The sequence below is a fragment of the Variovorax sp. LjRoot84 genome, assembly GCF_964254305.1.
GTDB lineage: Bacteria > Pseudomonadota > Gammaproteobacteria > Burkholderiales > Burkholderiaceae_C > Variovorax.
Map to the genome: position 1 here is coordinate 2,459,263 of NZ_CAXUTE020000001.1, position 111,462 is coordinate 2,570,724.

General features: G+C 67.6%; 103 protein-coding genes, 5 tRNA genes and 1 riboswitch (2 of these 109 cut by a window edge). Of the genes, 56 read left to right on the forward strand and 52 right to left on the reverse strand.

Features of this window, described 5'->3' with window-relative positions:
• The 4 genes from ACSQ9I_RS12530 to ACSQ9I_RS12545 form a co-directional block, all read right to left on the reverse strand.
• On the reverse strand, positions 1-2,600 hold the 5' portion of the coding sequence (locus ACSQ9I_RS12530) for a CoA-binding protein (RefSeq protein ID WP_436313384.1). It extends 124 nt beyond the left edge of the window; the window shows 2,600 of its 2,724 coding nt (coding positions 1-2,600); the start codon lies at positions 2,598-2,600; the stop codon falls past the left edge of the window.
• Positions 2,601-2,616: 16 nt separating this feature from the next.
• Positions 2,617-3,912 carry an ATP citrate lyase citrate-binding domain-containing protein gene (locus ACSQ9I_RS12535; RefSeq protein ID WP_436303760.1) on the reverse strand — a complete coding sequence of 432 codons (1,296 nt, stop codon included), beginning with the start codon at positions 3,910-3,912 and terminating at the stop codon, positions 2,617-2,619.
• 124 nt (positions 3,913-4,036) lie between these two features.
• Positions 4,037-4,804: a class II aldolase/adducin family protein gene (locus tag ACSQ9I_RS12540; protein WP_436313385.1), complete on the reverse strand. Its 768-nt coding sequence runs from the start codon at positions 4,802-4,804 to the stop codon at positions 4,037-4,039.
• Positions 4,805-4,827: 23 nt separating this feature from the next.
• Positions 4,828-5,418 (reverse strand): HD domain-containing protein, encoded by a 591-nt coding sequence (locus ACSQ9I_RS12545; RefSeq protein WP_093109103.1) that lies wholly within the window; start codon positions 5,416-5,418, stop codon positions 4,828-4,830.
• Between the two features lie 97 nt (positions 5,419-5,515).
• Between ACSQ9I_RS12545 and ACSQ9I_RS12550 the strand changes: the two genes are divergently transcribed.
• The gene (locus tag ACSQ9I_RS12550) at positions 5,516-6,238 is read left to right on the forward strand and encodes a Crp/Fnr family transcriptional regulator (protein ID WP_436313386.1); all 723 of its coding nucleotides are present in this window, start codon (positions 5,516-5,518) and stop codon (positions 6,236-6,238) included.
• On the opposite strand, the gene ACSQ9I_RS12555 is transcribed toward ACSQ9I_RS12550, so the two are convergent.
• The gene (locus ACSQ9I_RS12555) at positions 6,235-7,413 is read right to left on the reverse strand and encodes an ABC transporter substrate-binding protein (RefSeq protein WP_093109105.1); all 1,179 of its coding nucleotides are present in this window, start codon (positions 7,411-7,413) and stop codon (positions 6,235-6,237) included. The two genes, ACSQ9I_RS12550 and ACSQ9I_RS12555, sit on opposite strands and share 4 nt — an antisense overlap.
• A gap of 234 nt (positions 7,414-7,647) precedes the next feature.
• Here ACSQ9I_RS12555 and ACSQ9I_RS12560 point away from each other — a divergent pair, with 234 nt between their 5' ends.
• The 5 genes from ACSQ9I_RS12560 (at position 7,648) to ACSQ9I_RS12580 (ending at position 12,286) form a co-directional block, all read left to right on the forward strand.
• Positions 7,648-9,129, forward strand: a complete 1,482-nt coding sequence (locus ACSQ9I_RS12560) for a DUF4331 domain-containing protein (protein ID WP_436313387.1) — start codon at positions 7,648-7,650, stop codon at positions 9,127-9,129.
• Between the two features lie 10 nt (positions 9,130-9,139).
• Complete coding sequence (locus ACSQ9I_RS12565) at positions 9,140-9,418, forward strand: hypothetical protein (protein ID WP_093109107.1); 279 nt, start codon at positions 9,140-9,142, stop codon at positions 9,416-9,418.
• A gap of 32 nt (positions 9,419-9,450) precedes the next feature.
• Positions 9,451-10,599 (forward strand): hypothetical protein, encoded by a 1,149-nt coding sequence (locus ACSQ9I_RS12570; protein WP_436313388.1) that lies wholly within the window; start codon positions 9,451-9,453, stop codon positions 10,597-10,599.
• Positions 10,586-11,731: a HupE/UreJ family protein gene (locus tag ACSQ9I_RS12575; protein ID WP_436313389.1), complete on the forward strand. Its 1,146-nt coding sequence runs from the start codon at positions 10,586-10,588 to the stop codon at positions 11,729-11,731. Before ACSQ9I_RS12570 ends, ACSQ9I_RS12575 begins: the two co-directional genes overlap by 14 nt.
• A 123-nt stretch (positions 11,732-11,854) precedes the next feature.
• On the forward strand, positions 11,855-12,286 hold the full coding sequence (locus ACSQ9I_RS12580) for a hypothetical protein (RefSeq protein ID WP_093109110.1): 432 nt from the start codon (positions 11,855-11,857) through the stop codon (positions 12,284-12,286).
• Position 12,287: 1 nt separating this feature from the next.
• On the opposite strand, the gene trmB is transcribed toward ACSQ9I_RS12580, so the two are convergent.
• From trmB to ACSQ9I_RS12600, 4 genes are read right to left on the reverse strand one after another with little or no spacing between them, the layout of a single operon-like run.
• Positions 12,288-13,028 carry a tRNA (guanosine(46)-N7)-methyltransferase TrmB gene (gene trmB / locus ACSQ9I_RS12585; protein ID WP_436313390.1) on the reverse strand — a complete coding sequence of 247 codons (741 nt, stop codon included), beginning with the start codon at positions 13,026-13,028 and terminating at the stop codon, positions 12,288-12,290.
• A complete protein-coding gene (gluQRS, locus tag ACSQ9I_RS12590; RefSeq protein ID WP_436313391.1) occupies positions 13,028-13,942 on the reverse strand; it encodes a tRNA glutamyl-Q(34) synthetase GluQRS in 915 nt (304 codons plus the stop codon). Before gluQRS ends, trmB begins: the two co-directional genes overlap by 1 nt.
• A complete protein-coding gene (locus tag ACSQ9I_RS12595) occupies positions 13,939-15,012 on the reverse strand; it encodes an NAD(P)/FAD-dependent oxidoreductase (protein WP_139191722.1) in 1,074 nt (357 codons plus the stop codon). Before ACSQ9I_RS12595 ends, gluQRS begins: the two co-directional genes overlap by 4 nt.
• A 58-nt stretch (positions 15,013-15,070) precedes the next feature.
• Positions 15,071-16,024, reverse strand: a complete 954-nt coding sequence (locus ACSQ9I_RS12600; RefSeq protein WP_093109113.1) for a LysR family transcriptional regulator — start codon at positions 16,022-16,024, stop codon at positions 15,071-15,073.
• Positions 16,025-16,167: 143 nt separating this feature from the next.
• Here ACSQ9I_RS12600 and ACSQ9I_RS12605 point away from each other — a divergent pair, with 143 nt between their 5' ends.
• From ACSQ9I_RS12605 to ACSQ9I_RS12620, 4 genes are read left to right on the forward strand one after another with little or no spacing between them, the layout of a single operon-like run.
• Positions 16,168-16,869, forward strand: a complete 702-nt coding sequence (locus tag ACSQ9I_RS12605) for a pirin family protein (RefSeq protein WP_093109114.1) — start codon at positions 16,168-16,170, stop codon at positions 16,867-16,869.
• A 39-nt stretch (positions 16,870-16,908) separates the two neighbouring features.
• A complete protein-coding gene (locus ACSQ9I_RS12610; RefSeq protein ID WP_093109115.1) occupies positions 16,909-17,352 on the forward strand; it encodes a DoxX family protein in 444 nt (147 codons plus the stop codon).
• 17 nt (positions 17,353-17,369) lie between these two features.
• Positions 17,370-17,939 carry a flavodoxin family protein gene (locus ACSQ9I_RS12615; protein WP_436313392.1) on the forward strand — a complete coding sequence of 190 codons (570 nt, stop codon included), beginning with the start codon at positions 17,370-17,372 and terminating at the stop codon, positions 17,937-17,939.
• Positions 17,936-18,853, forward strand: a complete 918-nt coding sequence (locus ACSQ9I_RS12620) for a pirin family protein (RefSeq protein ID WP_436313393.1) — start codon at positions 17,936-17,938, stop codon at positions 18,851-18,853. Before ACSQ9I_RS12615 ends, ACSQ9I_RS12620 begins: the two co-directional genes overlap by 4 nt.
• Here ACSQ9I_RS12620 and ACSQ9I_RS12625 read toward each other — a convergent pair.
• Entirely contained in the window at positions 18,850-19,635 is a 786-nt protein-coding gene (locus tag ACSQ9I_RS12625; protein ID WP_436313394.1) for a sulfurtransferase, read from the reverse strand. The two genes, ACSQ9I_RS12620 and ACSQ9I_RS12625, sit on opposite strands and share 4 nt — an antisense overlap.
• Positions 19,636-19,698: 63 nt before the next feature.
• Between ACSQ9I_RS12625 and dnaE the strand changes: the two genes are divergently transcribed.
• The gene (dnaE, locus tag ACSQ9I_RS12630; RefSeq protein WP_436313395.1) at positions 19,699-23,199 is read left to right on the forward strand and encodes a DNA polymerase III subunit alpha; all 3,501 of its coding nucleotides are present in this window, start codon (positions 19,699-19,701) and stop codon (positions 23,197-23,199) included.
• Between the two features lie 9 nt (positions 23,200-23,208).
• Here dnaE and tolA read toward each other — a convergent pair whose 3' ends face one another.
• The 10 genes from tolA to ribD are packed head-to-tail and all read right to left on the reverse strand — an operon-like array spanning position 23,209 to position 30,998.
• Positions 23,209-24,159, reverse strand: coding sequence for a cell envelope integrity protein TolA (gene tolA, locus ACSQ9I_RS12635; RefSeq protein ID WP_436315747.1), 951 nt, complete (start codon positions 24,157-24,159; stop codon positions 23,209-23,211).
• Positions 24,160-24,179: 20 nt separating this feature from the next.
• Positions 24,180-24,617, reverse strand: coding sequence for an ExbD/TolR family protein (locus tag ACSQ9I_RS12640; RefSeq protein ID WP_093109120.1), 438 nt, complete (start codon positions 24,615-24,617; stop codon positions 24,180-24,182).
• Positions 24,618-24,633: 16 nt separating this feature from the next.
• Positions 24,634-25,347 (reverse strand): protein TolQ, encoded by a 714-nt coding sequence (gene tolQ, locus ACSQ9I_RS12645; RefSeq protein ID WP_093109121.1) that lies wholly within the window; start codon positions 25,345-25,347, stop codon positions 24,634-24,636.
• Positions 25,344-25,808 (reverse strand): tol-pal system-associated acyl-CoA thioesterase, encoded by a 465-nt coding sequence (gene ybgC, locus ACSQ9I_RS12650; protein ID WP_093109122.1) that lies wholly within the window; start codon positions 25,806-25,808, stop codon positions 25,344-25,346. Before ybgC ends, tolQ begins: the two co-directional genes overlap by 4 nt.
• Positions 25,805-27,004 (reverse strand): pyridoxal phosphate-dependent aminotransferase, encoded by a 1,200-nt coding sequence (locus ACSQ9I_RS12655; RefSeq protein WP_436313396.1) that lies wholly within the window; start codon positions 27,002-27,004, stop codon positions 25,805-25,807. Before ACSQ9I_RS12655 ends, ybgC begins: the two co-directional genes overlap by 4 nt.
• On the reverse strand, positions 27,001-27,534 hold the full coding sequence (nusB, locus tag ACSQ9I_RS12660; RefSeq protein ID WP_093109124.1) for a transcription antitermination factor NusB: 534 nt from the start codon (positions 27,532-27,534) through the stop codon (positions 27,001-27,003). Before nusB ends, ACSQ9I_RS12655 begins: the two co-directional genes overlap by 4 nt.
• On the reverse strand, positions 27,531-27,995 hold the full coding sequence (gene ribH / locus ACSQ9I_RS12665; RefSeq protein ID WP_436313397.1) for a 6,7-dimethyl-8-ribityllumazine synthase: 465 nt from the start codon (positions 27,993-27,995) through the stop codon (positions 27,531-27,533). The genes nusB and ribH overlap by 4 nt, the downstream gene beginning before the upstream one ends.
• A 31-nt stretch (positions 27,996-28,026) precedes the next feature.
• A complete protein-coding gene (gene ribBA, locus ACSQ9I_RS12670; RefSeq protein WP_436303774.1) occupies positions 28,027-29,187 on the reverse strand; it encodes a bifunctional 3,4-dihydroxy-2-butanone-4-phosphate synthase/GTP cyclohydrolase II in 1,161 nt (386 codons plus the stop codon).
• The gene (locus tag ACSQ9I_RS12675; RefSeq protein ID WP_093109257.1) at positions 29,184-29,837 is read right to left on the reverse strand and encodes a riboflavin synthase; all 654 of its coding nucleotides are present in this window, start codon (positions 29,835-29,837) and stop codon (positions 29,184-29,186) included. Before ACSQ9I_RS12675 ends, ribBA begins: the two co-directional genes overlap by 4 nt.
• A gap of 42 nt (positions 29,838-29,879) precedes the next feature.
• Positions 29,880-30,998: a bifunctional diaminohydroxyphosphoribosylaminopyrimidine deaminase/5-amino-6-(5-phosphoribosylamino)uracil reductase RibD gene (gene ribD, locus ACSQ9I_RS12680; RefSeq protein WP_436313398.1), complete on the reverse strand. Its 1,119-nt coding sequence runs from the start codon at positions 30,996-30,998 to the stop codon at positions 29,880-29,882.
• A 197-nt stretch (positions 30,999-31,195) separates the two neighbouring features.
• On the opposite strand from ribD, the gene ACSQ9I_RS12685 reads away from it, so the two are divergent.
• The gene (locus ACSQ9I_RS12685) at positions 31,196-31,498 is read left to right on the forward strand and encodes a prepilin-type N-terminal cleavage/methylation domain-containing protein (protein ID WP_436313399.1); all 303 of its coding nucleotides are present in this window, start codon (positions 31,196-31,198) and stop codon (positions 31,496-31,498) included.
• On the opposite strand, the gene nrdR is transcribed toward ACSQ9I_RS12685, so the two are convergent.
• The 3 genes from nrdR to ACSQ9I_RS12700 form a co-directional block, all read right to left on the reverse strand.
• Positions 31,444-31,887 (reverse strand): transcriptional regulator NrdR, encoded by a 444-nt coding sequence (nrdR, locus tag ACSQ9I_RS12690; protein ID WP_093109128.1) that lies wholly within the window; start codon positions 31,885-31,887, stop codon positions 31,444-31,446. The genes ACSQ9I_RS12685 and nrdR overlap by 55 nt on opposite strands.
• Before the next feature lie 15 nt (positions 31,888-31,902).
• Positions 31,903-33,147, reverse strand: a complete 1,245-nt coding sequence (glyA, locus tag ACSQ9I_RS12695; RefSeq protein ID WP_436292486.1) for a serine hydroxymethyltransferase — start codon at positions 33,145-33,147, stop codon at positions 31,903-31,905.
• Between the two features lie 41 nt (positions 33,148-33,188).
• Positions 33,189-33,315: riboswitch (ZMP/ZTP riboswitch) on the reverse strand.
• A 39-nt stretch (positions 33,316-33,354) separates the two neighbouring features.
• Positions 33,355-34,188 carry a transglycosylase SLT domain-containing protein gene (locus ACSQ9I_RS12700; protein WP_436292487.1) on the reverse strand — a complete coding sequence of 278 codons (834 nt, stop codon included), beginning with the start codon at positions 34,186-34,188 and terminating at the stop codon, positions 33,355-33,357.
• A 596-nt stretch (positions 34,189-34,784) separates the two neighbouring features.
• Between ACSQ9I_RS12700 and ACSQ9I_RS12705 the strand changes: the two genes are divergently transcribed.
• Together ACSQ9I_RS12705 and ACSQ9I_RS12710 are read left to right on the forward strand one after the other, a co-directional pair.
• The gene (locus ACSQ9I_RS12705) at positions 34,785-38,591 is read left to right on the forward strand and encodes a DUF748 domain-containing protein (RefSeq protein ID WP_436315748.1); all 3,807 of its coding nucleotides are present in this window, start codon (positions 34,785-34,787) and stop codon (positions 38,589-38,591) included.
• Between the two features lie 89 nt (positions 38,592-38,680).
• Positions 38,681-41,482: a DUF349 domain-containing protein gene (locus ACSQ9I_RS12710; protein WP_436313400.1), complete on the forward strand. Its 2,802-nt coding sequence runs from the start codon at positions 38,681-38,683 to the stop codon at positions 41,480-41,482.
• 12 nt (positions 41,483-41,494) lie between these two features.
• On the opposite strand, the gene ACSQ9I_RS12715 is transcribed toward ACSQ9I_RS12710, so the two are convergent.
• The 5 genes from ACSQ9I_RS12715 to ACSQ9I_RS12735 all read right to left on the reverse strand — a co-directional run bounded on the left by ACSQ9I_RS12715 (position 41,495) and on the right by ACSQ9I_RS12735 (position 44,800).
• Positions 41,495-42,280 carry a zinc-dependent peptidase gene (locus ACSQ9I_RS12715; protein WP_436313401.1) on the reverse strand — a complete coding sequence of 262 codons (786 nt, stop codon included), beginning with the start codon at positions 42,278-42,280 and terminating at the stop codon, positions 41,495-41,497.
• A complete protein-coding gene (locus ACSQ9I_RS12720; RefSeq protein WP_093109133.1) occupies positions 42,280-43,041 on the reverse strand; it encodes a UDP-2,3-diacylglucosamine diphosphatase in 762 nt (253 codons plus the stop codon). The genes ACSQ9I_RS12715 and ACSQ9I_RS12720 overlap by 1 nt, the downstream gene beginning before the upstream one ends.
• A 7-nt stretch (positions 43,042-43,048) precedes the next feature.
• Positions 43,049-43,558, reverse strand: a complete 510-nt coding sequence (locus ACSQ9I_RS12725; RefSeq protein WP_093109134.1) for a peptidylprolyl isomerase — start codon at positions 43,556-43,558, stop codon at positions 43,049-43,051.
• Between the two features lie 16 nt (positions 43,559-43,574).
• On the reverse strand, positions 43,575-44,147 hold the full coding sequence (locus ACSQ9I_RS12730; RefSeq protein WP_436315749.1) for a peptidylprolyl isomerase: 573 nt from the start codon (positions 44,145-44,147) through the stop codon (positions 43,575-43,577).
• A gap of 71 nt (positions 44,148-44,218) precedes the next feature.
• Positions 44,219-44,800 carry a tetratricopeptide repeat protein gene (locus ACSQ9I_RS12735; protein ID WP_436308897.1) on the reverse strand — a complete coding sequence of 194 codons (582 nt, stop codon included), beginning with the start codon at positions 44,798-44,800 and terminating at the stop codon, positions 44,219-44,221.
• A 190-nt stretch (positions 44,801-44,990) separates the two neighbouring features.
• Here ACSQ9I_RS12735 and cysS point away from each other — a divergent pair, with 190 nt between their 5' ends.
• From cysS to ACSQ9I_RS12765, 6 genes are all read left to right on the forward strand, one after another.
• The gene (cysS, locus tag ACSQ9I_RS12740; protein WP_436313402.1) at positions 44,991-46,367 is read left to right on the forward strand and encodes a cysteine--tRNA ligase; all 1,377 of its coding nucleotides are present in this window, start codon (positions 44,991-44,993) and stop codon (positions 46,365-46,367) included.
• 17 nt (positions 46,368-46,384) lie between these two features.
• On the forward strand, positions 46,385-47,035 hold the full coding sequence (locus tag ACSQ9I_RS12745; RefSeq protein ID WP_093109137.1) for a DNA-3-methyladenine glycosylase family protein: 651 nt from the start codon (positions 46,385-46,387) through the stop codon (positions 47,033-47,035).
• Positions 47,036-47,050: 15 nt separating this feature from the next.
• Complete coding sequence (locus ACSQ9I_RS12750; protein WP_093109138.1) at positions 47,051-48,031, forward strand: acetyl-CoA carboxylase carboxyltransferase subunit alpha; 981 nt, start codon at positions 47,051-47,053, stop codon at positions 48,029-48,031.
• A 36-nt stretch (positions 48,032-48,067) separates the two neighbouring features.
• Positions 48,068-49,018 carry a tRNA lysidine(34) synthetase TilS gene (tilS, locus tag ACSQ9I_RS12755; RefSeq protein WP_436303784.1) on the forward strand — a complete coding sequence of 317 codons (951 nt, stop codon included), beginning with the start codon at positions 48,068-48,070 and terminating at the stop codon, positions 49,016-49,018.
• A gap of 85 nt (positions 49,019-49,103) precedes the next feature.
• Positions 49,104-50,372: an aspartate kinase gene (locus ACSQ9I_RS12760; protein ID WP_093109140.1), complete on the forward strand. Its 1,269-nt coding sequence runs from the start codon at positions 49,104-49,106 to the stop codon at positions 50,370-50,372.
• A gap of 22 nt (positions 50,373-50,394) precedes the next feature.
• A tRNA-Ser gene (locus ACSQ9I_RS12765) sits at positions 50,395-50,487 on the forward strand.
• 749 nt (positions 50,488-51,236) lie between these two features.
• On the opposite strand, the gene ACSQ9I_RS12770 is transcribed toward ACSQ9I_RS12765, so the two are convergent.
• Positions 51,237-51,440, reverse strand: coding sequence for a hypothetical protein (locus ACSQ9I_RS12770; protein WP_139191723.1), 204 nt, complete (start codon positions 51,438-51,440; stop codon positions 51,237-51,239).
• A 267-nt stretch (positions 51,441-51,707) separates the two neighbouring features.
• On the opposite strand from ACSQ9I_RS12770, the gene ACSQ9I_RS12775 reads away from it, so the two are divergent.
• From ACSQ9I_RS12775 to ACSQ9I_RS12785, 3 genes are all read left to right on the forward strand, one after another.
• Positions 51,708-52,304, forward strand: a complete 597-nt coding sequence (locus ACSQ9I_RS12775; protein ID WP_436313403.1) for a phosphatase PAP2 family protein — start codon at positions 51,708-51,710, stop codon at positions 52,302-52,304.
• Positions 52,305-52,391: 87 nt separating this feature from the next.
• Entirely contained in the window at positions 52,392-53,000 is a 609-nt protein-coding gene (locus ACSQ9I_RS12780) for an ABC transporter ATP-binding protein (protein ID WP_436313404.1), read from the forward strand.
• Between the two features lie 55 nt (positions 53,001-53,055).
• Positions 53,056-53,865, forward strand: a complete 810-nt coding sequence (locus tag ACSQ9I_RS12785) for an ABC transporter permease (protein WP_436313405.1) — start codon at positions 53,056-53,058, stop codon at positions 53,863-53,865.
• A 9-nt stretch (positions 53,866-53,874) separates the two neighbouring features.
• Here the strand turns inward: ACSQ9I_RS12785 and ACSQ9I_RS12790 are convergent, their stop codons facing one another.
• Together ACSQ9I_RS12790 and ACSQ9I_RS12795 are read right to left on the reverse strand one after the other, a co-directional pair.
• Positions 53,875-55,101: an NAD(P)/FAD-dependent oxidoreductase gene (locus tag ACSQ9I_RS12790; RefSeq protein ID WP_436313406.1), complete on the reverse strand. Its 1,227-nt coding sequence runs from the start codon at positions 55,099-55,101 to the stop codon at positions 53,875-53,877.
• Entirely contained in the window at positions 55,094-55,216 is a 123-nt protein-coding gene (locus tag ACSQ9I_RS12795; RefSeq protein ID WP_280142649.1) for a hypothetical protein, read from the reverse strand. The genes ACSQ9I_RS12790 and ACSQ9I_RS12795 overlap by 8 nt, the downstream gene beginning before the upstream one ends.
• Positions 55,217-55,312: 96 nt before the next feature.
• Here ACSQ9I_RS12795 and ACSQ9I_RS12800 point away from each other — a divergent pair, with 96 nt between their 5' ends.
• Entirely contained in the window at positions 55,313-56,143 is an 831-nt protein-coding gene (locus ACSQ9I_RS12800) for an IclR family transcriptional regulator (RefSeq protein WP_093109146.1), read from the forward strand.
• Between the two features lie 33 nt (positions 56,144-56,176).
• Here the strand turns inward: ACSQ9I_RS12800 and ACSQ9I_RS12805 are convergent, their stop codons facing one another.
• The 5 genes from ACSQ9I_RS12805 to ACSQ9I_RS12825 form a co-directional block, all read right to left on the reverse strand.
• Positions 56,177-56,353: a hypothetical protein gene (locus ACSQ9I_RS12805; RefSeq protein WP_170855677.1), complete on the reverse strand. Its 177-nt coding sequence runs from the start codon at positions 56,351-56,353 to the stop codon at positions 56,177-56,179.
• A 95-nt stretch (positions 56,354-56,448) separates the two neighbouring features.
• The gene (locus ACSQ9I_RS12810) at positions 56,449-57,255 is read right to left on the reverse strand and encodes a PPK2 family polyphosphate kinase (protein WP_436313407.1); all 807 of its coding nucleotides are present in this window, start codon (positions 57,253-57,255) and stop codon (positions 56,449-56,451) included.
• Between the two features lie 49 nt (positions 57,256-57,304).
• The gene (locus ACSQ9I_RS12815; RefSeq protein ID WP_093109148.1) at positions 57,305-57,730 is read right to left on the reverse strand and encodes an RNA-binding S4 domain-containing protein; all 426 of its coding nucleotides are present in this window, start codon (positions 57,728-57,730) and stop codon (positions 57,305-57,307) included.
• 5 nt (positions 57,731-57,735) lie between these two features.
• Positions 57,736-59,148: a sensor histidine kinase gene (locus ACSQ9I_RS12820; RefSeq protein ID WP_436313408.1), complete on the reverse strand. Its 1,413-nt coding sequence runs from the start codon at positions 59,146-59,148 to the stop codon at positions 57,736-57,738.
• Positions 59,145-59,825, reverse strand: a complete 681-nt coding sequence (locus ACSQ9I_RS12825) for a response regulator (RefSeq protein WP_436313409.1) — start codon at positions 59,823-59,825, stop codon at positions 59,145-59,147. Before ACSQ9I_RS12825 ends, ACSQ9I_RS12820 begins: the two co-directional genes overlap by 4 nt.
• A gap of 102 nt (positions 59,826-59,927) precedes the next feature.
• On the opposite strand from ACSQ9I_RS12825, the gene ACSQ9I_RS12830 reads away from it, so the two are divergent.
• The 6 genes from ACSQ9I_RS12830 (at position 59,928) to ACSQ9I_RS12855 (ending at position 65,799) form a co-directional block, all read left to right on the forward strand.
• The gene (locus tag ACSQ9I_RS12830; RefSeq protein WP_093109151.1) at positions 59,928-60,887 is read left to right on the forward strand and encodes a Bug family tripartite tricarboxylate transporter substrate binding protein; all 960 of its coding nucleotides are present in this window, start codon (positions 59,928-59,930) and stop codon (positions 60,885-60,887) included.
• A 77-nt stretch (positions 60,888-60,964) separates the two neighbouring features.
• A complete protein-coding gene (locus ACSQ9I_RS12835; RefSeq protein WP_093109152.1) occupies positions 60,965-61,525 on the forward strand; it encodes a tripartite tricarboxylate transporter TctB family protein in 561 nt (186 codons plus the stop codon).
• A gap of 1 nt (position 61,526) precedes the next feature.
• On the forward strand, positions 61,527-63,047 hold the full coding sequence (locus ACSQ9I_RS12840) for a tripartite tricarboxylate transporter permease (RefSeq protein ID WP_093109153.1): 1,521 nt from the start codon (positions 61,527-61,529) through the stop codon (positions 63,045-63,047).
• A gap of 172 nt (positions 63,048-63,219) precedes the next feature.
• The gene (locus tag ACSQ9I_RS12845; RefSeq protein WP_436313410.1) at positions 63,220-63,525 is read left to right on the forward strand and encodes a hypothetical protein; all 306 of its coding nucleotides are present in this window, start codon (positions 63,220-63,222) and stop codon (positions 63,523-63,525) included.
• A 108-nt stretch (positions 63,526-63,633) separates the two neighbouring features.
• Positions 63,634-64,704 carry an alpha/beta fold hydrolase gene (locus tag ACSQ9I_RS12850; protein WP_436313411.1) on the forward strand — a complete coding sequence of 357 codons (1,071 nt, stop codon included), beginning with the start codon at positions 63,634-63,636 and terminating at the stop codon, positions 64,702-64,704.
• Between the two features lie 141 nt (positions 64,705-64,845).
• A complete protein-coding gene (locus ACSQ9I_RS12855; RefSeq protein ID WP_436313412.1) occupies positions 64,846-65,799 on the forward strand; it encodes a hypothetical protein in 954 nt (317 codons plus the stop codon).
• 6 nt (positions 65,800-65,805) lie between these two features.
• On the opposite strand, the gene ACSQ9I_RS12860 is transcribed toward ACSQ9I_RS12855, so the two are convergent.
• The 4 genes from ACSQ9I_RS12860 to ACSQ9I_RS12875 are packed head-to-tail and all read right to left on the reverse strand — an operon-like array spanning position 65,806 to position 71,959.
• Positions 65,806-66,171, reverse strand: coding sequence for a hypothetical protein (locus ACSQ9I_RS12860; RefSeq protein WP_436313413.1), 366 nt, complete (start codon positions 66,169-66,171; stop codon positions 65,806-65,808).
• Between the two features lie 39 nt (positions 66,172-66,210).
• Complete coding sequence (locus ACSQ9I_RS12865) at positions 66,211-69,336, reverse strand: efflux RND transporter permease subunit (protein WP_436313414.1); 3,126 nt, start codon at positions 69,334-69,336, stop codon at positions 66,211-66,213.
• Positions 69,333-70,484, reverse strand: a complete 1,152-nt coding sequence (locus tag ACSQ9I_RS12870; protein ID WP_436313415.1) for an efflux RND transporter periplasmic adaptor subunit — start codon at positions 70,482-70,484, stop codon at positions 69,333-69,335. Before ACSQ9I_RS12870 ends, ACSQ9I_RS12865 begins: the two co-directional genes overlap by 4 nt.
• Positions 70,481-71,959 (reverse strand): efflux transporter outer membrane subunit, encoded by a 1,479-nt coding sequence (locus ACSQ9I_RS12875; protein WP_436313416.1) that lies wholly within the window; start codon positions 71,957-71,959, stop codon positions 70,481-70,483. Before ACSQ9I_RS12875 ends, ACSQ9I_RS12870 begins: the two co-directional genes overlap by 4 nt.
• Positions 71,960-72,195: 236 nt before the next feature.
• Between ACSQ9I_RS12875 and ACSQ9I_RS12880 the strand changes: the two genes are divergently transcribed.
• From ACSQ9I_RS12880 to ACSQ9I_RS12915, 8 genes are all read left to right on the forward strand, one after another.
• Positions 72,196-73,719 carry a sigma-54 interaction domain-containing protein gene (locus ACSQ9I_RS12880; RefSeq protein ID WP_436313417.1) on the forward strand — a complete coding sequence of 508 codons (1,524 nt, stop codon included), beginning with the start codon at positions 72,196-72,198 and terminating at the stop codon, positions 73,717-73,719.
• A gap of 151 nt (positions 73,720-73,870) precedes the next feature.
• A complete protein-coding gene (locus ACSQ9I_RS12885; protein ID WP_436313418.1) occupies positions 73,871-75,067 on the forward strand; it encodes a substrate-binding domain-containing protein in 1,197 nt (398 codons plus the stop codon).
• Positions 75,068-75,071: 4 nt separating this feature from the next.
• A complete protein-coding gene (locus ACSQ9I_RS12890; RefSeq protein ID WP_436313419.1) occupies positions 75,072-75,905 on the forward strand; it encodes an ABC transporter ATP-binding protein in 834 nt (277 codons plus the stop codon).
• On the forward strand, positions 75,902-76,630 hold the full coding sequence (locus ACSQ9I_RS12895; protein ID WP_436303805.1) for an ABC transporter ATP-binding protein: 729 nt from the start codon (positions 75,902-75,904) through the stop codon (positions 76,628-76,630). Before ACSQ9I_RS12890 ends, ACSQ9I_RS12895 begins: the two co-directional genes overlap by 4 nt.
• Entirely contained in the window at positions 76,627-77,610 is a 984-nt protein-coding gene (locus ACSQ9I_RS12900) for a branched-chain amino acid ABC transporter permease (RefSeq protein WP_436292508.1), read from the forward strand. The genes ACSQ9I_RS12895 and ACSQ9I_RS12900 overlap by 4 nt, the downstream gene beginning before the upstream one ends.
• Before the next feature lie 49 nt (positions 77,611-77,659).
• Positions 77,660-78,724, forward strand: coding sequence for a branched-chain amino acid ABC transporter permease (locus ACSQ9I_RS12905; RefSeq protein WP_436313420.1), 1,065 nt, complete (start codon positions 77,660-77,662; stop codon positions 78,722-78,724).
• Positions 78,721-79,596, forward strand: coding sequence for an alpha/beta fold hydrolase (locus ACSQ9I_RS12910; RefSeq protein WP_436313421.1), 876 nt, complete (start codon positions 78,721-78,723; stop codon positions 79,594-79,596). Before ACSQ9I_RS12905 ends, ACSQ9I_RS12910 begins: the two co-directional genes overlap by 4 nt.
• 46 nt (positions 79,597-79,642) lie before the next feature.
• Positions 79,643-80,149 (forward strand): DUF1993 domain-containing protein, encoded by a 507-nt coding sequence (locus ACSQ9I_RS12915; RefSeq protein WP_436303807.1) that lies wholly within the window; start codon positions 79,643-79,645, stop codon positions 80,147-80,149.
• A 2-nt stretch (positions 80,150-80,151) separates the two neighbouring features.
• On the opposite strand, the gene hemH is transcribed toward ACSQ9I_RS12915, so the two are convergent.
• Positions 80,152-81,183: a ferrochelatase gene (gene hemH / locus ACSQ9I_RS12920; RefSeq protein ID WP_436313422.1), complete on the reverse strand. Its 1,032-nt coding sequence runs from the start codon at positions 81,181-81,183 to the stop codon at positions 80,152-80,154.
• Positions 81,184-81,198: 15 nt separating this feature from the next.
• Here hemH and ACSQ9I_RS12925 point away from each other — a divergent pair, with 15 nt between their 5' ends.
• On the forward strand, positions 81,199-81,924 hold the full coding sequence (locus ACSQ9I_RS12925; protein WP_093109170.1) for an HAD family hydrolase: 726 nt from the start codon (positions 81,199-81,201) through the stop codon (positions 81,922-81,924).
• Positions 81,925-81,930: 6 nt separating this feature from the next.
• On the opposite strand, the gene ACSQ9I_RS12930 is transcribed toward ACSQ9I_RS12925, so the two are convergent.
• From ACSQ9I_RS12930 to ACSQ9I_RS12945, 4 genes are all read right to left on the reverse strand, one after another.
• Complete coding sequence (locus ACSQ9I_RS12930; protein WP_093109171.1) at positions 81,931-82,413, reverse strand: hypothetical protein; 483 nt, start codon at positions 82,411-82,413, stop codon at positions 81,931-81,933.
• On the reverse strand, positions 82,413-83,093 hold the full coding sequence (locus tag ACSQ9I_RS12935; RefSeq protein WP_436313423.1) for a C39 family peptidase: 681 nt from the start codon (positions 83,091-83,093) through the stop codon (positions 82,413-82,415). Before ACSQ9I_RS12935 ends, ACSQ9I_RS12930 begins: the two co-directional genes overlap by 1 nt.
• Positions 83,094-83,103: 10 nt before the next feature.
• Positions 83,104-83,451: a hypothetical protein gene (locus ACSQ9I_RS12940; RefSeq protein WP_244503949.1), complete on the reverse strand. Its 348-nt coding sequence runs from the start codon at positions 83,449-83,451 to the stop codon at positions 83,104-83,106.
• A gap of 81 nt (positions 83,452-83,532) precedes the next feature.
• Positions 83,533-84,537 carry a hypothetical protein gene (locus ACSQ9I_RS12945; protein ID WP_436313424.1) on the reverse strand — a complete coding sequence of 335 codons (1,005 nt, stop codon included), beginning with the start codon at positions 84,535-84,537 and terminating at the stop codon, positions 83,533-83,535.
• Between the two features lie 550 nt (positions 84,538-85,087).
• On the opposite strand from ACSQ9I_RS12945, the gene ACSQ9I_RS12950 reads away from it, so the two are divergent.
• Together ACSQ9I_RS12950 and ACSQ9I_RS12955 are read left to right on the forward strand one after the other, a co-directional pair.
• A complete protein-coding gene (locus ACSQ9I_RS12950) occupies positions 85,088-86,386 on the forward strand; it encodes a SlyX family protein (protein ID WP_436313425.1) in 1,299 nt (432 codons plus the stop codon).
• Between the two features lie 11 nt (positions 86,387-86,397).
• Positions 86,398-87,828: a sigma-54 interaction domain-containing protein gene (locus tag ACSQ9I_RS12955; protein ID WP_436313427.1), complete on the forward strand. Its 1,431-nt coding sequence runs from the start codon at positions 86,398-86,400 to the stop codon at positions 87,826-87,828.
• Here the strand turns inward: ACSQ9I_RS12955 and hpnE are convergent.
• Genes hpnE through hpnC form a run of 3 tightly spaced genes read right to left on the reverse strand, consistent with a single transcriptional unit; the run spans position 87,744 to position 90,768 of the window.
• Positions 87,744-89,018: a hydroxysqualene dehydroxylase HpnE gene (gene hpnE, locus ACSQ9I_RS12960; RefSeq protein ID WP_436313428.1), complete on the reverse strand. Its 1,275-nt coding sequence runs from the start codon at positions 89,016-89,018 to the stop codon at positions 87,744-87,746. The two genes, ACSQ9I_RS12955 and hpnE, sit on opposite strands and share 85 nt — an antisense overlap.
• Positions 89,015-89,854: a presqualene diphosphate synthase HpnD gene (hpnD, locus tag ACSQ9I_RS12965; RefSeq protein ID WP_093109177.1), complete on the reverse strand. Its 840-nt coding sequence runs from the start codon at positions 89,852-89,854 to the stop codon at positions 89,015-89,017. The genes hpnE and hpnD overlap by 4 nt, the downstream gene beginning before the upstream one ends.
• Positions 89,851-90,768 carry a squalene synthase HpnC gene (gene hpnC, locus ACSQ9I_RS12970; protein ID WP_436313429.1) on the reverse strand — a complete coding sequence of 306 codons (918 nt, stop codon included), beginning with the start codon at positions 90,766-90,768 and terminating at the stop codon, positions 89,851-89,853. The genes hpnD and hpnC overlap by 4 nt, the downstream gene beginning before the upstream one ends.
• Positions 90,769-90,828: 60 nt before the next feature.
• Here hpnC and ACSQ9I_RS12975 point away from each other — a divergent pair, with 60 nt between their 5' ends.
• The 13 genes from ACSQ9I_RS12975 (at position 90,829) to ACSQ9I_RS13035 (ending at position 105,925) form a co-directional block, all read left to right on the forward strand.
• On the forward strand, positions 90,829-92,742 hold the full coding sequence (locus ACSQ9I_RS12975; protein ID WP_436313430.1) for a potassium transporter Kup: 1,914 nt from the start codon (positions 90,829-90,831) through the stop codon (positions 92,740-92,742).
• A 103-nt stretch (positions 92,743-92,845) separates the two neighbouring features.
• Positions 92,846-94,012 carry an efflux RND transporter periplasmic adaptor subunit gene (locus ACSQ9I_RS12980; RefSeq protein WP_436313431.1) on the forward strand — a complete coding sequence of 389 codons (1,167 nt, stop codon included), beginning with the start codon at positions 92,846-92,848 and terminating at the stop codon, positions 94,010-94,012.
• Positions 94,013-94,022: 10 nt separating this feature from the next.
• Positions 94,023-97,217, forward strand: a complete 3,195-nt coding sequence (locus ACSQ9I_RS12985; protein ID WP_436313432.1) for an efflux RND transporter permease subunit — start codon at positions 94,023-94,025, stop codon at positions 97,215-97,217.
• Between the two features lie 111 nt (positions 97,218-97,328).
• A tRNA-Leu gene (locus ACSQ9I_RS12990) sits at positions 97,329-97,415 on the forward strand.
• 28 nt (positions 97,416-97,443) lie between these two features.
• Positions 97,444-98,757 (forward strand): trigger factor, encoded by a 1,314-nt coding sequence (gene tig / locus ACSQ9I_RS12995; protein WP_093109180.1) that lies wholly within the window; start codon positions 97,444-97,446, stop codon positions 98,755-98,757.
• A gap of 93 nt (positions 98,758-98,850) precedes the next feature.
• Entirely contained in the window at positions 98,851-99,459 is a 609-nt protein-coding gene (gene clpP, locus ACSQ9I_RS13000; protein ID WP_093109181.1) for an ATP-dependent Clp endopeptidase proteolytic subunit ClpP, read from the forward strand.
• 138 nt (positions 99,460-99,597) lie between these two features.
• Positions 99,598-100,863: an ATP-dependent Clp protease ATP-binding subunit ClpX gene (gene clpX, locus ACSQ9I_RS13005; protein ID WP_093109182.1), complete on the forward strand. Its 1,266-nt coding sequence runs from the start codon at positions 99,598-99,600 to the stop codon at positions 100,861-100,863.
• A 123-nt stretch (positions 100,864-100,986) separates the two neighbouring features.
• The gene (gene lon, locus ACSQ9I_RS13010; RefSeq protein WP_093109183.1) at positions 100,987-103,428 is read left to right on the forward strand and encodes an endopeptidase La; all 2,442 of its coding nucleotides are present in this window, start codon (positions 100,987-100,989) and stop codon (positions 103,426-103,428) included.
• 54 nt (positions 103,429-103,482) lie between these two features.
• Positions 103,483-103,558: transfer RNA gene (locus ACSQ9I_RS13015), tRNA-Gly, on the forward strand.
• A gap of 55 nt (positions 103,559-103,613) precedes the next feature.
• Positions 103,614-103,687 (forward strand) — tRNA-Cys (locus tag ACSQ9I_RS13020).
• 86 nt (positions 103,688-103,773) lie between these two features.
• Positions 103,774-103,866, forward strand: a tRNA-Leu gene (locus ACSQ9I_RS13025).
• A gap of 22 nt (positions 103,867-103,888) precedes the next feature.
• Positions 103,889-104,521: a DUF6806 family protein gene (locus ACSQ9I_RS13030; RefSeq protein WP_436303813.1), complete on the forward strand. Its 633-nt coding sequence runs from the start codon at positions 103,889-103,891 to the stop codon at positions 104,519-104,521.
• A 69-nt stretch (positions 104,522-104,590) separates the two neighbouring features.
• Positions 104,591-105,925: an MFS transporter gene (locus tag ACSQ9I_RS13035; protein ID WP_436313433.1), complete on the forward strand. Its 1,335-nt coding sequence runs from the start codon at positions 104,591-104,593 to the stop codon at positions 105,923-105,925.
• Here the strand turns inward: ACSQ9I_RS13035 and ACSQ9I_RS13040 are convergent.
• The 3 genes from ACSQ9I_RS13040 to ACSQ9I_RS13050 are packed head-to-tail and all read right to left on the reverse strand — an operon-like array spanning position 105,892 to position 109,036.
• The gene (locus ACSQ9I_RS13040; protein WP_436292518.1) at positions 105,892-106,653 is read right to left on the reverse strand and encodes a hypothetical protein; all 762 of its coding nucleotides are present in this window, start codon (positions 106,651-106,653) and stop codon (positions 105,892-105,894) included. The two genes, ACSQ9I_RS13035 and ACSQ9I_RS13040, sit on opposite strands and share 34 nt — an antisense overlap.
• A gap of 8 nt (positions 106,654-106,661) precedes the next feature.
• Complete coding sequence (murI, locus tag ACSQ9I_RS13045; protein WP_436313434.1) at positions 106,662-107,486, reverse strand: glutamate racemase; 825 nt, start codon at positions 107,484-107,486, stop codon at positions 106,662-106,664.
• The gene (locus ACSQ9I_RS13050; protein ID WP_093109187.1) at positions 107,483-109,036 is read right to left on the reverse strand and encodes a fumarate hydratase; all 1,554 of its coding nucleotides are present in this window, start codon (positions 109,034-109,036) and stop codon (positions 107,483-107,485) included. Before ACSQ9I_RS13050 ends, murI begins: the two co-directional genes overlap by 4 nt.
• A 60-nt stretch (positions 109,037-109,096) precedes the next feature.
• On the opposite strand from ACSQ9I_RS13050, the gene fumC reads away from it, so the two are divergent.
• Positions 109,097-110,482: a class II fumarate hydratase gene (gene fumC, locus ACSQ9I_RS13055; protein WP_436313435.1), complete on the forward strand. Its 1,386-nt coding sequence runs from the start codon at positions 109,097-109,099 to the stop codon at positions 110,480-110,482.
• A 4-nt stretch (positions 110,483-110,486) separates the two neighbouring features.
• Here fumC and ACSQ9I_RS13060 read toward each other — a convergent pair whose 3' ends face one another.
• Positions 110,487-111,104 (reverse strand): TIGR00645 family protein, encoded by a 618-nt coding sequence (locus ACSQ9I_RS13060; protein ID WP_093109189.1) that lies wholly within the window; start codon positions 111,102-111,104, stop codon positions 110,487-110,489.
• Between the two features lie 149 nt (positions 111,105-111,253).
• Between ACSQ9I_RS13060 and acs the strand changes: the two genes are divergently transcribed.
• Positions 111,254-111,462, forward strand: partial view of an acetate--CoA ligase gene (acs, locus tag ACSQ9I_RS13065; RefSeq protein ID WP_436313436.1) — the 5' portion only. 1,789 nt of this gene lie beyond the right edge of the window; only the first 209 of its 1,998 coding nucleotides appear in the window; it begins with the start codon at positions 111,254-111,256; the stop codon falls past the right edge of the window.

Below are 111,462 nucleotides of genomic sequence, written 5' to 3' on the forward strand. Positions count from 1 at the left end.
GCGGTCTCGAGCTCGCGTTCGCCGATCTCGCCCGACTGCAGCGGCTGCCACAGCATCTTGAGCAGCAGGGCCGCGATCACCGCGTCGACGTTCACGCAGTAGACGTTGCGCGAGACGCCGGCGTCGAACAGCTGCCGCACCAGCGCCCGGTAGAAATCGTGGAACACGTTGCAGTCGCCGCGTGCTTCCTGCAGCTTGGCGATGAACACTTCGCGCGGATCGAAGTTGACCGGCTTGTCCTTGAACACCGGATGGTTCACGCCGGGCAGCTTGGCGATGTCGAGGCTGCCCACGGTCTTCTTCTGGCTTTTGTATTGCGCGTACTGCTCCACCGCGCGCGCGGCCAGCGCCTTCAGGTCGATGCCGTGGTCGCTGGCGCTCGGATCCTTCAGGCCGCTCGCCTTGAACTGCTCGTTGAGGTAGGCGATGCCCTCATAGCCGTTGCCGCCGTGCGCATAGCCGGTGTGCGTGAGAAAGCCGACCAGCGCCTTGTTGAGCTGCACGCGCTCGGGCTGCTCGGGTCCGTCGGCCGAGACCGCGCCCTTGGCGCCCTGCGCCGAGATCGCGCCCGGGCCGTTGGTCAGGAGCAGGCCGACCAGCGTCTGGAAGGCGAACAGATCCTTCTCGCCCGGCGTGTGGCCCAGGAGCGCCGCGAAGGCGATCTCGCCCAGGCTGAGGCTCCCCAGCATCTGCTCCTGCGCGATGCCGCAGAAGCGCCCGGCCTCGTGCTTCGAGGCCCCGGCCGAAGCGCCGATCAGCGTGCCGAACAGTTGCAGCCACCAGGGGAAGTTCTCGGCGGTCAGACGCGAGATGCGCTTGCGCGAGAGCGGGCCCCAGGCCAGCGTGGCCGAGATCGCGGCCAGCACCGCGGCTTCGGTCGGATGGCCCGGTTGGTTCTGCAGCCAGCGCAGGAACACCGAACGCGCGCCGCGTGCCCGGACGCCGGCGATCAGGGCCTGGGCGCGGGCATCGGGTGTCTCGGTCGTGAGCTCGGGCGGGTCCGAGGCATCGACCGTGCCGACGTCGAAGCTCTCGCTCAGCGAGGCGCCGAACTCGGTGCCCAGCCCGGCGGCATGGAAGCGCTCGAGCATGAACTTGAGCGCGGCGCGCGCCGCTTGCTGCCGCTTCGGCCCGACGATGGCGGCCGCGGCGGCCAGCACCGCGTTGGGCGCGTTGCCGGCCTCGCGGCTGGCTTCGGCTGCCGCCAGCTCGGGCCGGCCATGCAGGTTGACGAAGGCCGCGATCGCGGGTGCGATCAGCTTGCGGTCGTTCTCGCCGCCGGCGTCGTGCACCAGCGCCAGCGCGACGTTCGACTCCAGCGGCAGCGTGGCCGCATCGAGCATGCTGGTGCCGTGCAGGCTGCTGACCTGCGTCTTCGCGTCCATCTGCGAGGCGCCGGATGCATCCTTCATGGCCTGGCGCGGCACCACGCCGCCGATCTGCGTGTTGAGCAGCGCCACCTGTTCGTTGTAGGGCGCGACCGCTTCCACCACCAGCGGACGCAGTTCATCGGGCAGATCCAGCCCTTCGTCGGAACCGAACCAGGGCTTGAGCGCCAGGTTTCCTTCGGCCGCGAAGTCGGGCATGGTCGCATTGGCGCGCATCACGGCCGTGAGCGCGGCCGGGATGTGGGCGATGTTGGTCACCAGCGCGCCCTTGGCAGAGAACACCGGGTTGTCGGGCGTGAAGATCGCGTCGACGCCGAACTTGTCCATGAACCAGCGTTCCTTGGCCAGCGCGTCGTCCGAGCCGCCGGCCATCGCGCCGGCATGGCCGACCGCGCGCGTGAGCTTGCTCTTCCAGCGGCCCACCACGCAGGCCACCACCGGCTTGGTGAACTGGGCATCGAACTCGTAGTAGCCGCCGGGTTCGCAGTAGAGCACCGCGGCCTTGCTGCGCGCATCGTTGGCCAGCGCGAAGGCGAACTCGGGCGCCGCGTAGTGGATGTAGACGTCCTTGCCCGATGAGATGACCGTGGTGGTGCCCCAGCCCGCCATGCGCAGGTACTGCGCGATGGTGGTCGAGAAGCCGCCCGAGTTGGAGAAGATCGCGATCGAGCCCGGCCTGAGCGAGTCGCCGGGCTTGTCGCCGCCCAATGCGCCGCCGATGCGCACCTGGTTCCACGAGTCGGCCACGCCGAGCCCGTTGGCGCCGAAGATGTCGATGCCGTTCTGCTGGCCCATGGCGCGGATCTCGCGCGCGTCGTGCACGGCGATCTTCTCGGTGATGATGAAGATCTTGCGCAGGTCGGGGTTGACGCGGATCAGTTCGGCCACGCCATCGCGCGCGGCCGAGGGCGGCAGATAGACCACGCCGCAGTTGAAGCGGTGTCCCGCGGCCAGCGCGTCGCGCACGTTGTTGTAGACCGGGATATTGCCGATGCTCGTCTCGAGCACCGCACCGCCCTTGCCCGGCGCCGTGCCGCACACCACGTTGCCGCCGGAGTACACATGGCTCACCGGCGTCACCTCGCTCGATTCACCGCCCAGGATGTTGAGCACGCAGACGCGGTCGTCGCGCGACGCCACCTGCGTGAGCGAGCTGATGCCGACGTGGTACTTGAAGTCGCCGACGCCTTTTTTCTGCCAGTTGGCTTGCATGGTGATCTCTCCTGCGTCAGTCGGCGTTGGCGGTTGAGGGGGCCTGGATGCCGAGCCGGGCCGCGATCTGTTCGCGTCCGCCGTCCTTCATCCAGTTGTTGACCTTCTTCGCGAACTGGATCACCTCGCTCATGTCGGAGTCGAAGCCGAAGAGGCGATAGGGCAGGCCCAGCGCATCGCAGGTGTCGCGCAAGGCGCCCATGCCGCGCACCAGGTTCGGCCCGCCGCGGCCCAGCACCACGTAGAGCGGCGTCGGCCCGTGCTGGCTGAAGTGCTCGCGCAGCGCATCGGCCATGGCGCGCAGGGTCTCGAAGATGTCGGTGTTGTTGCTCTTGCCGCCGATGATGAAGAGCACGTTGGCCTGCCTGAGCCAGTGCTTGAAGCAGATGCGCGCCACCTCCTTCATCTTCTCGTAGGGCGGGTTGCCGCCGAAGTCGGAGCTGATGATCGCGTCGTCGCCCAGCATTTCGGTCACCAGCGAGTTGGCGCCGCCGCCGAAGGTGGGTGCGAGCACCGTGCCGCGCTCGTTGATCACGTAGACATCGCTCTGGCCCTGGTGGGTGCGCAGCGTGTTGATCTCCTGCTCGAAGTCGGAATAGTCGGCCGCGAACAGGTGCGGCGGCAGGCCCAGGCGCAGCCAGCGCGGATCGTCGCGGTCGAAGCCGCACTTGAAGTCACAGGCCACCGGCGTGAGCCGGCCCTTCTTGTCCTCGCGCATGCGGATCGGGTTGAGCTCCAGCGTGGTCATGCCGAAGTCGTGGAACAGCTCCCACAGCTTGGGCAACTGCTGCACCAGCGGCGAGATGATCTCCTTCGGTGCGCCGATCTCGGTCAGCGCATTGGCCACCACGAAGGCCTTGAGGCCGGTCAGCGGATCGAAGGGCACCATCGCGACCTGGCTCTTCTCGAGCTCCTCGATGTCCATGCCGCCCATGTGCGTTAGCGTCATGGTCGGCGCGCGGAAACGCGTGGAATCGCTGATCGAGAAGTAGACCTCGTGCTTGGCCGGCACGCCGGCCTCGAAGGTCACGCCGTTGGCCTTGGCCTTGACGTGGCCGACCGTGTGCTCGGCGAAGTAGAGGCGCTCCTTCTCGGCCAGTGCGGTCTTCAGATCGGTGGCGCGGCCCAGCAGGCCGGCCTTGCCCTTCTTGCCGATGCCGCCCTTGAAGACCGGCTTGACGAAGATGAGCCCGTACTTGTCGATCAGTGCCTTGATCTCTTCTTCGCTGGCCGCGGGGCCCAGCACCTCGGTGGCGGGGAAGCCTGCGAATTGCAGCAGCCGCGCGCCGTGCAACATACCCGTGATCTGCATGTCGATGTCTCCTGGTGTGCGCGAACTGCGCTGCGGGCATCCAGCGTGGGGATGCCCTGGAGAAATCGTAGAAAGCGAAGCTGTCGATCCGCCGTCACGGCGATCAGGGTTTGTACGGGGCCACCTAGTTCTTGTAGCCGGGATCGATGCGGTCGAGCTTGCGGATCAGCGAGGGCCAGACGAATGCGCCGCCGAGACCGCCGGTCTGCACCTTCATCGCCTGGCCCACGCCCTCGACGATCTTAGTGTTCACTTGCGTGAGCTCGCTGCCGCCGGACTGCGCGGCGATCTGGATCTGGCAGGTGGTCTCGAAGACGTACATCGAGAGAAAAGCATCGGCGATGGTCTTGCCCACGGTGAGCAGGCCGTGGTTGCGCAGCATCAGGAAGTTGGCGTCACCCATGTCGGCCTGCAGGCGCGGCTTCTCGTCGTCGCGGAAGGCCACGCCCTCGTAGTCGTGGTAGGCCAGCGAGGCGAGCACGAAGGTCGACTGCTGGCTGATCGGCAGCACGCCGTTCTTCTGCGCGCTCACCGCGATGCCGGCGCGCGTGTGGGTGTGCAGCACGCACTGGATGTCTTCGCGCGCCGCATGCACCGCGCTGTGGATCACGAAGCCGGCCGGGTTCACCGGGTAGGGCGAGTCGATGATCTTGTTGCAGTCCTGGTCGACCTTGATCAGGCTCGACGCCGTGATCTCGTCGAACATCAGGCCGTAGGGATTGATCAGGAAGTGGTGTTCGGGCCCGGGCACGCGCGCGCTGATGTGCGTGAAGACCAGGTCGCTCCAGCCGTAGAGCGCGACCAGCCGGTAGCAGGCCGCGAGGTCGACGCGCAGCTGCCATTCTTCGGCGGAGACGAGCTTCTGGATTTCGGGTTGGGTGGTGGCGTTCATGTGGGTGTCCTTGGGGTGAAATTTCAGACGGCCTCTGCAGGCTTCAACACAGCCTTGTAGATGCTTTGACGCGGCTGCGCCATCACGCGCTTCAGCATCGGTTCGAACTCGGCGATCGGCAGCGTCTCGGCCTTCGGGTCGAAGGCCGGGTTGTCGTAGAGCTCGCAGAACTCGGCCGTGCGTTCGTAGTTCGGATGGTTCCTGAAGTTGTCGCGCAGGTTGCGGTCGAGCCCGATGTGGTGGAAGAAGTAGTGGCCCTGGAAGATGCCGTGGTTCTGCACCATCCAGTGGTTCTCCTCGCGCACGAATGGCTTCAGGATCGCGGCCGCGATGTCGGGATGGTTGAAGGAGCCCAGCGTGTCGCCGATATCGTGCAGGAGCGCGCACACCACGTACTCTTCGTCGCGTCCGTCGCGCAAGGCGCGCGTGGCGGTCTGCAGCGAGTGGGTGTAGCGGTCGACCGGGAAGCCGCCGTAGTCGCCTTCGAGGATCTGCAGGTGCTTGATCACGCGCTCGGGCAAGCCGCTCGCGAACTGCATGAACTCGCCGCCGATCAGTTGCCAGTCTTCCCGCGTGCTGTCCTGCATGCGGGTGAAGTTCGCTCTTGCGTTCATCGTGTCTCCGTGGGGTGCGGCCCACTGTAGACCTGCGCTTGACCATCAACTGTCAAGAATTTGACAATCCAGGGCCCTGGTAAACCCCCGACCCTGCATGCCTCAGCCTCCCCGACCGCGCCTGTCTGCAGCGCACCGCAGCGCCATGGAAGCCAACCCGTGGTTCGCCTCGATGCCGCGCGTGCAGCGCGAGGCCTTGCTGGGCGCTGCCGACCTGGTCCACCTGCGGCGCGGCGCGATGCTGTTCCGCCAGGGCGATCCGGTGCAGGCGGCGGGCAGCGGCTTCTACGGGCTGGCGGCCGGAACGATCAAGGTCTCGACCTTGCGGCACGATGGGCGCGAAGCCATCCTGGCCGTGCTCGAGCCCGGCAACTGGTTCGGCGAGATCAGCCTGATCGACGGTTCGCCGCGCACCCACGATGCCACCGCGCTGAGCGCGCTCGACCTGCTGGTGGTGCCGCCTGAAGCCTTCGCGCACCAGATGCAGGGCAGGGCCTTCTCCCATGCGATCGCGGCACTGCTCGCGGCGCGGGTGCGGGGACTCTATGGATTGATGGAGGACGCCACCTTGCGCGACCTGCGCGCCCGCGTCGCACGCCGGCTGCTGGTGCTGGCGCGCGGCGACGCGACCCAGTCGGTGCATCTGCGCAAGCGCGTGCGCCTGCCGCAGGAGGCCTTGGCGATGATGCTGGGCGTGACGCGGCAGACGCTCTCGAAGGAGCTCAACGCGCTGGCGGAAGAGCGCGTGATCGCGCTCGGCTACGGCCGCATCGAGCTGTTGTCGCTCGATGCGCTGCAGCGCCTGGGCGGCACTGCTTAGCGCAATACGCGCCCGTCGGCCGTGATGCTGATCAGGTCGATGCTGCGCTGCGGATCACGCAGGCCGGGGCGCAGGTTGATGCGAAAGCCGCCGACGTCGTAGTCCGTCATGCCGGCCATCACGCGCTGCAGGCTCGCGGGCGTGAAGCCGCGGCCGGCGCGGCGAACGGCTTCGCCCGCGGCCTTGGCGGCGATGAAGCCTTCCATGCCTTCGTAGGAGGCCGTCTGGTCGGAGGTGTCGATGGCGGCGAGGTATTCCTTGACGATCGGGATGGCCGAGGGCCGCGGCGAGGGCACGACCTGCGAGATCACGATGCCGCCGATGTCCTTGCCCAGGGCCGCGTAGAGCGGATCGATGCCGACGATCGAGAAGGCCATGAAGGCGCCCGAATAGCCGCTCTTGCGCAGCTTGCGGATCACATTGGCGGTGGTGCTCGAAAGCGACACCAGCACGATGGCCTGCGGGTTCTGCTTCTGCACCGCGGCGAGTGCCGCATCGAGCTTGTCGCCGGCGGCGGGCACCAACGCGCTCGCCGCCAGGGACCCAAGCTTCTGATCGGTCATGGCCTGCTGCACGGCGGCGAGACCGGCGCGGCCCATGGCGTCGTCGTCGCCGACCAGCGCGATGCGCGTCTGCCCCACGGTGGCACATTGGCGCACGATCTTGAAGGCCTCGTCGGCCATGCTGGGACGCACATGGAACACGTTCGGATGCGCGGCGCCGCGCAGGCTGTCCGAGGCGGCGAAGGGTGCGAAGAGCAGCGTGCCCTGCTGCGCGGCCGCGGCGGCACCGGCTTCGCTGCTGGCGGTGCCGACGAAGCCGAACAGCATGTCGGCCTTGTCGGTGGTGAGCAGGGTGCGCGCATTGGCGGCAGCGCGCGCGGCGTCGTAGCCGTCGTCGAGCTGCTGCAGTTTCAGGTGGATGCCGCTGGCGGCCTGCGTTTCGTTGAAGTGGGTCGCGTAGAGGCGGCAGCCGGCGGCAAAGGCCAGCCCGATCTCGCTGGCGGCGCCCGTCAGCGGAACCGATTGCCCGAGGATCACCGTGCGCGCCGAGGCCGCTGCCGGCGCGGCGGCGCGCGTGGTCTGCGCCTGGCCGATCCGGCTCGCACCGAGGCCGCCGCCCAGCAGCATCGTGGCCCCCACCTTGCCCAGCCAAAGCCTGCGTGACAGATCCATCGGAAACCTTTCGCTACATAAATCGGAAAAATGTAGCAATTTTGGTGCCTTATACGAAGGTAGTAAGTCACGTTGGGCCGGTTTGCTGATGGACGCCGCGTCGGCGGCGCGCTTGCCGGATACGCAACGCTGTATTGCGCGCTCCGCGCCGTATCCACGTGAACGATTGCCGCGTACTTCGAAGGCGCTCCGTGCGCTGTTTCGAAAACCGTTCCACTTCTTGAGGTGACGCCGATGAAATTCCCAACACATTCCCGCAGAGCCTGCGTCCTCGCCTTGTGCGCGGCAGCGGCCGGCGGCGCCTTCGCGTCCAGCCACCGCGAAGCGCCTTCCATTGCCGGCATGCCCAAGCTCGATGCGACCGACTTCTACATGTTCCGCAGCTACGAGCCGGGCCGGCAGAACTACCTGACGCTGATCGCCAACTACCAGCCCGACCAGGGTCCGTACGGCGGGCCGAACTACTTCACGATGGATCCGAACGCGTTGTACGAGATCCACCTGGACACCGACGGCGACGCGGTCGAGAACGTCACTTTCCAGTTCAAGTTCAAGAACACGCTGCGCGACATCCAGCTGCCGATCTCCGGCAAGCAGGTGTCGATTCCGCTGGTGCAGTCGGGCGGCATCTCGGCGCCCAATGGCGCGACCAGCAACCTGCGCGAGACCTACACCCTGAGCGTGGTGTACGGCGACCGCCGCAAGGGGCGTGCGGAGGCGGTCACGATGGCCGGCGGCGGCACGGAGTTCGACAAGCCCACCGACAACATCGGCGACAAGACCTTCGGCGGCCCGACCGGCTATGCCGCCTACGCCAACCAGCATCTCTATGCGGTCAACATCCCGGGCTGCGGCACGCCCGGGCGCGTGTTCGTGGGCCAGCGCAAGGACCCCTTCGCCGTCGCGCTGGGCCAGGTGTTCGACCTGATCAACCTCAATCCGCTGGGTGCGCCGAACGCCAATCCCGACTCGCTGGCCGGCAGGAACATCACCACGATGGCGCTGGAAGTGCCGATCGCCTGCGTGACGGGCGCCGACCCCATCGTCGGCGGCTGGACCAGCGCCAGCGTGCGCCAGGGCCGCCTGATCGCGAGCCCGCCCAAGAGCGGCCACGGCACCACCGCGCTGAACGGCGGCGCATGGGCGCAGGTCTCGCGCCTGGGGATGCCGCTGGTCAACGAACTGGTGATCGGCCTGAAGGACAAGGACAAGTTCAACAGCTCCAAGCCCAGGGACGACGCGCAGTTCGCGGACTACGTGACCAACCCGACCTTGCCGGCCCTGATCCAGACGCTGTTCCCTTCGGCGCCCGCGCCGACCAACTTTCCGCGCAGCGACCTGGTCGCGGCCTTTCTCACGGGCGTGGATGGCGTCAACAAGCCGGCCAACGTGAAGCCCTCGGAAATGCTGCGGCTCAACACAGGCATCGCGCCGACACCGAGTGCCAGCCAGATGAACCTCGGCGTCCTGGCCGGCGATATCGCGGGCTTCCCGAACGGCCGCCGGCCGGGTGACGACATCGTCGATGCCGAGCTGCGCGTGGCGATGGGCGTGCTCTGCGTCGCAACCGGCGCTAGCGACACGCTCAAGGTTGGTTGCACGCCTGCCGACGCTCCGGCCGGCGGCGCAGCGCTGACCGACGGGGCGGCCGTGAGTCCTGCCCAGTTCCTCGACGCCTTTCCGTACCTGAACACGCCGCTGCCTGGTGCGCAGTGAGGAGAACGGCATGAACCGCAAGACCCATCTGTGGAGTGCATCCTTGCTGGCAGCGGTCGTCCTGGCCGGGTGCGGCGGCGGAGGAGGGGGCGGATCTGGGGGCTTCCCCATCGGCACCGCACCGCCGCCTTCGAACCCACCGCCCGTGATGACCGATCCGTACGACGCCTTCATCGCCTATGTGAAAGGACTGATCGACATGGCGCTCGACACCGCCGAGCCGGCCGATGTCGCGGCTTTCGATCCGCCGCCGACTTCGGACACCAAAGACCCGCTCTCCACGCAGTGATGTCTGGAGCGGCCATGCGGGTGCGGGCGCTCATGCGATGGCTGGTTCCGGCCTTCGTCGTGCTCGCCGGGGCCGCAGGCGCGGCCCCGCGCGTGCCGGCGAGCGACGAGGCCATCGTCGAGACCCTGCCTTCCATCGCAGGCTGGTCGCGCGACGAGCGCAGGCTCCGGCGCGAGCTTGCCCAAAGTCCGCGCGACGAAGGCGTGGCCATCGCGGCGGCGCAGGCCTATCTGGACCTGGCCCGCGCGCAGGGCGATGCGCGCTACGCGGGCTATGCGATGGCTGCGCTGCAGGCCTGGGAACCGGTCTCGGCCGGCGCAACGCCGCCGGCGGTGCTGGTCATGCATGCGACCGTGGCGCAGTTCCTGCACGACTTCGACGGCGCCGAAGCCACGCTGAAGATGGCGCTGGTCCGGCAGCCGACCCATGCGCAGGCCTGGATCACGCTCGCCACCATCCTGCGCGTGCGCGGGCGCTATGCCGAATCGGATGCGGCCTGCCGCGCATTGGGCCGCGTCGGGCCGGCGCTGTACGCCATCGCCTGCCTGGCCGAGAACGCAGGCCTGCGCGGCGAGCATGCGGCGGCCCGCAGCGCGCTGCAGGGGCTCTTGGCCGACCCGGCGCTGGCGCACCCGCGCCAGGCCGGCACGCGCCAATGGCTGCTGACCAGCGTGGCCGAGATCGAGGAACGTGCGGGCCGCCCGGCGGCGGCCGAACTCGCGTACCGGCAGGCGCTCGATGCCGAACGCTCGGGCTACCTGCTGCTGGCCTACAGCGACTTTCTCCAGCGGCACGGGCGCGCGGCCGAGATTGCGCCTCTGCTCGGCAAGGAGCCGCGCAACGATGCCGTGCTGCTGCGGCTGGCCGTGGCCGGACGGCGCGACAGCGCGCAGCGGGAAGTGCAGGAGCTGCAGGCGCGCTTTGCGGCCGCCGCGCTGCGGCCCCATGCGACGTCGGTGCATGCGCGGGAACAAGCGCTGTTCGCACTCGATGTGCAGGGCGATGCGCGACGCGCCCTCGCGCTCGCGCGCGTCAACGTCCAGCTGCAGCGCGAACCGATCGACCTGCTGCTGTTCGCGCGCGCGGCCGTTGCGGCGCGCGACGAGGTCGCATGCGGCGAAGTGAAAGCGCTGCTGCAACAGACGGGGCTGCGAGATGCGCGCATCGATGCGATTCTTTGAGCGCCTTGGTGCGGTGCTGCTGGTCATCGCGCTGGCAGCCGCCTCACCGGCCGCGCGGGCCCACAAGGCGAGCGATGCCTACCTGCAGCTGCAGCGCAGCGGCGACACGCTGGCCCTCCGCTGGGACATCGCGCTGCGCGACCTCGATGCGGCGCTCGACCTGGATCGCAACGGCGACCGGCAGCTGAGCTGGGGCGAGGTTCGCGCGCGCATGGACGACATCGGCGCCTACGCGCTGGCGCGCCTGCGCATCCAGCAGGGCAGCTGCAGGCTCGCGCACGCACAGCCGCCTGCCGTCGAAAGCCGCATCGACGGGGCCTACCTTGTGCTGCAGTTGCAGGCACGCTGCGACACCGGCCCCGCCATGGAACTCGACTACCGGCTTTTCAAGGAAGTGGACCCCACGCACCGCGGGCTGTTGCGCATCGGAGCGCAAGGCGACGCGGCGCCGACGGCGCGCTCGCTGGATCCGGCAGGCGGGCCGGTGGCCGTGGCCTGGCCGGAGGGCCCGACCGGGTCGGCATCGGGCACGAGCTTCTTTCGCGATGGCGTGCACCACATCCTGATCGGCTACGACCACGTGCTCTTCCTGATCTGCCTGCTGCTGCCCGCCGTGCTGCGGCGCGGGGCGGACGGGTGGGTGCCGGTCGCAAATTGGCGCGAGGCCCTGTGGCCGATGGTCGGCATGGTCACCATGTTCACCGTCGCGCACTCCATCACGCTCGCGCTGGCGGGCCTCGGGCTGCTGACGATCTCGCCGCGCATCATCGAGCCGGCCATCGCGCTCACCATCATGGTGGCGGCGCTCGACAATCTCCATCCGCTGCTTTGGGGGCGACGCAAGCTCTTCAGCTTTCTGTTCGGCCTGATCCACGGTTTCGGCTTTGCGGGCGTGCTCGGCGAACTCGAGCTGCCGGCCCGCGGCTTCGTCACCGCGCTGCTTCAGTTCAACCTGGGCGTGGAGGCCGGACAGCTGGTGATCGTGAGCGCAGCGCTTCTCGTGCTGGTGGCCTTGCGCGGCTGGCGCGGCTATCGCCCTGTGGTCCTGCGAAGCGGCTCGGTGCTGGCCGTCGCCATCGCGGCGCTCTGGCTGTTCGAGCGGGTGTTCGATGTCCAGTTGGTGGCCGTGTAACGTCCGAAGTACACAGACGGGGTGTTAACTTTTGTTTTTGAAACGTGCTTTTTGCACACGGCGAAAGCGCGCTCCGATGGCAACATCCCCGCTGATCCCGGGCTCTTGTCCCCGGCAATTGACATGAAGAAAAAGCCATCCGATATCGCCTTGCTGGAAAGCGCCCTCGCCACCATCGAACAGGTGCTGGCCCGTGCCGACAGCGACATGCAGGGAGCGCCGTACTTCGGCCCCACCGCCAATATGCCGCTGGACGTCCTGCACTCGAACAAGCCGTCGGAAGACGGCCGTTTTCGCACCAGTGCCGCGCAGTCGGCCATCAACATCTGCCTCGGCTCGGCGGCCGCGTTGATCGACGTGAGCCAGGCGCTGATGAACCGCTCGGTCGACCGCTCGCCGCAGACGCTGGAGCGCGAGTGGCAGACGCTGATCGCGCACACCAAGATCGCCAGCCGCTCGGCCTATCGTGCGGCGCTCATCATGGCTGCGCAGAAGCACGTGCTGGCCGCGCAAGGCGAGTTGCAGACCGACGACGTGTACGGCGTCGCCCACTGAGCTAGATGCGCTCGAACACCACGTCCCACACGCCGTGGCCCAGCTTGAGGCCGCGGTTCTCGAACTTGGTGAGCGGGCGGTAGTCCGGCTTGGGCGCATAGCCCGCTGCCGTGTTGCGCAACAGCGGCTCCTGCGACAGCACCTCGAGCATCTGCTCGGCATAGGGCTGCCAGTCGGTCGCGCAATGCAGGTAGCCGCCGGGCGCGAGCCGGTCGGCCAGCTTGCGCACGAAAGGCGGCTGGATCAGCCGGCGCTTGTTGTGCCGCGTCTTGTGCCAGGGGTCCGGAAAGAACACATGCACGCCGGCCAGCATGCCGGGCATCAGCATGTGGTCGATGACATCGACCGCATCGTGGGCGCAGATGCGGATGTTGGAGAGTTGCTGCTCGCCGATGCGCTTGAGCAGCGCCCCGACGCCGGGTTCGTGCACCTCGCAGCACAGGAAATTCTTCTCGGGCTGGAGCGCCGCGATGTGCGCGGTGGCCTCGCCCATGCCGAAGCCGATCTCGAGCACGGTCGGCGCAACGCGGCCGAAGGCGGCGGCAATGTCCAGCGGCTCGGGGCGATAGGGCAGGAGGAACAGCGGGCCCAGTTCGGCGAAGGCGCGTGCCTGGCCCTCGGTGGTTCGACCGGCGCGCTTGACGAAGCTCTTCAGGCGGCGATGCAGGGGATGCGGCGGAGTTTCTTCGTCGGAAGTGGGTGCGGCGGGATCGCGCGCGGGGTCGGTGGCGGGCAGGGTCATCAGGGGGAGGGATTGTAGAGAGCCCGCCAGCCGGCCACCCAGTCGGCCAGTGCCCCTGCGGGCGTTGCAGCCGTGGTGGCCGCCAGCCCGAGCACGCGCGCCGCGGCGTCGAGCGCAGCGAGCGCCGCGGCTGGCGTGCCGGTGTCGAGCGGCGCGGCGCCGTTCTGCTTCGAGAGCTTCTCGCCGTCGGCGCCGAGCACCAGCGGCGTATGCAGGTAGCTCGGCGTCGGCAGGCCGAGCGCACGCTGCAGCAGGATCTGGCGCGCCGTGTTGTCGGCCAGGTCTTCGCCGCGCACCACGTCCGTCACGCCCTGGTCGGCATCGTCGACCACCACCGCGAGCTGGTAGGCCCAGGGCCCGTCGGCGCGCCTGAGCACGAAGTCGCCGACCTCGTGCGCCACGTCCTGGCATTGCTGGCCCTTGCGGCGATCGACCCAGTACACGGCCTTCGATGCGCGGGCGGCTTCGAACTGCACCGTGGCGAAGCGCCAGGCGCGCGCCGGCTTGCCGTGCAGTCCGTCGCGACAGGTGCCGGGATAGACGCGTTCGCCGTGCCGGGCGTGCGGCACGCCGCGAAAGGCCAGCGCCTCGTCGATGTCCTTGCGCGAGCAGCCGCAGGGGTAGCTGAGGCCCAGGGCTTTCAGGTGATCGAGTGCGTGCGCGTAGAGCGCGGTGCGCTGCGTCTGCCACACGGGCGTCGCGTCGGGCACGAGCCCGCAGGCTGCGAGCTGCGAGAGGATGTATTCGCCCAGTCCGGGCAGGCAGCGCTCGGTGTCGGCATCCTCGATGCGCACCAGCCAGCGTGCCTGCGGGCCGCGGGCGCGCACATCGAGCCAGCTCGCGAGCGCGGCGACCAACGAGCCCGCGTGCAGCGGTCCCGTGGGCGAGGGCGCAAATCGACCGGTGGAAATCACGCCACTTTGAGCGCCAACGTCAGACCCGAAAGAAACGCATCTTCGACCCGGTGCCCGGTGCACCAGTCGCCGGCCACGCCGATGCGCGCCTTGGCGTCCCACAGGTGCGGCTTGCCGACCGGTACCTGGGTCTGGGCTTCGGGCCAGCAGCGCGCCTGCGCGTGCGAAGGTTCGGCGCGGATGCCGGTGATCTCGGCGAAGGCGCGCAACAGCTTGGCCTGGACGCGCGAGGCGTCGTCGCGCAGGTGTTCGTGCGACCAGGCCGCGCTGGCTTGCAGGGTCCAGCGCTCGATGCGATCACGGCCGGGCTTGGAGGATTCGCGCGCCAGCCAGGCCACGCGGTGGTGGGTGCTGCGCGCGGCGTTCCATTGCGGGCCGAGATGGGAGAGGTTCGCCTGGTTGGCCTGCGGGAAGGCGATCATCAGCGTCCAGCAGGGCGCGATGCGCACTGCTTCGATCTTCTCGCTGATGCCGGAGGAGAGCTTGCCGTTGTCGAGCAGGGCGCGCGTGCGAGCCGGCGGCACCGCCAGCAGCACGCCGTCGAAACCGGAGTACACGTGTTGCGAATCGTCGGCGCCCGCGGTGCGCAGTTGCCAGCGCTTTCCGTCGAGTGCGTCGCGCTCGATGGTCGTGACCTGGGTGCGCGTCACGAGCGCATCGCCCAGCGGCGCGGCCCAATGCGCAACCAGGGCATCCATGCCGGGCTGGGCAACCCAGTGCGGCTCGCGCGCGGGCAGGGCGGCCTCGGCGACGCGGCCGTGCGGGTCGAGTACGCGCACGAGGTTGGCACTCCAGGGCTTGCAGATTTGCGGCACGGTTTGGAGCACGCGCGCAAAGCGCGGGTCGCGCACGGTGAAGTACTGCGCGCCGCTGTCGAACTTGCCGAAGGGCGTGGATTCGCTCGCCATCCGGCCGCCGGCGGCGGCTTCGCGTTCGAACACGCTGACGCGGTGGCCGGCCTGCGCGAGGGTGCGGGCACAGGCGATGCCCGCCATGCCGGCGCCGACGACGGCGTAGTGGCGCGGGGAGGTGGATCGGTGGCGATCGGCGGGAGGACGGGAGGTGGTCATGTTGAGCGGTCTCGTTTTCTGTTGGCGATCAAGGGAGACTCTAACCGCCTCGACACACTCACCGGCCGCGATGCCTTTCAAGGAGCGCCCGGCGCGTCCCTTCGTGCTCGAACTGTTCGAGCCACCATTTGAGCGCGCGTCCCGGCTTGCCGGCGGTGCGCTCGCGCCATGCGCAATGCATGGTGCCGATCGGCGCCACGCGTTCGGTCTTGCGCTCGACCAGGTGGCCGGCCTCGATGTAGGGCCGCGCCATCGGCTCGGGCAGGAAGCCGCCGCCCAGGCCGTGGAGCTGCGCGGCCAGCTTGGCCTGCATGGTGGGCACGGTGAGCACATCCTGGCCGCCGACGAGATTGACCGTCATGCTCGGGCCGGCGCGCGAGGAGTCGGCCGCGGCCACGGCGCGGTGCTGGCGCAGCACGTTGTCGGAGAGGGGGGCGTCGATCCGCGCCAGCGGATGGTGCGGTGCCACCGCATAAACGAAATGCAACTGGCCCAGCGGCCGGCTGCGGATGCCGGTGGCGCCGAAGGCGAGGCTCGAGGCATCGAGCACGGCGCCGACGGCGAGATCGGCCTCGCCGCTGGACAGTGCCTCGATGGTGCCCAGCAGCGTTTCGTCGCGCAGCTTGAGCCGGGTCGGCGGGTCGAGCGCGAAGAAGGCGGTGGCCAGGTCCAGCATCGGATCGCGCGCGATCACGCTGTCGACCGCGATCGTGAGCATCGGCTCCCAGCCGGTCGCGACGCGCTTGACGCGGTTGGCCACCGCGTCGATTTCGCCGAGCAGCCACGAGGCCTCGCGCAGCAATTCGGTGCCGGCTTCGGTCAGCCGTGCCTGGCGCGCGCTGCGGTCGAACAGCAGCACGTCGAGGGCGTCCTCGATCTGGCGCACGCGGTAGCTGAGGGCGCTGGGCACGAGGTCCAGCGTGCGCGCGGCCGCGGCAAAGCTGCCGGTGCTCACCACCGTCTGCAGCATCGCGAGCGCATCGGGCGTCAGGACATCACGGGCGCTGGGCATAGATCGTTCAAAAAAATTGAATGATGCCATCAAAAGCCGGCGCTTTCGAGGGCGGGGCCGCGACCTAAAGTTCTGGGCATCCGCTGCGCATGCGGCGCGGCATTCGAAGGCCCCAGGCCATCTGGCGGGGCAGGAGTTCAAAGATGCTTCAAGTTCGCAAGTCCCAGGAACGCGGTTATGCCGATCACGGCTGGCTGCGCTCGTTCCACAGCTTCTCCTTTGCCGGCTACTACGATCCGGCCCACATGGGTTATGGCAATCTGCGCGTGATCAACGAAGACCGCGTCGCCGCGGGCGCCGGCTTCGGCACCCACGGCCACAAGGACATGGAAATCATCAGCTACGTTCTGTCGGGCGAGCTCGCGCACAAGGACAGCATGGGCAACGTCGAATCGATCCCGCCGGGCGACGTGCAGCGCATGAGCGCCGGCCGCGGCGTGATGCACAGCGAGTTCAACCACAAGGCCGACGAGACCACGCACTTCCTGCAGATCTGGATCGAGCCCAACGTGCGCGGCATCGCGCCCGGCTACGAGCAGAAGAGTTTCCCGGATGCCGAGAAGCGCGGACAGCTGCGCCTGGTGGCTTCGCCCGATGGGGCCGAGGGCTCGGTGCTGGTGCATGCCGATGCGCGCATGTATGCCGGCCTGCTCGACGGCAACGAGCAAGCCAGCCTCGCGCTCGACCCGAAGCGCAAGAGCTACGTGCACCTGGTGCGCGGGGAGCTCGAGGTCAACGGCACGAAACTGGCTACTGGCGATGCGGCCCTGATCAAGGACGAATCGCACCTCACGCTCGGCGCCGGCAAGAATGCCGAAGTGCTGGTGTTCGACCTCGCGGCCTGAAGCTGCGTTATTTTTTCATCAACCCAGGAGTACTTTCCAATGGCATCCACCACCACCGCATCCGGCTACGCCGCCCCCGCCGGCGCGAGCGCTTCGCAAGACACGCTTGCGCTCATCGGGCGCATCCTGATCGCGGCGCTCTTCATACCTGCCGGTTTCGGCAAGATCGGCGGCTTCGCCGGCGTCGTCGGCTACATCAGCGCGGTCGGCCTGCCGCTGCCGCAGCTCGGCGCGGCGATCGCGATCATCGTGGAGCTCGGCCTCGGCCTGCTGCTCCTGGTCGGCTACAAGACGCGCATCGTGTCCATCGTGCTGGCCGTGTTCACCGTCGCCACCGCGGTGCTCTTCCACAACTACTGGGGCATGCCCGCCGACAAGGCCTATGTGAACCAGCTGATGTTCTTCAAGAACATCGCGATCGCAGGCGGCCTGTTGGCCATCGCAGCCTTCGGCGCCGGCCGCTTCAGCATCGACAAGCGCTGAGCAGCCATACTTCCCGCATGACCAACATCGTCGTTGTTTTTCATTCGGGTTACGGCCACACGCAGCGCATTGCGCAGGCGGTGGCCGATGGCGCAGGCGCCCACCTGCTCGCGATCGACGCCGACGGCAAGCTCCCGGCCGGCGGCTGGGAGATGCTGGCGGCCGCGGACGCGATCATCATGGGTTCGCCCACCTACATGGGCAACGTGAGCTGGCAGTTCAAGAAGTTCGCCGATGCCTCCTCGAAGGTCTGGTACGTTCAGGGTTGGCGCAACAAGCTTTTCGCGGGCTTCACCAACAGCGCCGCCATGAACGGCGACAAGGACGCGACGCTGACCTACCTGTGGCACCTCGCCAGCCAGCACGGCGGCCTGTGGGTCAGCCTCGGCCTCATGCCGAGCAACGACCGTGCCGCGAAGCGCGATTCGATCAACTACGTCGGCGGCTACAACGGCCTGCTGACCACTTCGCCGACCGATGCCAGCCCGGCCGAGATGGCGAAGGGCGACCTCGAGACGGCCTATGCATTCGGCGAACGCGTGGCCGAAGTGGCAAGATCTCGATCGCCCCACGGAGAACCACGATGACCGAACCGCTGCTGCTGCTTCGACCGCATGACAAGGACCTGGGCGGAGGCTTCAGGGTCCGGCGCCTGCTGCCGGCGGCGAAGCGGCGATCGGTCGGGCCCTTCGTATTCTTCGATCATTTCGGCCCGGCGACCGAGCAGCCGGGCAACGAGCACGACGTGCGGCCGCATCCGCATATCGGCCTGGCCACCGTGACCTATCTTTTCGAGGGCGCGATGACGCATCGCGACAGCCTCGGCGTGGTGCAGGAGATCCGCCCCGGCGCGATCAACTGGATGACGGCGGGGCGCGGCATCGTGCACTCGGAGCGCAAGCCCGAGCATCTGCTCGATGCGAGCTATGTCAACCATGGTTTGCAGCTCTGGGCCGCGCTGCCGCAGGCCCACGAGGAAGTCGAGCCCAGCTTTTCCCACACGGCGGCTGAGCAGATCCCGGCACTCGAAGTGCAGGGCGTGGCCGTGCGGGTACTGGTGGGCGAAGCCTTCGGCGTGCGTTCGCCGGTGAAGACCTTCTCCAAGACGCTCTATCTCGACCTGCCATTGCCGGCCGGCGCGCGTTTCGAACTGCCGGCCTTGGCGCAGGAGATGGCTGTCTACGCGGTCGATGGCGAGATCCAGCTCGATGGCGAGCCCGTGGCGCAGCACACGATGGCCATGCTGCCGGAGGGCGAGGGCGGCATCTTCGAGACACGCGATGCCGTTCGCATCGTGGTCATCGGCGGCGAGCCGCTCGACGGCCCGCGCTTCATTACCTGGAACTTCGTCTCCAGCCGGCGCGAGCGCGTCCTCGAAGCCGGCGCCGATTGGTCCGCGCAGCGCATGGGCCATGTGCCCGGCGAGACCGAATTCATTCCACTGCCGGGACATCCGTTCCAGGTGCAGACGCCGGCCGATACCGGCACGACGCCGGTCTAGCGCTTGATCGCGATGTCCGGGTCCTCGGCGGCCCGGGCGCTGGCGCCGCTCGCACGCGCACTCAGGTCCGGCGCCAAAGTCTCGCGGCCGTCGAACACGAAGCACTCGCCGTGGTAGTGCGCGCCGCCGACCTGCTCGAAGTACTTGAGGATGCCGCCTTCGAGCTGAAGCACGTCGGCCACGCCTTCCTCGCGCATCAGGATCGCGGCCTTCTCGCAGCGGATGCCGCCGGTGCAGAAGCTCACCACCGTCTTGCCGGCCAGGTCTTCGCGGTGCTTCTTCAGCGCCTTCGGGAAATCGGTGAACTTGCCGATGCGCCAGTCGATGGCGCCGTCGAAGCTGCCGTGGTCGACCTCGAAGGCGTTGCGCGTGTCGAGCAGCGCGATCGGCTTGCCCGCGTCGTCGTGCCCCTGGTCGAGCCAGCGCTTGAGGGTGGGCGCATCGACACCCGGCGCGCGGCCCGCGGCGGGCTGGATGGCCGGATGGTCCATGCGGATGATCTCGCGCTTCAGCTTGACCAGCATGCGGCGGAAGGGCTGGGCTTCGGACCAGCTTTCCTTCGCTTCCAGATCGGCGAAACGCGGGTCGGCACGCAGGTCCCGGAGGAAGTCATGCGCGGCATCTTTCTCGCCCGCGAGGAACAGGTTGATGCCCTCGGGCGCGAGCAGGATGGTGCCCTTGAGCGCCAGCGCGTGGGTGGTGGCGCGCAGCGCGTCGCGCAGCAGCTCGCCGTCGTCGATGGCCACGAACTTGTAGGCCGCGATATTCAAAATCTCTTGCACGGAGCGCGATTGTAGGGAGAGCCAAACCACATGGTGGGGGTGCTGCTTTCTACAATGCGCACCATGTTCGTTCACCTGCGCCTGCACACCGAGTTTTCCGTCGTCGACGGCACCAACCGAATCGACGAAGTCGTCAAGGCCGCCGCGGCCGACCGGCAGCCGGCGTTGGCGATCACCGATCTCAACAACCTCTTCGGCGCGATCAAGTTCTACAAGGAAGCGCGCGGCAAGGGTGTCAAGCCGGTGCTGGGCGCCGAGGTGTTCCTCGAAGGCCTGGGCGCGGAGATCGGCGCGCTCACGCGCATCGTGCTGCTGGTGCAGAACATGGAAGGCTATCTGCACCTGTCCGAACTGCTGGCGCGCGCCTGGACGCAGAACGTGGGCCGCGGCCAGGCCCAGGCGGTCTGCAAGCTGGCCTGGATCGAGGAGTTGCAGGGCGGGTTGATCGCGCTCTCGGGCGCGCAGGCCGGCCCGCTCGGCGCGCCGCTGCTGCAGGGCCAGGCCGAGCGCGCGGCCGAGATCGCGCTGCAGTTGGCGGGGCTTTTTCCGCATCGCTTCTACATCGAACTGCAGCGCGCCGGCCGCCCCGAGGACGAGCCGCATGTGTTGGCCGCGGTGCAGCTGGCCGCAAGGCTCGGGCTGCCGGTGGTGGCAACGCACCCGGTGCAGTTCGCCACCGCCGAGGACTTCGAAGCGCACGAGGCGCGCGTCTGCATCTCGGAAGGCGAGATCCTCGGCAACCCGCGCCGTGTGCGCAAGTTCACGCAGGAGCAGTATTTCAAGTCCGCGGCCGAGATGGAAGCGCTCTTCGCCGACGTGCCGAGCGCGATCGCCAACACGGTCGAGATCGCCAAGCGCTGCAACCTCACGCTCGTGCTCGGCAAGCCGCAGCTGCCGAACTTCCCGACGCCCAACGGCATGCCGATCGAGGAGTACTTCCGCGTCGCCTCCTTCGAAGGTCTGGAGGAGCGTCTCGCGCACCTCTACCCCGACGCCGCCAAGCGCGATGCCGAGCGCCCGCGCTACGTCGAACGCCTCGAGTTCGAGATCAACACCATCCTGAAGATGGGTTTCCCGGGCTACTTCCTGATCGTGGGCGACTTCATCAACTGGGCCAAGAAGAACGGTTGCCCGGTCGGACCCGGCCGGGGCTCGGGCGCGGGCTCGCTGGTGGCCTATGCGCTGAAGATCACCGACCTCGATCCGCTCGAATACAAGCTGCTGTTCGAACGCTTCCTGAACCCCGAGCGCGTCTCGATGCCCGACTTCGACATCGACTTCTGCCAGGGCAACCGCGACCGCGTGATCGACTACGTGAAGGACAAGTACGGCCGCGACGCGGTGAGCCAGATCGCGACCTTCGGCACCATGGCCGCACGCGCCGCGATCCGCGACGTGGGCCGCGTGCTCGACATGAGCTACATGTTCTGCGACGGCATCAGCAAGCTGATCCCGAACAAGCCGGGGCAGCCGGTCACGATCCAGTACCCGCCTTCGCCCAAGCCCGAGGGCGACAAGAACAACTACGCGATCGAGATGGAGCCGCAGCTCGCGGCCCGCATCGAGAAGGAAGAAGAAGTCCGCATGCTGGTCGAGCTGGCGCAGAAGCTCGAAGGCATGACGCGCAACATCGGCATGCATGCGGGCGGCGTGCTGATCGCGCCGGGCAAGCTCACCGACTTCTGCCCGCTCTACCAGCAGCCGGGCAGCGACTCGGCCGTGAGCCAGTACGACAAGGACGACGTCGAAGCCATCGGCCTGGTGAAGTTCGACTTCTTGGGCTTGGCCACGCTCACCATCCTCGAGATCGCGAAGGAGTTCATCGTCCAGCGCCACAAGGGTCAGGAGAACTTCGCCTACGAGAACATCCGGCTCGACGACGCGCCGACCTACCGGCTCTTCGCCGAGGGCAAGACCGAGGCCGTGTTCCAGTTCGAATCGCGCGGCATGCAGGGCATGCTGAAGGACGCGCGGCCGACGCGGCTCGAAGACCTGATCGCGCTCAACGCGCTGTACCGTCCGGGCCCGATGGATCTGATCCCCAGCTTCGTCGCACGCAAGCACGGCCGCGAGACGGTGGAGTATCCGCATCCGCTGGTCGAAGAGATGCTCTCGGAGACCTACGGGATCATGGTCTACCAGGAACAGGTGATGCAGACCGCGCAGATCCTGGGCGGCTACTCGCTCGGCGGCGCCGACCTGCTGCGCCGCGCGATGGGCAAGAAGAAGGCCGAGGAGATGGCCGAGCACCGCGAGATCTTCCGCAAGGGCGCGGCGGTGAACGGCATCGACCAGCAGAAGGCCGACGAGATCTTCGACCTGATGGAGAAGTTCGCGGGCTACGGCTTCAACAAGTCGCACGCGGCCGCCTATTCGCTCCTGGCCTATCACACCGGCTGGCTCAAGGTCCACTACACGGCCGAGTTCTTCTGCGCCAACATGACGGTGGAAATGGACGACACCGACAAGCTCAAGGTGTTGTTCGAAGATGCGCAGAAGCACTTCGGCATGACCTTCGAGCCGCCGGACGTGAACCGCGGCAACTACCGCTTCGAGCCGGTCACCGACAAGGTCATTCGCTACGGGCTCGGTGCGGTCAAGGGCACGGGGCAATTGGCGGTCGAGGCGGTGGCCAAGGCGCGGAAAGAGGGCGGCCCCTTCAAGAGCCTGTTCGACTTCTGCGTGCGCGTGGACCGCCAGCGCATCAACAAGCGCACCGTCGAGGCGCTGATCAAGGCAGGTGCCTTCGATTCGCTGCAGCAGAACCGGGCCTCGCTGATCGCCTCGGTCGACCGCGCCTTCGAATTCGCGAGCGCGACCGAGGCCAACGCCTCGCAGGTCGATATCTTCGGCGACTGCGAGCACGGCTCTGCGACGCAGGAGCCCGAGCTCATCGACGCCACGCCCTGGGGCGTGAAGGAACGCCTGACCTACGAGAAGACGGCCATCGGCTTCTACCTGTCGGGCCACCTGTTCGACGAAGTGGCGCACGAGGTGCGGCGCTTCTGCAAGCGCGAGATCGACGACCTGATCGACAGCCGCGAGCAGCAGGTGATCGCCGGCATCGTGAGCGACTTCCGCGTCATCAACGGCCAGCGCGGCCGGCTGGCGATCTTCAAGCTGGACGACAAGTCGGGCGCCATCGACGCGACCGCCGACGAGGCGCTCTTCAACGCCAACCGCAACGTGCTGAAGGATGACGAACTGGTGATCGTGAGCGGCCGCCTGCAGCCGGGCCGCGGCGGCTTCGAGGCGCGCTTCCAGGTGCAGCAGGTGTGGGACCTGGCCGCAGCGCGCTGCCGCTTCGGCAAGTTCCTGCGCGTCGCGGTCAACGGCAAGGCGCCGGACATCGCGCGGCTGGTGCGCGACTTTCCGCCGCGCACCGAACAGAGCGAGCACGGCGAGCTGCTGCAGGGCTTGGCGGTGCGGCTGTCGATGGCGCGCGGCGGCGCGCAGGTCGAGCTGCAGCTGGGCGAGCGCGCGAAGTTCTTCCCGACCGACGCCGCGCTCGCGAGCTGGACGGCGCAGGCCGATGCGGGCCGCGCGGCGGTGGTCTACGAGTAGCGGGCGCTTTCAGCGCTGCTTTGGTTGAAGCACCACTGTCAGCGAAGGGAAGATGCGGCCATCTACGTCGCGCGGTACCTTTTCCGTTCTACGCAGCCCGCGCTCTGCGGCATCGTCCCAACTCGCCAAACCGCTCGATTTGCGTAGCTTGACACCCACGATCGTGCCATCGGGCGCCAAGTTGACGTCGAATTCCGCGGTCGGATTGCCGCTCACGAGATCGGCATCGGGGTAGACGATGTTGGGGCGCACAGCTGCCGCGATCCGAGCTCCGTAGCCGCCCGAAGGGCCGGAGGCCTTCAGCGCAGCCCCTTTCGAGTTGTCGTCACCGCTGGCGCCCGCCAGACCCTGCATGCGCTTGAGCGTGGCTGCACGGTCGGCCGCGGCCTGCGCAGCCGCCTTCGCATCGGCTTCCTTCTTCTTCGCGGCTTCGGCTTCCTGCTTCTTCTTCGCCTCGGCCAACTTCTGCTGCTGTTCCTTCTTGCGCTCGGCTTCGTCCTCGGCGCGCTCCCGGGCTTCCTGTTCCTTCTTCTCCTGCGCCGCTTTCTTCGCGGCTTCGAGCTTCTTCTGTTGCTGCTGCTCCAGCTCGCGCTCCTTCTGCTCCTTCAGCTTCTTCTCGCGTTCGAGCGCGATGTCGGGCGCACGCGGCGCCGGCGCGGGTTCGGGTGCTCGCGCCTGCGGGGGAGGTGGCGGCGGAGGGGGGGGTGCCGGCGTCGGTGCAGGCGCCGGAGTGGGTGGCGTCGGAACCGGCGGCGCAGTGAGGCGCGGCGCGGCCTGCTGCACGGTCGACGACCAGAGCTCGGCCTCGATCGCGCCGTCCTCCGCTTCGCGGCGCCAGCTCACGCCCCAGGTCAGCGCGATGATGAGCAGCCCATGCGCCAGCAGCGCCAGCAGCACGGCACGCGGCGTGCCGCGTTGCGGCGGCGGCGCGAACTCCGGGCGATCGGCGCCGAGCGACATCAGCGATGAGGCCAAGGCCATCACTTGGCACCAGTGGTCGTGACCGAAAGGCCGACGCGCTCGACGCCGCTCCTCTTGAGCGCGTTCATCGCCTTGACCACCGTCTCGTACTTGACCGACTTGTCGGCGCTGATGACCACCGGCCGCTGGTCGTCGCCGCCCTGCGCGGTCTTGGCCGCCGTGCCGATCTGCGTCATGGGGATCGAGGTGGCGCCGCTGCCGGTGGACGGGTCCTTCTTGATCTGGACCTCGTCGTCGCTCTTGATGACGATCTCGATCGGCTTGTCGGGCTGCTTGTTGGCGCGATCCACCGTGGGCAGGTTGATCACGCTCGGCGTGATCAGCGGCGCCGTGACCATGAAGATGATCAGGAGCACCAGCATCACGTCGATGAACGGGACCATGTTGATCTCGTTGATCGTTCGGCGGCCGCGGCCGCGGGAGGACATTGCTGGCATGGCGTGGTGCTCCGCTTCAGCGGCCGGTCGCCGGCGTCACCGATGCCGGGTTGACGTGGGCCGTCAGGTTGCGCTGCAGGATGTTCGAGAACTCTTCGATGAAGGTCTCGAGCGCGATCGCGATCTTGTCGATCTCGCGGGCGAAGCGGTTGTAGGCCACCACGGCCGGAATGGCGGCGAAGAGGCCGATGGCGGTGGCGACCAGCGCTTCTGCGATGCCGGGAGCGACGGTGGAGAGCGTCACCTGCGCCAGCGCTGCGAGGCCGGTGAAGGCATGCATGATCCCCCACACCGTGCCGAACAGGCCGACATAGGGCGAGACCGAACCGACGGTGGCGAGGAAGGACAGGTTCTGCTCCACCGCATCGAGCTCGCGCTGGAAGCTCGCGCGCATCGCGCGGCGTGCGCCGTCGAGCAGCGTGCCGGCGTCGGAGACATGGCGCTCGCGCAGCTTCTGGTACTCGCGCATGCCGGAAGCGAAGATGCGTTCCATCGGGCCGGCGAACTTGGCGTTCTGCGCAGCCGAGGAGAACAGTTCGTTCAAGCTGGTGCCGGACCAGAACTCGCGTTCGAAGTCGTCGTTGAGCGCGCGCGTGCGCTTGAGAGAGAAGAACTTGCGGAAGATGGCCGCCCAGCTGGCGACGGATACCACGAGCAGCAAGGCCACGACAAACTGCACCGGAAGGCTGGCATGGAGCAGGAGGGAAAGGATCGACAGGTCTTGATTCATGGCTTCTGAGGTTGAGACATGGAGCCGGCATGGCGCCCGAGGGTTCCCGAAACTTGGGGTGGGATGCGCGCGGGCCGCAGCGTGGCCGCGTCGACCCAGCCGATGCGGATCGTGCCTTCGCAAAGGACCGCAGTATCGGGCGCCGGGCCGGTGGCCGGACCGTGCTCTGAATTTGATAGCACGCGCTGGCCGATTATCAGGGACGCGGAGCCCATCTGACGCAGCTCGGCTGTAACCAGCAGTTCGTCGTCGAGCCGCGCCGGGCGGTGGTACTTGAGCTGCGTCTCGCTGACCACGAAGATGCCGCCGGTCTCTTCGCGCAGCCGGCCTTGCGCGATGCCGAGCGAGCGCAGCCACTCGGTGCGGGCACGCTCCATGTACTTGAGGTAGTTGGCATAGAAGACGATGCCGCCGGCATCGGTGTCTTCCCAGTAGACGCGGATTGGAAATGCAAAGCTCATGCAGCGACGGTGGCGCCGGCCCAGGCGCGCAGGCGCTCCACCGATTCCTCGAGATGCGCCATCGAGCTGGCCGTCGAGAAGCGCACGAAGCGGGCGGTTTCGGCCGAGCCGAAGTCGCGGCCCGGCGTGATCGCGAGATGGGCTTTCTTCATCGCTTCGAAGGCGAAGTCCCAGCTGTTCGAGATGCCGAGCTTCTCGCCGAAGGCAGAACAGTCGGCCCAGGCATAGAAGGCGCCGTCGGGCACCACCGGCACCTTGAGGCCCAGCGCGTCGAGCTGCGGAATGAACCAGTCGCGCCGGGCCTTGAACTCGGCGCGGCGGCGCTCGTACTCGGCGATGCTCTCGGGCTCGAAGCAGGCGAGCGCCGCATACTGCGAGACGGTGCTCGCGCAGATGAAAAGGTTCTGCGCCAGCCGCTCGACCACCGGCACCAGCGCATCGGGCACCACCAGCCAGCCGAGGCGCCAGCCGGTCATGTTGAAGTACTTGCTGAAGCTGTTGATGCTGATGACCTGGTCGTCGATCGCGAGCGCGGTGTGGCCGAAGGCGTCGTCGTAGGACAGGCCAAGGTAGATCTCGTCGATCAGCGTGATGCCGCCGCGCTTCGACACCACCTCGTGGATGCGGCGCAGCTCGTCGGGCGCGATCGAGGTGCCGGTCGGGTTGGAGGGCGATGCGAGCAGCACGCCGCGCGTGCGTTCGGTCCAGGCGTCTTCGACCTTGGCGGCGCTGAGCTGGAAGCGCTCGGCGGCCGTGGTCGACACCAGCACGGCACGGCCGTCGGCCGCGCTCACGAAGTGGCGGTTGCAGGGATAGCTGGGATCGGGCAGCAGCATCTCGTCGCCGGCCTCGATCAGCGCCAGGCAGGCCAGCTGCAGCGCGGCCGATGCACCGGCCGTGACGACGATGCGGCGCGCCGGCACGTCGGCGCCGAAGCGTTCGCGGTACCAGCCGCTGATGCGCTCGCGCAGGTGGTCGAGGCCGATCGCATGCGTGTACCGCGTCGCGCCCGCGCGCACGGCGCGTGCGGCGGCTTCTTGCACCAGCGGCGGCGCGGTGAAGTCGGGCTCGCCGATGTTGAGGAAGATCATCGGCCGATCGGTGTGCGCGACTTCGCGCGCCAGCGCGGAGGCCGCCTTGGCGACTTCCATCACGTAGAAGGGCTCGATGCGCTCGGCGCGCTTCGAAATTCTCATGGCCGTGCCTTGCCCGTCGCTCGATCGGCTTCGACCTCGGCCGGGCGCAGTTGCGGCGCGAGGCCGTTGAGCACCGCGTTCACGTACTTGTGGCCGTCGGTGCCGCCGAACTCCTTGGCGAGCTCGATGCATTCGTTCAGCACCACACGCCAGGGCACGTCGAGGCAGTGCTGGAATTCGTAGACGCCGATCCACATCACGGCGTGCTCGACCGGCGAGATCTCTTCGAGCTTGCGGTCGAGCAGCGGCACGATCAGCGCATCGAGCTCGCCCGCGGCCGCGATCGAGCCGTGCAGCAGCGCGTCGTAGTGCGCCGCGTCGGCCTTGTGGAAGCCGGCCAGGTCGCGCGTGAACTGGTCGATGGACGCGGCGTCGTTGCGTCCCACCAGGTGCTGGTAGAGCGCCTGCAGCGCGAACTCGCGCGCGCGGCTGCGGGTCGACTTGGCGGAGGCCTTGCGTGCGCCCGTGCTGGTCAGCCCCGTGCGGGATTGGCGCGGCTTGTCGCCGGCGGTCTTGTTGTCTTCGGTCATGAAAGGGTGGCGAGCAGCTGCGCCATCTCGACGGCCACGCGCGCCGCATCGCGGCCCTTGTCGGTCTGCCGCGCGATGGCCTGTTCGAGGTTTTCGGTGGTGAGGATCGCGTTGGCGACCGGGATGCGGTAGTCGAGCGCGATGCGGCTCACGCTCGCGCCCGATTCGTTGGCCACCAGCTCGAAGTGGTAGGTCTCGCCGCGGATGACGCAGCCCAGCGCGATCAGCGCCTGGTAGCGGTTGCGCTCGGCCAGGGCCTGCAGCGCGACCGGCACCTCGAGCGCGCCCGGCACGCTGACATGGTCGATGTCAGCGTCGGCGACGCCGAGCACTCGGAGCTCGCCCAGGCAGGCCTCGGCCAGGGCGTCGGTGATGTCTTCGTTGAAGCGCGCCTGCACGATGCCGATGCGCAGGCCCTTGCCGTCGAGCGTGACATCGCTGCCCTTGTTCGCGTGCTGCATTAGGCTTCCCGCCTCGCGTGTGTGTTCTTCTTCATTGCTCTTCTTTCGTGATGTAGCCCGCGATCTCCAGGCCGTAACCTGCTGCCATGCTGGGCATGCGGCGCGGTGTGCCCAACAGGTTCATCCTGTGCACGCCGCACTCGCGCAGGATCTGCGCGCCGATGCCGTAGCTGCGCAGATCCATGCGCCCACGTTCCGGCGCCTGCGCGGGCCGTGCAGTGCCGTCGAACTGCGACAGCAGCTCGGCGCCAGTCTCGCCGCAGTTGAGCAGCACGGCCACGCCCTTGCCTTCGGCCGCGATGTGGGCCAAGCTGGCATCGAGGCTCCACGAGTGCAGCGAACGGTTGACTTCCAGCGCGTCGAGCACCGAGAGCGGCTCGTGCACGCGCACGTCCACCGTGTCGCCCGGATTCCAGTTGCCGCGCACCAGCGCCAGGTGCACGCCGTGGCTGGGCTTGTCGCGGAAGGCATGGGCGGTGAACCAGCCCCAGGCGGTGTGGATTTCGCGGCAGCCGACCTTTTCGACCAGCGACTCGGTGCGGCTGCGGTGCTCGATCAGTGCGGCGATGGTGCCGATCTTGATGCCGTGCTCGGCGGCGAAGAGCTGCAGGTCGGGCAGCCGCGCCATGGTGCCGTCCTCGTTCATCACCTCGCAGATCACGGACGCGGGCGAGCAACCGGCCATGGCGGCGAGGTCGCAGCCGGCCTCGGTGTGGCCTGCGCGCATCAGCACGCCGCCGTCGACCGCCTGCAGCGGAAAGATATGGCCGGGCTGCACCAGGTCGGCCGCGACGGCATTCGGTGCGACGGCGGCCTGCACGGTGCGCGCGCGGTCGGCGGCGGAAATGCCGGTGGTCACGCCCTCGGCCGCCTCGATTGACACGGTGAAGGCGGTCGAGTGCTTGGCGCCGTTGCGCGCCACCATCGGCGGCAGCTGAAGCCGCTCGCACATCTCGCGGGAGAGCGTGAGGCAGATCAGGCCGCGCGCATGGCGTGCCATGAAGTTGATGGCCTCGGGCGTCACGTGGTCGGCCGCGAGCACGATGTCGCCCTCGTTCTCGCGGTCCTCCTCGTCGACCAGGATCACCATGCGGCCCGCGGCGAGCTCGGCCACGATCTCTTCGACCGACGAAATCGGCGCGGGCGCCCGGCCGCTGCGCGGGGCGGTGATCGGCGTGACGGAGGCGTTCATGGGGTCTTGTCTTTCTGTGGGACGGGCAGGGCGCCGGCCTGGAGCATGCGCTCCACGTAGCGGGCGACGGTGTCGATCTCGAGGTTGACGCGGCTGCCTTGCTTCAGGCTGCCGAGCGCGGTGTTTTCGACCGTGTGCGGAATCAGGTTGATGCTGATCTCGCTGCCGTCAGCGCCGTCGCTCACGCTGTTGACCGTGAGGCTCACGCCGTTGACGGTGATCGAGCCCTTGTAGGCCAGGAAGCGGGCGAGCGCGGGCGGCGCCAGCACACGCAGCTCCCAGCTTTCGCCCACCGGCGCGAAATGGCTGACCGTGCCGATGCCGTCCACGTGGCCCGACACGATGTGGCCGCCGAGCCGGTCGCTGGCGCGCAGTGCCTTCTCGAGGTTGACGCGGCCCGCTTCTTCGGCGAGGCCGGCCGTCTTGTCCAGCGATTCGGCCGAGATGTCGATGGTGAAGAGCTGCTTCGCCGGGTCGAGGGAGGTGACGGTCATGCAGGCGCCGTTGAGCGCGATGCTGTCACCGAGACCCACGTCGGCCAGATAGCCGTCGGGCACCGCGATGCTGAGCCGCTTGCCGTGGGATGAAGAGCTGCCGAGGTCGTGGACGGCGGCGATGCGCCCCACGCCGGTAATGATTCCGGTGAACATCGGGGCATTTTCGCAGAGATGCGAAGGCCGCTCGGCCAAACCCTAAAAGCGGTCTCGACCAGCGACCCGGGCGACGATTCGCAGGTCCGGGCCGACCGGCTCGAAGGACTTGAATTCGAGCGCCAATGCATCGCCAAGCACGGTCAGGGGGCCCGATGCATGCGGCTGGCTGGCCATGGCGAGCCCGTCTCCGATGAACTTTGGCGCCAAGTAAACCAGCAGTTCGTCGACCAGCCCTTCGCGGATCAGCGAGCCGTTGAGCTTGTGGCCAGCCTCGACATGGAGTTCATTGACCTCGCGCACGGCGAGATCGCGCAGCATGGCCGCGAGGTCGACCTTGCCCTGGGGGTTGGCGAGGTAGCTGACCGTCGCGCCATTGGCCTCCAGCGCGGCCTGCCTGGCGTCGTTCCGGTTGGCGGCATAGATCCAGACGGGCCGGGCCGCGCCGAAGATCTTTGCCTCCGGCGGCGTCTGCAAATGGCTGTCGACCACCACGAGATGGGGCTGCCGCGGCGTTGGGACCAGCCGCACATCGAGGCGCGGATCGTCTTCGAGTACGGTGCCGACACCCGTCAGTACCGCACTTGCGCGCGCGCGCCAGGCGTGGCCGTCTGTGCGCGCTGCTTCCGAAGTGATCCATTGGCTGGTGCCGTTGGCCAGCGCCGTCTTGCCGTCGAGCGAAGCGGCGACCTTGAGCCGCACCCAGGGCGTCTTGCGGACCATGCGGCTGAAAAAGCCGAGGTTGAGTTCACGCGATTCATCAGCGCCCGCGCCGACCTCCAATTCGACGCCGGCGGCGCGCAGGCGCTCGAAACCCTGGCCGGCGACCAGCGGATTGGGATCGGCGATGGACGCCACGACTTTCTTGATGCCGGCCGCGATCAATGCGTCGCAGCAGGGGCCGGTGCGGCCATGGTGCGAGCAGGGCTCGAGCGTCACATAGGCCGTGGCGCCTTTGATCGGGCAATTGCGGGCGGCGGCGTCGCGCAAGGCCATGATTTCCGCATGAGGGCCGCCCACCGTTTGCGTGGAGCCTTGACCGATCACCGCGCCTTCTTCGTCGAGCAGAACGCAACCGACACGGGGATTCGGCTCCGCCTCGACGCTCGCCTGACGGGCGAGATCGAGCGCCTGCGCCATGGCCTGGATATCTCTATTCATGGGGGCGTCAATTCGCAATTCTTCAAATTCAGAAATTCAGATTTGATTCAGATTTAGCGAGATTTCCGCTGATCCTTCAATTCAGTCCGTTTGTCGAAAGATTTATTCATGCATCGCTTCCGGAATTTAGACTTCGCGCCGAATCGATTGAGCCAGGGGAGGAAGTTCGCGCCGGCCTGTCGGCGCGGATTGAATGTATGAAGCGACCATTTTGCTCGGGCCGGGGCGGGTCTCGCCGGCGACCTGCAGGGATTTGCGGTTTTACTCTCGTCGAACTGTTGGTCGTGGTTGCGCTCTTGGCGACCCTGGCGTCGTTGGCTGTGCCGAGCTTCAACTCATTCCTCGCACGGCGTGCCGTAGACGCCACGGCAGATGGCCTCCGACGCCTGCGGTGCTCTGACGATCACGAATACCGGCGTCAGAGGTGTGCCGCTTCCGGTGCGTCTCAGATATCCCGCAGCAACTGCCGGAACTCGTCCACATCCTCAAAGCTTCTGTAAACCGAAGCAAAGCGCACGTACGCCACCTTGTCCATGCGCTTGAGCTCCCGCATCACCAGTTCGCCCACCTTGGTCGATTCGATTTCCCGCAAGCCGCTGGACAGGAGCTTCTGCTCGATGCGCAGCAGCGCATGGTCGATCTGCTCGATGCTCACCGGCCGCTTGCGCAGCGCCAGCATCATCGAGGCGCGGACCTTCTTGGGATCGAAGTCGGCGCGGCTGCCGTCCTTCTTGACCACGACCGGGAAATTGACGTCCGGCCGTTCGTAGGTGGTGAAGCGCTTGTCGCAGGCGCCGCACTGCCGGCGGCGCCGCACAAAGTCGCCGTCTTCCGAAACGCGGGTCTCGACGACCTGCGTTTCGAGGTGACCGCAAAAGGGGCACTTCATGCGGTCACTTTCGGTTCAACCGTAGACGGGAAAGCGGCTGGTCAGTGCATGCACCTTCGCACGCACCGCTTCGATGGTGGCGGCATCGCGCGGGTTGTCCAGCACGTCGGCGATCAGGTTCGCGGTGGCGCGCGCCTCCTCGTCCTTGAAACCGCGCGTGGTCAGCGCCGGGGTGCCGATGCGCACGCCGCTTGTGACCATCGGCTTTTCCGGATCGTTCGGGATCGCGTTCTTGTTGATCGTCATGTGGGCGCTGCCCAGCACGGCCTCGGCTTCCTTGCCGGTGATGCCCTTGGCGCGCAGGTCGACCAGCATCACATGGCTCTCGGTGCGGCCGCTCACGATGCGCAGGCCGCGCCCGGTGAGCGTTTCGGCAACGATCTGCGCGTTCTTGACCACCTGCTGCTGGTAGGCCTTGAACTCGGGCGAGAGCGCCTCCTTGAAGGCCACCGCCTTGGCCGCGATCACGTGCATCAGCGGTCCGCCCTGCAGGCCCGGGAAGATGGCGCTGTTGATCGCCTTCTCGTGCTGCGACTTCATCAGGATGATGCCGCCGCGCGGTCCGCGCAGGCTCTTGTGGGTGGTGGAGGTCACCACGTCCGCGTGCGGCACGGGGTTCGGGTAGACGCCGGCGGCGACCAGACCCGCGTAGTGGGCGATGTCGACCATGAAGATGGCGCCGACGTCCTTGGCCACCTTGGCGAAGCGCTCGAAATCGATGCGCAGCGAGTAGGCCGATGCGCCCGCGATGATCAACTTGGGCATCGATTCGTGCGCCTTGCGCTCCATCGCGTCGTAGTCGATCTCTTCCTTGTCGTTCAGGCCGTAGCTCACGACGTTGAACCACTTGCCACTCATGTTGAGCGGCATGCCGTGGGTCAGGTGGCCGCCTTCGGCCAGGCTCATGCCCATGATGGTGTCGCCAGGCTTCAGGAAGGCCAGCATGACGGCCTCGTTGGCTGAGGCGCCGCAATGCGCCTGCACGTTGGCCGCGTCGGCGCCGAAGAGCTGCTTGACGCGGTCGATCGCCAGCTGCTCGGCCACGTCGACATGTTCGCAGCCGCCGTAATAGCGCTTGCCGGGATAGCCTTCGGCGTACTTGTTGGTGAGCTGCGTGCCTTGCGCGGCCATCACGGCAGGCGACGCGTAGTTCTCGCTCGCGATCAGCTCGATGTGCTGTTCCTGCCGGGCGTGCTCGGCCTGGATGGCGGCCCAGATTTCGGGATCGGTCTGTTCGACCAGGATATTGCGGTTGTACATGGCAGTCCTTTAAGACGATGGTCCTTGTTCTTCAACCAAACAAGGGCTGCCCAGGCGAACGGCTGAACGCCTGCTCAAGACCGCGGGCGGCACGCTTCCCAGTGGTGTTCCACGTCAGCGCAATGCACCTGAAAAGGGTTGCGCCTATCGCCAGTCGCGTGCCGGTCGAGTGTAGCTGACGGCGATGGCCGCCGTCTTCGAAAGGGCCTACAGATCGGACAGCAACGCCACGCTCTGCGTGTTCGCTTCCGGCTTGGCGGGTGCCACCACGGGCAGCGGCTGCGCCCGCATGCCGGGCGGTGTCGGCGTGGTGGTGGGCGGCGTGCGTCCGCCGACCACCTGCTGCAGGCGCGCATGTTCGGCCAGCACCTTGCCGGCATAGCCGCCGTCGTCGGGCAGATTGGCGGCGCCGACATAGAACTTGAGGCCGCCCTCGAGCGAACCTGCGCGCGCGATGCATTCCTGCAGCACCTTGACGCCCACGCGCATGTTGGTCACCGGATCGAAGGCGGTCAGGGTGCCGCCCGCGCGTTCGTACTTCTCGCCGTGCACGCGGGTCATCACCTGCATCAGGCCCTGGGCGCCGACCTGGCTCTGGGCAAAGGGGTTGAAGCTGGATTCGACCGCCATGATGGCCAGGATCAGGGTCGGGTCGAGCTTGGTGCGCTTGCCGAGTTCGAAGGCTTCGGCCACCAGCACGCTCAACGGCTCGACGGCCACGCGGTACTTCTTGCTCAGCCAGTAGGCGACGGCGGCCTGCTGCTTGGGCAGCTCGTGCGGGCTCGCCGCCGTGGTGCGGTCGATGGCCGTCGGCTCGAGATCGGTTGCCTCCGGCGGCGGCTTGCGCGACTGGAGCCAGCCCATGAGCTGTTCTTCGCCGGACTGGCGCAGGTCCGGGCGCGCGGCCAGCGCCAGCGCAGCGAACACGATGGCCAAGCCGACCAGGGCAAAGCCGTTGTGGGTGATCTCGAAAAAACCGTCGGCCACATCGGACACGACGGTCCGCAGCCCGCGGGCCGTGGCTTCAAACGCCTGTTTCATCGCTCTTCCTTTCTGTGCGGCACCTGAGTCGCAGCGCCAGAAGGGCGATGGTCGAAGGCAGCGGCGCTTGGATTGGTACGAATCAGGTTCCGCGCAAGGAGGGGGAGTGGAGCGCGGCCACCTGACTAAGCCGAAAGAATTCAGCAGCGGATATTGGTGGAGTCCCGGCTGCCAAGTGGCGGCGGGGGCAACGCGGATTCTAGGAGGGGCTAAATACACGGTCAAGAATAAGGATTTGAGTTTTTATGCTACCAAGGCTTGAAAAGAAGAGGGGCGAATCGCCGGCCGACGATCCATTGAAAAGCTTATTTGCAATCCTTGGAGCGCGCGCCTACCCTGAGGAGGCCTGAGCTTTCAGGCGTTAAACCAAGGTCCAGCAACCGGGAGAGCAATCGAACGGTTCAGCGGCCGAGGCCCAACGGTGGCAATCTCTTGCTGCCAGCACGGTCGGAACAAATTCACTTCCGGTCGAGCGAAAAGATGGCATGGGCGTTGCGCCCGCCATCGAGCCCGGAGGCCAGACTTCGCGTCGAGCCACCGGGCTTTCTTCTTTCTGGGAAGGCGCTCGCACTTTTGCGGCACACTCGCCCCCGATGATGAATGCTGCTTCGCTGAAACAGAACAAATGGGTGCGACGGGGAGTGCTGGCGTTGCTGGTGCTGCTCGGTCTCTGGCTGCTTGCCTGGTTGGCGGTGCCGCCGATCGCCAAGAGCCAGATCCAGAAGATCGCGAGCGAAAAGCTGGGTCGCCAGGTCACGGTCGGCAAGATCGACTTCAAGCCCTGGACGCTCGAGCTGACGCTGAAGGACCTGCGCATCGCCACGGCCGACGGCAGCCAGCCCCAGGTGGCGGTGGCGCGCATCTATGCCGATGCGGAGCTGCAATCGATCCTGCGTCTGGCGCCGGTGATCGATGCCATTGCCATCGACGCGCCGGCCATCCTGCTGACGCACCTGGCGGACGGCAAGTACGACATCGACGACATCCTGGCCAAGCTCGCCAGCGCGCCCGACGCGCCCAAGAGCGAGCCGCCGCGCTTCGCGATCTACAACATCGCCATCACCGGCGGCGCGGTCGATTTCGACGACCAGACCGTCAAGCGCAGGCACGAGCTGCGCGACCTCGTGCTCAAGGTACCCTTTCTCAGCAATCTGCCTTCGCAGCGCGAAATCAAGACCGAGCCCAAGCTGGCCTTCGTCCTGAACGGCAGCGGATTCGATTCGGCCGCTTTCGCCACGCCCTTCGCGGAAAGCCGCAAGACCGACGCGCAGGTGCACTTCAAGGATCTGGACCTGGTGCCTTACCTGGGCTACATCCCCGGCGGCCTGCCGGTCGCCCTGCGCGCCGGCAAGCTCGACGCGGACCTCAAGATCGACTTCGAACGCACCGCCACCGCGGGCCTCAAGCTCTCCGGCACGGTCGCGGCGCACAGCATCAAGCTGGCGGATTCGAAGGGGCGCGATCTGCTCGGCTTCGATTCGCTCAAGGTCGCGCTGGCCGACGTCCGGCCGCTGGAGGGCGTGGTGCATCTGGGCGAGGTGGCGCTGGCCGCGGCGCAGCTGGTCGTGGCGCGCGATGCAGCCGGGCAGCTCAACCTGCTGGCCACCGACCGGGCCACCGGCGCAACCGAAAAAGTGACACCCGCCGCGGCACCCAACACGAACGGCGAACCTGTACCGAAGCCGGCCGAGCAGCCGGCCTGGCGGATTCGGGTCGACAAGCTGGCGCTTTCCGGCGGCGAGATCGGCTGGCGCGACCAGACCACCCAGCCGGCCGCGGCCATCGACGTGAAGCAGCTCAACATCGAAGCCAGCGCCCTGACCTGGCCGATGGACAAGCCGGCGCCTTTCAGCGGTTCCACCTCGGTCGGCGGGGCCCCCCTCAAGTTCAGCGGCGAGGCGACCGACAAGGTGGCCAAGGTCCAGACCGAGGTTGAGGGCTTGCCGTTGTCGCTGGCGGCCCCGTACCTCGCGCAGAGCCTGGAGCCCACGCTCGACGGCAAGCTCAGCGGCCAGATCGACGTGGCCTGGGCCCAGCCCGATCTGAAGCTCAAGGCGCGCCGCGTCGCGGCCGACGGGCTCGCGCTGACGCAGGCCAAGACCGCGCTGGCGAGCGTCGGGCGCTTCGAGCTCGTGGATGCCGAAGTCGACATGACGAAGCACACGCTCGCGATCGCTTCGTTCACGGCCACCAGCCCCAAGGTCGTCGTCGAGCGCGACAACGAAAAGCGCTGGATGTTCGAACGCTGGCTGAAAACCCCGGCGGGCGGCAGCCAGAGCAACGGCGCGGCTGCCAAGGTCGCGGCTCCCAAGCCCGCCGGGGCGGCCGCTGCGCCGGGCGCCAACACCAAGCCGTGGGAGCTTTCCATCGGCACGGTGGCGGTCGACAATGGCGCGCTCTCTTATTCGGACAAGGCCGGCGCCACACCGGTGGCCTTCGAGATCAGCGCGCTGAAACTCAACGCGCAGAAGATCGCTCCCAACAGCGCCACCGCTTCGCCCTTGCAGCTTTCGGGGCGCATCGGTGCCGGCCGCGCGGAAGCCGGGCGCTTCGATTACAAGGGTTCGGTCGTGCTCAAGCCGGTGGCGGCCGAGGGTCGGCTGGAGGTGGCCGCCATTCCGGCCCATGCCTTCAAGGCCTACTACGCCGATGCACTGAACATCGACATCCGGCGCGCGTTCGCCAACTACCGCGGCACGGTCAAGTTCGCGACGGCACCCGCGGGCATGAGTCTCAAGCTGGCCGGCGATACGGCGCTGGACGACTTCCGCGCCAACAGCGCAGCGCTGACCCAGTCGCCGGGCTTGGCGACCCGCAGCAACCAGATCCTGAGCTGGAAGACGCTGAGCCTGCGTGGCCTGCAAGTCAACATGGCGCCCAGCGCGCCGCTGGCCGTGGACGTGCGCGAAACCACCCTGACCGACTTCTTCGCCCGCGTGATCGTCGATCCGACCGGTCGCCTCAACCTGCAGGACCTCACCAAGAAGCCCGGCCAGACGACCGCCGCCGTAGCGCCGGCAGGCGAACCCACCACGCGCCGCAGCCTCGGCGGCACGACCACCACGACCACCGCCAAGCCCGCCGCACGCTCGGGCGGCGCCCCCGTCTCGGCGGAAGCCATGGTCGGCGGCGCAACCGAGACCGCCGCACTGGCCCCGGCGGCTGTGGCCAAAGCGCCTGCGCCCGACAGCGGCGGCCCGGCGCCGGTCATCAATTTCGGTCCGATGAGCATGGTCAACGGACGCATCGATTTCACCGATCTGTTCGTCAAGCCCAATTATTCCGCCGACCTCAGCGAGCTGACCGGCAAGCTCAGCGCCTTCTCGTCGAAGCCGCAAGGCGACAAGCCAGCGCTGGCCGATCTCGAATTGCGCGGCAAGGCGCAGCAAACCGCCCAGCTCGAGATCACCGGCAAGCTCAATCCGCTGGCCAAGCCGCTCGAACTCGACATCACGGCCAAGATGCGCGAGCTCGATCTGCCGCCGCTGTCGCCGTACTCGGTGCGCTACGCCGGGCACGGCATCGAGCGCGGCAAGCTCAGCATGAACGTCACCTACAAGATCACGCCCGACGGCCAGCTCACCGCCACCAACAAGCTGGTGCTCAACCAGCTGCAGTTCGGCGACGAAGTGCAGGGTGCGCCGAACAGCCTGCCGGTGCGCCTGGCCGTCGCCCTGCTGGCCGACCGCAATGGCGTGATCGACATCGACTTTCCCGTCAGCGGCTCGCTCAACGATCCGCAGTTCAGCCTCGGCCCGCTGATCTTCAAGGCGATCGTGAACCTGATCGTCAAGGCCGCCACCTCGCCGTTCAGCCTGCTCACGGGCGGACTGGGCGGCGGCAGCGGCGAGTCGAGCGCGATCACTTTCGCGCCCGGCAGTTCGGATCTTTCGCCGGCCGCCAAGGAAAGCCTCGACAAGGTTGTGAAGGCGCTCACGGACCGACCCGGGCTGCAGATGACCGTGGTCGGCACCGCCAGCCTCGAGCAGGAGCGCGAGGCCTACCAGCGCCAGCGCCTGCGCACACTCGCCCAGACCGAGAAACGCCGCGCCGCGGCGCGCAGCGGCAGCCAGAATGCAGCCGAAGTCACGCCCCTCACCGATGCCGAATACCCGGAGTTGCTGGCCGCGGTGTACAAGCGCTCCGAGATCACCAAGCCGCGCAACATGATCGGGCTGGCGAAGGATCTTCCGACCAAGGAGATGGAAGACCTGCTCATGGCCAGCATCCCGGTCGACGAGGAATCGATGCGGCAACTCGCCGTGGTGCGCGGCGCCGTGGTGCGCGACTACCTGCTGGCCCAGAAGCTTCCCAGCGAGCGGCTGTTCCTCGGTGCCGTGCGTACGAAGGCTGCCGGCAACGATTGGAAACCAGGTGCCGAACTGAATCTGGCGACCCGCTGAAAGCAGGGCACAAGTCGGTGAAAATGGCGGAGTGCGCCGGCAAATGCCGGCGCCTTCGCTTTTCTTCTTCAGATAACGACATTCGCGCAGTGACTTCAACTTCCACCAAGCCCAACGACCTCCAGTCCCTCGACACGATGACCGGCGGCGCCTTCACTGCACCGACCTCGGGTGAGCGTGCCCAGCGCATCCGCGATTGGCTCGCGGGCAATCCGGCGCCCGAGCAGATGCAGGAGGTATTCAAGGAATTGAGCGGCCGCGACAAGGGCGCCGCGCGCCTGCTGCGCGAGAAGCTCGACGAGCTCAAGCGCGCCAAGGGCCAGGAAGCCATTGCCGCCGAATGGGCGCACAAGGCCGAGGCGCTGCTGGCCCAGCCCAAGCTCAACATCGCCGACGCGCTGGCCTGGCAGCGCGACGCGGCCAAGGCGGGTGCGCCCCTGTCGCGCGAGCCGCTGGCCGGCTTCAAGGCCCGGTTGGCCGAACGCGTGAAGGGCATCGAGGACCTGCAGCATCGCGCGCAGGTCCATCGCGAGGCCGCTGTGCTGCTGGCGCAGCGCTTCGAAGTGCTGTCGACCAAGAGCTGGCGCGACGCGCAAGCCGCAGAAGAAGCCTTGCGCGCCGACGTCGCGCACTGGCAGCAGCAGGCCGCGGAGATCACGGCCGACGGCAACTGGAACAGCCTCGACGCCAAGTTCGCGCCGCAGCTGGAGTCCTCCAAGGCGCAGTTGCTGGTGGTGTCCGATGCTTTCCACCAGGCGCTGGCGCAGACCATCGCCGCGGCCGAGGATGCGGCCGCGCCGCTGCCGCCCGTGCCGGTCTGGGCCGACGAGCTGCGCATTGCGCGTGGCGGCGTTGCCGAGGCGGCTGCGCCCGCGGCGCAGAAGCCGCCCGTGCCGAAGGTCGATCCCGAGAAGCGGGCCGCCGCGCAGGCTGCCGTGGAGGCCGCGCTCGCCAAGCTCGAAAAGGAAACCGCCGAAGGCCATGGCAAGGCCAGTGCCGGTGCAGCCGCCGCACTGCGCGCCGTGCTCAAGGAGCACGGCAAGCTGGTCGAGCCGCCGCTCGAAGCCCGCGTGCATGCGGCCCTGGTCGCCGCCGGCGAACTCGAAGGCTGGCAGCGCTGGAGCGCCGACAAGGTGCGTGAAGAACTGGTGGCCAAGGCCGAAGCCCTGCTCAAGCGCCCCGAAGGCCAGGCCCTGGGCGGTCGCAAGATGCAGGAAACCTTGCGCACCCTGCGCGAGCAATGGAAGCAGGCCGACCAGGGCGGCGTGCCGAATCACGCGCTCTGGAAGCGCTTCGACGAAGCCTGCAACGAAGCCCACAAGGTGGTCGAGGCCTGGCTCGAGAAGGTGCGCGCCGACGCGGCCGAGCATCGCGCCCAGCGCCTGGCGCTGATCGAGGAAGTGAAGGCCTGGGCCGCGGAGCACGCGGATGCGTCCGACCTCAAGGCGCACAACCGCGCGCTGCACCAGTTCGCCGATCGCTGGCGCGATGCCGGCCATGTGGGCGAGAAGGTGTTCGCCGAACTCCAGCCGCAATGGAACGAGGCCTTTGGCTCTGCACGCGCGCCCTTCGAAGCGCAGCAGAAGGCCAGCATCGAACGGCGCCAGGCGATGATTGCCGAGGCCGCCGAACTCGGCGCCGCGCCGATGCTGCGCATCGATGCGGTCAAGGCGCTGCAGCAGCGCTGGCAGGCCGAGGCCCAGAGCGTGCCGCTGGATCGCCGCCAGGAACAGAAACTATGGGACGCCTTCCGCGCGCCGATCGACGAGGCCTTCAATCGCAAGAGCGCCGAGCGCGAAAAGGCGGCTGCCGCCGTGAGCGAGCACGACCGCAACGTGCTCAATGCCTCGAAGGCGCTGGATGCCGCCAACAGCACCGGCGATGCGCAGAAGATCCGCGCCGCCGTCGCGCAGCTCGAAGCCGCGCTGCGCGGCGAAGCGCCTGCGTCCACGGCAACGTCCAACGGTCCCGCGGTGGGTGCCACCGAAGTGGTGGCACCGGGCCAGGCCGCGGCCGAGTTCGGCGAGAGCGCCGAGCAGGCCCCCGCGCCCGGCGACGCCGAGGCGTCGCCCGTGGCGCCCGCCGAATCCGCTGCATCGGCGCCCGATCTGGTGGCGCCGGCCGACGGTGCCGACCCCTCCGCGCGCACCGATGCCGCGGAGGCCGAAGCCAGCCCGGCACCCGCTGCGCCGCCCAAGCCCGCGCCGAAGCCGGTGATCGCCGTGCGCGGTGACGACCGTCCCGGCAACAAGAAGGCCGAGGCCTTGCCGGCTGGACGTGGCGGCAAGTTCGGCGATCGCCGCGACAGCCGCGGCGCGCCGGGCGGCCGTCCCAATGACCGGGCACCCCGCGCCAACGATCGCGGCGCGCCCGCCGGCGGAGGCCGCTTCGGCGACCGCCCGCCGCGCTTCGAGGACCGCGGTCCGCGCCTCGGCGACGCCGCCTTCCGCGCGCAGCGCGAGGCGCTCGAACGCGCCGAGTTGGCGCTGCGCAAGCTCGCGGCTCAGGCGCACGGCGAGGCGCTCACGCAGGTGCTCGGCGCCTGGGAGCAGCGCGACGCGTCGAAGCTGCCCAGCGCTCAGGAACTGGGCCGCGCCGTCACGCCGGCGGTGCGCGGCCAGTGGTCGCAGGCCCTGGCCGCAGGCCCGACGGCCGCGGCCGACGATGCGGCCGAGGCCTTGCTGCGCCTCGAGATGGCGGCGGAAGTGCCGACGCCGGCCGAGCAGCTCGATGCACGCCGTGCGCTGCAGCTGAAGCTGCTGACCAAGCGCGGCGATCCGGCGCCGGTCCAGACCTGGGGGCAGGATGCCGGCAAGGTGCTGGCCGCTGCGCACGACGCGGCATCGGCGCGCCGGCTGCAGAACGCGCTGAAGGCCTTGCTGCGCAAATAAGGGGCAGGGCGCCTAGCGCTTGATGAAGAATTCGTCGAACAGGGCCACCAGTTCGGCGAACTCCGCGGCCAGCTGCGTGCGGTTCACGAAGTAGGCCTCGCAGGCCACGGCAAAGAACTCGCCGGGCGATTCGGCGGCGTAGGCATCGAGCCACGGCGGCTCGCCGCCGAAGCGCTCGGCCACGATGGTTTTCTCGCGGAAGGCGTCGTAGGCCGGCTGCAGCACAGCGAACCAGGCGGCGCGTGCATCGCGCGCCGACGAAGTGCCTGCGAAGCCGGCCGGCAGCGGCGGGCAGCCATCGGCGCCGCCGCCGCGCATGTCGATCTTGTGGGCGAACTCGTGGATCACGACGTTGTAGCCCGCGTCGCGCGTGACGCTGCTCGCGAGCACGTCCTGCCAGCTCAGCATCACCGGGCCGCGGTCCATGGCCTCGCCGGCCAGCACCTCTTCGTATTCATGCACCACGCCGGTCTCGTCGGTCGTCTTGCGGCGCGCCACGGCTTCGGAGGGATGCACCACGATGCCGACGAAATCGTCATACCAGGTGAGGCCGCCTCTCAGGTGCAGCACCGGCAGCACCGCCTGCGCCGCCACCGCGAGCGCGACTTCGTCGGTGATGACGAAGCCGTGCGCGCCGTGGAATTCCTTGTCGCGCAGGAATTCCGCCGCGAGGCGGCGCAGGCGCTCCAGGTCGGCCGCCGGCCGCTCGGCGAGGAAGGGGTAGCGTGCCAGCGTGGCCTGCCAGGCAGGCTCGGGAATCGGGGGCGGGGCGCGCAGGTTGCGCAGCCAGCCGAACATCAGCGCAGATCGACGCGTTGCGCGCCGGCGCTCGAAAGACAGAGCAATTGGGCGCGCGCCGGGTGGGCTGTCAGGTCCCAGTCGCTCAGTACGATGCGCTCGAGCCCATCGCCGAGTGCATGTGTCGCGGGCCGGTGCGTGTGGCCGTGGACCAGCGTCGCCGCGCCGGCCTGCGCGAGCCATGCGCGCGCGGCATCCGCATCGACATCGGCCCAGACCATGCCGGGACTGCGCTTGCGGTCTTCGCTCTGCGTGCGCATCGAGCGGGCCAATGCGCGACGCTCGGCCAGCGGCCGTGCCAGAAAGGCGCTCTGCCAGGCAGGCGTTCGCACCTGGGCGCGGAATTGCAAGTACTCGGTGTCTTCCAGGCAGAGGAGGTCGCCGTGGCTCAGCAGCCAGCGCCGCTCATGCAGGACCAGCACGGTCGGATCGTCGAGCAGCGTCAGCTTGCACTGCGCCGCGAATGCGGCGCCGACCAGGAAGTCGCGGTTGCCGTGCATGAAGAAAACGGGCCGCCGTTCGGCCACCGTGCGCAGCAATTCGGCGCATTGCGCTTCGAAGCCGGGTTCGGCCGCCGCATCGTCGCCGACCCAGACCTCGAACAGGTCGCCGAGGATGAAGATCGCATCGGCCGGCGTGGTTTGCAGATAGCCGCGCCAGGCGTCGAAAGTGGCCGCGTCCGAGGCCTGCAGGTGGAGGTCGGAGAGGAGGTCGACCGTGTGCCACGCCGCAGGGGCCACGAGCTCGGCGAAAGCCGTCATCGATGGATCAGTCTTTGACGACGGCCTTCTCGATCACCACGTCTTCGAGCGGCACATCGTCGTGGAAGCCCTTGCGGCCGGTCTTCACGGCCTTGATCTTGTCGACCACTTCCTTGCCGCCCACGACCTTGCCGAACACCGCGTAGCCCCAGCCCTGCGCCGACGGCGCCGTGTGGTTCAGGAAGCCGTTGTCGGCCACGTTGATGAAGAACTGGGCGGTCGCCGAATGCGGTGCACTGGTGCGGGCCATGGCGACGGTGTAGTTGTCGTTCTTGAGGCCGTTGTTGGCCTCGTTCTGGATCTCGGCGCCGGTCGGCTTCTGCGTCATGCCCGGCTCGAAGCCGCCGCCCTGCACCATGAAGCCGGGGATGACGCGGTGGAACACGGTGTTGTCGTAGTGGCCCTTGGTCACGTAGGCGAGGAAGTTCTCGACCGTCTTCGGCGCCTTGTCCTGGTCGAGTTCGAGCGTGATCACGCCCTGGTCCTTGATGTGCAGTTCGACTTGGGGATTGCTCATGGGGTTGCTCCTTGGGTTACTTCGCCACGGTGGCGGACTGGATGGTGATGGTTTCGACCGGCACGTCCTGCATGCCGTTCTTGTTGCCCGTGCGCGCGGCGCGGATTTTGTCGACCACCTCGGTGCCCGCCACCACCTTGCCGAACACGGCGTAGCCGTAGCCGTCGGGGTTGGGTGCGTTGAGCATCGCGTTGTCCTTCACGTTGATGAAGAACTGCGAGGTGGCGGAGTTGGGGTTGCCGGTGCGCGCCATCGCGATCGTGTACTTGTCGTTCTTGAGGCCGTTGCCGGCCTCGAGCGGGATCGGCGCGCGCGTGGCTTTCTGCTGCAGGTCGGCCGTGAAGCCGCCGCCCTGGATCATGAAGCCGTCGATCACGCGATGGAACACCGTGCCGTCGTAGTGCTTGTCCTTGACGTACTGCAGAAAGTTCTCGACCGTCTTCGGCGCCTTGTCCGCCGCGAGTTCGACCACGATGTCGCCGGCCGAGGTGCTGAGCTTGACGCGCGGCGCGCTCTGCGCCCAACTGGGGCTCGCGATGGCCAGGCTCGCGGCCAGGACGAGTGCCGTGCGGCGTGAAAGGACGTGCATGTTCAAGAGGACTCGCTTTCGAAGGAAGAGCGCTGCGCCGTGCCGCTGCACGGGAGGCAGCGAGGGCCTATTTATTGACGAACGGGCTTGCGGATGACGCTGGTCGCGGGCGGCAGCGCGCCGGAGGTCGGCGTCGTGAAGAGCTGGCGGATCAGCGCGAGCTTCGGCGCCACGGTGGTGTTGCCGGCTTCGAGCTGTTGCGCGCGGCCATAGGACTGGCCGGCGAGGCGGGCGTAGACGTCGCCCAGGTTTTCGTGCGCGGTGGCATAGCTCGGGTTGAGCTTGATCGCCATTTCGAGCGCGGCACGGGCCTTGTCGAACTGGCTCTGGGCTGCGTACAGGGCCGCGAGGTTGTTGTAGGGCTCGGGCAGCTCGGGGAAATCCTGCGTGAGCTGGGTGAAGACCGCGGTCGCGTCGGCCTGCTTGCCCTGCTCGGTCAGGATCACGCCGCGCAGGAAGCGCATTTGCGGATCGCGCGGCTTGCCTGCGATGTAGGCATCGGCTTTTGCCAGCGCTTCTTGGGACTTGCCCTGACGCAGCAATGCGTTGACGTCGGCATAGTCGTCGGCTTGCGCCGCACCGGCGGCGAGCACGAACAGGAGGGCCGAAAGAATGCGTAGAACCATGGGGAAGGGGAGAGCGGCGTGCTTCATGAAGCCTCGAGAGATGGGGACGCGGGCCTCGAAAACACCCGGAAAATATCCGGCGGCGGCCGTTTATACTGGGGTGGATTGTAGCCGAGGGGCCGCGTTCAACCCCTCGCTGCCACAGCATCCACACCCCTGAAAAACCCCTGTCGCCCGCCTGTATCGCATGGGTGCGAAGCGACGCGTTCCGAGCCTCATGAGTCTTCGCATCTACAACACGCTCTCGCGTGAGCTGGAGGAATTTTCTCCGTTGCAACCCGGCCGGGTGCGCATGTACGTGTGCGGAATGACGGTCTACGACTACTGCCACCTGGGCCATGCGCGCTCGATGATCGCCTTCGACGTGGTGCAGCGCTGGCTGAAGCAGTCGGGGTTCGAGGTCGACTACGTGCGCAACATCACCGACATCGACGACAAGATCATTCGTCGCGCGGTGGAGAACGGCGAGAGCATCCGGGCGCTCACTGACCGCATGATCGATGCGCTGCACGAGGATGCCGACGCCCTGGGCATCGAGCGGCCCACGCACGAACCGCGCGCCACGGAATTCATTCCGCAGATGCTGTCGATGATCGCCACGCTCGAGAAGAAAGGCCTGGCCTATCGCTCGACCAACGGCGACGTCAACTATGCGGTGCGCAAGTTCCCCGGCTACGGCAAGCTGAGCGGGAAGACGCTGGACGAGCTCCATGCCGGCGAGCGCGTGGCCGTGCTGGACGGCAAGGAAGACCCGCTCGACCCCGTCCTGTGGAAGAGCGCCAAGCCCACCGAGCCCGACGAGGTCAAGTGGTCCAGCGACTACGGCGCGGGCCGTCCCGGCTGGCACATCGAGTGCTCGGCCATGGCCTGCCAATTGCTCGGCGAGACGGTCGACATCCACGGCGGCGGCATGGACCTGCAGTTCCCCCATCACGAAAATGAAATCGCGCAGAGCGAGGGCGCAAGCGGCAAGCCATTGGCCCGCGTCTGGATGCACAACGGCTTCATCAACATCGACGACGAGAAGATGTCCAAGAGCCTGGGCAACTTCTTCCTGATCCGCGACGTGCTCAAGCAGTACGACGCCGAGACCGTGCGCTTCTTCGTCGTGCGCGCGCACTACCGCAGCCCGCTCAACTACAGCGACGTGCACCTCGACGATGCGCGCGCCTCGCTCAAGCGGCTCTACACGGCGCTGCACCTGGTGGCGCCGGCCGCGGTCGCGATCGACTGGCGCGAGTCCTACGCCGCGCGCTTCAAGGCAGCGATGGACGAGGACTTCGGCACGCCCGAAGCGGTGGCCGTTCTTTTCGACCTGGCCGGCGAGGTGAACCGCACGCGCTCGACCGAGGCTGCCGGGCTGCTGAAGGCGCTGGGCGGCTGCATCGGCCTGCTGCAGGCCGATCCGCAGCAATTCCTGCAGGCCGGCAGCACGCTCGACGATGCCTCGATCCAGGTCCTGATCGCACAGCGCGCCGAAGCCAAGGCGGCAAAGAACTTCGCGCAGGCCGACCGCATTCGCAACGATCTGCTCGCCCAGGGCATCGTGCTGAAGGACTCGCCGACCGGTACGACGTGGACCGTGTCCAAGTAAGGGGTCGAGAAGAAAAAATGCCTGCCGCCAAGAAACCGACCATCGAGGTCTTCACCCCCGACTACTGGGAAGAAGCCTGCAAGCACCTGGCCAAGAAAGACCGCGTCATGAAGCGGCTGATCCCGCAGTTCGGCGACGCCTGCCTGGAGTCGCGCGGCGACGCCTTCACCACGCTGGCGCGCAGCATCGTCGGCCAGCAGATCTCGGTGAAGGCGGCGCAGTCCGTCTGGGACCGCTTCGCCGAGCTGCCGCGCAGGATGACGCCGGCCAACGTGCTGAAACTCAAGGTCGACGACATGCGTGCCGCCGGCTTGTCGGCGCGCAAGATCGAGTACCTGGTCGACCTGGCCTTGCACTTCGATGCGGGCGTGGTGCACGTCGACGCCTGGGAAGACATGTCCGACGAGATGATCGTCGCCGAGCTGGTCGCGATCCGCGGGATCGGACGCTGGACCGCCGAGATGTTCCTCATCTTCCACCTGATGCGGCCCAACGTGCTGCCGCTGGACGACATCGGGCTGATCAACGGCATCAGCCAGAGCTATTTCTCGGGCGACCCGGTGAGCCGCAGCGATGCCCGCGAGGTCGCCGTGGCCTGGGCACCGTATTGCAGCGTCGCGACTTGGTATATTTGGCGATCGCTCGACCCGCTACCGGTCGCATACTGACAACAGGAGAAGACGTTGGCGAAACGAACCTTCCTCGACTTCGAGCAACCCGTTGCGGAGCTCGAATCCAAGATCGAAGAACTGCGCTATGTACAGACCGAATCGGCGGTCGACATTTCGGAAGAGATCGATCAGCTCGGCAAGAAGAGCCTGCAGCTCACCAAGGAAATCTACAGCGACCTGACGCCCTGGCAGATCACCAAGATCGCGCGGCATCCGGAACGGCCCTACACGCTCGACTACGTGGGCGAGATCTTCACCGACTTCGTCGAACTGCACGGCGACCGCCACTTTGCGGACGATCTTTCGATCGTCGGCGGCCTGGCGCGCTTCAACGGCACGCCCTGCATGGTGTTGGGCCACCAGAAGGGCCGCGACACCAAGGAGCGGACCGCGCGCAACTTCGGCATGAGCAAGCCCGAGGGCTACCGCAAGGCGCTCAGGCTCATGAAGACCGCCGAAAAATTCAAGCTGCCCGTGTTCACCTTCGTCGACACGCCGGGCGCTTACCCGGGCATCGATGCCGAGGAGCGCGGCCAGTCCGAAGCCATCGGCCGCAACATCTTCGAGATGGCGCAGCTCGAGGTGCCGGTCATCGTGACCATCATCGGCGAAGGCGGTTCCGGCGGCGCGCTCGCGATCTCGGTCGGCGATCAGCTCCTGATGCTGCAGTACTCCATCTACTCGGTGATCAGCCCCGAAGGCTGCGCCTCGATCCTCTGGAAGACCAGCGACAAGGCACAGGAAGCGGCCGATGCGCTCGGCATCACCGCGCACCGGCTCAAGGCCCTGGGCCTGGTCGACAAGATCGTCAACGAGCCGGTCGGCGGCGCGCACCGCGACCATCGGCAGATGGCGGCCTTCCTCAAGCGTGCCCTCAACGACGCCTTCCGCCAGGTCAGCGACCTGAAGCCGAAGGAACTGCTCGACCGCCGCTACGAGCGCTTGCAGAGCTACGGCCGCTTCGCCGACACCAAGGCCGAAAGCGCCAAGTAGGCATCGCGCGGGCAATTGCCCGCCTGCCCGCACCCCATGGAGAATCCTGCCGCCCCAGCGCTCGCGTCCTGGGTGGCGCCCTTGCCGCTGGGCATCGCTTACAGCGGCGGCGCCGATTCCACGGCGCTGCTGCATGCCGCGGCGCAGCGCTGGCCCGGACAGATCCAGGCGCTGCACGTGCATCACGGCCTGCAGCAGGCGGCCGACGACTTCGAGGACCATTGCGCCGCCACGTGCAGCGCGCTGGGCGTGCCGCTGCACGTGGGCCGTGTCGATGCCCGGCATGCGCCCGGCGAGAGCCCTGAAGACGCGGCGCGCCGGGCGCGCTACGCGACGCTGGCGGCGCTGGCCCAGGCCCATGGCCTGCGGCATGTCGCGCTGGCCCAGCATGCCGACGACCAGGTCGAGACGATGCTCATCGCGCTCAGCCGAGGTGCCGGCCTCGACGGGTTGGCCGGCATGCCGCGGCAGATCGAGCGGCATGGCGTCGACTTCCACCGACCGCTGCTCGATGTGCATGCGAGCGCGCTGCGCGAGTGGATCGCCGCCAGCGGCGTCGCGCACATCGACGACCCGAGCAACGCCGACCTGCGCTACACGCGCAACCGCATCCGGCTGCAGGTGCTGCCGGCGCTTGCCGCGGCGCTGCCGCAATTTCACGAAACATTCGCGCGCTCGGCACGCAACGCGGCCAAGGCGTCGGGCCTGCTGACCGAGGTCGCCGCCGGGGACATCGCGGCCGCGGGCTCGCCGCCTGCGCTGGCCGCCTTGCGTGCGCTGCCGCGCGAACGTCTCGCCAACGCCCTGCGCCACTGGCTCAAGCGCGATCACGGCGCGGTGCCCAGCGAGGCCCAGCTCGAGCAGCTGCTTGACCAGATCGAGGCCTGCAGCACGCGCGGCCACCGCATCCGCCTCAAGGTTGCCGACGGTTACGTCCTGCGCGAAGGCGAGTCTCTGCGTTGGTACAATGCCCGTCCCCTGCCGTAGCCCGCAGCCCTCGCGCTGAATGGCCCGCGGCGGGACACGGATGCCGTCATCGCGGAATCCGAATCCTTCTGTCCTGACTTCACCCATGGCATTGATCGTTCACAAATACGGCGGCACGTCGATGGGCTCGACCGAGCGCATCCGGAATGTCGCCAAGCGCGTCGCCAAGTGGGCACGCGCCGGCCACCAGATGGTGGTGGTGCCGAGCGCGATGAGCGGCGAAACCAACCGCCTGCTCGGCCTCGCCAAAGAGCTGGCCCCGCCCAAACCCGGCGACGACCACAACCGCGAGCTCGACATGCTGGCTTCCACCGGCGAGCAGGCTTCGTCGGCGCTGCTGGCGATCGCGCTGCAGGCCGAGGGCATGCAGGCGGTCAGCTACGCCGGCTGGCAGGTTCAGGTCAAGACCGACAGCGCCTTCACCAAGGCCCGCATCGAAAGCATCGACGACGAGCGCGTGCGCGCCGACCTCGACGCCGGCAAGGTGGTTGTCGTCACCGGCTTCCAGGGCGTCGACGAGGCGGGCAACATCACCACGCTGGGGCGCGGCGGCAGCGACACCTCGGCGGTCGCGATCGCGGCGGCGATGAAGGCGCACGAGTGCCTGATCTACACCGATGTCGACGGCGTCTACACCACCGACCCGCGCGTCGAACCCGACGCGCGCCGGCTGACCACCGTGAGCTTCGAAGAAATGCTCGAGATGGCGAGCTTGGGCTCCAAGGTGCTGCAGATCCGCTCGGTCGAGTTTGCCGGCAAGTACCAGGTGCCGCTGCGCGTGCTGTCGAGCTTCACGCCGTGGGACATCGACATCAAGGAAGAAGCCCGCTCCGGCACCCTGATCACATTCGAGGAAGACGAAAACATGGAACAAGCCGTCGTATCCGGCATCGCTTTCAACCGCGACGAAGCCAAGATCTCCGTGCTCGGCGTGCCCGACAAGCCGGGCATCGCGTACCACATCCTCGGCGCCATCGCCGATGCGAACATCGAGGTCGACGTCATCATCCAGAACCTGAGCAAGGACGGACGCACCGACTTCAGCTTCACCGTGCACCGCAACGACTATGCGAAGGCGGTCGATCTGCTCAGGGCCAAGGTGCTGCCGACCCTGGGCGCCGCCGACATCGTCGGCGACACCAAGATCTGCAAGGTCAGCATCGTCGGCATCGGCATGCGCAGCCACGTCGGCGTGGCGAGCAAGATGTTCCGCGTGCTGAGCGAGGAGGGCATCAACATCCAGATGATCTCGACCAGCGAGATCAAGACCTCGGTGGTGATCGACGAAAAGTACATGGAGCTCGCAGTGCGCGCGCTCCACAAGGCCTTCGATCTCGATCAACCGGCCGCCTAAGCTGGCATAATTGCGGCTTCCAGGAACTGTGACCGAGTGGCCGAAGGTGCTCCCCTGCTAAGGGAGTATGGGGTGTAGAGCCTCATCGAGGGTTCGAATCCCTCCGGTTCCGCCAGATAGCTAGTAAAGACGGCCCTTCGCGGGCCGTTTTGCTTTTCTACGCCCTTCATACCCGCCTCTCCGCTGGCGGGGGATCCCCCGAAAAATAGGGCACTAGTTCTTCGGCGGCATCTTTGGAAGCTGGGGGCGGAAGCCGCTCGGGCGCGCGCAACGTTCCTGTTCGGGTAGTGTTATCCGACGCCGCCTCGTTCCTCACCCCGAACCCTCAAGCCACCGAAGAGCGGCCGGCGTCTGTTGCGATCCCATGTACTTGACCATGCACACGATCGATGGATGGTGAAGACATGGGACGGCGCCCGTCCTAGCCTCGATAGCGTTGAGTGCCGAGCATGCGGTCACCGCATATACGAGTAAGTCGGCACCGGCCAGGTGAAAGCCCGACGAGCCGACCGCGATGGGGAAGGTGTCTTCAAGGCCCGCTGACTGCGGGCTTTGCTGTTTTTGGTTGCGCCTCGTTTCTCCATCCATTTGAGGAGGCGGCTGATGGTTCGGCGATATCAGACCTGACTCTCGGGAGATGGCCATCGGGTCAGTGGACGCATTGGGCAGCGGCGACGTTCTGCCGAGACGCGAGTTCGGTGTCGCCGTCACTTGTGCCGACGACTGGGCAGGTTCGGGGCTGGGCTTGACCGGCAAAGGGAAGGGCAAGAAGCAGGCACAGGAGAGCGCGGAGCACTGGGAAAAGCGGCCCATGTCAGGGCGAGGGAAAGAGAACGGGCGAGATCATAAGAGGGTAAGAGGGCGTCAGGCCTCGCGTTCCTCGATCCAGTGAGTGCCGGCGCCGTAGGTCTCGTTGCCGGCCGCCATGACCTGTTCAAGGGTCCATCGGTTGCCGGGCGTATCGGGGTGCCACAGCCCTCCGCCCGGGTGAACCGGCACGCCTTCAACGGTGAGCTGCTCATCGTCTTTAGCGATCCCATCGGACCAGCGTAGTCGGATCTCTTTCATCGGAGCCTCGCTTTTGGTCAACTGTCGCACGCCCGTGCATGCTTCGTACAGGTGGCCTTCCCGGGTGCTCCGCTACCGCATCCCGCGACGATGCAGGGGTGTACGCCACTGGTGGATTGCAGGCGGTCCTCCCGCGAGGACTTGGGCGGTCCGCTCCATTGGCACTAGCAGACATGCCAAAGCTGAATCCGGTATTCAGCTTGCCTTCACAAGCGCCACCTAGAGTGGCGCCATGCCGACCACGCGCCTTCGCGGCTTCATGCTCGTATGAAGGCGCTGAATCTTGCCCTGCTTCAATGGATTGCGGCTGGCTACGAGCCCAGCCCGTGGCTTCTGCCCGTGGCGTCGGCCATCGCGCTCGGCGGGGCCTGGGCCGGCATGGCCCTCATGGGATGGGCCGCCTGGCGGCGGCCGTCGGAACGCGGCTACGTGATGGCCGCGCTGGCCTTTGCGGTGGCCACCGCGGTGATCGCGCATGCAATCGCCACGGCGCTGAATCTGCCGCGCCCCTTCATGCTGGGTTTGAGCCCGGCCTACATTGCCCATGGCGCGCGCGGATCGCTGCCGAGTGCGCACGCTGCGGTGATGTTCACGGTTGCGCTGGTGTTTCTGCTGCGTCCTCGGCTTCGGGATCTGGGCATCGGCGTGGCGGCCCTGGCCGCGATCAACGGCTGGGCGCGTGTTTACGTCGGGGTTCATTTCCCAGCCGACATCGCGGCCGGGTTCTTGCTGGCCGTCGTGATGACGGGCATCTTTCTCGGGGTGCGGCGTTGGTATCGGCGCCATGTCGCACCGAGGATCGCGCGCGGCGACCTGCGCGTGCGAGCGCCAGCCTTCGACGCCGACCCTCAACGACGCGCATGATGCTTGACCAGTCATGGACTGGCTGGGTATCGGCGGAGGGACCCACATGCTGCGCAACGACGTCTGTGGATGGATGATCGAGGAGACATGAGTTCCCCCTTGCTCTCCATCCGCGGGCTGCACTCCGCCTTCGGCGGCCCCTTCGACATGGAGATCGGCCATGGCGAATGCGTGGCCGTCCTCGGCAAGTCGGGCTCCGGCAAGAGCGTGCTGCTGCGCCTGATTGCCGACATGGACCCGGGCACCGGCGAGGTCGAGCTCGAAGGGCGCAGCCGCGACAGCTGGCCCGCGCCCGAATGGCGGCGGCGCGTGGTCTACCAGGCGGCCGAGCCGGCCTGGTGGGCGCCGGACGCCGCGGCGCATTTCCGTCCGGGCGATGCGGCGCTGATCCATGCGCTGCTGCCAACGCTGGACCTCGCGCTCGACGTGCTTCGCGTCGACATTGCAAGGCTGTCGACCGGCGAGCGCCAGCGGCTGGCGCTCGTGCGTTCGCTGGCCCGCGCGCCCCGGGTGCTGCTGCTCGACGAGCCCACCGCCTCGCTCGATCCCGCCTCGGCCTCGGCCATGGAGGCCCTGCTTCGCAACCGCCTCGATGCCGGCCTGGCCATTCTCCTGGTCACGCATTCGCGCGAGCAGGCCGGGCGAATGGGCCGGCGTGCCTTCGAGATGATCGACGGGAAGCTGCATCCGCTATGAGCCGCCGGGCCGTTCCCAAGGCGAATACCGTAGCGCGTAGCGCGGAGGTTATCCAATGAGCGTCGTCCACCTCGATATCGTGGACGTCGCGCTGGCCGCGCTGCTCGTGCTCGTCAATGCAGGCGCATCGCTCGTGCTGCGCTTGCGGCTGCACTGGCCGATGCTGTGGGCGGCGCTGCGGATGATGGTTCAGCTGCTGCTCGTGGGCCTGGTGCTGCGGCTCGTGTTCGGCGCGGCATCGGCCGCCGCCACGCTGGCGATCGTCGTGCTGATGATCCTGGCCGCGGCGCGCGAGGTGGCCGTCCGGCCGAGGCAAAGGCTCCAGGGCGGCGGCAACTACCGCATCGGCGCGCTGGTGGTGACGCTGTCGAGCGTGGCGACCGTGGTGCTGGCGCTGGCGACCGCGATCAGGCCCGAGCCCTGGTACGACCCGCGCTACGCCATTCCCCTGATGGGCATCGTGCTGGGCAGCGTGCTGAACTCGGCCAGCCTAGGGCTGGACAGCTTCTTCGGCGAGGTGGCGGCGCGCCGCGCGGCGATCGAGGCACAGCTGGCGCTCGGCGCCACCAGCCGCGAGGCGCTGGCCGAACCCATCCGCTCGGCGATACGCCGCGGCATGATCCCGATCGTCAACCAGATGTCTGCCGCGGGCATCATCACGCTGCCGGGCATCATGACGGGGCAGTTGCTGGCCGGCATGGACCCCGTCGAATCGGCCAAGTACCAGATCCTGCTGCTCTTTCTGCTGACCGGCGCCGGCGGGCTGGCTGCGGCCGGTGCGGTCTACCTCGCCGCGCGCTCCATCACCGACGAAAGGCATCGCCTGAGGATCGATCGCCTCGCGCATTCCTCCGAAAGCGCCTGAGCACCGAGGCTATCCCGGCCGCGCGGCGAGCATGCCATCGGCAATGCGCTGCGCGGTGTTGATGGAATCCGTGAGGCCCAGGTGCCCGTGGCCGATCGCGAGCCACAGGCCGGGCCGGCCGGCTGCCGGGCCGATGACCGGCACCGAATCGGGCATGCAGGGCCGGTGGCCCATCCACTGCGTGGACGACAGCGCCTCGAGCCCGCCGAAGGTCTCGCGCGCAATGCGCTCGAGGATCGCGGCGCGGCGCGGTTCGGGCGGGCTCGCGAGGCCGCCGAACTCCACCGTGCCGCCCACGCGCAGGCCGTCTTCCATCGGCGTGACGAAGATCTTGCGGTCGGCCAGGATCACGGTGCGCGAGACGGTGTCGCGACCGCCGTCGAACTGCACGTGGTAGCCGCGCTGGCTTTCGAGTGCGAGCCGCACGCCGAGCGGATCCAGCAGCCGGCGCGCCCACGCGCCGGCGGCCACCACGACCCGATCGAAGGTGTTGGCCGCGGCATCGGCCTCGGCGGCCGTGCGCAGCTGCCAGCGCCCGTCGGCCAGCGGCGTCATCGCCTGCACCTCGTCGCGCCGCTGTTGGCCGCCGCGCCTGGCGAAGCCGCGCACCATCGCCTGCACGTAGCGGAAGGGATTGACGATGGTCGCGTGGTCGGCCATGAAGACGCCGACCTGGTAGCGCTCGCCCACGCGCGGCTCGAGCGCCAGGATGCCGGCGCGGTCGAGTTGCTGAAACTGGTAGCCGTAGTACCTGCGCATGCGCCAGGTGCCGGCGTCCTTGGCCAGCGCCCGCGCGTCGGGATAGAGATGCAGATGTCCGCGGCGCACGAACAACTCGGGCACGCCCAGCTCGCGCGCAAGCTGGGCGTGGCGGTCGACGGCGCCCGCGTGCAGCGCGGCCAGCTTGGCGGCCGAGAGCGCGACGCGCGAGGGCTGCGCGGAGGCGACGAAGCGCAGCAGCCAGGGCAGCGCCGTCGGCAGGTAGCGCATCGGAAGGTGCAGCGGGCTTTCCTCGTCCAGCAGCATGCCGGGCACCGAGGACAGAATCCCCGGCATCGCGAGCGGCGCCAGCGAGCTCGGGCTGATGGCGCCCGAGTTGCCGTAGCTGCAGCCGCGCCCGGGCTCGTCGCGATCGATCAGCGTGACCGCGGCGCCGCGCTTCTGCAGCGCGAGCGCAATGCAGCTGCCGACGACGCCTGCACCGACGACCGCGACGGCGAGCTGCGTTTCACGCACCGGCACGTCCGGCATCGGCAGCGGCGCCGGATCGTCGGCGCTGCAGCGCGTGCGCCGCGGCGCCGGGCAGGGCGGCGGCGAGCAGGAAGGCGGTCAAAAGGGAACGTCGCAACATCGAGGATTCGTGAATCGCGCACTGTATTACCTGTCATATTGTCTATCAATATGTGATATCGCAATGCAATAATGCGCGATCGATCTCGAGGCAAGCATGTCCCAAGCCAGATCCACCGCTGCAGCGGCCGCCCGCAAGGCGCGCAAGGCCGGCGCCGGGCTCGAAAGCCCGCTCTTCATGGGTTCGGTCGCCAAGTGCTTCCAGGTGCTGGAGGCGCTCAACGCCGCCGGGCGCGCGGTGGCGTTGACGGAACTGTCAGCCATTGCGCAGATGGACCGCAGCGCGGTGCAGCGCATCACGCACACGCTGCACGCGCTGGGCTACCTGCGCCAGCATCCCGTCACGCGGGCCTTCACGCTCTCAGGTCGGATGCTCGAGTTCGGCCACACCGTGCTGGCGACGGACCGCCTGCGCGACAAGGTGACGCCGCATCTCGATGCGCTGAACCGCAAGACCGGCGAAACCGTGAACCTGATGGAGCTGGAAGGCCAGGAGATCGTCTATGTCGCGCGTTTCCCGAGCCTGCACGCGGTCAGCGTCGACCTGCACGTGGGTTCGCGCCTGCCGGCCTTCTGCAGCGCTGCCGGCCGCGCGATCCTGGCGCAGCTCGACGAAGAGGCGGCGCTCGCGATGCTGGCGGCGGCCAAGCGAACGCCGATGACCAAGCGCACCGTGACCGATCTACCGGGGTTGCGCGCAGTGCTCGCGAAAGTGCGCGAACTCGGCTATGCGCTGAATGACCAGGAAGCCTTTGTAGGCGACATCTCGATCGCGGCGCCGCTCGTGAACCGCGCGGGCGAGCCGGTCGGCGCCGTCAACATCGCGGTGCCTTCGCCGCGCTGGCTGCTGGCGGACGTGCTGCGCCGCCTGGTTCCGGATCTCATGAAGACCGCGCGCGCCATCAATGACGAGCTGACCGATCTTTGATGACAGCCGGCAGCGCTCCGGCTGTGGCGGAGGTCAGCGCGAGGGCGCGTCCTTGCAGTCGTCGAGCAGGGCGATCGACTGTTCGACCCGGTGCGCGATCTCGTCGTGCAGCGCCTTCGGCTCCCTGCTGGTTGCCGTGAGGAGCAGCATGCCGGTGCCAAGGGCCGCAAGAAGGCCCGTGAGCAGCTCTGAGTAGGTCAAGACGTCCATCTTTGTCCTTGGCGTTAGTGATGGCCCGGAATCGAGCGAGCGCGAAGTCTCCCACCGGGCCCCAGCCCCTTCAATACGCCATTTGGGGGAGGTGGCTACTGAACGACCAGCCCGTCCAGGGCCGGATCGGCGGCCGGCGCCTTGAGCTTCATCTCGCGCAGGGTCTTCACAAGCAGCTGCGCGATCATCAGGTTTCGATGGCGCTTGCTGTCGGCCGGCACCACGTGCCAGGGCGCGTGGGCGCTGGAGGTGGCGGCCAGCGCCCGTTCGTAGGCACGCTGGTAGTCGTCCCACTTCTTGCGCGCGTCCAGGTCGCCCAGCTTGAATTTCCACCGCTTGTCGGGCTCGTCGATGCGCGCCTGCAGGCGTTCGCGCTGCACTTCCTTGCTGATGTGCAGCATGCACTTGACGATCACCGTGCCGGTCTCGGCGAGCAGTCGCTCGAAGTCGTTGATCTGCGCGTAGCGGCGCCGAATCTCGGCCTTGTCGATCCAGCCTTCGACCACCGGCACCAGCACGTCTTCGTAGTGGCTGCGGTTCCACACCATGATCTCGCCGTTGTGCGGTACCTCGGCGTGACAACGCCACAGGTAGTCGTGTGCGCGTTCCTCTTCGCTCGGCACCTTGAAGGCCGTCACCCGCACGCCGAGCGGCGAGGTGCGCGAGAACACCCAGCGGATGGTGCCGTCCTTGCCGCTGGTGTCCATGCCTTGCAGCACCAGCAGCAGCTTGCGTCGGCCCTCGGCATGCAGCAGGTTCTGCAGCTCGTCGAGTTCGACCGCCAGCGCATCGAGCCGCTCGCGCTGCGTGTCCTCGTGCCCTTCGATGAAAGTCGTATCGGCGGAATCGATGGCGGCGAGCTTGAACTTGCTGCCGACGCGGTACTTCTTGAAGCTGGGCATGCGCAGGTACTCCTCTCGGAAACGACAAGCCCGAGAGGGTACGCGATGTTCAACTGTCGTCGGGATCCAGCGATGCGCTCCAGCGGCTGTCCCAGTCGACGCGGCGCGCCTGGTCGAGCTCGCGCCGGTCGCGCTTGGTGGGCCGCCCCTGTTCGATGCTGAGCGCCGGCTCGCTGCCCATGCGGCGCTGCTCGCGCGCGGCCGCCTGCGCCGCCAGGCTCTCGGGCGTTTCTTCGTAGAGCTGCTGCGCCACCGGCGCCGGGCCGCGCTGGCCGCTGAGGCCGCGCACCAGGACGATGCGCGTCAGGGCGCCGAGCCGCATCGCCACCGTGTCGCCCACCTTCACCTCGCGCGAGGCCTTGGCCACGTCGCCGTTGACCTGCACGCGGTTCTTTGCGATCTCTTCGGCCGCGAGCGAGCGGGTCTTGAAGAAGCGTGCGGCCCAGAGCCACTTGTCGATGCGAAGTCGATCCATGTGCTTCAAGTATCGCGCGCCAGCGGGAGATGCACGACGGCATCCAGCCCGACATGCTGTCCGCCGGCTTCCCGGTTGTCGAGTGCGATGCGCCCGTCCAGCGCGAGCACGATTTCGCGGCAGATCGCCAGCCCGAGTCCGGAGCCGCTGGCCAGGTCGCCGGCCGCGAAGGGCGCGAAGAGGCGCTGCCGCAATTCGTCGGAGATGCCGGGTCCGTCGTCGCGCACGCCGAGCACCGCCATCTCGCCCTCGGCATGCACGCGGACGGCGAGCGCGCCGCCGCGGGGGCTGTGCTTGATGGCGTTGTGCAGCAGGTTGCGCGCGAGTTCCTGCAGCATCCAGCGGTGCGCGCGCACCCATACCGGCGCCGCGTCGACCGAGAGCTCGAAGTCGAGCGCCTTGTCCGCCAGCAGCGGCGACAGGTCGAGCGCCACCTGGCGCACCGCCTCGCCGAGCTCCAGCGTCGCCGACTCGGGCTGCTGCCGCAACTGCTCCACCTTGGCGAGCGAGAGCATCTGGTTGGCAAGCAGGGTCGCGCGCTCCACTGTTTCGCTGATCTCGCCCAGCGCCTGCGCGGTCGGCACGTCGCCGCGGCGCGCCGACTGCACCTGGGCCTTGAGCACGGCCAGCGGCGTGCGCAGCTGGTGCGCGCTGTCGCGCACGAAACGCTTCTGGTGGTCCAGGAGCCGCTGCAGCCGACCCATGACCCGGGTGGTGGCGTCGACCAGCGGGCGCAGCTCGCGCGGCGCATCGGGTGCGTCGATCGGCGAGAGGTCGTCGGCGGCCCGGGCCTCGATGGCTTCGCCCAGCTCGCGCACCGGCCGGGTCGCGCGCTGCACCACGAACACGGTGACCCCCGCGATCACGCCCAGCAGCACCAGCTGGCGCCAGAGCGTGTCGATGAGCAGCTTGCGCGCCAGCGTCTCGCGCAGCTCCAGCGTCTCGGCCACCTGAACCACGGCCATGCCGCGCCCGCGCGCGCTTGCCACCGGCTGCAGCAGCACCGCCACGCGCACCGGCTGCTCGCGGAAGCGTGCATCGTAGAAGTCCACCAGCGCGGCATAAGGCGGCCGGTCCGGCAGCTTGCCGCGCCAGAAGGGAAGTTCGGCAAAGCCCGAGATCATTTCGCCGTCCTGCGCCGACACGCGGTAGAACATGCGGCTTTTGTTGTCGGCCTCGAAGGCTTCGAGCGCGGAGTAGGGGACGATGGCGCGCAGCGACGCGGCCTCGTCATAGCCCTCCACATCGAGCTGCTCGCCGATGGTCTTGGCCGAGGCGAGCAGCGTGCGGTCATAGGCGGTGGTCGCGGCCGCAAGGCTCTGGCGGTAGAGGCTCACGCTGTTGATCACGATGAACAGCGCGACCGGCGCCAGGATGCCGACCAGCAGCCTGGCGCGCAGCGAGAAGGGCCGGATCATCGTTCTTCGCGCAGCAGATAGCCCAGGCCGCGCAGCGTCATCAAGGCGGCGCCGGTGCCGGCCAGCTTCTTGCGCAGCCGGTAGACGACGACCTCGATCGCTTCGTACTGCACGTCCGTCTCACCGGGAAAGACCAGCTCGAACAGGCGTTCCTTGCTGACCGCGTGGCCCGGCTTGACCATCAGCGCCTTGAGCAGCGCGAGCTCGCGCGGCGTGAGCTCGAGCACCTCGGCGCGGTGGTAGATGGCGCCGCTGTCGGCTTCGTAGCGCAATCCGCCGACCTGCGGCAGCTGGGTCAAGGCCTCGGGCCCAGCGCTCCGGTGGCGCCGGTGCAGGGCGCGGATGCGCGCTTCGAGTTCGTCGAGGTCGAAGGGCTTGGGCAGGTAGTCGTCGGCGCCTGCGTTGAGGCCGACGACGCGGTCGCCGACCGTGCCGCGCGCGGTCAGGAGCAGCACCGGCGTGCGCAGGCCTTCGGCACGCGCCTGCGCCAGCACCTGCAGGCCGTCCAGCGTGGGCAGGCTGAGGTCGAGCGCCACCACGTCGGGCTCGAGGGCGCGCCATTGCGCGAGCGCCTCCGCGCCGTCGCCGCAAAGACGCACGTCGATCATGCGGCGCCCGAGCGTGCGCTGCAGCGTGGTTTGCATCGACAGATCGTCTTCGACTAGCAGCAGCTTCATGGCCGGAATTTCGGTGTTTACCCCAGTGTGCCGGACAGCCAACTGACAGCGGGGCGGCGCATCATAGCGGGCGTTCAGCTTCCTAGATCCAAGGAGACATGCATGCGTCGAGATACCTTTCTGAAGTCCCTGGCCGCCCTGGCCGCCACCGGTGCCTTGCCACTCTCGGCTTGGGCCGGCCCTAACGTCAAGATGATGATCCCGGCCAATCCTGGCGGCGGTTGGGACACCACGGGCCGTGCGCTGGGCAAGGCGATGACCGACAGCAAGCTCGCCGACACGGTCACCTATGACAACAAGGGCGGCGCCGCCGGCGCGCTCGGCCTGGCCCAGTTCGTCAACGGCTCCAAGGGCGACCCGAATGCGCTGATGGTGATGGGCGCCGTGATGCTGGGCGGCATCATCACCGGCAAGCCGCCGGTCAACCTCTCGCAGGCCACGCCGATCGCGCGCATCACGAGCGAGTACAACGTGTTCGTGCTGCCGGCGAGTTCGCCGCTGAAGACCATGAAGGACGTGGTCGAGCAGCTCAAGAAGGACCCGGGCAGCGTCAAGTGGGGCGGCGGTTCGCGCGGCTCCACCGAGCACATCGCCGCGGCCATGATCGCGCAGAAGGTCGGCGTCGATCCGTCCAAGATCAACTACGTCGCCTTCCGCGGCGGCGGCGAAGCCACGGCGGCCATCCTGGGCGGCAACGTCACCGTCGGCGGCAGCGGCTACAGCGAGTTCGCCGAATACATCAAGACGGGCAAGATGCGCGCCATCGCCGTCACCTCCGGCACGCGCCTGCCCGGCAGCACCGTGCCGACGCTCAAGGAGCAGGGCATCGACGTCGAGATCGGCAACTGGCGCGGCGTCTACGGCGCGCCCGGCATCACGGCCGAGCAGCGCAAGGCGTTGACCGACCTGGTGCTGGCGGCGATCAAGACGCCGACCTGGGCCGAGGCCATGAAGAAGAACGACTGGACGCCGGCCGTCCTGTCGGGCGAGGCCTTCGCCAAGTTCGTGGACGACGAGTTCGCGAGCCTGCGCGCGACCATGATCAAGTCCGGCATGGTCTGAGCGCGCATTCGCGAAAGCGCGGGAGCACGCCCGGCGGCGTGCTCCTTTCTTCCTTGACCAACGCGAGGTCCAGAACAATGTCCAACATCGACCCCCTCTCGAGCGGATACGCGTCGCTCGAGCCCCAATCGCCGCCGCCCGCCGTCTGGCCGCAGACGCTGGTCGGCGTCGGCATCCTTCTCACCGGCCTGGCGCTCGGCTTCGGCGCGATCGGCATCTCGTCCGAGGCCGGCTACGGCGGCGTCGGCCCCAACTTCCTGCCTTGGCTGGTGTCGGTCGCGCTCACGGTGTGCGGCGCCTGGATCATCTGGGAGTCGCGCACTGGCGGTTTCCGCGAGATGGATGCGCCTTCCGGTGCGGTGCAGACCTACTGGAGCGGCTTCGCCTGGGTGACGGCCGGGTTGCTGCTCAACGCGGCGCTGATCACCACCATCGGCTTCATCCTGAGCTGCACGCTGTGCTACCTGCTGGCCGTGCAGGGCCTGCGGCGCGCGAACGGCCAGGCGGCCGTCAATGCGCCGCGCACCTGGATCACCGACATCGTGACCGGCCTGCTGATCTCGGCACCGGTGTTCTGGCTCTTCACCAAGTTCCTGGCGATCAACCTGCCGGGCCTGACGACCACGGGATGGCTCTGACATGGACATCTTCAATGCATTGATGCAGGGCTTCGCGCTCGCGATCACGCCCGTCAACCTGCTCTGGTGCCTGGTGGGTTGTGCCCTCGGCACGGCCGTCGGCGTGCTGCCCGGCATCGGCCCCGCGGTGGCAGTGGCGATGCTGCTGCCGATCACCGGCAAGGTCGACATCACGGCCTCGATGATCTTCTTCTCAGGCATCTACTACGGCGCCATGTACGGCGGCTCGACCACCTCCATCCTGCTCAACACGCCGGGGGAAACGGCGAGCATGGTGACGGCGATGGAGGGCAACAAGATGGCCAAGAGCGGCCGCGCCGGCGCCGCGCTGGCCACCGCTGCCATCGGCTCCTTCGTGGCCGGCAGCATCGCCACCGTGGTCGTCACGCTGTTCGCGCCCTTCGTGGCCGACTTCGCCGTCCAGCTCGGGCCGCCCGAATATTTCCTCTTGATGGTGCTGGCCTTCACGACCGTGAGCGCCGTGCTCGGCAAGAGCACGCTGCGCGGCATGACGGCGCTCTTCATCGGCCTCGCAGCCGGCTGCATCGGGCTCGATCAGATTTCCGGCCAGGGGCGCTACACCGGCGGCATTCCTGAGCTGCTCGACGGCATCGAGATCGTGCTGGTCGCGGTCGGCCTGTTCGCGGTGGCCGAGGTGCTCTATGCGGTGCTCTACGAAGGCCGCGTGGTCGAAAGCCAGAACAAGCTGAGCCGCGTGCACATGACGGCGCGCGACTGGAAGCGCTCGATCCCGGCTTGGCTGCGCGGCACCGCGATCGGCGCGCCCTTCGGCTGTATTCCGGCCGGCGGCACCGAGATCCCGACCTTCCTCAGCTACGCGACCGAGAAGAAGCTCGCCAAGGACCCGGACAGCAAGGCCGAGTTCGGCACCAAGGGCGCGATCGAAGGCGTGGCCGGCCCCGAAGCCGCCAACAACGCGACCGTGACCGCCGCGCTGATCCCGCTGCTCACCCTCGGCATCCCGACCTCGAACACCACGGCCATCCTGCTCGGCGCGTTCCAGAACTACGGCATCCAGCCCGGGCCGCAGCTCTTCACCACCTCGGCCGCGCTGGTGTGGGCGCTGATCGCGTCGCTCTACATCGGCAACGTGATGCTGCTGGTGCTGAACCTGCCGATGGTCGGCCTGTGGGTCAAGCTGCTCAAGATCCCGAAGCCGCAGCTCTACGCCGGCATCCTGATCTTCGCCACGGTCGGCGCCTACGGCATGCGCCAGAGCGCCTTCGACCTGGTGCTGCTCTACGTGATCGGTGTGCTGGGCGTCGTCATGCGGCGCTTCGATTTCCCGACCGCGCCGGTGGTGGTGGGCATGATCCTGGGCCCGCTCGCCGAAGCGCAACTGCGCAACGCGATGTCGATCGGCGAGGGCAGCGCGGCGGTGTTCTTCCAGCGGCCCATGTCCTTCGTGCTGATCGTGGTCGTGCTGGCGGTGCTGATCCTACCGCGCGTGGCCAAGGCGATGGCGGAGCGCAAGGAGCGGCGCGCGGGCGCTGCGGCCTGAAGCGGCGGGTCCGCTAAGCTACGATCTCTTCGCCGCTGCGCTGATCGCCAAGCCACAAGGCTGGCGAGCGGCGCGCGTGACGGCGGTGTTTGGTCTTGGCGCGAGTTCTTGAAGCCGGACCACAAGCCATGCACAAGATCTCACCATGAGTCGACAACCCCTGCGAATTCGATTGGGCAGCCGCTGGACCTTCTTTACCTACTCGCGTACCGACGTGCGCTTGCTCGGGACCGTTCAGGAAGGCATGCAGATCGGCGCATTGGCGCAGATGGAGGACGGCTCCTATGCGCAGATCAATGGCGACGTGGTTCGTGTGCTCAATACCAGCCGCGTCAAGAAAGCCCTGGGGCGCGACTTCGAGGCGCATGTTCCGAGCCAGTCCGGCCATCGAACGCCGCCGCTCGTGGTTCCGACCGTTGTCGTCAAGAAACGTCGCCTTGTCCAGCGACCCGTGGTGCGAGCCGCTGACGAAGAATGAGATTTCGATCCCGGTTGACGTGACGCGCATGCTAGAGCGCGGCTGACAAGCCGATCCCGCCATGGCACCATAACCCTCCGCTGGCACTGCCCAGCCGGGGGTGATGGGATGCCGCTGAAACAGCAGATCCGCTTCTGCACCGCGCCCGACGGCGTGCGGATCGCCTATGCCACGAGCGGCAGGGGGCCGCCCCTGCTGAAAGTCGGCAACTGGCTCTCGCATCTCGAGTTCGACCTCACCAGCCCGGTCTGGGGCCACGTCCTCGAGATGCTGTCGTCCCGCAACACCCTGGTGCGCTATGACCAGCGCGGCACCGGCCTGTCGGACCGGGTGGTCGAGCAGGTGAGTTTCGAAGTCTGGCTGCAAGATCTGGAGACGGTGATCGATGCCGCCGGCCTCGAACGCTTTCCGATGCTCGCCATCTCCCAGGGCGTCAGCCTGGCCATCGCCTACACGGCGCGCCATCCCGAGCGGGTGAGCCGCCTGGTGCTGCAGGGCGGCTATGCGCGCGGGCGCAGGAAGCGCGGCGGTGGGCGGGTGCTCGACGAGGAAGCCGAAACGCAGGCGAAGCTGATGGAGATCGGCTGGGGCCGTGCGGATGCGGCCTTCCGCCAGTTCTTCACGAGCCAGTTCCTGCCCGAAGGAACGCCCGAACAGCATCAGTGGTTCAACGAACTGGCGCGCGTGTCGACCTCGCCCTCCAACGCGGCGCGCACCTTGCGGGCCTTCGACAGCATCGACGTGTCCGACCTGCTGCCGCAGGTGCATTGCCCGACGCTGGTGCTGCATGCCACCGGCGATCTGCGCGTGCCCTTCGACGAAGGCCGCCTCATCGCGGGCGCCATCACGCAAGCCCGCTTCGTGCCGCTGCACAGCGTGCACCACCTGATGCTCGCGCAGGACGAGGTCTGGCCGCTGTGGGTCGAAGAGGTGCGGGACTTCCTCGGCACCGCCGATGCCGGGGCGCAAGACCCGGCGCTCGCACGCCTGACCGCACGCGAGCGCGAGGTGCTGGAACTCATTGCGCAGGGCCGCGACAACACCCAGGCGGCGGCGGCGCTGCAGCTCAGCGAAAAGACGGTGCGCAACCACATCACCAGCATCTTCGCCAAGCTTGAAGTCGAAAACCGGCCGCAGGCGATCGTGCTGGCCCGCAACGCTGGTTTGGGACGCGGCTGAGGCCTACCCCGGACCGTGGTCCCGGGCTTTGCGTGTCGTGCGGCCCGTCGAACGCGATTTCCGGGACCACCGCCTCATGGTCCCGAAGGCTGCTTCTTCGAACAATGAGTTCATCCCCTGACGCGTTCGAAGGAGCCCACCATGCAGTCCGTACAGACCGTGTCGTCCCAGGCGACATCCACCCTCCGCTATGCCCGTTGCATCGAGAACTCGAAGCGCATCCGCTGGGACATCGATCGCGACGTGATCCGCCAGCGCGAGTTCGGCGCGGCCGACAAGTTCCTGCCCGACGGGCTGACGCTGCTGCAGGAGCGCCTCGCTTTCCTGAGCTCCGGCGAGCGGCGTTTCCTGAACCGGATCCAGGGCCGCACCTACGCCAGCATGTTCGGCCTGCTCGAACGCTTCGTCGGCGCCAAGATGCTCGAAGTGAGCCGCGATCACTGGCTGGGCGACCAGGTGGCGCTGGAGGCGCTGGTGCGCTTCACCGACGAGGAGCTCAAGCACCAGGAGCTGTTCCGCCGCATCGAAGGCCTGGCCGCGCGCTGCATGCCGGCCGGCTACCTGTTCGTGCCCGAGCCCAACACGGTGGCGCAGTTCGTGCTCGGCAAGTGCACCTGGGCTGTGCTCGCGCTGACCTGCGACGTCGAACTCGTCACGCAGGTGCACTACCGCGAGAGCATTGCGGTGGATGCCGAGATCTCGGCGCTCTTCAAGGACGTGTTCCTCTTCCACTGGAAGGAGGAGTCGCAGCATGCCGTGCTCGACGAACTCGAGTGGCAGCGCGAGGACGCGAAGCTCACGCCGGAAGAACGCGATGCGGCCGTCGACGATCTCATCGCGCTGGTGGCCGGCATCGACGGCCTGCTGCAATTGCAGGCGGAGGCCGATAGTGCGTACTTCATGGCCAACAAGCCGCAGGCCGGCGTGCTGGACGCGGGCGAGGTAGAGACCATCCGCAAGACCCTGCTGGCGGCCTACCGGTGGCAGTACATCCACTCGGGTGCAGGCCAGGCGCGCTTCGGCGAACTGCTGACGGGGCTGATCACGCCTGCGCAGGGCCAGCGCATCCAGGCCGCCCTGGCCGGACTGCAATGATGCCGGCTAGCGAGGCGCGGTGCGATCGGCCGGCAGCACGATGGTTGCGCGGCCGTCGCGCGAGCGAACCGCATCGGAGCCGCTGGAGGGCAGTGGCGCGCCGGCCGGGCTGACGATCGTGGCGCGGCCGTCGGCGGAGGGCGCCGTGACGTCCGTTGGCGGGCCGCCGAGGGCGCGGTCCAGCGCGTTGCCGGCGGCGCGGATGCAGGCTTCGCGCGCCGGCGCCGCCAGCGTGCCGCTGTTGCAGGCCGCGATCTCTCTTTCGTAGCGTTGCCGGGCCTGCACCTCTTGGGCCGATTGGGCGCCCGCGGCCGTGGCCGCCGCCAGCAGGACGGCGCAGAACATCGCGGCAGGAATGCGCTTCGGGTTCATGGTTTGCCTCCGTGTGGGATCACGATGGCCCATGCTGCCTCAGTTCGGCGCCGGCTGCTGCTTCAGCGGCGGCGCCCCTTCCGGCGCATCGGCAGGGTCGGGCGCGCGGCCGCGGATGCGCGCGACCTTGCGCTTGATCCAGTGTTCGATGTCATCGATGTAGGTGAACACCGCCGGCACCACCAACAGACTCAGCACGGTGGAGGTGATCAGGCCGCCGATCACCGCCATCGCCATCGGCGCGCGGAAGCTGGAATCGGCCGCACTCAGCCCGAAGGCGATCGGCGTCATGCCGGCACCCATGGCCAGCGTGGTCATGATGATCGGCCGCGCGCGCTTGTGGCAGGCGTCGCGCAACGCGTCCCAGCGGCTCATGGCGTGGTCGCGGCGAGCGACGATCGCGTATTCGACCAGCAGGATCGAGTTCTTGGTCGCTACCCCCATCAGCATGATGAAGCCGATCATCGAGGGCATGGAGAGCGCCTTCTGGCCGATCAGCAGGCCGAGGAAGGCGCCGCCGAGCGCCAGCGGCAGCGCGCACAGGATCGTGACCGGGTGCAGGAAGTCCTTGAACAGCAGCACCAGCACGATGTAGATGCACAGCACGCCGGTCAGCATCGCCAGGCCGAAGCTCGCGAACAGCTCGCTCATCATCTCGGCGTCGCCGACCTCGGCCACCCGCACGCCGGGCGGCAGGTTCTGGATCGAGGGCAGCTTCATCGCCGCGGTCTTCGCATCGCCCAGGCCGACGCCCGAGAGCTCGATCTCGAAGTTAACGTTGCGCGAGCGGTCGTAGCGGTCGATCACAGCCGGGCCGCCTTCCATCGTCAGCGTGGCGACCTGGCCGAGCATCACGGGGCCGTTCTTGCCGGGCACGCTGAGCCGTTCGAGCAGCGCGAGGTTCTGGCGCGCCGAGTCCTCGAGCTTGACCACGATCGGCACCTGGCGCTGCGCCAGGTTGAGCTTGGGCAGCGCCTGGTCGTAGTCGCCCAGGGTCGCGACGCGCAGCGTCTCGGCGATGGCCGAGCTGGTGACGCCCAGGTCGGCCGCGCGCGCGAAGTTCGGGCGCACCGCGATCTCGGGACGGATCAGGCTCGCGGTCGAAGTGATGTTGCCCAGGCCGGGAATGGTGCGCAGGTCCTTCTCGACCGCGCGTGCCGCGCTTGTGAGCGCCGCCGGGTCTTCGCCGGTCAGCACCAGGATGTACTTCTCGCCCGAGCCACCCAGGCCCACGGTGCTGCGCACGCCGGGCAGGGTCTCGAGCGCCCTGCGGATCTCGTTCTCGATGCCCTGCTTGCGCGGCCGGTCGCCGCGGTCCGCCAGCTTGATGGTGAGCGTGGCCTTGCGCGTTTCGGGCGTGCCGAAGTTGGCGAAGGGATCGCCGCCCGCGCTGCCGCCGCCCACTGTGGTGTAGACGCTCTTCACATGCTCGACCGCCATCACGCGTTGCCGCGTCTCCTCGGCCATCGCCATGGTCTGGGCCAGCGTCGAGCCCGGCGGCAGCGACAGATAGACCTGGGTCTGCGAGTTGTCGTCGGGGGGGATGAAGCCGGTCTTGAGCAGCGGGATCATCGCCACCGAGCCGAAGAAGAAGAGGGTGGCCAGCACCATGGTGGTGAAGCGGTGCCGCAGGCTGCGCTCGGCCAGGCGCATGTAGAAGGCGAGCCAGCGCGGCTCCTTCTCGGCGCCGACCAGGGGCTTCAGGATATAGGCCGCCATCATCGGCGTCAGCATCCGCGCCACCACCAGCGAGGCGAACACCGCCAGCGAGGCGGTCCAGCCGAACTGCTTGAAGAACTTGCCGGCCACGCCGCTCATGAAGGCGGTGGGCAGGAACACCGCGATCAGCGTGAAGGTGGTGGCGATCACCGCCAGGCCGATCTCGTCGGCGGCCTCCATCGCCGCCTGGTAGGGGCTCTTGCCCATGCGCAGGTGGCGCACGATGTTCTCGACCTCCACGATCGCGTCGTCCACCAGGATGCCGACCACCAGCGAGAGCGCCAGCAGCGTGACCACGTTGATCGAGAAGCCCAACAGGTACATGCCGATGAAAGCCGGGATCGCCGACATCGGCAGCGCCACGGCCGAGACGAAGGTGGCGCGCCAGTCGCGCAGGAACAGCCACACCACGAGCACGGCGAGCAGGGCGCCTTCGTAGAGCAGGTGCAGCGAGCCGTCGTACTCTTCCTGCACCGGCTCGACGAAGTTGAAGGCCTCGGTGAGCTGGATGTCCGGATGCTGCGCGCGCAGCTCGGCCAGCGCCTTCTGCACCGCGCCGCCGACCTCGACCTCGCTCGCGCCGCGGCTGCGCGCGACTTCGAAGCCGACCACCGGCTTGCCGTCGAGCAGCGCGGCAGCGCGCGGCTCGGCGATGGTGTCGGAGACGCGCGCCACCTGGTCGAGCCGGATGCGGCGGCCGTCCGAGAGCGGGATCTGCATGTCCGCCAGCTCGTCGGCCGAGCGCACGGTGGCCAGCGTGCGCACCGGCTGCTCGCTGCCGCCCAGGTCGGTGCGGCCACCGGCGCTTTCGGTCTGTACCTGGCGCAGCTGGCGCGAGATGTCGGCCGCGGTGGCGCCGAGCGCCTGCAGCTTGCCCGGATCGAGGTCGATGTGCACCTGGCGCGTGACGCCGCCCACGCGGTTGACGGCGCCGACGCCGCTGATGGCGAGCAGCTTTTTGGTCACCGTGTCGTCGACGAACCAAGAGAGCCCCTCCGGGTCCATGCGCGTGGAGGCGATGGTGAAGGCCAGCACCGGCTGGGCTGCGAAATCGAGCTTGTTGATTACGGGGTCGCGCACGTCGGCCGGCAGGTCGGCGCGCACGCGCTGCACCGCGGAGCGCACGTCGTCGACCGCTTCCTGCACCGGCTTCTCGAGGCGGAACTCGACGATCAGCGTGGCCGCGCCGTCCTGCACCTTGGTCGTGATGTGCTTCAGGCCCTGCACGGTGGCGATCGAGTTCTCGAGCTTGCGCGCGACGTCGGTCTCGAGTTGCGAGGGCGCGGCGCCCGGCAGCGAGGCCGAGACGGTGACGGTCGGCAGGTCGATGTCGGGGAAGTTCTGCACCTTCATCGCGTTGAAGGACAGCAGCCCCGCGAAGGTGAGCAGCACGAACAGCATCACCGCCGGGATCGGGTTGCGGATGGACCAGGCCGAGACGTTCATGGACGCTGCTCCTTGTTCGGCAAGGCGTCCACCACCCGCACCAGGTCACCGTCGTTGAGGAAGCCGGCGCCCTGGACCACCACGCGCGCATCGGCCGGCAGCCTGGTCGTGATCTCGACGCGATCGCCGACGCGGCGGCCGGTCTCGACCTTGAGTTGCGCGACGCGGTTGTCCGGCTGCAGCAAGAGCAGATGGTTGAAACCGTCGCGCGGCACGATCGACGCCTGCGGCACGGTGAGCGCGCTGCTGCGGCCGAGCTGGAAATCGCCGCGCGCGAACATGCCGGCCTTGATGCCGGTGTTCTCCAAAACGTTGGGAATGTCGACGTACACCAGCGCCGCGCGCGTCTGCGGATCGACCGTCGGCGCGATGCTGCGCACCTTGCCGCTGACCTGGGCGCCGCTGGCGCTGATGACGATGGCCGGCGTGCCGACCGCCACGCGGCTCAGTTCGGCCGAGGTCACCTCGGCGCGCCATTCGAGCCGGCCCTGGCGGATCAGCCGGAACAGCTCGGTGCCGGCGCTGAGCACACTGCCTACGGTGGCGGTGCGCGAGGAGATCACGCCGTCGTCGGGCGCCAGCACCTGCGTGTTGCGGCCGCGCACCTGCTGCGCCGCGAGCACGGCCTCGGCCGCTTCGACGCGGGCCTTGGCCGTCTGCTCGGTGGTCTGGTACTGGTTGATCTGCTGCTGGCTCAGCGCGCCGGTGGCCTGCAGCGTGCGGGCTCGCGCGGCGTTGCCGGCGGCATCGGCGGCGGTGGCCTTGGCCTCGGCGAGCGAGGCGCGTGCCTGCGCGACGTCGGCCTGCACGGTCTCGGCCGAGAAGGTGGCGAGCACCTGGCCCTTCTTGACCACGTCGCCGACGTTGACCCGCACCTCGGCCAGGCGCAGGCCGTTGGATTCGGAGCCGATGCTGGCTTCCTGCCAGGCCGCGACATTGCCGTTGGCCGCGAGCGTGACGGTGAGCTCGCTGGTCTCGGGCTTGGCGATGGTCACGGTCAGCGCCGGCTTGGCCGGCGCTGCCGCCGCATCCTTGGGCTTGGCGGCAGCGCCCTCCGGCTTGCCGCGCGAGAACATGAACGCGGCCGCGGCGAGCAGCACGACCACGGCGAGCACGATGACGAGGGTGGAACGCTTCATTCTTTTCATGATGGCGACGTTGCTGTCGTTGAGGTCGTTGTTGTCGTTGCGGATCCGGGCCGCGTCCAGCCGCCGCCCATCGAGCGATAGAGCGCCACCCAGGCCTCGGCGCGCTCGCGCTGCAGCGAGACGCGCGCGGTCTGCGCCGCGAACAGCGTGCGCCGCGAATCCTCGAGTTCGAACAGGCTGGCCAGGCCGCTCTGGTAGCGCGCGCTGGTGGCATCGAAGGAGGCCTGGTAGTTCTGCACCGCGGCATTGGCATCGCCGGCGCGCGCATCGGTGCTCTGCAGGTTGATCAGCGCTTCCTCGACTTCGCGCACCGCCTGGCGCACGTTGGCGCGGTAGAGCGCGACGGCCTCGTCGTAGCGCGCCCGCGCGGCATCGACATTGGCCGCGAGCGTGCCGCCGTCGAAGATCGGCACGCTGAGCGCGACCGGGCCGATGGTCCAGCTGTCCATCGTCTCGCGGATGCCGCTGGTGCGGATCTGCAGCCGCCCGATCGAGCCTTGCAGGGTGAGGCGCGGAAAGCGCTGCGCCAGCGCCGCGCCGGCGTCGGCGCTCGCCGCGGCCACGCCGAGCTCCGCCGAGTACACGTCGGGCCGCTGCGCAAGCGCCTCGGCCGGCACGCTGGCGACGGCCTGGACTGCCGGCAGCGGGCGATCGACCGGCGCGGCATCGAGCTTGGCCTGCAGCGTGCGCGCATCGATGCCGCTCAGAGCGACCAGCGCCTGCTGCTGCACCGCGCACTGCGCCCGCTGCTGCGTGAGGCGCGCCGACGCATCGGAGGCACCGGCGCGTGCGAGTGCGGCGTCGGCCGGCGCGGTGAAGCCGGCGCGCATCGACAGATCGTTCAGCCGTGCGGTCTCGGCACGCGACTGCGTGTCGGATGTGGCCACGGCGAGCTGGCGCCGGCAGGCGCGTTCGCCGAGGTAGGCGGTGGCGGTTTCGGCTGCGATCGAGACCCGTGCCTCGTGCCATTTCGCATCGGCGCCCGCAAGCCGAGCCTGGCTCGCATCGCGGCTCGCGCGCAGGCCGCCGAACAGGTCGATTTCCCAGCTCGATTGCAGGCCAGCCTGGATCGTCGTGACCGGCGGAATCGCGGTGAGGCCGCTGCCGCTGCTACCGGTGCCGCCGAAGCCGCTGGTGGGCGAGTTGCCGCGGCTGGCCGATACGTTGCCCGTGAGATTCGGTGCCAGTGCCGCACCCGCAGACACGCGCGTCGCGCGCGCCTCGGCAATGCGCGCGGCCGCGCTGGCCACGCTGGGACTCGCGGCCTGTGCCGCGTCGATCAATTCGACCAGGAGCGGATCGTCGAGCTGGCGCCACCAGTCGGCCAGCACGGGCAGCGAGCCGCCATGGGGCAGGGGCGTGTGCCATTGCGTGGGCGTCGGTGCAGTCACCTGCTCGGGCGGGCGCGGCAGTGCGCAGGCCGACAGCAGCAGGGGAAGCGCGAGCCAGAGCGCGGGAAGCCGGGAGTTCCTCATGAGAAAAGCGTTCCGCAAAAGTGGCGTGGCTGGCGAACCGATCGTTCGCCGCTGGGCCGGGGCGCAGCCGGGTGGGCCGTGCAAGGCGCGCAGCATAGCAAGTCTGCGAGCCTCGAGAACCATTGCCCTTACTGCAACTCGAAAAACCTTGCATCCTAACCAAGTGCTAAGAATTCATTGATGCCGAACTCGTGGGCCATTGATGCGCCGCAGGATGCGCGCGCTACGATCCGGCCATGTCAGCCGCCACCGCGCCACCGCCCGCACTGCCGCTCGATGCCGATGGCATCCTCGCGCTCGCCGCGCGCTCGATGTTCCATTTGTTCTCCAGCATCAGCCAGGGCATGTTCCTGGTCGACCGCGGCGGGCGCATCGTCTGGGTCAACGAGGGCTACCGGCGCTTCCTGCCGGCGCTGGGCTTCTCGTCCATCGACCAGTTCCTCGGCCACCAGGTGGAGGACGTGATTCCCAACACGCTGATGCATCGCGTGCTCGAAACCGGCGAGCCGATCCTGATCGACCTGCTCACCAACAAGGCCGGCACCTTCGTCGTCAGCCGCATTCCCTTGCGCGAGGAGGGCGAGGGCGGCGCGGCCGGCGCGGTCATCGGCGCGATCGGCATCGTGCTGTTCGACCATCCGGAAGACACGCTGCAGCCGCTCATCAGCAAGTTCGCGCTGCTGCAGCGCGACCTCGACGATGCGCGGCGCGAACTCGCGAGCCAGCGCAACAACCCGCTCTACCAGCAGTCGGCCGACGGCTTGCGCCGCTCGAAGTACACCTTCGCCAGCTTCATCGGCAGCAGCCCGGCGGCGGTGGAGGTCAAGCGCCATGCGCGGCGTGCGGCGCAGTCTTCCAGCCCGGTGCTGCTCCTGGGCGAAACCGGCACCGGCAAGGAGCTGCTCGCGCATGCGATCCACGCGGCCTCGGCGCGCGCACAGAAGCTCTTCGTGAGCGTGAACATCGCGGCCGTGCCCGACACGCTGCTGGAGGCCGAGTTCTTCGGCGTCGCGCCCGGCGCCTATACCGGCGCCGACCGCAAGGCGCGCGAAGGCAAGTTCAAGCTGGCCGACGGCGGCACGCTGTTCCTCGACGAGATCGGCGACATGCCGCTCGGCCTGCAGGCCAAGCTGCTGCGCGCGCTGCAGGAGGGTGAGATCGAGCCGCTGGGCTCGAACAAGCTGGTGCCCTTCGATGCGCGCGTGATCGCGGCCACTTCGCGCGACCTCGCGGTGCTGGTGCGGGAAGGGCGTTTTCGAGAAGACCTGTACTACCGGCTCAACGTGTTGCCGGTGCGCGTGCCGCCGCTGCGCGAGCGGCGCGCCGACATTCCGGCGCTGGTCGAGGCGCTGGGCGAGGACATGGCGCTGCGCAGCGCTGAGGCGCCGCCCGAGCTCACGCCCGATGCGCTGGCGCTGCTGGCCGCGCAGCACTGGCGCGGCAACATCCGCGAGCTGCGCAACGTGCTGGAGCAGGTGACCATGCGCAGCGATTCGCAGCGCATCGACGCGGCGCAGCTCGAGCGCATCCTGCGCGAGACCGGGCAGGAAAAGATTGCGGCGCCCGATGCGCTGCCGGCGGCCTCCGAAGCCGACGACGGCAAGGCGCTGCTGCGGCCGCTCGCGCAGCAGATCGCGGAGCTGGAACGCCGGGCGATCGCCGCCGCGATGGCGGAGACCGGCGGCAACAAGCTGGCGGCGTCCAGGCTGCTCGGCATCTCGCGCGCGACGCTCTACGAACGTCTGGAAAACCCTGACTGAAAAACATGCAACTGTCTGAAATTAAGGCATTTCAAGTGTCTTGATTCCAGTCTTCCGCGTCTTCGTACGAGGGAAAGTCCTTTGCCATCAAGGCGATCGTGACTGGCACGAACTGTGCAATATTCAGTCATCCCAAATCAGGAGACAAAGAATGCACCGTCGTTACATCGTCGCTATCGCGGCGCTCGCCACCTTGGCCGCTTCGGCTCTCACGACCCCCGCCTGGGCCCAGTCGAACGAGATCAAGATCGCCCACATCTACAGCAAGACCGGTCCGCTCGAAGCCTATGGCAAGCAGACCCAGACCGGCTTCATGATGGGCCTCGAATACGCCACGGGCGGCACCATGGCCGTCAACGGCAAGAAGCTCGTCGTGATCGAGAAGGACGACCAGGGCAAGCCCGACCTCGGCAAGTCGCTGCTGGCGGCGGCCTATGCCGACGACAAGGCAGCGCTCGCGGTCGGCCCCACGTCCTCCGGCGTTGCGCTGGCGATGCTGCCGGTGGCCGAGGAGTACAAGAAGATCCTGCTGGTCGAGCCCGCGGTGGCCGACTCGATCACCGGCGACAAGTGGAACAAGTACATCTTCCGCACCGGCCGCAATTCGAGCCAGGATGCGATCAGCAATGCGGTGGCGCTCGACAAGCCCGGCGTCAGCATCGCCACGCTGGCACAGGACTATGCCTTCGGCCGCGACGGCGTGAAGGCCTTCAAGGATTCGGTCAAGAAGGCCAAGGTCGTCCACGAGGAGTACCTGCCGCAGAACACCACCGACTTCACGGCCGGCGCCCAGCGCCTGATCGACAAGCTCAAGGACCTGCCGGGCCGCAAGGTGATCTGGATCGTGTGGGCCGGCGCCGGCAACCCGTTCAAGATCGCCGACCTCGACCTGAAGCGCTACGGCATCGAGATCGCCACCGGCGGCAACATCCTGCCGGCGATGGCCAGCTACAAGCAGTTCCCGGGCATGGAAGGCGCGACCTACTACTACTTCGGCATCCCGAAGAATCCGGTGAACGAGGCGCTGGTCGCGGCCCACTACAAGCAGTTCAAGACGCCGCCGGACTTCTTCACGGCCGGCGGCTTCTCGGCTGCGATGGCGGTGGTGACGGCGCTCAAGAAGACCGGCGGCGACACCGGCACCAACAAGCTCATTTCCACCATGGAAGGCATGAGCTTCGACACGCCCAAGGGCCCGATGACCTTCCGCAAGGAAGACCACCAGGCGCTGCAGAGCATGTACCACTTCAAGATCAAGGCCGACCCGGCGTTTGCCTGGGGCGTGCCGGAGCTGGTGCACGAGATCAAGGCGTCCGAGATGGACATCCCGGTAAAGAACAAGCGCTAGCCCGATGCTCGAAACGCGCGGACTCACCGTCCGTTTCGGAGGCCATGTCGCGGTCAACGATGTCAGTTGCAGCTTTGCACCTGGCACGCTGACCGCGATCGTCGGCCCGAACGGCGCGGGCAAGACCACCTACTTCAACCTGATCTCGGGGCAACTCAAGGCGACGGCCGGCACGGTGTTGCTCGACGGGCAGTTGCTGTCGGGGCAGAGCGCCTCGGCGCGCACGCGGGCCGGGCTGGGCCGGGCCTTCCAGTTGACGAATCTCTTTCCCAATCTCACGGTGCTCGAGAACGTGCGCCTCGCGGTGCAGGCGACGCGCGAGGGCGCGCACCGGCGCGGGCTCAATCTCTGGAGCATCTGGAGCGATCATCGCGCGCTGACCGAGCGCGCCGATGCGATCCTGGCCGAGGTCGCGCTCAAGGCCAAGGAGCATGCGACGGTCGCAAGCCTGCCCCACGGCGACCAGCGCAAGCTCGAAGTCGCGCTCCTGATGGCGCTCGAACCGAAGGTCTTCATGTTCGACGAACCGACGGCCGGCATGAACGCGGCCGAGGCGCCGGTGATCCTCGACCTGATCCGCGCGCTCAAGAAAGACAGGACGAAGACCATCCTCCTGGTCGAGCACAAGATGGACGTGGTGCGCGAGCTCGCGGACCGCATCATCGTGCTGCACAACGGGCAGCTCGTGGCCGATGGCGAGCCGTCGGAGGTGATCGCTTCGCCGATCGTGCAGGAGGCTTACCTCGGCTTGCCTGCGGCTGGCGCCGAGGACGCTTCGCGGCATGTGACCGCCCCCATCCTGGCCTTCCCCCGCCCGGGGGAAGGAGCAACACCATGAGCCATCCAGCCTTGTTGCAACTCGAAGGCGTCCATACCCACATCGGCGCCTATCACATCCTCCACGGCGTCGACCTTGCGGTGCCCCGCGGCCAGCTCACGATGCTGCTGGGCCGCAACGGCGCCGGCAAGACCACCACGCTCAGGACCATCATGGGCCTGTGGCATGCGTCCGAAGGCCGCGTGCGCTTCGGCGAACAGGACATCACTGCGCTGCACACGCCGCAGATCGCCGGGCTCGGCATCGCCTACGTGCCCGAGAACATGGGCATCTTCTCCGACCTCACGGTCAAGGAGAACATGCTGCTCGCGGCGCGCGCGGCCAAGAACGCCGAGCAAATGGACGACGCACGCCTGAAGTGGATCTTCAAGCTCTTCCCCGCGGTGGAGAAATTCTGGAACCATCCTGCCGGCAAGCTCTCGGGCGGCCAGAAGCAGATGCTCGCGGTGGCCCGGGCGATCGTCGAGCCGCGCGAGCTGCTGATCATCGACGAGCCCAGCAAGGGTCTCGCACCGGCCATCATCAACAACATGATCGACGCCTTCAGCGAGCTCAAGAGGAGCGGCGTCACGATCCTGCTGGTCGAACAGAACATCAACTTCGCGCAGCGCCTGGGCGACACCGTGGCCGTGATGGACAACGGGCGCGTGGTGCACAGCGGGACGATGGCGGCCTTCTCGGCCGACGAACAACTGCAGCAATCGCTCTTGGGGCTGGCACTATGAAACTCGACTTCGACTGGAAGCCGATGGCGCTCGTGCCGGTGATCGCGCTGATCGCGTTCCCGCTGACCGGCTCCTTCTCCACCTGGCTCACGCTCACCGTCGCCGGACTCGCGATGGGCATGATCATCTTCATCATCGCCTCGGGCCTGACGCTCATCTTCGGCCTGATGGACGTGCTCAACTTCGGCCACGGCGTGTTCATCGCGCTGGGCGCCTTCGTGGCCAGCACGGTGCTCGGCGGCATGAGCGACTGGACCGGCTCGCAGGAGCTGTGGCGCAACCTGGTAGCGGTCTTCCCCGCCATGCTGGTCGCGATGGCGGTGGCCGGCGCGGTCGGCCTGGCCTTCGAGCGCTTCATCGTGCGGCCGGTCTACGGCCAGCACCTGAAGCAGATCCTCATCACCGTGGGCGGCCTGATCATCGGCGAAGAGCTGATCAAGATGATTTGGGGTCCGGGACAACTTCCGTTGCCGCTGCCTGATGCGCTGCGCGGCTCGCTGCTGGTGGGCGATGCGGCGATCAGCAAGTACCGCATCCTTGCGGTGGCGGTCGGCGTCTTCGTTTTCGGGCTCCTGGCCTGGACGCTGGGCCGCACCAAGATCGGCTTGCTGATCCGCGCCGGCGTGCAGGACCGCGAGATGGTCGAGTCGCTCGGCTACCGCATCGGGCGCCTGTTCGTCGGCGTGTTCGTGGTCGGCAGCGCGCTCGCGGGACTGGGCGGCGTGATGTGGGGCCTGTTCCAGCAGAACCTCATTCCGCAGATGGGCGCGCAGGTCAACGTGCTGATCTTCATCGTGATCATCATCGGCGGCCTGGGCTCGACCACCGGCGCGCTGATCGGCGCCTTGCTGGTCGGCCTCATGACCAACTACACCGGCTTCCTGCTGCCGACCGCGACGCAGTTCGCCAGCATCGCGCTGATGGTGGCGGTGCTGCTGTGGCGGCCGCAGGGCGTGTACCCCGTCGCCAGCAGCCGTTGATCCTTCGACCCTTCGACACGCTCAGGACTCAGGACGATCGGATTCATTCATGCTGTCTCGCCTTCTTTCCAACGACATGCCGCGCAGTCGCGTGCTCGCGGTGCTGCTCGTCGTGCTGGTGCTGGGCCTGGCCCTCGCGCCTTTCATCTTCCCTGGCGTCAAGGCCTTGAGCGTCGCGGCCAAGGTGCTGGTGTTCATCGTGCTGGTCGCGAGCTTCGACCTGCTGCTCGGTTACACCGGCATCGTGAGCTTCGCGCACACCATGTTCTTCGGCATCGGCGCCTACGGCATCGCGATCTCGGCGACGCGGCTCGGGCCCGGCTGGGGCACCGTGCTGCTGGGCCTGGGCGCGGCGCTCGCGGTTTCGCTGGTGCTGTCGCTCGCGATTGGGCTGTTCTCGCTGCGGGTGCGCGCGATCTTCTTCGCGATGATCACGCTCGCGGTGGCCTCGGCCTTCCAGACGCTGGCCTCGCAGCTGTCGGATTTCACCGGCGGCGAGGACGGCCTGACCTTCAAGCTGCCCGAGCTGATCTCGCCGAGCTTCGAGTTCGCCGAAGAACCTTTTCTCGGCGTCTCGCTCGACGGGCGGCTGCTCTGCTACTACCTGCTGTTCGTGACCGCGGTGGTGCTCGTGCTGGCCTTGCTGCGCATCGTGAACTCGCCCTTCGGCCGCGTGCTGCAGGCGATCCGCGAGAACGAGTTCCGCGCCGAGGCGATAGGCTACCGCGTGGTGGTCTACCGCACGACGGCTTCGGTGCTGTCGGCACTGTTCGCGACGCTGGCCGGCGCGATGCTCGCGATCTGGCTGCGCTACAACGGACCCGACACCTCGCTCAGCTTCGAGATCATGGTCGACGTGCTGCTCATCGTCGTGATCGGCGGCATGGGCACGCTCTACGGCGCGGCTGTCGGCGCGGCGCTCTTCGTGGTCGCGCAGAGCTACCTGCAGGACCTGCTGCGCATCGGCAGCGAAGCCACGAGCGGCGCGCCCTGGCTGGCGGCGCTGCTCTCGCCCGATCGCTGGCTGCTGTGGCTGGGCGTGCTGTTCGTGCTCTCGGTCTACTACTTCCCGACCGGCATCGTCGGTCGCCTGCGTGCGAGGGCTCTCCGATGAACGCACCGACTTCGAACTACCTGCAGATCGCGGGACGCGAGATCCACTGGATGGATTGGGGCACGTCCGGCGGCCCTGTGCTCATCGCCTGGCACGGGCTGGCCCGCACCGCTCGCGACATGGACGAGCTGGCCGTGCACTTCGCCGACCGCGGTTTCCGCGTGATCTGCCCCGACACCATCGGCCGCGGCCTGAGCCAGTGGAGCCCGGCGCCGGACGACGAGTACCAGTTGTCCTTCTATGCCCGCCTGGCGACCGGTCTCTGCGACGCGCTCGCGCTCGAGCGAGTGCACTGGGTCGGCACCTCGATGGGCGGCGCGATCGGCATGGTCTGTGCCGGCGGGCTGCTGGAGCCGCGCATGAAACCGCGCATCGCGAGCCTGGTGCTCAACGACAACGCGCCGCAGATCGCGCAAGCCGCGGTCGAGCGCATCCGTTCCTATGCCGGCCAGCCGCCCGCCTTCGACACCGTGGCCGAGCTCGAGGCTTTCTTCCGCACGGTCTACAAGCCCTACGGCTGGCTCAGCGACGCGCAATGGCGCCGGCTCACCGAGACCTCCACGCGCCGCCTGCCCGACGGCCGCGTGACGCCGCACTACGACCCGGCCATGGTGCGCCAGTTCGTTGCCCATCCGGAGGACTACCTGCTCTGGTCGCACTACGACGCGATCGAAGTGCCGGTGCTGTGCCTGCGCGGTGCGGAGTCGGATCTCGTGCTGCCGGCGACGCTGGACGAGATGCGTCGCCGAGGCCCCGGCGCCGCGGGGCGCCTGCAGATCATCGAAGTGCCGGGCTGCGGTCATGCGCCGGCGCTCAATGTGCCGGAGCATCTGGCGCCGATCGAGGCCTTTGTGCGCGCCGCCGGCACGTGATTGATGCAATGGCCACAATCGGCCGCTGCATCAATCCGGAGCTTTCATGACGCTTTCCCTCTACGACATCTCGATCCCGGTGTTCATCCGCGGGCTCGGCCAACTCTCCCATCTGCTGGACAAGGGGCTCGCGCATGCGCAGGCCTCGGGAATCGACCCAGCGACGCTTGTCGATGCGCGGCTCGCGCCGGACATGCTGACCTTGGCAGGGCAGATCCAGCGCGCCAGCGACGCCTCCAAGCTCGGTGCCGCGCGGCTGGCCGCGATCACGGCGCCGAGCTTTCCCGATACCGAGAAGACCTGGGACGAATTGCAGGCGCGCATCGCCAAGACGGTCGACTTCCTGAACAGCGTCGATCGCGCCCAGATCGACGGCTTCGAGGAACGGTCCGTCTCGATGAAGGTGGGCAGCAACGAGCTGGAGTTCACGAGCCAGCGCTACCTGCTGCAGTTCGCGCTGCCCAACTTCTTCTTTCACGTGACCACGGCCTACGACGTGTTGCGGCACAGCGGCGTGCCGATCGGCAAGCGCGACTACCTGGGCCGCTATTGAACTCAGGCCGAACGCGTCGGCCAGCCGCTCAAGTGGCGTTCCGCGATCGCGGCCAGCGCCGTGATCCACGCGCTGCTGTCGTTGAGGCAGGGGATGTAGTGGAATTCCTTCCCGCCCGCATGCAGAAAGGCCTCGCGGCCTTCCATCGCGATCTCTTCCAGCGTCTCCAGGCAGTCGGCCGGAAAGCCGGGGCACATCACGTCGACGCGCGCGACGCCCGTCGCGCCGAGTTCTCGCAGGGTCGGCTCGGTGTAGGGTTCGAGCCATTTCGCGCGGCCGAAGCGGGACTGGAAGGTGACGCGGTACTGCTCGCGCGTGAGTTGCAGCCGTTCGGCCAGCAGGCCGGCGGTTACTAGGCACTGGGCCTGGTAGGGGTCGCCGAGCCGGATATTGCGCTCGGGGATGCCGTGGAAACTCATCACCAGCTGGTCGGGCCGGCCGTGGTCTTTCCAGTAGCGGAGCGCGCTCTGGGCCAAGGCCTCGATGTAGAGCGGCTCGTCTTGGTACTGATTGACGAAGCGGAACTCCGGCACGCGGCGCACGCGCGCGCTCCAGGCGTTGACGGCATCGATCACGCTCGCCGTGGTGGTGGCCGAATACTGGGGATAGGCCTGCAGCACCAGCACGCGGGTCGCGCCTTCGGCCTTGAGCGCATCGAGCTGCGCGGCGATCGACGGGTTGCCGTAGCGCATCGCGTCGCGCACCGTCACGCGGTGGCCGCGCTCGCCGAGCCAGCCCGCCAAAAGGGTGGCCTGCTTCTTCGTCCAGACCTTGAGCGGCGAGCCTTCGGGCGTCCAGATGCTGGCGTACTTGGCAGCCGACTTGGCGGGTCGCGTGCGCAGGATGATGCCGTGCAGGATCAGCGCCCACAGGGCCCGCGGAATCTCGACCACGCGCGGGTCGCCCAGGAAATCGGCAAGGTAGGGACGCACCGCGGCGGCGGTCGGCTCGTCTGGCGAGCCGAGGTTGCACCAGAGCACGGCGGTGCGCTCCTGGTTCGTTTCGACGGCAGGAGCTTCAGGGCGAAAAGGCATGCGCTATTCTCGGTCATGGCCTTTGCGACCCCCGATTCCCTGACCCTCGACGTGAAGCGCATCGCCGCGATCACGCTCGACCTCGACGACACGCTCTGGCCGATCTGGCCCACCATCGAACGCGCCGAGCGCGTGCTCTACGAATGGCTGGTGCGCGAGGCGCCGAAGACCGCGAACCTGCTGGTGACGCCCGGCGTTTTGCGCGAACTGCGCGAGGCCACGGCCAAGGAGCGTTCCGATCTTGCGCACGACCTGAGTGCGCTCAGGCGCGAATCGATACGCACGGCGCTCAGGCGCGCGGGCGAAGACCCGGCGCTGGCCGATCCGGCCTTCGAGATCTTCTTCGCCGAACGCCAGCGCGTGACGCTCTACGACGACGCCTTGCCCGCGCTCAAGTGGCTCAGCGAACGCTATCCGCTGGTGGCCGTCTCCAACGGCAATGCCGATGTCCATCAGACCGGAGTCGGGCGCTGGTTTCGCGCCGCCTTCAACGCGCGCGAGTTCGGCAGCGGCAAGCCGCATGCGCCGATCTTCCGCGCCGCCGCGGCCTCGGTCGGCTTGCTGCCCAAGGATGTGCTCCACGTCGGTGACGATGCGGCGCTCGACGTGGTCGGTGCGCTCGATGCCGGCATGCAGGCCGCCTGGCTGGTGCGCGACGAGCGGCCCTGGGAACATGGCGCGCGGCCGCAGCTGATCGTGCCGAACCTGCATGCCTTGTGCATGGCGCTCGACGCAGGTTGAGAGGACTCAGCGCGGGGCAGCCGAACGGGTCAAGGCATCGTTCAGCGTGTTCTGGATATTGAGGTTCTTGATCATGCCCATCGCGTTGCTGCGGGCATCGATCACGGTCTGATTCACGATGTGCTGGTTGTTCAGCGTGTTCTGGATGATGGTGCCCGCGCCCGTCGACAGGACGTCCGGAGCGACACTGTTGCTCGGCCCGGTTTGCACCAGGTTCAGCGCCGTCATCTGCTGGTTGAGCTGCGCGGCTTGCGCCGGCGTCAGCTCGGACAGCCGGCCGAAATTGAGCGTGGTTTGAGTGACCAGGTCGCCGTTGATGTAGACGGCACGCGTGATGCCGAAACTGACCAGCAGGCCGCCGCCCACATCGAAGCCGCCGCGCAGGCCGTCCAGCGTCCGGTCGCTCACGGCCTCCCACACGGCGTCGGCCCGCGCCGGCAGGCACAGGGCCAAGCCGAGCAGGGCGCAGAGCAGGCGGGCGGTGCGCATCAGAACTCTCCCGGTCCCAGCTTGGGCAGGGTGATGTGGGAGAGGCCTTCACGGCTGACGCCGCCGCCCAACGGCGCACGCGGCGCCACGCGCCAATCGGCCGCCAGGTTGAAGCGCGCCGACTCCATGCGGTTGTGAACCACGAACAGCAGGTTGTTCTTCCAGATGGCTTCGAAGGTCTTGCGCGGCAGCGCGCGCGTGCCTTGCGCCGGGTCGCCGATCAGCACCCGGTCGGCCTGCACGCCCTTGACCACCACGAAATGGTGATACCCGTTCTCGTTGATCAGCACGATGGCGGGAACGCGTGCCTCGTTGAGCTTGTCCAGCGGCTGTTCGAAGCCGTCGGCCTCGAAGCCGTGCGCGGCCAGATAACGCTTCATGTCGAGCAGCGAGAAGCCTTCGGTGTGAATCTTCTTCTTGTCGCCGCGGGCGTACATCTCCTCGAACACCATCTGCTCCGTGACCGGGTAGCCGTAGTGGTGCGTGAGCAAGGTGGCGAGCGCCGCCGATCCGCAGCTGAAGTCGTACTTCTGCAGCAGCGTGCCGGCCAGGCGTGCCTGCCGCATGCTGACGACCGGCATGATCACGTCGCCCGTGCCCATGGACGGCAGGTGCGCCACCTGACCCGGCGCTGCGCTGGCCGCTGCGATCAGCGAGATGAAGAGCAAGAGGCCGCGCATCGGGCCCCCGTCAGTTCATCTGCAGGTGAAGGATCACGGCGTTCTGGATCAGCACGTTCGCGCCGGTGTTCTGGATCACCACCGGCAGGCCGGTCATGTTGGCAAAGGATCCTGAACTGATGGCGTTGCTGCCCGTCGTGACGTTGCGGGCCGTGTTGTCGGCCGTTGTGCCCGTCAGTTCCATCTCGTTGTGCACCAGCTGGTTGCCGCCGCGGTAGGTGGCGAGCACCGCCGAATCGACGGGTTTGGAGAACGCCGTCGTGCCGTTCGGCACCACCGACGTCTGCGCCGCGGCGCTTTGCGCCAACATCAATGCCGCGACCAGGCCGACGGACCCGAAGAGTGCGATCGATCTCATGTGTCTCTCCGGTGAGCGAGCCGGCATCGCCGCGCGGCCTGCATGCGCTGCAGGCCCCACGGCGAGTGCGAGCTCTGGGGCCTACCGTCCCACGGCCAGGTTGGCCTGCACGTTCACGCTTTGCTGGACCAGCGACGAGAAGCCGCTGTTCTGGTTCGCGATCATGATGCCGGCCGCCGATTGTCCGACGCTGGTCATGGTGTTGGACATGTTGAATGTCCCGGCGTTGACCGTGTTGGTCCCGCCCGCACCGCCGCTGCCGCCTTCGCCCACGCCGCCCGTGCCGCCGTTGCCGGTGTTGGTGCCGCCGTTGCCCGCACCACCGGCGCCGCCCGCGCCGCCGCTGCCCGCGGTGTTGTTGCCGTTACTGGCGCTGCCGTTGGTCGCGCTGCCGTTGGTGGCCGACCCGCCGGCGCCGCCGGTGCCTGCGCCTGCCGTGCGCGAGCCGCCGTTGGTGCTGGTGGCCGTGCCGTCGTCATCCGCAACCACGATGCCGCTGGCATTGAAGCCATTCGCACCGCCGCCATAGCCGTCGCCGCCTCTGCCCGCACTGGCGCTGCCATTGGTCGCGCTGCCATGGCTGATGGCGCCGTTGGAGGCGTTGCCGCCGGTCGCACCGACTGCGCCGTTGCCGCCGGTGCCGGTGCCGGAGGCCGAGCCGCCGCGGCCGACGCCGCCGTAGCCGCCGTTGCCGGTGCCGCCCGCGGCGGAGCCGGTGTTGTAGGCCTGGTTGCCGATGTTGTAGACACTGTTGCCCGTCACCACGCCGGTCAGATTGCTGGTGGCCGTCGCCTTCGTCACGTTGAAGGCATTGCTGAAGGTTCCGGTGGAGCCGTTGTTGAGCGCGGCGGAGCGTGCAGCGCTGGTGTAGGCGTCACCCGAATCCTTGTTGGTGCTGCTGTCGCTGCGCGACGAGGTGCGCGTGCTGGTGCTGGTCCTCGTGCTGCTGGAGGTACTGGTGTTCGTGCTCGTGTTGTCGCCTTCACCGGTCAATTGAACCGCGAGCTGGCCCGTGTCGTTGGCAAACGCCACACCGCTGAACCCGAATGCAACCGTGATGGCCGAAGCCAGAAGTGTCTTCTTCATAGGGTCTCCATTTGTTGACGTGACAAAGCGCGGATGAGTTGCGTCGCCGCAATTCAAGAGACCTCGTGCAACTTCGGTGCCAACACAGCGTGGCCTCATTCGCATGGCGCTCGTCTCCGAGGGAAGCGCCCCTCCGGTTGCCCAGGCCGTGCGCATTTCGCCGGCGCGCGCACGGCCGTGCAATCGAACGATTTGTCACAGCGCCTTGACGGTTGTGTAGGACCGATCGCACGTGCGGTAGTGCTTTCGCCTTGGAGGACTCCGGGTTCGGCCGGACGACTGGATGCGCCTGCTGTCTCACCGCTGTGACAGGCGGCCGCGCCATGGAGCGAGCGCGTTACCGGTCTCTTGCGTTGTGCCGCAAGGACTTGCGTCGCACTGCATGCGCTGCGAGGCGCCAGGGAAGCTCGAGCGGAACTGCATCAGTTTTGAGACAGTGCATTCGCCATTACTTTTGTTTTCAACTTGCATCTTGCCACGTTTTGAAAGATGCGTTTACGCTGGCGCGCGACATTCAACCCCCGAGCGAAAAAACAAGGGAGGTGGAGATATGGAGACATCCCGGCAGCACAGGACGCTTGCGTTCCTGGCCTGTTCTTCATTGGCATGGTCGGGCGCTGTTGCGCAGGCCCAGGGTACATCGCCCGCTAAGAGCGCGACCAAACGTATGGAGGCGCTGCAGCAGCAGTTGACTGAGCAGGGACGTCAGATCGAGGCACTGCGGCAGCAGGCGCAGGAGCAGGAGGCCCGGTATCGCGAACTGCAGGAGCGCTTGCAGACCCAGGAGGCGCGCAGCGCACCACCACCCGAAAGCAAGCCCGCGGCGACCGAGGTCGCCGACACCGGCCCGCGACCGGTGCGGGTAGGCGTGGCGCCCAGCGGCGATGCGCTTCAGATGCCGGAGGTGGCGCCGATCTTCGATCAGCCCGGCATCCTCACGCCGCGCGGCAAATATGTGATCGAGCCCTCGCTGCAATACGCCTATTCGTCGAACAACCGCGTCGCGCTGGTGGGCTACACGGTGATCCCCGCGTTGCTGATCGGCCTGGTCGACGTGCGCGAGGTCAAGCGCAACACCCTGACCGCCGCGGTCGCCGGCCGCTGGGGCATCACCAACCGGCTGGAACTGGAAGCGAAGGTTCCCTATGTCTATCGTTCCGACTCCACCATCAGCCGCGAGATCTTCACCGGCTCCGCGAACGAACGGGTGTTCGACACCAGCGGCCGGTCGATCGGCGACATCGAGCTTGCGGCGCGCTACCAGTTGAACGAAGGCAAGGGCAACTGGCCCTACATGATCGGCTCGCTGCGCTTCAAGACCCGCACCGGCAAGGACCCCTTCGAGGTGGTCACCGACTGCATCACGCGCTGCATCGGCAACACGACGGGCAGCGGCCTGCCACTGGACCTGCCGACGGGCTCGGGCTTCTATTCGCTGCAGACCGGGCTCACCTGGCTGCTGCCCACCGATCCGGCGGTGTTCTTCGGCAGCTTCACCTATACGCACAACTTCGGCCGCGACAACCTGAGCCGCCTGGTGCTGAACGGCGAGCGCGAGTTCATCGGTTCGGTCAAGCCTGGCAATATCTTCGGCGTCAACTTCGGCATGGGGCTGGCGCTCAACGAGCGCTCGTCATTCAGCGTCGGCGTGGAGCTCAATTCCATCGGCAAGACCAGGCAGAACGGCATACCGGTGGTGACCTCGGTACGCACGCAGCTGGGATCGCTCAATCTGGGCTACTCGTACCGGATCAGCGACAAGACCGCGGTGAACGTGACCGTGGGTGCAGGGCTGACGCGGGATACGCCCGACCTGACATTGACGGTCAGGGTGCCGATGTCTTTCTAGCCGGGTCTCTCATGCAGCTGCGAACCCTTCTGTACGTGGCGCTAGGCGGCGACGCGGGCGGTGTCAAGGAGCAGTTGCTCGCCCGCGGCTGGGAGCTCATGCATGCGACCGACCTGGCGGCGGCGAATCGCATCCAGGCGCATCGTCATCTGCCGGTCGGCCTGCTGGTGGTCGGCGCCGCGCTGACGGTGCCGGAGGCGGCGATCGAGGCCTGCGTCAATGCATCGCATGGCATGGAGTGGGTGAGCGTGTGCGAGGCGCAGGCGCTGGAGTCGCCCGGTTTCCGCGAACTGGTTCTCGGCTGCTTCTTCCACCATCAGGTCCTGCCGCTCGACTGGCGCGAGCTCGAACTGGTGCTGGACCATGCCTGCCAGCGCGCCATGCTGCGGCGCCGGCACAAGACCCACACGCATGTGGTGGATGCAATGGGCATGGTGGGGCAGGGGCCTGCCATCACGCGGCTGCGCCAGCAGATCCGCAGGGTGGCGGCGACGGATGCTCCGGTGCTGATCGGCGGCGAGAGCGGCAGCGGCAAGGAGCTCGCCGCACGCGCCATTCACCAGGGCTCGCTGCGTTCGGCCGGCCCCTTCGTGGCCGTCAACTGCGGCGCCATCTCGCCCTCGCTGATCCAGTCCGAGCTGTTCGGCCACGAAAAGGGCGCGTTCACCGGTGCATCGTCGGAGCGGCGCGGACTGATCGAGGCGGCCAACGGCGGCACGGTGTTCCTCGACGAGATCGGCGATCTGCCGCTGGAGCTGCAGACCAACCTGCTGCGCTTCCTGCAGGAAAAGACGATCAGCCGCGTGGGCGGCGTGCGCAGCCTGCAGGTCGACGTGCGCGTGCTGGCGGCTTCGCATGTGGACCTGGCCGAAGCGGTGGCGGTGGGCCAGTTTCGCGACGACCTGTTCTACCGCTTGAACGTGCTGTCGATCGACGTGATGCCGCTGCGCCGCCGCATGGAGGACGTGCCGATCCTGGCGGAATACTTCTTCCAGCGCTGCGCGGGCAAGAGCAAGACCCGCGTGAAGGGCTTCAGCCGGCAGGCGCTGGCGGCCCTGATGGCGCACGGCTGGCCGGGCAATGTGCGCGAGCTGTACAACCGCGTGCAGCGTGCGGTCGTGATGAGCGAGCAGCGGCTGATCGGGCCGGCCGACCTCGGTCTTGCCGCGGTCGAGACGCCGGTGGGGATGGGCCTTGACACGGCGCGCACGATGGCCGAGCGCGATGCGATCTGCCTCACGCTGACCCGGGTCGGGCGCAACGTCACGCACGCGGCGCGCGAGCTCGGCGTTTCGCGCATGACGCTGTACCGCCTGATGGGCAAGCACAGCATCGCGTTGAGTGCGCTGCAGAGCCCTTACGCGGACCCGCAACCGGCGGCCGCCGTGCGGCCGCTGCGCACGGCGCCTTCGATCGTCGCGGGATACGGACCTTCGACATAGTCTCCGCAGGCCAGCAGGCCCGGCGCCACCTGGGCCGCGGGGCGCACCAGCGCCGGTGTGCAGGCGAAGGTGGCGCGGCGTTCCACGACGGTCTGCACCGGCTGCAAACCGGTCAAGCCGAGTTGCTCGCGGGCTTGCGCGAGCACCTGGTGTTGCAGCGTTTCGCGCTCGTCGCCGCTGGCGCTGACCACGAAGGCCAGCAGGCCTTGCGGTCCGCCGAGTTGTCCGCGATCGAAGACGAACTGCGCCGGCGCGCCGGCACTCGCACGCAGCGCCAGCATCGGCGCACTCAATGCAGCGCCGCCTGCCATGTAGAGGGTCGCGATGCTTTCGTGTTGCAGCACCTCGGCCGTCTGCGACCAGGCCGCTGCGGCGGGCAGCGTCACGCCAGCGGCCAGGCGGGCGGCTTCCCACGGCGCGCAGGCGAGCACCACGCGGTCGAAGCTTTCGCCGTCGACCTGCCAGCCCGCTGGTTCGTGGGCGATGGCCTGCACGCGCGTGCCGCTGCGCACCTGGGCGCCCTGCTGCGCGAGCCAGCGCGCCGCGGCATCCGGGAACAGCGCGCCGAGGTCGACGCGCGGCAGCAGCAGGTCGGCGCCGCCGCGCTCGACGAACAGGGCGTCGTGCAGCACGCGCAGGAAGACCTCGCCGCTCGCGTATCCGGTCGGCGTGTTGAGGGCCGAGACGCACAGCGGCTCGATCAGCTCGGCCATGACGCGTGGCGTCAGCGTTGCGCAGAGCGCGGCCACCGATGCGCCGGGGTCGCAGCGAAAGCCATTCCAGCGCCAGCGCAATGCGGCGCGCATCAGTGCGGCCTTGTCGCGCCAGGACCAGCCGCGCGCCCCCAGGATGCCGGCCAGCAGGTCCAGCGGCGGCGGCCAATGCGGCACCTGCAGCCCGCCGCCGTCGGCAAATCGCAGCGTGAGCGGCATGCGATGCAGCACGGCACCGGGATCGACGCCGAGCTCGCGCATCAGCGCCAGCGTGGCGCTGTAGGCGCCGATCATGATGTGCTGGCCGTTGTCCAGCAGCACCGGTTGCCCGTCGGGCATCTGCGCCGGCAGCGCGCGCGCACGGCCGCCGAGGGTGCGGGCGGCTTCGAACACGGTGATCGCATGACCGGCGCGCGTCGCTTCGACGGCGCAGGCCAGGCCGGCCCAGCCGGCGCCGATGACGGCAACCTGACTCAAAGTTTCCCTAGCGCTTGGACTCGCCACGCGAGCCACAGCTTGCGCACCGGAGTCAGGCTCACGCGCTGCTGCAGCACCTGGAAGTCGTCGCGTTCGATCTCGCGCAGCAGCGTGCGGTAGATGCTGGCCATCATCAGGCCCGGCTTCTGGGTGCGCCGGTCGGCAGCCGGGAGCAGGGCGAGCGCCTCGTCGTAGGCCGCATGCGCGCGCTCGGCCTGGAACTTCATGAGCGCGACGAAGCGCTCGGAGTACAGGCGGTTCAGGATTTCGTGCGCCTTGACGTCGAACTGCTGCAGCTCGCTGACCGGCAGGTAGATGCGTCCGCGCAGCGCGTCCTCCCCGACGTCGCGGATGATGTTGGTCAGCTGCAGCGCCAGGCCCAGCTTGTGGGCGTAGGCGGTGGTCTGCGCGTCGGTCTGGCCGAAGATGCGCGCCGCGCCTTCGCCCACCACGCCGGCCACCAGGTGGCAATAGCGCTTCAGGGCCTGGAAGTCGAGGTAGCGGGTCTGGTCCAGGTCCATCTGGCAGCCGTCGATCACTTCGTGCAGCTGGCGCTCCTCGATACCGTAGACCGTGGCGTGCGGCATCAGCGCCTGCATCGCCGGATGCTGCGGCCGGCCCGCGAAGGACTGGGCGACCTCGGTGCGCCACCAGGCCAGCTTGGTCGCCGCGACGCCGGGGTCGCTGACCTCGTCGACCACGTCATCGATCTCGCGGCAGAAGGCATAGAAGGCCGTGATCGCGGCGCGCCGCGGCTTCGGCAGGAACAGGAAGGCGTAATAGAAACTGCTGCCCGAAGCGGCAGCCTTGTCCTGGACGTACTGCTCGGGCGTCATCGTGGAAAACTCTTCATCGCGGGGGATTGTCTCCGCATCCAGAAGGCGCGCCAGGCCAGAAGCGTCGCATCCGCCTTGCCGATGGTCGGACGCTGCGAAAAGCTGTCGCAACCCAGCGCCTCGATCTTGTCGAGGATGCGAAGTCCGCCCTGCACCACGAAGCGCAGTTCCCAGCCGGCCCGGCCCGGCAGGCGGTGCACCAGCGACGCGCCTTCGTTCATCAGCGCACGCGCCCAGGCCACCTCGCCGGCGATCAATGCAATGGCGGCGGGTGGCGGTGCGGCGGGGGCCAGCGGCCGGAAGCCTTCGAAGTCCTTCGCTGCGAGGCCATGCACGGCGCTGTCGGCGTGCGGCAGGTAGAAGCGGCCGCGCGGCAGGTCCACGCTCAGGTCCTGCCAGAAGTTGATGAGCTGCAGCGCGCTGCAGATGGCGTCGCTCTGCGCGAGGGCGCGTGCATCGTCCACGCCGTAGAGGTGCAGCAGCAGGCGGCCGATCGGGTTGGCCGAGCGGCGGCAGTAGTCGAGCAGTTCGGCGCGATCGGCGTAGCCCTGGCCGTCGCGCGTCTTCTCGATGTCCTGCATGAAGGCGGAGAGCAGGTCGGCCAGGAGCGGCTCGGGCAGCGCGAAGCTGCGCATGGCATGCGCGAGCGGACCGAAGACCTCGGGCCAGCGCGCCGATGGCGCCGCGCCGCGGGCGGCGGCGGCGGCGAGATCGGCGCGAAAGGCGCGCAGATCGTCGAGCCGCTCGGCCGCGCCGGCCTCGCCTTCGTCGGCGATGTCGTCGGCCGTGCGCGCAAAGCCGTAGATCGCGGCGATCGGCGGCCGCAGCCGTGGCGGGCACAGCCAGGAGGCGACCGGGAAATTCTCGTAGTGCGTCGGCGCAGGCGCGGCGACCGGGTGGGGCGAGGAGGACACGCGCCGGATTGTCGTGTACCGCGCAGTACCATCGTCGCGCCACCGCTCGCACACCGCACCATGACCTCTTCCGCGCAGACCTTGAGTCCCACGGAGCCTGCCGCCTATGCCAAGGGTGGGCCTGTTCTTCTGATCGCCGCGCTGGGCGTGGTCTTCGGCGACATTGGGACCTCGCCGCTCTATGCCTTCAAGGAGACGCTGAACCCCGACCATGGCGTGCCGCTGACGCCGGACGCGGTGCTGGGCCTGCTGTCGCTGGTGTTCTGGGGCCTGACCTTCGTGGTGACGCTGAAGTACGTGGTGTTCGTGCTGCGCGCCGACCACGACGGCGAAGGCGGCATCCTCGCGCTGCAGGCGCTGGCGCGCAATGCGGTCGCCGGCCCGGCCACGCGGCCCTGGGTCTGGCAGATGGTCGGCCTGCTGGGGCTCGTGGGCGCCGCGATGTTCTACGGCGATTGCCTGATCACGCCGGCCATCTCGGTGCTGTCGGCGGTCGAGGGCCTGGAGGTGCAGGCGCACGGGCTCAAGCCCTTCGTGATCCCGATCACGATCGCGATCCTCGTCGGTCTGTTCTGGGTGCAGCGCAAGGGCACGGGCGTGGTCGGCAAGGTCTTCGGGCCGGTGATGCTGCTGTGGTTCGCGGTGCTCGCGGCGGCGGGTCTGTGGCAGGTGCTGCAGCAGCCGCAGGTGCTGGCGGCGCTCGATCCGCGCCATGCCATCGGCTTTCTCGTCTCGCACCGCGCGCAGTCGCTGGCGGTGCTGGGCGCGGTGTTCCTGGCTTTCACCGGTGGCGAAGCGCTCTATGCCGACATGGGGCATTTCGGCGCCCGGCCGATCCGGCTGGCCTGGCTCTTCATCGCCATGCCCGGGCTGGTGCTCAACTACTTCGGGCAGGGGGCGCTGGTGCTCGCGAATCCGGCCGCGATCGACAACCCTTTCTTCCGGCTGTTCCCCGCGTGGGGCGTGCTGCCGATGGTGGTGCTGGCCGCGATGGCGACGGTGATCGCATCGCAGGCCGTGATCTCGGGCGCCTTCTCGCTCACCACCCAGGCGATGCGCATGGGCTACCTGCCGCGCATGCGCGTGGTGCAGACATCCGGAGAGTCGATCGGCCAGGTCTATGTGCCCGTTGTCAACTGGCTGCTGATGGCGGGCGTGCTGCTGCTGGTGCTGGGCTTTCGCACATCGAGCGCGTTGTCGGCGGCCTACGGCATCGCGGTCTCGATCACGATGGTGACGACCACGCTGCTGGCCGGCGTGGTCGCCTACCGGCTCTGGCGCTGGAACCGTGTCGCGGTCGTGGTCGGCGTGCTGGCCTTCGCGGTGATCGACATCACCTTCGTCGTCGCCAACAGCCTCAAGGTCTTCGACGGCGGCTGGCTCACGCTGGCGGTGGCGGTGCTCGTGATGGTGTTGTTCACCACCTGGGCCAAGGGGCGGCGCCTGGGGCTCGAGGCTGCCGCGGCGCAGAGCATGCCGCTCGAGCCCTTCGTCGAATCGCTTGCAGCCAACATGCCGCATCGGGTGCGAGGCACCGCGGTGTGCCTGAATTCGGACGCAGACGCGGTGCCGCATGCGCTGCTGCACAACCTCAAGCACAACCAGGTGCTGCACGAACAAGTGATCGTGCTGCGCGTGCTGGCCTGCCACACGCCGCGGGTCGACGCGCGGCAGCGCATCGAGGCCCGCTCGCTCGGGCATGGCGTGTGGGTCGTGACCGCGCGCCATGGCTTCATGGAGCGGCCCGACGTGCCCGAATTCATCCGCATCCTGGCGTACCAGCAGGGGCTGGCCTGCGAATCGATGAGCACCTCGTACTTCGTCTCGCGCGCCTCGCTGGGCGACAAGCCGCTGCCGGGCATGAATCCCGTGCGCCGGGCTTTGTTCGGCTGGCTGCAGCGCAATGCGGGGCGTGCGTCGGACTATTTCGAAATCCCCGGCAACAGATTGGTCGAGCTGGGACAACGAACGTAAATGGGCCCCCGACGGCGGCCGTGATTGACACGGGTTCTCGTTTACCCTAGATTACTAACCGGCTGGTCATTAATGACCCCGTTTGTCTTTTCTAGGGTGTTCCATGACCGCGTCCGCCTCCCCCGTTTTTCGTTCCGCCAGCCTCTTGTTGCTCGCCGCCCTGGCGCTCGCCGGCTGTTCCCGCCCGCCGGCCGCTGAGGAGCCCCTGCGCGCCGTCAAGGTGATGACGGTGGGCACCAGCGCCTATGGCACCGAGCCCGAGTTCTCGGCCGAGGTGCGGGCCCGCGTCGACTCCCGGCTCGGCTTCCGGGTGGCCGGCAAGATCACGCGCCGCCAGGCCGAGCTCGGCCAGCATGTGCAGGCCGGACAGGTGCTGGCGCAGCTCGATCCGCAGGACTACCGGCTGGCCGCCGATGCCGCCCGCGCGCAGCAGGCCGGGGCCCTGACCAACCGCGACCTGGCCGAGGCGGACCTCAAGCGCTACCGCGGCTTGCGCGAGCAGAACTTCATCAGCGCGGCGGAACTGGAGCGGCGCGAAACCACCTACAAGGCCGCCCAGGCGCAGCTCGAGCAGGCGCAGGCCCAGCTCGCATCGCAAGGCAACCAGGCCAACTACACGACGCTGGTGGCCGACGTGCCGGGCATCATCACGGCGATCGAGGCCGAGCCGGGCCAGGTGGTGTCGGCCGGCACGCCGGTCGTGCGCATCGCACAGGACGGCGCGCGCGATGTGGTGTTCGCGGTGCCGGAAGACCGCGCCGCGCTGGTCAGGCCGGGGTCGCCCGTCACGGTGCGCGGCTGGGCGGGCGGCGCCGAGATGGAAGGCAAGGTGCGCGAAGTGGCGGCCAGTGCCGACGCGGTGACCCGCACCTACAGCGTCAAGGTCGCGATCGATGCCGCCACCGCGCCCGCGCTGGGTGCCACCGTCTATGCGCGGCCGCAGGCGCTGTCGCGCACCGGCACCCCGGTGCTCAAGCTGCCGACCAGCGCCTTGCGCCAGGAAGGGCAGGGCAGCGCGGTCTGGGTGCTCGACAAGAGCAGCATGACGGTGCGCTCGCAGCCGGTGCAGGTGGCCACGGCGGACGGCAACGAAGCGGTGATCGCCGCCGGCATCACGCCGGGCACGACGGTGGTGGTCGCGGGCGTGCACGTGCTGTCGCCGGGCCAGAAGGTCTCGATCTACAGGGAGAAGACCGCCGCGCCGGCCAATCCGCTGCGTGAGGCCGTCAACGTGCAGGCGCCAGCGGCGGCTCCGGTTGCCACCCGCTGAGGACGCCGCCATGACGTCGCAGCAGACCGCAGCTGCCGGCAAGGCCGGCTTCAATCTCTCGAAATGGGCGCTCGAGCACGCCGCGCTCACGCGCTACCTGATGCTGGTGCTGATGGTGTTGGGCTTCGCGGCCTACTTCCAGCTCGGCCAGGACGAGGATCCGCCCTTCACCTTCCGCGCGATGGTGGTGCGCACCTACTGGCCGGGCGCGACCGCGCAGCAGGTGGCCGAGCAGGTGACCGACAAGCTCGAGCGCACGCTGCAGGAAGCGCCCTACGCCGACAAGATCCGCAGCTATTCGAAGCCGGGCGAGTCGCAGATCATTTTCCAGATCAAGGATTCGTCGCGGCCGGGCGATGTCGCGAACGTCTGGTACACGGTGCGCAAGAAGATCGCCGACATTCGCGGCACCCTGCCGGCCGGCATCCAGGGGCCCTTCTTCAACGACGACTTCGGCGACGTGTACGGCGTGATCTACGCGCTGGAGAGCGATGGCTTCAGCTACGCCGAGCTCAAGACTTTTGCCGACGACGTGCGCCAGCAACTCCTGCGCGTGAAGGACGTGGCCAAGGTCGAGCAGTTCGGCGTCCAGGACGAGAAGGTCTTCATCGAGGTCTCGCAGAAGCGCGTGGCGCAGCTGGGGCTCGATTTCAACGCGGTGCTGGCGCAGATCGGATCGCAGAACGCGATTGAGAGCGCCGGCACGATCCAGTCGCCGCAGGATGTGGTGCAGGTGCGCGTGGGCGGCCAGTTCACGAGCGTGGAGCAGCTGCGCGCGATGCCGATCCGCGGCAGCTCGGGCAACCAGATGCGGCTCGGCGACATTGCGGAGATCCATCGGGCCTACGTCGATCCGCCGGCGGTCAAGGTGCGGCACCAGGGCAAAGAGGTGATCGCGCTCGGCGTCTCGATGGGCAAGGGCGGCGACATCATCGCGCTCGGCAAGGCGCTGCGCGTCGCCACCGCCGAGATCGACAGGCGGCTGCCGGCCGGCGTGACGCTGGCGCAGGTGCAGAACCAGCCGGTGGCGGTCTCCAGATCGGTCAACGAGTTCGTGAGCGTGCTGATCGAGGCGGTGGCGATCGTGCTGGCCGTCAGCTTCGTCGCGCTCGGCCTGCACAAGGGCGGGCGCTTCGGCTGGTACATCGACATCCGGCCCGGGCTGGTGGTGGCGATCACCATTCCGCTGGTGCTGGCCGTGACCTTCCTGGCGATGAACTACTTCGGCATCGGGTTGCACAAGATCTCGCTCGGCTCGCTGATCATCGCGCTCGGCCTGCTGGTGGACGACGCGATCATCGCGGTCGAGATGATGGTGCGGAAGATGGAGGAGGGCTACGACAAGGTGCGTGCCGCCACCTTCGCCTACGACGTCACGGCCAAGCCGATGCTGACCGGCACCCTGATCACGGCCGCGGGCTTCCTGCCGATCGGCATCGCGAAGTCGGTGACCGGCGAATACACCTTTGCGATCTTCGCGGTGACGGTGATCGCGCTGGTGCTGAGCTGGATCGTCTCGGTGTACTTCGTGCCCTATCTCGGCACGCTGCTGCTCAAGGTGAAGCCGCACCCATCATCCGGTCATCCTGAGCTTGGCGAAGGGCCGCACGAGCTCTTCGACACGCCCTTCTACAACACCTTCCGGCACACCGTGAACTGGTGCGTGAAGCATCGCTGGCTGACCATCGGCGCCACCTTGCTGATCTTCGCGCTCGGCATTGTCGGCATGGGCAAGGTGCAGCAGCAGTTCTTTCCCGATTCCAGCCGGCCCGAGATCATGGTCGACCTGTGGTTCCCCGAAGGCACGTCTTTCGCGGCCAACGAAGAGGTGGCCAAGCGGGTCGAACAGCGCCTGCTGAAGGAAGAGGGCGTTACCACCGTCAGCACCTGGGTCGGCTCCGGCGTGCCGCGCTTCTACCTGCCGCTCGACCAGGTGTTCCCGCAGACCAACGTCTCGCAGCTGATCCTGCTGGCCAAGGACCTGAAATACCGCGAGACGCTGCGCCTCAAGCTGCCGGCCTTGCTGGCCGAGGAGTTCCCCGAGGTGCGCGGCCGCGTGAAGCTGCTGCCCAACGGGCCGCCGGTGGCGTACCCGGTCCAGTTCCGCGTGATCGGAACCGAGCCGCAGCAATTGCGCATCCATGCCGACGAGGTCAAAGCCGTGATGCGCGAGAACGCCAACATGCGCGGCGTCAACGACAACTGGAACGAATCGGTCAAGGTGATCAAGCTCGAGATCGACCAGGACAAGGCGCGTGCGCTCGGCGTCACCAGCCAGGCCATCGCGCAGGCTTCGCGCACCATGTTCAGCGGCACGAATGTCGGCCAGTACCGTGAGAACGACCTCTTGATCGACATCGTGCTGCGCCAGTCGCCGGACGAGCGCGAGGCGATCTCGGACATCGGCAACGCCTACCTGCCCACGAGCTCGGGCCGCTCGATCCCGCTGACGCAGATCGCGCGGCCGGTGTTCAGCTGGGAGCCCGGCGTGATGTGGCGCGAGAACCGCGACTACGCGATCACCGTCCAGGGCGACATCATCGAAGGCCTGCAGGGCGCGACCGTCACCGAGCAACTGCTGCCGGCGCTGCGCAAGCTCGAAGCCAAATGGCACGCCGACGGCCAAGGCGCCTACCGCATCGAGGTGGCGGGCGCGGTGGAGGAGAGCAGCAAGGGTTCGGCCTCGATCGTGACGGGCGTGCCGATCATGCTGTTCCTGGTCTTCACGCTCCTGATGCTGCAGCTGCACAGCTTCAGCCGCTCGATGCTGGTGTTCGTCACCGGCCCGCTCGGCATCGCCGGCGTGGCGGGTGCGCTGCTGGTGCTGAACCGGCCTTTCGGCTTCGTGGCGCTTCTGGGCGTGATCGCGCTGATGGGGATGATCCAGCGCAACGCCGTGATCCTGATCGACCAGATCGAAAGCGATCGGGAAGTCGGCGTGCCGACCTGGGACGCGATCGTCGAATCGGCAGTCAGGCGCCTGCGGCCGATCGTGCTGACCGCCGCGGCGGCCGTGCTGGCGATGATCCCGCTGTCGCGCAGCGTGTTCTGGGGGCCGATGGCGGTGGCGATCATGGGCGGGCTCATCGTGGCCACCGTGCTCACCCTGCTGGCGCTGCCGGCGATGTACGCGGCCTGGTTCCGCGTCAAGCGCGACGAGCCCAGGCCGGCCGATGAGGCCGAAGAGGCCCTGGTTCGCGCTTAAAATACGCGGTTGACCGATTTCAGGCGGGAGGCCTCACAGGCCGCCCGCCGCGAATGACCGAAGGCGGCCTCCGGGCCGCCTTCGGTATTCATCACCTGAAAAACTGGAACCGCGCGGGTGGCGAAATTGGTAGACGCACCAGGTTTAGGTCCTGACGTTCGCAAGAACGTGCCGGTTCGAGTCCGGCCCCGCGCACCAGCACAAGACCCTCTCAAGGAAGATTCAAATGACCGTGAACGTTGAAACCCTCGACAAGCTCGAACGCAAGATCACGCTGACCTTGCCTGTCGGCACCATCCAGTCCGAGGTCGATTCGCGCCTCAAGAAGCTGGCCCGCACCGTCAAGATGGACGGCTTCCGTCCGGGCAAGGTGCCGATGAACGTCGTGGCCCAGCGCTACGGCTACTCGGTCCACTACGAAGTCATGAACGACAAGGTCGGCGAGGCCTTCTCGCAGGCGGCCAACGAGGCCAAGCTGCGCGTGGCCGGCCAGCCGCGCATCACCGAGAAGGAAGAGTCGCCCGAAGGCCAGCTCGCCTTCGACGCGGTGTTCGAGGTCTTCCCGGACGTCAAGATCAACGACCTGGCCAACGCCGAAGTCGAAAAGCTCAGCGCTGAAGTGGGTGACGACGCGATCGACAAGACGCTCGAGATCCTGCGCAAGCAGCGCCGCACCTTCGCGCAGCGCGCGCAGGACGCGGCCGTGCAGGACGGCGACCGCGTGACGGTCGACTTCGAAGGCAAGATCGACGGCGAGACCTTCCAGGGCGGCAAGGCCGAGGACTTCCAGTTCATCGTCGGCGAAGGCCAGATGCTCAAGGAGTTCGAAGATGCCGTGCGCGGCCTGAAGGCCGGCGACAGCCGCACCTTCCCGCTCTCCTTCCCGGCCGACTACCACGGCAAGGACGTGGCCGGCAAGCAGGCCGACTTCATGGTCACCGTGAAGAAGGTCGAGGCTTCGCACCTGCCCGAAGTCAACGAGCAGCTCGCCAAGTCGCTCGGCATCGCCGACGCCACGGTCGAAGGCCTGCGCGCCGACATCAAGCGCAACCTCGAGCGCGAGGTCAAGTTCCGCCTGCTGGCCCGCAACAAGACCGCGGTAATGGACGCGCTGATCGCCAACGCCGAACTCGATCTGCCCAAGTCCAGCGTGCAGGCCGAAGTCGACCGCATGGTCGAAGGCGCCCGCGCCGAGCTCAAGCAGCGCGGCATCAAGGATGCCGACAAGGCCCCGATCCCCGACGACATGTTCCGCCCGCAGGCCGAGCGCCGCGTGCGCCTGGGCCTGGTGGTGGCCGAACTCGTGCGCGCCAACAACCTGCAGGCCAAGCCCGAGCAGATCAAGGCCCACATCGACGAGCTGGCCGCCAGCTACGAGAAGCCGGCCGACGTGGTGCGCTGGTACTTCAGCGACAACCGCCGCCTGGCGGAGGTCGAGGCGGTGGTGATCGAGAACAATGTCACGGATTTCGTGCTCGGCAAGGCCAAGGTCAACGCCAAGCCGGTGTCCTTCGACGAACTGATGGCCCAGCAAGGCTGAACGCCGGTTCGCTGCGTTCCCATGGGCTTGTGCTTTGATGCGCGAGCCCCATTTCGTCTGGGTACAGTACAACCCCTCTCTGGAGAGCAAAACATGAGCGCACAGGAAATTCAGGGCCTCGGCATGATTCCGATGGTCATCGAGCAATCGGGTCGCGGCGAGCGGTCCTACGACATCTATTCGCGGTTGCTCAAGGAGCGGGTGATCTTCCTGGTCGGCGAGGTCAACGATCAGACCGCCAACCTGGTGGTGGCGCAGCTGCTGTTCCTCGAGAGTGAAAACCCGGACAAGGACATTTCGTTCTACATCAATTCCCCGGGTGGCAGCGTGAGCGCCGGCATGGCGATCTACGACACCATGCAGTTCATCAAACCCGACGTGTCCACCCTGTGCATCGGCTTCGCGGCCAGCATGGGCGCCTTCCTGCTGGCAGCCGGCGAGAAGGGCAAGCGTTTCTCGCTGCCCAACTCCAAGATCATGATCCACCAGGTGCTGGGCGGCGCCCGCGGCCAGGCCACCGACATCGAGATCCATGCCCGCGACATCCTGAAGACGCGCGAGCAGATGAACCGCATCCTGGCCGAGCGCACCGGCCAGTCGTTCGAGAAGATCGCCCGCGACACCGAGCGCGACTACTTCCTGACGGCTGACGAATCCAAGGAATACGGACTGATCGATCAGGTGATCGCCAAGCGCAGTTAAGGTACCCCGGCGCCGAGGCGCCCAGGAAAAAACGGCGCTTTCCGTGTGGAAAGCGCCGTTTTTGTTCCGGTGTTCGCCGGTTCGGGGGGCTTTCATCTTCGCTATCATTGTTAAACCCCTGTTACGAGGCATCTGTCCATGGCCGAGAAAAAAGGCTCCTCCAGCGAAAAAACGCTTTATTGCTCGTTCTGCGGGAAGAGTCAGCACGAGGTCAAGAAGCTGATCGCAGGACCGTCGGTTTTCATCTGCGACGAGTGCATCGATCTCTGCAACGAGATCATCCGCGACGAGCTGCCCGCCGGCGAAGAGGCGCGCGAGGCGCGCAGCGACCTGCCGACCCCGTCGGAGATCAAGGCCAACCTCGACAACTACGTGATCGGCCAGGAGCCGGCCAAGCGCATGTTGTCGGTCGCGGTCTACAACCACTACAAGCGCCTGCGCCACAAGGACAAGGCCAAGGGCGACGACGTCGAGCTCAGCAAGAGCAACATCCTTCTGATCGGCCCCACGGGCTCGGGCAAGACCCTGCTGGCCCAGACCCTCGCGCGCATGCTCGACGTGCCCTTCGTGATGGCCGACGCCACCACGCTGACCGAGGCCGGCTACGTGGGCGAAGACGTCGAGAACATCATCCAGAAGCTGCTGCAGAGCTGCAACTACGAGGTCGAGCGCGCCCAGCGCGGCATCGTCTACATCGACGAGATCGACAAGATCTCGCGCAAGTCCGACAACCCCTCGATCACGCGCGACGTGTCGGGCGAGGGCGTGCAGCAGGCCTTGCTCAAGCTGATCGAAGGCACCATGGCCAGCGTACCGCCGCAGGGCGGCCGCAAGCATCCCAACCAGGATTTCCTGCAGATCGACACGACCAACATCCTGTTCATCTGCGGCGGCGCTTTCGCCGGGCTCGAAAAAGTGATCGAGAACCGCACCGAGGCCTCGGGCATCGGCTTCGGCGCCTCGGTCAAGAGCAAGAAGCAGCGCAGCATCACCGAGGTGTTCCGCGAGGTCGAACCCGAAGACCTGATCAAGTTCGGCCTGATTCCCGAGCTCGTCGGCCGCATGCCGGTCGTGGCCTCGCTGGCCGAGCTCAGCGAAGACGCGCTGGTGCAGATCCTGACCGAGCCGAAGAACGCCGTGGTCAAGCAGTTCACCAAGCTGCTGCAGATGGAAGGCGTCGACCTCGAGATTCGTCCGACGGCGCTCAAGGCCATCGCTCGCAAGGCGCTGGCCCGCAAGACCGGCGCGCGTGGATTGCGCTCGATCCTGGAGCAGTCGTTGATCGACACCATGTTCGAACTGCCGAATGCCACCAACGTCGACAAGGTCGTGGTCGAAGAGTCGACAATCGACGAAAACAAGCCACCGCTCCTCGTGTACCGCGAGGCGGCCAAGAAGGCCTGACTGAGTGACTTCCTGGCCGGCTCCTCCGATGCAGGCGACCGGCGTCTTCGGCGATTACCGTGCCCGCGGGCTTGAAAAGCGCGCGTGGCCGACCATCTTTCCATGATCAAGTAAAGGATTCCCATGTCCGGTCATACCCCCCTGCCTGCCACCGAACTCGACCTGCCGCTGCTTCCGTTGCGCGATGTGGTCGTCTTCCCCCACATGGTGATTCCGCTGTTCGTCGGTCGCCCGAAAAGCATTAAGGCGCTCGAGCTCGCGATGGAAGCGGAGCGCCGCATCATGCTGGTGGCGCAAAAGGCCGCCGCCAAGGACGAGCCCTCGGTCGAGGACATGTTCGAGGTCGGCTGCATCTCGACCATCCTGCAGATGCTGAAGCTGCCCGATGGCACGGTCAAAGTGCTGGTCGAAGGCCAGCAGCGCGCGCGCGTCAACCGCATCGACGACGGCGAAACCCACTTCTCGGCCAACGTGACGCCGGTGGAAGTGGTCGAGGCCGCCGCTCAGAAGGGCACCGAGGTCGAGGCGCTGCGTCGCGCGGTGATGCAGCAGTTCGACCAGTACGTGAAGCTCAACAAGAAGATCCCGCCCGAGATCCTGACTTCGATCTCGAGCATCGACGATCCGGGCCGCCTGGCCGACACCATCGCCGCCCACCTGCCGCTCAAGCTCGACAACAAGCAGGCGGTGCTCGACCTGGCCGACATCAAGTCGCGGCTCGAGAACCTGTACGGGCAGCTGGAGCGCGAGGTCGACATCCTCAACGTCGACAAGAAGATCCGCGGCCGCGTGAAGCGCCAGATGGAGAAGAACCAGCGCGACTTCTACCTCAACGAGCAGGTCAAGGCGATCCAGAAGGAGCTCGGCGAAGGCGAGGAGGGCGCGGACATCGAGGAGATCGAGAAGAAGATCAAGCTCGCCAAGATGCCCAAGGAAGCGCTCAAGAAGGCCGAGGGCGAACTCAAGAAGCTCAAGCTGATGTCGCCGATGTCGGCCGAGGCGACCGTGGTGCGCAACTACATCGACGTGCTGATCGGCCTGCCGTGGAGCAAGAAGACCAAGATCAAGCACGACCTCGCGCACGCCGAAGAGGTGCTAAACGAAGACCACTACGGGCTCGAGAAGGTCAAGGACCGCATCCTCGAATATCTCGCGGTCCAGCAACGCGTCGACAAGGTGAAGGCCCCGATCCTGTGCCTGGTCGGCCCGCCGGGCGTGGGCAAGACCTCGCTCGGGCAGTCGATCGCCAAGGCGACCGGCCGCAAGTACACGCGCATGGCGCTGGGCGGCATGCGTGACGAGGCCGAGATCCGCGGCCATCGCCGCACCTACATCGGCGCGTTGCCGGGCAAGGTGCTGTCGAGCTTGAACAAGGTCGGCACGCGCAATCCGCTGTTCCTGCTCGACGAGATCGACAAGCTGGGCACCGACTTTCGCGGCGACCCGTCGAGCGCGCTGTTGGAAGTGCTCGACCCCGAGCAGAACCATACCTTCGGCGACCACTACGTCGAGGTCGACTTCGACCTCTCCGACGTGATGTTCGTCGCGACTTCGAATTCGATGAACATCCCGCCGGCGCTGCTCGACCGGATGGAAGTCATCCGCCTCGCGGGCTACACCGAAGACGAGAAGACGCACATCGCGCTGAAGTACCTGCTGCCCAAGCAGATGAAGAACAACGGCGTGAAGGAAGAAGAACTCCTGATCACCGAAGAAGCCGTGCGCGACATCGTGCGCTACTACACGCGCGAAGCCGGCGTGCGCTCGCTCGAGCGCGAGCTCTCGAAGATCTGCCGCAAGGTGGTCAAGGGGCTGCTGCTCAAGAAGATGACGCCCAAGGTCGTCGTCGAAGGCAAGAACCTGAATGACTTCCTCGGCGTGCGCAAGTACAGCTTCGGCCTGGCCGAAAAGCAGAACCAGGTGGGCCAGGTGGTCGGCCTTGCGTGGACCGAAGTGGGCGGCGATCTGCTGACGATCGAAGCGGTCACGATGCCCGGCAAGGGCGTCATCAGCCGCACCGGTTCGCTCGGCGACGTGATGAAGGAATCGGTCGAGGCCGCGCGCACGGTGGTGCGCAGCCGCGCACGGCGCCTCGGCATCAAGGACGAGGTCTTCGAGAAGCGCGACATCCATATCCACGTGCCCGATGGCGCAACGCCGAAGGACGGCCCCAGCGCAGGCGCCGCGATGACGACGGCCTTCGTTTCGGCGCTCACCGGCATCCCGGTGCGCGGCGACGTCGCGATGACCGGCGAGATCACGCTGCGCGGCGAGGTCACGGCCATCGGCGGCCTGAAGGAAAAGCTCTTGGCCGCATTGCGCGGCGGCATCAAGACCGTGCTGATTCCCGAAGAGAACGCGAAGGACCTGCAAGACATTCCGGAGAACGTGAAGAACGGCCTCGAGATCGTGCCCGTGAAGTGGATCGACAAGGTGCTCGAGATCGCGCTCGAAAAGACGCCCACGCCCTTGTCCGATGAAGAGGTCGCAGCCTCTGCAGCGGCCGTGGCCGAGCTCGCGAAACAGCGCGGCTCGCAACCCGCGGAAGGTTCAGTCAAACATTGAGTCGCGAGGCTTGCGGGACCTCGAAAAAATACTATATAATTCGAGGCTCGAAACGCGGGAATAGCTCAGTTGGTAGAGCGCAACCTTGCCAAGGTTGAGGTCGAGAGTTCGAGACTCTTTTCCCGCTCCAGTTTTGAAAAAGGGAAGCTTCGGGCTTCCCTTTTTTTCGCGAGTTCAAACAGCAGGGCGCGATAGCAAAGCGGTTATGCAACGGATTGCAAATCCGTCTAGCCCGGTTCGACTCCGGGTCGCGCCTCCATCCATATCGATATCGATCCGACAGCCCCACCAACCATCGTTGCCGGGGCTGTTTTCGTTTCGGGTATCGTGCATATCTGCCCGGCCGCCCGGATGGTGAAATTGGTAGACACATCGGACTTAAAATCCGCCGCTTCCTGCATAAGGGGCGTACCGGTTCGACCCCGGTTCCGGGCACCATCACATACAAGGGAGCAATGACATGCCTCGCTACAACGCTCCGTTCGAAATCCATGTGCACGGCGATGTGCCGCTGCGCTCCGATGTGAGCTTCGAGCAGATCCAGGAAGCGCTCAGTCCACTCTGGAAATATGCCGGCGCCAAGTCGCTGGCCGATGGCGCGACCAGCGTCTACGAAGAAGAGCCGGGCATCCGTTTCGAGCAGAAGGAGCACATGCTCCAGATCTGCTGGACGGTCGCCGGCGACGAGGATTTCCGCCAAGCACTCGACGAGATGTGCATGGCACTCAACGAGCTCGCCGAACAAGGCGCTGCGCTCGAGGTCACTTTCTACGACACCGATTTCGACGAGGAAGAGGGCGACCCCGACGAAGAGTCGCGCGACGACTTCCTCATGCTCTTCGTGGGGCCGAACCCGGCCGCGATCATGCAGGTGCAGCGCGACCTCCTGGTGGAAGACGTGGTCAACCTCATGGAGCGCCACTTCGACGGTTCCGAACTCGGCGGCGTGGTGGCGGAAATCGACAAGCTCTTCGGCGACCGCTTCGATGCGCTCGTGAACTCGCTCGAGATCGGCAAGCGCCCCCGCGGCGGCACCGGTGGTCCGGGTACGGGCGGCCACGGTGGCGGACGCCGCCCGCGCCACCTGCACTAGCAAGAGCGTGCCACGGAGCGGTCAAGCCGCTCCGCTATGCTCGGCGACCTTCTGTTCGAGGAGAGTCGCTTGGCCTTGTTTTCACAATCTGCCCTCCGTCCCGGCGTGCGCAAGCGCGAAGTCTTCGGCTGGGCGATGTACGACTTCGCCAACTCGGGCTACACCACGGTGGTCATCACGGCGGTGTTTGCTGCCTACTTCGTCGGCGGCATCGCCAAGGGCGAGCCCTGGGCCACCTTCGCGTGGACGGCGGCGCTGAGCATTTCCTATGCGATCGTGATGCTGTCGATGCCGGCGATCGGCGCCTGGGCCGATCTGCATGCGGCCAAGAAGAGGTTGCTGGCCATCGTCACTGCCGGCTGTGTGCTCGGCACCGCGGCCCTTGCGCTCACGCCGAAGCTGGGCGGTCCGTATGCGGTGGCCTTGGCGATGGGCCTGGTGATCTTCTCCAACACCTTCTACTCTTACGGCGAATCGCTGACCGGCGCCTTCCTGCCGGAACTCGCCACGGCGGAGGGCATGGGCAAGGTCAGCGGCTGGGGCTGGGCCTTCGGCTACATCGGCGGCATGCTCTCGCTCGGCCTGTGCCTGGCCTATGTGCTCTCGGCGCAGGCCAAGGGGTTGCCTGCCGCGCATTTCGTGCCGGTCACGATGCTGATCACGGCCGCGCTCTATGGCGCGGCGGCCTGCGCCACCTTCGCGCTGCTGCCCGAGCGTGCGCTGCCGCAGCCGGCCGGCGCGCGGCAGAGCGCCTGGCGGCAGCTGCGCCACACTTTCCGCGAGGCGCGCGCCTACAGCGACTTCATGTGGCTCCTGGCCTGTACCGTCTGCTACCAGGGTGGGGTGGCGGTGGCGATCACGCTCGCGGCGATCTATGCCGAGCAGGTGATTGGCTTCGTCCCGAGCGAGACCATGGTGCTGATCTTCGTGCTCAACGTCGCGGCCGCGCTCGGCGCCTTCGGCTTCGGCTACCTGCAGGATCGCATCGGCCACCGGCGGGCGCTGTCGGGTGCGCTCGTGGCCTGGATCGCCGTGTGCGTGATCGCCGCCTCGGTCACGACCAAGGGCGGCTTCTGGTGGGCTGCATCCATCGCCGGCCTGGCGATGGGTTCGAGCCAGTCGGCCGGCCGCGCCATGACCGGCGTGCTGGCCCCGCCGCGCCAACTCGCCGAATTCTTCGGGCTCTGGACCTTCGCGACGCGGCTGGCCGGCATCATCGGGCCGCTGAGCTACGGCGCCATCACGTGGATGACCGGGGGCAACCAGCGCATCGCCATCCTCTCGACCGCCGCGCTGTTTGTCGGCGGCCTCTTGCTGTTGATACCGATCGACATGCGGCGCGGCCGCGCCGCTGCGCTGCGCGAAGTGTCTCAGTCGGAAGCCGTGCCCTTGGAGGCACGGTAGATCGTCCCGTCGTAGTGCAGCGTCATCGACGTGAACTTCGCCGGCCGTTCCTGCGTCACACACTCTTCGCCCTGCGGGCTGGAGCGACTCAGAGTGCGGGTCTGGCGCAGCAGCAGGTCGGCATAGCCGTTGCTCGTGCTGCGCGCGATCGACAGGCTGCCGCGCACGGTCTCGAAGTTGCCGGCGCAGTTGGTGTCCCACTCGCCGCGCTCGAGTGCCGTCTCGAGCCCGTCGAGCACCTTGGCGAGCTTCGGGCCCTGCGGCACGTAGAGCGTGAGCGTTTCGTTCGAGTACGGGTTCGCACGCGACGAGCCCTGGTGGACGACCCGCACGCCGAATGCGCGCGCGTCGCCGGCCAGCGCGTAGCGCGCGGTGTCGACCTTGATCTCGCCGATGCGGATCGCGTCTTCGGTCAGCGCTGCGGGCTGGAACAAGCGGCTGACGACCGTTGCACGCTCGGTGTTGCCGTTGTCGGCCTGCTGCACCACGAGCACGTCGAGATCGAACTCGGTGAAGTTCGGTTCGGACGATGGGCGCGGCATCGGCAGCACCACGATGAAGCGGCCCGCGAAGCCGCGCCAGGGCTGGCACACGGCGCGTTCATGGTCGAGCAGGCGCTTCGGATGCAGCTTGGCGTGCATGCGCTCCGCAAGGCCGGTATCGCAGGCGGCGTGGCCGGCAACGCAGAAGGCGGCCAGCAGCGGGGCGAGAAGCAGGCGGCCGCGCATGGACAGGATCAGGTGCTTGTTGCCGTCGATGCGCCGGCGGTCGTCGCAGGGCCGGCTGGGCGCGCGAGCCAGCGTGCGGCCGCGGCATCGAGCGCATCGGGTGCAGCGCTGCTGACGAGTGCGACGGCGCCGTCGTCTGCTTCGGCGAGTTGCCCGGCCTGGGACAGCAGCCGCCGCGTCTGCTGCGCGACCGGCGCGCCGGTATCGATGAAGTGCACCGTGTCGCCGGTATGGCGGCGCAACTCGGCCGCGATGAAGGGGTAATGGGTGCAGCCCAGCACCAGCGTGTCGATCTGTCCCGGTGCGCTGCCGAACGTGCCTGCCGCGCTCAGATAGCGTTGGCTCAGTGCCGCGATCTCGGCGCTGTCGGAACGCTCGATGGCGCTCGCCAGGCCGTCGCAGGGAACGATGCGGAAGACCGCTTGTGTGGCCAGCGACGCGTGCAAGGTCTCGAACTTGCGGCTTTCCAGGGTCACGCGGGTCGCGATCACCGCGATATGGCCGGTGCGGCTCGTCGCTACCGCGGGTTTGAGGGCCGGTTCGACACCGACCAGCGGCAGCGCCGGATGATAAGACCGCAGTTCATGGATGGCAGCCGCCGTCGCGGTATTGCAAGCGACGACCAGCGCCTTGATCCGATGCCGATCGAGCAGGTAGCGCGCGACCGTGCGGGTCCGCTCGGCCACGTAGGCATCGCCGCGCTCACCATAGGGCGCATGGCCCGTGTCGGCGAAGTAGACGAAGCGCTCGTGCGGCAGCTCCTCGCGCAGCGCGTTGAGGACCGAGAGCCCCCCGACGCCGCTGTCGAACACGCCGATCGGAAAGTGGCTCAAGCGGCTTCCATCATGATGGTCTTGAACTCGCCGCTGGCGATGCGCTTCTGCCACTCGGCCGGGCCGGTGATGTGGGCGCTGGTGCCTCCGGCGTCCACTGCCACCGTGACCGGCATGTCCACCACGTCGAACTCGTAGATCGCCTCCATGCCGAGATCGGCGAAGCCCACCACCTTGGCCGTCTTGATCGCCTTGCTCACCAGGTAGGCGGCACCGCCCACCGCCATCAGGTAGGCGCTCTGGTGCTTCTTGATCGCCTCGATCGCGACCGGCCCGCGCTCGGCCTTGCCGATCATTGCGATCAAGCCGGTCTTCGCCAGCATCATCTCGGTGAAGCCGTCCATGCGCGTGGCGGTGGTCGGGCCGGCCGGGCCCACGGCCTCGTCCTTGACCGGATCGACTGGGCCGACGTAGTAGATCACCCGGTTGGTGAAGTCCACCGGCAGCTTCTCGCCCTTGGCCAGCATGTCGGCGATGCGCTTGTGTGCGGCATCGCGGCCCGTGAGCATCTTGCCGTTGAGCAGCAGGGTGTCGCCCGGCTTCCAGCTAGCGACCTCGGCCGGCGTGAGCTTGTCGAGATCGACGCGCTTGCTCTTGTTGTAGTCGGGCGCCCACTCGATCTTGGGCCACAGGTCCAGCGAGGGCGCTTCGAGGTACACCGGTCCCGAGCCGTCGAGCACGAAGTGCGCATGGCGCGTGGCCGCGCAGTTCGGGATCATCGCCACCGGCTTGCTCGCCGCGTGCGTGGGGTACATCTTGATCTTGACGTCTAGCACGGTGGCCAGGCCGCCCAGGCCCTGCGCGCCGATGCCGAGCGCATTGACCTTCTCGTAAAGCTCGACGCGCAGCGCCTCCACCTTGCTGAGTTCGGCCCCGGAGCGCTTCTTGGCCAGCAGCTCGTGCATGTCGAGGTCGTCCATCAGGCTTTCCTTGGCGAGCAGGGCGGCCTTCTCGGCGGTGCCGCCGATGCCGATGCCCAGCATGCCCGGCGGGCACCAGCCGGCGCCCATGGTGGGCACGGTCTTGAGCACCCAGTCGACCACGCTGTCGCCGGGGTTCAGCATCACCAGCTTGCTCTTGTTCTCGCTGCCGCCGCCCTTGGCGGCCACCGTCACCTCGACGGTGTTGCCCGGCACGATCTCGGTGAAGATCACGGCCGGCGTGTTGTCCTTCGTGTTCTTGCGATCGAACTGCGGGTCGGCCACGACCGAGGCGCGCAGCGTGTTGTCGGGATGGTTGTAGCCGCGGCGCACGCCTTCGTTGATGGCGTCGTCGAGGCTGCCGGTGAAGCCGCCCCAGCGCACGTCCATGCCGACCTTGAGGAAGACGTTGACGATGCCGGTGTCCTGGCAGATCGGGCGCTGGCCGGTGGCGCTCATCTTGCTGTTGGTGAGGATCTGCGCCATCGCGTCCTTGGCCGCCGGGCTTTGCTCGCGCTCGTAGGCACGGGCCAGGTGAGCGATGTAGTCGGTCGGGTGGTAGTAGCTGATGTATTGCAGCGCGGCGGCAACCGACTCGATCAGGTCGGCTTGTTGAATCGTGGTGGTCATGGGGGTTTTTGCTTGGACGGATACTGGCGGGTCCTCCATTTTGACAGCTCAGGCCCGCCCATGAAGACACGCACCGAACGCGACACCTTTGGCCCCATCGAAGTACCGGCAGACAGGCTCTGGGGCGCGCAGACCCAGCGCTCGCTGCAGAACTTCGACATCTCGGGCGAGCAGCAGCCGCGCGAGATCATCAAAGCCCTGGCGCAGGTCAAGCGCGCCTCGGCAGTGGTCAACCATGCGCTCGGCCTGCAGGACGAGAAGAAGACGAAGGCCATCGTCGCTGCGGCCGACGAAGTCATCGCCGGCACGCATCCCGAGGAGTTCCCGCTGGTCGTGTGGCAGACCGGATCCGGCACGCAGACCAACATGAACGTCAACGAGGTGCTGGCCAACCGCGCGAGCGAGCTGCTGGGCGGCGAACGCGGGGAAGGACGTCTCGTGCATCCGAACGACGATGTGAACCGCAGCCAGTCCTCGAACGACGTGTTCCCGACCGCGATGCACGTGGCGGCGGTCGACGCGATCACCAACCGGCTGTTGCCCGCCATCGCCAGGCTGCGCGGAACGCTGGAAAAGAAATCGCAGGACTTCGCCGACATCGTGAAGATCGGCCGCACCCATCTGCAGGATGCGACGCCGCTCACGCTGGGCCAGGAATTCTCGGGCTACGTGGCGCAGCTCGCGCACGGCGAAGCCCACGTGCGCGCCGCGTTGCCGCACCTGTGCGAGCTGGCGCTGGGCGGCACCGCGGTCGGCACCGGGCTCAACGCGCCCAGGGGCTATGCCGAGCAGGTGGCGGCCGAGCTTGCCAGGCTCACCGGCCTGCCTTTCGTCACCGCGCCGAACAAGTTCGAGGCCATGGCCTCGGTCGATGGGCTGGTGCATGCGCACGGCGCGCTCAAGACCCTGGCCGCGAGCATGACGAAGATCGCCAACGACGTGCGCTGGCTCGCGAGCGGCCCGCGCAGCGGTATCGGCGAACTGAGCATTCCCGAAAACGAGCCGGGCTCGTCGATCATGCCCGGCAAGGTGAATCCGACGCAGAGCGAGGCGGTCACGATGCTGGCGGCGCAGGTGATGGGCAACGACGTCGCGATCAACATCGGTGGTGCCTCGGGCAACTTCGAGCTCAACGTATTTCGCCCGATGGTGGCGCACAACTTCCTGCAGAGCGTGCGCCTTTTGGCCGACGGCATGGTGAGCTTCAACGACCACTGCGCGGTGGGCATCGAGCCCAACCGCGAGCGCATCGCCGAACTCGTACAGCGCTCGCTGATGCTGGTGACGGCACTCAACACGCACATCGGCTACGACAAGGCGGCCTTCATCGCGAAGAAGGCGCACAAGGAAGGCACGAGCCTGCGCGAGGCGGCGGTGGCCTCAGGTCACCTGACCGGGGAGCAGTTCGATGCCTGGGTGGTGCCGGAGAACATGACCGGGCGATAGACGCTCAGTGATTGGCGGAGGGCGAGGGTGCCATCAGCTTGTCGGTCACCGCGATCGCCATCGCCGACAGCAGGAAGGTGATGTGGATCGCGGTCTGCGCGATCAGCACCCGGTCGGTGTAGTTGTCGGCGTTGATGAAGGTCTTGAGCAGGTGGATCGAGCTGATGCCGATGATCGCGGTGGCCAGCTTGACCTTCAGCACCGAGGCGTTCACATGGCTCAACCACTCGGGCTGGTCGCGATGGCCTTCGAGATTCATGCGGCTCACGAAGGTCTCGTAGCCGCCGACGATCACCATGATCAGCAGGTTGGAGATCATGACCACGTCGATCAGCGCCAGCACCACCAGCATGATCACGGTTTCGTTGAGCGTCGTGATCGGCGCGGCGGTCTTGTACCCGATGCTGGTGATGAGCAGTTGCAGCGCATCCTGGCTGCCGAACGCGGCCTCGACCAGGTGGAAGAGTTCGACCAGGAAGTGCAGCACGTACACGCCCTGTGCGACGATCAGGCCCAGGTACAGCGGCAGCTGCAGCCAGCGGCTGGCGAAGATCAGGTTGGGCAGCGGGCGCAGGGGCGAGACCTTGCCGCTGTTCGAGGTGGTGGGGTCGAGGGTGGACATCGGGTCGTTGTGGGCGGGAAACGCGCGATTCTAGAGTGTGCGCGAGCGCCCCGGTGTCACGCTCCTGTCGTTAACATGGAGCGTCAGTCATCCGTAAGTGCGGCCGCCGACATTAACGCCGGTCAATTGACAGGTACAGGAGACGAAGAATGAGCAGTGCACCGACGACGATCGAGTCCACCCTGGTCGAGAACCGCATGTTTCCGCCGGATGCCCGTGCCACGCAGGGCGCGCGCATCGCGAGCATGGCCGCGTACGACGCGCTATGCAAGGAAGCCGCCGACGACTTCGAGGGCTTCTGGGCCCGCCAGGCGCGAAGCAACGTGGTGTGGACCAAGCCCTTCACCCGCACGCTCGA

Coding starts and splice junctions, on each gene's coding strand:
- ACSQ9I_RS12535 (WP_436303760.1), bottom strand. CDS start 3,912: ATGCAGATCACGGGTATGTTGCACGGCGCGCGGCTGCTGCAATTCGCA.
- ACSQ9I_RS12540 (WP_436313385.1), bottom strand. CDS start 4,804: ATGAACGCCACCACCCAACCCGAAATCCAGAAGCTCGTCTCCGCCGAA.
- ACSQ9I_RS12545 (WP_093109103.1), bottom strand. CDS start 5,418: ATGAACGCAAGAGCGAACTTCACCCGCATGCAGGACAGCACGCGGGAA.
- ACSQ9I_RS12550 (WP_436313386.1), top strand. CDS start 5,516: ATGCCTCAGCCTCCCCGACCGCGCCTGTCTGCAGCGCACCGCAGCGCC.
- ACSQ9I_RS12555 (WP_093109105.1), bottom strand. CDS start 7,413: ATGGATCTGTCACGCAGGCTTTGGCTGGGCAAGGTGGGGGCCACGATG.
- ACSQ9I_RS12560 (WP_436313387.1), top strand. CDS start 7,648: ATGAAATTCCCAACACATTCCCGCAGAGCCTGCGTCCTCGCCTTGTGC.
- ACSQ9I_RS12565 (WP_093109107.1), top strand. CDS start 9,140: ATGAACCGCAAGACCCATCTGTGGAGTGCATCCTTGCTGGCAGCGGTC.
- ACSQ9I_RS12570 (WP_436313388.1), top strand. CDS start 9,451: ATGCGATGGCTGGTTCCGGCCTTCGTCGTGCTCGCCGGGGCCGCAGGC.
- ACSQ9I_RS12575 (WP_436313389.1), top strand. CDS start 10,586: ATGCGATTCTTTGAGCGCCTTGGTGCGGTGCTGCTGGTCATCGCGCTG.
- ACSQ9I_RS12580 (WP_093109110.1), top strand. CDS start 11,855: ATGAAGAAAAAGCCATCCGATATCGCCTTGCTGGAAAGCGCCCTCGCC.
- trmB (WP_436313390.1), bottom strand. CDS start 13,028: ATGACCCTGCCCGCCACCGACCCCGCGCGCGATCCCGCCGCACCCACT.
- ACSQ9I_RS12595 (WP_139191722.1), bottom strand. CDS start 15,012: ATGACCACCTCCCGTCCTCCCGCCGATCGCCACCGATCCACCTCCCCG.
- ACSQ9I_RS12600 (WP_093109113.1), bottom strand. CDS start 16,024: ATGCCCAGCGCCCGTGATGTCCTGACGCCCGATGCGCTCGCGATGCTG.
- ACSQ9I_RS12605 (WP_093109114.1), top strand. CDS start 16,168: ATGCTTCAAGTTCGCAAGTCCCAGGAACGCGGTTATGCCGATCACGGC.
- ACSQ9I_RS12610 (WP_093109115.1), top strand. CDS start 16,909: ATGGCATCCACCACCACCGCATCCGGCTACGCCGCCCCCGCCGGCGCG.
- ACSQ9I_RS12615 (WP_436313392.1), top strand. CDS start 17,370: ATGACCAACATCGTCGTTGTTTTTCATTCGGGTTACGGCCACACGCAG.
- ACSQ9I_RS12620 (WP_436313393.1), top strand. CDS start 17,936: ATGACCGAACCGCTGCTGCTGCTTCGACCGCATGACAAGGACCTGGGC.
- dnaE (WP_436313395.1), top strand. CDS start 19,699: ATGTTCGTTCACCTGCGCCTGCACACCGAGTTTTCCGTCGTCGACGGC.
- tolA (WP_436315747.1), bottom strand. CDS start 24,159: ATGTCGCTCGGCGCCGATCGCCCGGAGTTCGCGCCGCCGCCGCAACGC.
- ACSQ9I_RS12640 (WP_093109120.1), bottom strand. CDS start 24,617: ATGCCAGCAATGTCCTCCCGCGGCCGCGGCCGCCGAACGATCAACGAG.
- tolQ (WP_093109121.1), bottom strand. CDS start 25,347: ATGAATCAAGACCTGTCGATCCTTTCCCTCCTGCTCCATGCCAGCCTT.
- ybgC (WP_093109122.1), bottom strand. CDS start 25,808: ATGAGCTTTGCATTTCCAATCCGCGTCTACTGGGAAGACACCGATGCC.
- ACSQ9I_RS12655 (WP_436313396.1), bottom strand. CDS start 27,004: ATGAGAATTTCGAAGCGCGCCGAGCGCATCGAGCCCTTCTACGTGATG.
- nusB (WP_093109124.1), bottom strand. CDS start 27,534: ATGACCGAAGACAACAAGACCGCCGGCGACAAGCCGCGCCAATCCCGC.
- ribH (WP_436313397.1), bottom strand. CDS start 27,995: ATGCAGCACGCGAACAAGGGCAGCGATGTCACGCTCGACGGCAAGGGC.
- ribBA (WP_436303774.1), bottom strand. CDS start 29,187: ATGAACGCCTCCGTCACGCCGATCACCGCCCCGCGCAGCGGCCGGGCG.
- ACSQ9I_RS12675 (WP_093109257.1), bottom strand. CDS start 29,837: ATGTTCACCGGAATCATTACCGGCGTGGGGCGCATCGCCGCCGTCCAC.
- ribD (WP_436313398.1), bottom strand. CDS start 30,998: ATGAATAGAGATATCCAGGCCATGGCGCAGGCGCTCGATCTCGCCCGT.
- ACSQ9I_RS12685 (WP_436313399.1), top strand. CDS start 31,196: ATGAAGCGACCATTTTGCTCGGGCCGGGGCGGGTCTCGCCGGCGACCT.
- nrdR (WP_093109128.1), bottom strand. CDS start 31,887: ATGAAGTGCCCCTTTTGCGGTCACCTCGAAACGCAGGTCGTCGAGACC.
- glyA (WP_436292486.1), bottom strand. CDS start 33,147: ATGTACAACCGCAATATCCTGGTCGAACAGACCGATCCCGAAATCTGG.
- ACSQ9I_RS12700 (WP_436292487.1), bottom strand. CDS start 34,188: ATGAAACAGGCGTTTGAAGCCACGGCCCGCGGGCTGCGGACCGTCGTG.
- ACSQ9I_RS12705 (WP_436315748.1), top strand. CDS start 34,785: ATGAATGCTGCTTCGCTGAAACAGAACAAATGGGTGCGACGGGGAGTG.
- ACSQ9I_RS12715 (WP_436313401.1), bottom strand. CDS start 42,280: ATGTTCGGCTGGCTGCGCAACCTGCGCGCCCCGCCCCCGATTCCCGAG.
- ACSQ9I_RS12720 (WP_093109133.1), bottom strand. CDS start 43,041: ATGACGGCTTTCGCCGAGCTCGTGGCCCCTGCGGCGTGGCACACGGTC.
- ACSQ9I_RS12725 (WP_093109134.1), bottom strand. CDS start 43,558: ATGAGCAATCCCCAAGTCGAACTGCACATCAAGGACCAGGGCGTGATC.
- ACSQ9I_RS12730 (WP_436315749.1), bottom strand. CDS start 44,147: ATGCACGTCCTTTCACGCCGCACGGCACTCGTCCTGGCCGCGAGCCTG.
- ACSQ9I_RS12735 (WP_436308897.1), bottom strand. CDS start 44,800: ATGAAGCACGCCGCTCTCCCCTTCCCCATGGTTCTACGCATTCTTTCG.
- cysS (WP_436313402.1), top strand. CDS start 44,991: ATGAGTCTTCGCATCTACAACACGCTCTCGCGTGAGCTGGAGGAATTT.
- ACSQ9I_RS12745 (WP_093109137.1), top strand. CDS start 46,385: ATGCCTGCCGCCAAGAAACCGACCATCGAGGTCTTCACCCCCGACTAC.
- tilS (WP_436303784.1), top strand. CDS start 48,068: ATGGAGAATCCTGCCGCCCCAGCGCTCGCGTCCTGGGTGGCGCCCTTG.
- ACSQ9I_RS12760 (WP_093109140.1), top strand. CDS start 49,104: ATGGCATTGATCGTTCACAAATACGGCGGCACGTCGATGGGCTCGACC.
- ACSQ9I_RS12770 (WP_139191723.1), bottom strand. CDS start 51,440: ATGAAAGAGATCCGACTACGCTGGTCCGATGGGATCGCTAAAGACGAT.
- ACSQ9I_RS12775 (WP_436313403.1), top strand. CDS start 51,708: ATGAAGGCGCTGAATCTTGCCCTGCTTCAATGGATTGCGGCTGGCTAC.
- ACSQ9I_RS12780 (WP_436313404.1), top strand. CDS start 52,392: ATGAGTTCCCCCTTGCTCTCCATCCGCGGGCTGCACTCCGCCTTCGGC.
- ACSQ9I_RS12785 (WP_436313405.1), top strand. CDS start 53,056: ATGAGCGTCGTCCACCTCGATATCGTGGACGTCGCGCTGGCCGCGCTG.
- ACSQ9I_RS12795 (WP_280142649.1), bottom strand. CDS start 55,216: ATGTTGCGACGTTCCCTTTTGACCGCCTTCCTGCTCGCCGCCGCCCTG.
- ACSQ9I_RS12800 (WP_093109146.1), top strand. CDS start 55,313: ATGTCCCAAGCCAGATCCACCGCTGCAGCGGCCGCCCGCAAGGCGCGC.
- ACSQ9I_RS12805 (WP_170855677.1), bottom strand. CDS start 56,353: ATGGACGTCTTGACCTACTCAGAGCTGCTCACGGGCCTTCTTGCGGCC.
- ACSQ9I_RS12810 (WP_436313407.1), bottom strand. CDS start 57,255: ATGCCCAGCTTCAAGAAGTACCGCGTCGGCAGCAAGTTCAAGCTCGCC.
- ACSQ9I_RS12815 (WP_093109148.1), bottom strand. CDS start 57,730: ATGGATCGACTTCGCATCGACAAGTGGCTCTGGGCCGCACGCTTCTTC.
- ACSQ9I_RS12820 (WP_436313408.1), bottom strand. CDS start 59,148: ATGATCCGGCCCTTCTCGCTGCGCGCCAGGCTGCTGGTCGGCATCCTG.
- ACSQ9I_RS12825 (WP_436313409.1), bottom strand. CDS start 59,825: ATGAAGCTGCTGCTAGTCGAAGACGATCTGTCGATGCAAACCACGCTG.
- ACSQ9I_RS12830 (WP_093109151.1), top strand. CDS start 59,928: ATGCGTCGAGATACCTTTCTGAAGTCCCTGGCCGCCCTGGCCGCCACC.
- ACSQ9I_RS12835 (WP_093109152.1), top strand. CDS start 60,965: ATGTCCAACATCGACCCCCTCTCGAGCGGATACGCGTCGCTCGAGCCC.
- ACSQ9I_RS12840 (WP_093109153.1), top strand. CDS start 61,527: ATGGACATCTTCAATGCATTGATGCAGGGCTTCGCGCTCGCGATCACG.
- ACSQ9I_RS12850 (WP_436313411.1), top strand. CDS start 63,634: ATGCCGCTGAAACAGCAGATCCGCTTCTGCACCGCGCCCGACGGCGTG.
- ACSQ9I_RS12855 (WP_436313412.1), top strand. CDS start 64,846: ATGCAGTCCGTACAGACCGTGTCGTCCCAGGCGACATCCACCCTCCGC.
- ACSQ9I_RS12860 (WP_436313413.1), bottom strand. CDS start 66,171: ATGAACCCGAAGCGCATTCCTGCCGCGATGTTCTGCGCCGTCCTGCTG.
- ACSQ9I_RS12865 (WP_436313414.1), bottom strand. CDS start 69,336: ATGAACGTCTCGGCCTGGTCCATCCGCAACCCGATCCCGGCGGTGATG.
- ACSQ9I_RS12870 (WP_436313415.1), bottom strand. CDS start 70,484: ATGAAAAGAATGAAGCGTTCCACCCTCGTCATCGTGCTCGCCGTGGTC.
- ACSQ9I_RS12875 (WP_436313416.1), bottom strand. CDS start 71,959: ATGAGGAACTCCCGGCTTCCCGCGCTCTGGCTCGCGCTTCCCCTGCTG.
- ACSQ9I_RS12880 (WP_436313417.1), top strand. CDS start 72,196: ATGTCAGCCGCCACCGCGCCACCGCCCGCACTGCCGCTCGATGCCGAT.
- ACSQ9I_RS12885 (WP_436313418.1), top strand. CDS start 73,871: ATGCACCGTCGTTACATCGTCGCTATCGCGGCGCTCGCCACCTTGGCC.
- ACSQ9I_RS12890 (WP_436313419.1), top strand. CDS start 75,072: ATGCTCGAAACGCGCGGACTCACCGTCCGTTTCGGAGGCCATGTCGCG.
- ACSQ9I_RS12895 (WP_436303805.1), top strand. CDS start 75,902: ATGAGCCATCCAGCCTTGTTGCAACTCGAAGGCGTCCATACCCACATC.
- ACSQ9I_RS12900 (WP_436292508.1), top strand. CDS start 76,627: ATGAAACTCGACTTCGACTGGAAGCCGATGGCGCTCGTGCCGGTGATC.
- ACSQ9I_RS12905 (WP_436313420.1), top strand. CDS start 77,660: ATGCTGTCTCGCCTTCTTTCCAACGACATGCCGCGCAGTCGCGTGCTC.
- ACSQ9I_RS12910 (WP_436313421.1), top strand. CDS start 78,721: ATGAACGCACCGACTTCGAACTACCTGCAGATCGCGGGACGCGAGATC.
- ACSQ9I_RS12915 (WP_436303807.1), top strand. CDS start 79,643: ATGACGCTTTCCCTCTACGACATCTCGATCCCGGTGTTCATCCGCGGG.
- hemH (WP_436313422.1), bottom strand. CDS start 81,183: ATGCCTTTTCGCCCTGAAGCTCCTGCCGTCGAAACGAACCAGGAGCGC.
- ACSQ9I_RS12925 (WP_093109170.1), top strand. CDS start 81,199: ATGGCCTTTGCGACCCCCGATTCCCTGACCCTCGACGTGAAGCGCATC.
- ACSQ9I_RS12930 (WP_093109171.1), bottom strand. CDS start 82,413: ATGCGCACCGCCCGCCTGCTCTGCGCCCTGCTCGGCTTGGCCCTGTGC.
- ACSQ9I_RS12935 (WP_436313423.1), bottom strand. CDS start 83,093: ATGCGCGGCCTCTTGCTCTTCATCTCGCTGATCGCAGCGGCCAGCGCA.
- ACSQ9I_RS12940 (WP_244503949.1), bottom strand. CDS start 83,451: ATGAGATCGATCGCACTCTTCGGGTCCGTCGGCCTGGTCGCGGCATTG.
- ACSQ9I_RS12945 (WP_436313424.1), bottom strand. CDS start 84,537: ATGAAGAAGACACTTCTGGCTTCGGCCATCACGGTTGCATTCGGGTTC.
- ACSQ9I_RS12950 (WP_436313425.1), top strand. CDS start 85,088: ATGGAGACATCCCGGCAGCACAGGACGCTTGCGTTCCTGGCCTGTTCT.
- ACSQ9I_RS12955 (WP_436313427.1), top strand. CDS start 86,398: ATGCAGCTGCGAACCCTTCTGTACGTGGCGCTAGGCGGCGACGCGGGC.
- hpnD (WP_093109177.1), bottom strand. CDS start 89,854: ATGACGCCCGAGCAGTACGTCCAGGACAAGGCTGCCGCTTCGGGCAGC.
- ACSQ9I_RS12975 (WP_436313430.1), top strand. CDS start 90,829: ATGACCTCTTCCGCGCAGACCTTGAGTCCCACGGAGCCTGCCGCCTAT.
- ACSQ9I_RS12980 (WP_436313431.1), top strand. CDS start 92,846: ATGACCGCGTCCGCCTCCCCCGTTTTTCGTTCCGCCAGCCTCTTGTTG.
- ACSQ9I_RS12985 (WP_436313432.1), top strand. CDS start 94,023: ATGACGTCGCAGCAGACCGCAGCTGCCGGCAAGGCCGGCTTCAATCTC.
- tig (WP_093109180.1), top strand. CDS start 97,444: ATGACCGTGAACGTTGAAACCCTCGACAAGCTCGAACGCAAGATCACG.
- clpP (WP_093109181.1), top strand. CDS start 98,851: ATGAGCGCACAGGAAATTCAGGGCCTCGGCATGATTCCGATGGTCATC.
- clpX (WP_093109182.1), top strand. CDS start 99,598: ATGGCCGAGAAAAAAGGCTCCTCCAGCGAAAAAACGCTTTATTGCTCG.
- lon (WP_093109183.1), top strand. CDS start 100,987: ATGTCCGGTCATACCCCCCTGCCTGCCACCGAACTCGACCTGCCGCTG.
- ACSQ9I_RS13030 (WP_436303813.1), top strand. CDS start 103,889: ATGCCTCGCTACAACGCTCCGTTCGAAATCCATGTGCACGGCGATGTG.
- ACSQ9I_RS13040 (WP_436292518.1), bottom strand. CDS start 106,653: ATGCGCGGCCGCCTGCTTCTCGCCCCGCTGCTGGCCGCCTTCTGCGTT.
- ACSQ9I_RS13050 (WP_093109187.1), bottom strand. CDS start 109,036: ATGACCACCACGATTCAACAAGCCGACCTGATCGAGTCGGTTGCCGCC.
- fumC (WP_436313435.1), top strand. CDS start 109,097: ATGAAGACACGCACCGAACGCGACACCTTTGGCCCCATCGAAGTACCG.
- ACSQ9I_RS13060 (WP_093109189.1), bottom strand. CDS start 111,104: ATGTCCACCCTCGACCCCACCACCTCGAACAGCGGCAAGGTCTCGCCC.